The organism is Buttiauxella massiliensis, assembly GCF_902500225.1.
Lineage (GTDB): Bacteria > Pseudomonadota > Gammaproteobacteria > Enterobacterales > Enterobacteriaceae > Buttiauxella > Buttiauxella massiliensis.
The window spans coordinates 57,672-168,904 of the sequence record NZ_LR722654.1 but is presented as its reverse complement, the minus strand read 5'-3'; the positions used below and the strand labels follow the sequence as shown (position 1 = coordinate 168,904).

Here is a 111,233-nt window from a genome sequence, read left to right as displayed (position 1 = left end):
CCTGGGCCGGCGATTTCAACTTTGCTGGCAATTCCGGTCAAATCCAGATTGGCAATCACCAACTCTGCGACTTGTCGTGGTGGCTTGCCCAGTGATTTTGCAACTGACATCACGCCATTGGCCTGATAGTCGCCGAACTGAACTTTTGCTGACTGACGAACCTGTGGTTCGCAATCCGCAGGTGCACCTGCGGCAATCAGTGCCTGACTGACTTTATCTGAGAGAAGAGCCTGAATATTCACCGGGATACCTTACTTTTTGCTAAGGGCTGCCGTGACTTTTACAGCAGCCGTATCATTGGGGATAAAATTAGGGCGTAAGTATAACTGTATTTATCCCCCTTAGTCAGCAAAAGCCTTGCCCGGTGCGCCCTGGACTAATATCAACGGTATAGTGAATAACCATTCAGAAATATAGCCACGTTTCGGGTGTTGGTGATATCTGCCTAAATTGGTAGATTAGCCCGCATTCGTGACTTGAGAGGATAGGGTGATGGCCAACTGGCAGACAATTGCAGAACTGAATGATATTTCAGCGGATCTCCCGCGATTTACACAAGCGTTAACAGAACTTGCCGCTCGGCTTGATTTGGAGATTGCGTTGCTTGACGCCGATCACATTTCTCTGCGTTGCCATCAGAATACGACGGCGGAACGCTGGCGTGCAGGCCTGGAAAAGTGCGGCACATTGCTGTCGGAAAATATCATTAATGATCGGCCAATTTGCTTGTTCAAATTAGATGAGCCAGTTTGCGTGGCGCACTGGGAATTTAGCGTGGTGGAGCTGCCGTGGCCGGGTGAAAAACGCTATCCGCACGAAGGTTGGGAGCATGTAGAAATTGTGCTGCCTGGGGAGCCTGAAACGCTAAATGCCCGAGCGCTGGATTTAATGTCTGACGCGGGTTTACGCCAGACCGGAATTTCAGTGAAAACCAGTTCGCCAAAAGGCGAACGCGAGCGCTTGCCAAACCCAACGCTTGCAGTGACCGACGGCAAAGTCACCATCAAATTCCATCCATGGAGTATTGAAGAGATCGTTGCCAGCGAATTAGCAGACTGATCTCACGGCTGCTTCTATGCGTTTAATGGCTTCATTAAGCGTTGCTGAGGTGCAGCCAAAGTTAATTCGTACGAATTTCGCTTCGCCAAAATCTGCCCCTGGCGAGAAACCCAGCCCCGCTTTCTGGAAGAATAGCGTCGGATTTTCTACCGGCAGAGCGCTTGCATCCACCCATCCGAGATAAGTGGCGGGTGGCGATGCCATCGTAAGGCCTGGCATTTTATTCACGGCACTCACCAAAGTGTCGCGATTTCGACGCAGATAGGGCAGTAACTCTTGCAACCACGGTTCACCATCGCGCCACGCTGCGGTGGCAGCCGTCAGCGCCAGCACATCCACACTCGGTACAATCCCATCGCGAACCGTATTAAATTGCTTACGCAATTGTGGATCAGGGATTATCGCCAGTGATGCGCCAAGCCCGGCAATGTTGAAAGTTTTGGACGGTGAAAGCAGCGTGATAGAACGCTGTTCTGCGTCGTGGCTCAGTGTGGCAAAAGGAATGTGTTTCGCACCGGGATCAAGCAGCAAATCACAATGAATTTCATCAGAACAGACAATCATGTTGTGGCGTTGGGCGAATGCCAGGTGCTGCTGTAATTCCTCACGCGTATAGATGGTGCCGCCTGGATTTTGCGGGTTGCACAACATCAGCAATTTTTCTTTACCGTTGAGCTGAGATTCCAGTGCCTGCAAATCCATAACCCAACGGCCATTTTCAAGGCGCAGTGGCGCGTTGAGTTGTGAACGATTGGCAAATGCAGATGACTTTCGGAATGGAGGATAAATCGGTGTTGGCGCAATGGTAATTTCATCGGGGGCCGTAAAGGCACGAACACTCAAATTAAGGCCCGCGACAATGCCCGGTAAAAAGACGATCCACTCTGGTTTAATCTGCCACTGGTAGCGGCTGGACATTCTTTCAACGACAACATCAACTAATTCTTGCGGCCGGTTACCGTAACCAAAAACTCCGTGCTCTACGCGTTTATGAAGGGCTTCGAGAATACAGGGTGGAGAGCGAAAATCCATATCTGCCACCCACATAGGTAACACCTCATCACCATATTTATTCCACTTCGAACTGTCGCTGTGACGGCGGTCGATGCCTTCATCAAAATTGAATGCCATCATGATTAGCTATTACCTTTATGGGATCGTGATTTTCAGATTATCATTCTGAACCCATGACACAACCGCCAGGCTAAAGATTTTTAAGGAGTAATCAATGCCTTTGCTTGAGATATGTTGTTACGGAATTGACTGTGCAGTCACAGCGCAACTTGCCGGAGCGGACAGGCTTGAATTATGTTCAGCCCCCAAAGAGGGTGGTTTGACCCCTTCTGCTGGGGTGCTGCGTAAAGTGAAAGAACGAGTTTCGATACCTGTGCATCCAATTATTCGCCCGCGCGGCGGTGATTTTTGTTACACCGATGCAGAGTTCGAGACCATGCTTGAAGATATCGCTTTCGTCCGCGAGCTCGGTTATTCGGGACTGGTAATCGGTATGTTAGACGGGGAAGGGCATGTTGATGTACCTCGCATGAAGCGAGTTATGGAGCAGGCTAAAGGTATGGCGGTGACTTTCCACCGGGCGTTTGATATGTGCCATAACCCCCACCAGGCGTTGGAACAACTCACTGATTTAGGCGTGGCGCGCATCCTGACTTCAGGCCAACAGCAGAATGCGGAATTAGGACTTACATTACTTAGGGAACTAAAACAGCATTCCCGTGCTCCAATCATTATGGCTGGTGCTGGCGTGCGATTGAGCAACTTGAAAAAGTTTGTCGATCAAGGCATTGACGAAATGCACAGTTCAGCCGGGCAGACCGTGCCATCACCGATGCGTTACCGTAAAGCGGGTGTGTCGATGAGTGCCGATGCGGAAGCCGATGAGTTTAATCGTTACTGCGTTGATGGTGATGTAGTGGCAGCAATGAAAGCCGTGTTGGTTGCAGGGAAGACTGCAGCCTGACACTTAAAGATTTTAACCGCGCATCATGTCGCCCATGTGATGTTGCTCGTACCAGGCCCCGGCGTTTTGCTGGGGCTTTTTTTATCTATATCAGTTGGTTAGTGATGTTTGGGGTGCTATTGGGGTGCTGCTATATGCAAATAAAACCCCTGATTAAGAGGTGATAAACCTTAATCAGGAGATTTAGCACCACTAAATTAATGTTTTTTTCCGTTCTCTACCTGCATCAATTTGAAGAAATCGATGCCCTTTTGACGTTGCGACTCTAAGTGATCAGCCAAATCCTGAATGTGGATCATCCGTGGTGCTTTCTGGCTGTCAGAAGCTCTGAAAGTGGGAACAGCGAACTCCCCCATAGATGCTTTTTTTTCTGCTGTGGCGGGTTTAAGGCCAAAATATTTTTCACAAACGTCAGCCAATGGAATCGTTGGTGTTCCGAACTCAGCAAGTAAAAGAAATACTGTATTCATAAATTTTCTCCATACATCCCGGCTGCAACCGGGAAGGTTTACAATTCGGTGCTGGTGGTTGGTACTAATTTCTGCCAGATAGCAGACACATATTTAGCCTGATGTTTAGCATCGGCCAGCGCGTTATGCATATCGCCGTCAAATGGCATATCGCGTTTAGGGTCAAATCCAACAGCGCGACCGAGATCGACAATTGTCCGGACATCCTGATCATTCCAGAATTTCCATGGGGTCACATGTCCAGCGCGTTCGTAAGCACTACGCAGAATGACATTGTCAAAGCTGGCGCCATTACCCCAGACTTTCAGGTATTTAGGGTTATCGGCATGACGATTAATGAAATGGCTTAGTTCTGAGAGTGCTGCCGAGATAGGCATTGCATCATCTGCGCAAATGGCTGCTCTTGCTTCTGTACTTTGCTTCATCCACCAGATGATGGTACCTCCATCTGGTTGCGCCCCCTGAGCCATTGCGCTTTCGAGTTGTACCGCTGTGTAAAATTCCTCGCCAAACTTCCCGCTCTGCGGATCAAAGAATACAGCCCCGATGGAGACGATAGGTGCGGTGGGCTTATTACCCATGGTTTCTAAATCAATCATCAAATGGTTCATATATGACCTTATTTTCCTAATTATTAATAAAATAGACCATTAATAACCTATTTCTATTTTTATGGGTCATTAATGGCCTTTTAATCTTTCATTTTTAATATTTAGCTCATAAAAGAGCTATTTCACTTCTATTTTTAATCCGGCGATAGTACCAGCACGCTCTATAGCTTCTTTCACCCAGCGCTTATAGGTTTCTGGGTGGAATTGTTCTGTCTTACCGATTCCACTCCAGAATGCTTTGCTGTTCGTATCTGGCAGCTTCACGCAAAGCTGGCGGGGTTCAAGATATTTCTCACTCCATGGATCACCTGTCTGGTCTTCCAGACGCTGTAGCAATTCACCGATTGGAAGGGGCTTAATGAGTTGTTGCTCCAGCTCCGCTATGCGCTGTCTGGCTTCGTTATAGGCTTCCTCCACGGTATTGAATAAATATCCTTTTTCGATATGCCGTTTAAGCTCCGGCTTGTAGGCAACACAATTATCGTTAGGGTCCTGCACGTTGTGAACGTAAGTATCAAACGCCCCCATGAACCGATCAAATCTGCCTTTGCCGTCTACTAATACTTGCCATGCACGCAGCAGGAACAGCTTCTGTTCGCGTGACAGCTCTGAACAGTAAGCAAGCGCTTCGGCAATTTCAGGCACGGTATTACGACACCAGCGATCTTCTACACGTTGTGCAGCGTGATATAACTTCCAGAAATATGCGGTTTCTTCTGCGTCAGGACGGCATTGTTTCAGGTAGTGAGTTGTCATTGATTTACCCCGCGAAGTATTTCGTTCTCTGCCATAAGGGTGACTCGTTGATCCAAAGATTCACTTAGGGCAATAAAGGTCACATCAAGTCTGGTTGCAACTTCACGCATTAATTTGGCTTCTGCTGGTGGCAGGGTTGGGGCGGCAGCATACGCAGCGGCGACCAGGTCTTTTACTTTCAGATGCTGGTGCATGTGCGAAGCTCCATCAGTTCGTTGAAGCGGGTCATGAACAATCCAAAAGCCTGTCCAGGACGCAGTGGCACAATCTGGATCATGTCGCTGGTAGGGATACCCTCAAGTACAGGCCATTTGGTACCGTCATCAATGTCCAGATCCCGGCGTTCGGTAGCCAGCATTGTCAGGTCGGCATATTTCACAACAGCAGATTGCATTAGCGGCAATTCGTACTTAAAGCGAATAAGGCCGTCTACGAAAGTTTCGATCCGTTGGTAGTCTGGCAGCAGGGCTTTAAGTGGTGCGGGAATGTCCTGGCAATATGCCTCAGCCGCATCATGCATCAACGCTTCAAATGCGAATTCAGGCGGTACCAACTGGCTGCACAATACGGAGTGTTGAGCCACGGAATAGAACTCAGGTAAATGGCCAGTGAAGCGGCAAATATGCGATAACGCGGTGGCGATATCTTCAATCTCGATATCGTCAACGGTGGCATTGGTATAATGAAAATGCTTGCCGGATAACGTCTGTATAAAACTCATCGGTATATTTCTCCATATATTCGCAGCTGCATCTGCGGTTGATTTTGGTTGCACGAATCCCTCGCCAGGTGGCGATTAAAAAAGGAATTACGCTTCACTAATTGCCCCATGGTGCAGGGCAATTAAGGCAGAGCAATTACGCTTTGAAGTTACCGATAAAGGTATCGACTGGTTTCTCGTTGAACTTGCCGATCAGCAGGTCACGGAATTCATTAGCGATAGCTTCTTCCTGGGCTTCCAGTTGGACGATACGCAGCACGAAACATGGCTCGCTGCTTTTCAGTAGGCTATTACGCATGCTGAAGGCACGTTCACCCAGGCCTTCATACGGGACACATTTGAACTCAAAGGCCACAGGCATAACATCTTTGCTGCTGGCTTCAATGCTTTGCATCAGGGACTTTTTACCGGTGAAATCACCGTCTTCATGGTCAGCCTGAGTTGCCTGCTGAATTGTGATACGGCGAACAGCCTGCGCGGCCTGGGCGATCGACATTGTCTTACCGTCAGCATCGAACGCAGTCAGGTAGTCACTCCAGTCTTCCAGCCATTCAGCGATTTGCTTCTGGCTCAGGCGGTCGCCATCAATAGCCAGCAGTGCGCGGAACGGAGCTGTTTGTTTCAGCTTGATGGTTGAAACGTTATCGGCGTGGCCTGGATTGTCGAGTGTGCCGATATTGAAGACAGAGCGGGCACTCATGTTTTGCGCATCAATAAAGCAGCGTGCCGGTTCTTCAGCACTGGCATAACCAACAGAGTAACGAACAAAGTCATCGATGCTGGTCGTATCCATAGCGCCACGGAAGCGGAAGCGTGTAAAGCCAAAGCGCTCCAGGCTTTCTACGCTTACGTCTTTTGGCAGCATGGCGGTAGGGCAGGCAAGGCCACCAATATCACCAAGGTGATAACCAGAAAGGACCAGGTCTTTTACTTGCTGGATAGCGCCGCCGTCTAATTGAGACATACAAAATTCCTTATAAATTAATTGGTAGAAGTAATGGCAGTGAATTAGTCAGTCGCGGTTCACTGAGTCGCTTTAAGCTTTCCGTCAGTAGCGCCGTTGATCCCGAAGAGTTGCCCCTGGTCTTCCTGCAAGATGGTGAGCTTGCCTCCACGGTTAACCCACATAGGGGTTTCGGTGGTGTCTTCTTCCGTCGCCTTGCCGCGTGGAGTAGGGGTGGTGTACTGCAATTTGTGCTTGATTTTGACGCGCTTCTCTTCGACAGAGTTACCCATGCGTTCAATATCAAAAGTCAGAACCACTTTGCCTTTTCCGCCGTTATTCAGCGTGCCGAGTGCAGTGGTATTGAGTGAGGCGGCGATCTTATTCATGAATACGCCAGCATCCAGTTCTCCCAGGAAGTCGGGCACTACAGTCATGCGGTCATTGCTCATCGTTTTACCCTCGTAATGGCAGCTGCAACTGCCAGTTAGAAATCTCCATACACACGATTAGGTTGTGGTGCCGGGTGCCTCCCGGTGCTGTCTGGCGGCAAACCATCCAGCGATGACCTATACCGATAATGACTTGATGTTTTGCCTTTCATCGCGAGCGCTGAGCCGCATTCACCACAACGAAGAGAGCACTGCCGGTGTCCGAATTGAACGGACTTTTTCTCTGCCCATTGCCACTGAATCGTGGTGTCTGGAATCGAACCGGACATTAAACCTTGCTCGTCAATGCTCTCATCGTTGTGAAATCCGTTAACGGGGATCAGGCGACCTGTTTTTACGATTCATCCACCCCGGTTTAGCGGCGCCACCTCGCCGGGGTAGATGTAAAGTGCAGTTACGCTGCAAGACGGCTTGTTGGTATGCTCAGGCAATCATGTCCTGAATCGCGGGGGTTGCTCTCCGCCCCAGGTTCTCCCCGCTATGCTTTAGCGCGTAACCTGAGAAAAACGCCTTCAAGTCTTTCGGCTTTCGCCATGTTTTGTACGAATCATCCGGTTTTCCATATGCCACCGGCGCTACTTCTTGGGCGTCCTGCCTGTTCGCTATGGTTGAGATGAATGTACCTTTAGTTACCTTTTTGGTCAAGAGCGAAATGTACCTATTGTTACCTTGATGGGCGTAAAAAAAGCCAACAATTGTTTGCTGGCTTTCTTTTGGCTTAAAGTTACAGGGAGTTAGATATTTTGTGTTATTTGAACAACTTTCCCTATTATTCGGCAGTTGCCATCAATTGGAATTGGCTTGAAGGCAGGGTTTAGGGGCATTAAATAAGAATAGGGGCCATCCCATACTAATTTTTTCACAGTTGCTTCTGATGAGCCATCTAGCACTGCAACCACTATCTTTCCGTATAAATTATCTAGCTGCCCATAGTTTGGTTCAACAATAACTATTGAACCTTCTGGAATGGACGGTAAGCCATTGGGATTCGTCATCGACTCTCCACGAACAACCAGCCCAAATACCTCATCACTTACATCAGCCGTCGTTTGAGTCCACGAAATCACATCAGTTAACCTTGAGCAAGCATAGCTTTCTGTCCAATGGCCCGCCTGGACAGCAGAAATAATAGGAACAGAAACAGGTGCTTTGAAATAGGGTGTGACTCGAATGTCATCTTGTCCCTGATCTCCCTCTCCATAGAGGAGCCACTCTGGCGTAGTGGATAACGCTATGGCTAGTTGATGGAGATTCTCACCGTCTGGTTTGGTTGTTCCTGCTTCCCACTTAGTCACAGAAACACGGCTAACACCTAGCTTCTTTGCCAGTGCTAGTTGAGTTATTTCCAGCTGGACGCGCCGGGATCTAATTCGGTCTTTCATTTCTGTTTTCATGTAACTAATGTTACATCCTTTTGGAGTAACTGTTGTTTGCTATTTAATGTACCTTTTGTTACCTTTAAACGGTCGAACTAAGGAGAATCAAATGCTCAAGAAAGTCGTTGTAAAGCACTTCGGTGGTATTTCCAAGACCGCGAATGCTTTGAATATTTCCCACCCTGCAGTCTGTCGATGGGGTGAGGTGATACCAGAAAAGCAAGCCTTCGTTATTGAACGGATTACCAAAGGAAAGTTGAAGTACGACGCTTCTCTTTACCTGAAGACTAACGAATCAGCTGCTTGACAGTAACCACAGAAATAAGGAGTGAACAGTGGGTAATGAACCTGAATGGAAAGTAGATAAACAGCCAACCTGGCTGGTGGCCGCAATCAAAAAGACGATTACCGATCTACCTGGTGGGTACGCTGAAGCTGCTGAGTGGATTGGTGTAACTGAAAACTCGCTATTCAACCGTCTCCGCACTGAAGGCGATCAGATCTTCCCACTGGGTTGGGCGATGGTGCTACAGCGTGCTGGTGGTTCACACCAAATTGCGGATGCAGTGGCCCGCAACTCAAATGGTGTATTTGTTCCATTGGCAGATGTTGATGATGTGGACAATGGGGACATAAATCAGCGTTTGATGGAATCCGTCGAATGGATTGGCAAGCACTCTCAATACATCCGTAAAGCAACAGCGGATGGTGTGATTGATGCTGAGGAACGCGCTCAGATTGAAGAGCACAGCTATCAGGTAATGGCTAAGTGGCAGGAACATTTAACGCTTTTATTTCGAGTTTTTTGTGCGCCAGAAAAGAGTGACGCCCGCGAGTATGCAGCTCCGGGCGCCTTGGCGAAAAACTCTACGTTGTGTATGGAGAAATAATCCGCATGAGCAATTTAACCGAAAATTGTCATTTACCGCAACTAAGGATGCATCCGGTACCGGGCGCTCCGTCGTTTCGGTATGTATGCATGGTACGTGGCCAGTGGGTTTCATGTAACCACAGTAGCGTTTACATGATTGTGGGGGTATTCAACCGGAGGGCTGCGCAATGGTTCAGCAAATGAGTAACGCTGCGGCGTCTACAGTGGCGTCTGTATTTTCTTCCGGCCTGGTAACTATGAGCAGTCGAGAAATCTCCGACCTGGTTGAATCGCGTCATGCTGATGTTTGCCGAACCATTGAGAGATTAGCGGCAGCTGGGGCCATTCAGGGGTATACGCCAACGCCGTATACCCACCTTCAGAACGGGCGAACCTACAAAGAGTATCTGATTGGCAAACGCGACAGCTACGTAGTCGTTGCACAATTATCTCCACAATTTACCGCTCGTCTTGTGGATAGATGGCAGGAGTTAGAAAACAAAACAGCAGTCCCACAATCTTTACCCGAAGCTCTTCGCCTGGCAGCTGATATGGCAGAGCAGAATGCACAGTTGGCAAACAAGGTTCAGCAGGACGCGCCAAAGGTTGCGTTCGTTAACCAGTACGTCGAAGCCGGTGGCAATAAAAGCCTGCGTGAAACGGCGAAAATTCTGAACATGCCAGAGAAGGCGATGATTGACACTCTGGTCCGTGACAAGGTGCTGTTCCGTCAGTCGGGAAACCTGCTGCCCCATGCCCTGCGTCAACGCGATGGTCTGTTTACGGTGAAAACTGGTACTTCCGATTTTGGTCATGCATTCACGCAGACTCGAGTGACGCCGAAAGGGGTTCAGTGGATAGCAGAACGCTACGCATCTGAACTGATGGGGGGTTGATAGTGAGTGTTAAATTATCTTCCTATGTCTGGGATGGTTGTGCGTCGTCTGGCATGAAGTTGTCCAGTGTTGCCATTATGGCTCGCCTGGCTGATTTCAGTAACGATGAGGGTGTTTGCTGGCCTTCCATTGAAACCATTGCACGTCAGATTGGTGCCGGTGCAAGTACGGTAAGAACTGCTGTCGCAAAGCTTGAAGCTGAAGGCTGGTTATCCCGCACAGCTCGTCGCAAGGGCAATCGCAATGCATCCAATGTATACCGTCTTAACGTGGCGAAATTGCAAGCGGCGGCATTTGCTCACCTGTCAGAATCTGACACATCAAAAACTGACGGGTCAAAATCTGTCGCATCAAAATTTGATGGGTCAAAATTGAACGAGGAAAGTGGTTTTGACCCGGCAGAATCTGGCGGGGATCCGTCAGTAAAATCAAAACAAGATCCATCAGAAGTAAAAGACTCTCGTCAGCCTGCTGCGCAGACCGACCGTGAAGTAGAAATTACTGATCAAGCTAAACAAGTTCTTTCTCACCTGAATCTCGTGACAGGCTCCCGTTACCAGGTCAGCAAATCCTCGATGGAAAATATCCGTGCCCGACTGGGGGAAGAATTTTCCCTCGAAGACTTGAATCTGGTTGTCGACTACAGCCAGGCGAAGTGGGGGCACGATATCAAGATGGCTGAATACTTGCGCCCTGTAACGCTGTTCCAGATCTCCAAATTCCCTGGCTACCTTCAGTCTGCAACCAAGTGGCATGCCGCTGGGCGCCCTGAAAATGTGAATGGGAAATGGGTCAAAGCTGGTGAAACTCCGGTTGGCGATACCAGAGAACGTGATGAAGAATATGGGCGATATATGCGCGGATTATTGCTGCCAAACGAACCAAGTGAACTCGCTTTGAGAGTTTGCAAGGCCGCAGGTGCGGTGAATCTTCGCAATCAACGCCCTGAGTTTGCCATGAGCCGCTGGAACGCTATCTGGAAAGAACAGGCACAGCGCGGAAACCAGGGGGAAGCAGCATGAAAGTGCAAATTCAAAACTTGATCCTTAATTTCATCAGTGAAAACCCAGGCACCCAGATCTCTGCGGTCGTTAAAAGCATGCCTGATGTTGATCGTTCCTCGGTGTCTTCTGCGCTTACCCGCCTGACAATGCAGGGAAAAATAAACCGCAGGACGGGCGTTAATAACCGATTCTGCTACACCATCGCTGCAGGTGAACCTGTTCCAGTAGTTGCCATCCCTGCACCTGTCCATGTTCCAACTGCGGTACCGAAGCAGCAAATCATCAGCCCTGAAGAGTGGGAGCGCCGCTTTAGCAAAGCAGAAGAGCTACTGGTCAAAGGATTATCACGCCGCGCAAACCAGGCTTTTCTGGAATTACTCGACGTGACATCGGAAACAACGTTACGCGAGAAAATTGTTAGCTGCCGGAGCCGCTGTGGAAGCCGACCTTCTGGCGATAGCTCAACTGTGGCAGGTCACTTTGTGGGAGTGGGGTTGATATGACGAGTAATTATTGCAAAAACCTTGAGGCTCTTCGTTCAAAGGCGGCCCATGAGCTTAAAGAAGTGGGCGATCAGTGGCGTACACCTGATCACCTTTTCTGGGGTATTAACGCCATGTTTGGCCCGTTGGTTCTGGATCTGTTTGCAGACGATAGCAACGCAAAGTGTCCGACCTGGTATACAGCAGAAGACAACGCACTGACTCAGGATTGGTCAGAACGCCTCGCCGAGCTTGGCGGTGGTGCATATGCAAACCCGCCATACAGCCGCTCGCAGTACCACGAAAAACAGGCGGTAACCGGAATGACTCACATCATCAACCATGCCCTGGCGATGAGAGAAAAGGGCGGGCGCTATGTATTTCTGATTAAAGCAGCAACCAGCGAAACCTGGTGGCCTGATGGTGCTGATCATATTGCCTTTATTCGCGGGCGCATTGGATTTGACCTGCCGTCCTGGTTCATTCCTGCTGACGAGAAACAGCAGCCAAGCGGTGCTTTCTTTGCTGGCGCTATAGCGGTGTTTGATAAGTCCTGGCGCGGTGAGCGTTTCAGCTACATCCAGCGTACCGATCTGGAGGCAAAGGGGCGGGCATTCATGGCGCTTGCTCAGTTTGCTGCTGCACGAGTTAGCCCACCAGCGGAAGAGATACCGACTTCACAACCAATAGCATTACCAGAGGTTGAATCGCGTATCTGGCCACTCGAAGTGGGACTTATCTTCTCTCAACTGGTTGATGCTGATGCGATAGCACCAGCCCAGCAGAACAAGATAAAAGCGCACATTAACCAGCTCTGGCTGGAGCGTATGCCAAACAATGAAATTATTGCCGTAGCTGGTGGACTGGTTGCCAGTATGCAGGGGGTGACCTGTGCGTGAGATTATTGTCGATAACTTTGCTGGTGGCGGTGGCGCGTCAACGGGTATTGAACTTGCTATTGGTCGAAGCGTAGATATTGCTATCAATCACGACGAGAACGCAGTAGCGATGCACAAAACGAATCATCCGGACACGCTGCACTATTGCGAGTCCGTATTTGATATCGATCCGAAACAGGCAACTGCCGGCAATCCGGTTGGCCTAGCCTGGTTTTCCCCTGATTGCCGTCACTTCAGTAAAGCGAAAGGCTCAAAGCCGGTAGCGCGGGAGATTCGCGGGCTTGCCTGGATTGTGCTTCGCTGGGCGTTGGCGGTTCGTCCTCGAGTGATGATGCTGGAGAATGTGGAAGAGTTCAAAACGTGGGGACCGTTGCTGGTGGATGAAAATGGCGATCAGCGACCAGATCCGAAACGTGCCGGTGAAACCTTTGCTGCGTTCGTTGGCATGCTGGGTGCTGGTATTGATGCTGGGCATCCAGCACTGACTGAAGCATGTGATTTCCTAGGTATTGAGCCACACAGCAGCGACGCTCTTCGCCTGGTTAACGGGCTTGGATATGACGTTGATTCTCGCGAGCTGCGAGCATGCGACTACGGCGCGCCAACAATCCGCAAACGCTTCTTCATGGTGATGCGTTGCGACGGGCAGCCGGTTACATGGCCTGAGCCTTCACACGGCGACCCCAAGTCGCTGGGAGTGCTAAACGGCACGCTCAAACCATGGCGCACAGCAGCTGAATGTATCGACTGGTCGCTTGATTGCCCGAGCATCTTTGAGCGTAAGCGACCGCTGGCCGCCAACACGCTTAAACGTATTGCCAGGGGCGTTCAGCGTTTTGTTGTTGATAGTGCCACGCCGTTTATCGTGAAGTGCAACCACACCAGCACGCGGACGAAGTACGACTGTTTCCGTGGGCAGTCGCTGGATGAGCCATTGCAGACCATCACCAAAACGCATGGCTACGCGATTGCGGTACCGCACATCACCAAGTTCAGAACTGGCGCGACCGGACAGGATTGCCGCGAGCCGGTACCGACAATAACCGCTGGTACTTCAAAGCGGCCTGGTGGGAATGGTCATGCGCTGGGCATGGTGGAAACTATTCTTTCACCATTCCTGGCTGGAAATGGCGGCGGAGAGTATCAGGCAAAACCTCGCCCGCTAGACAAGCCAGCTCACACCGTCTTAAAAGAGTCCCATGCGTGTGTTGTCGCGCCTGTTATCGCTCGACAGTTCGGCAACAGCATCGGTCATCAAATTGATGAACCTAGCGCCACTATCACCGCTGGTGGGGGCGGTAAATCCCAACTTGTTACCGCAAATCTCGTTAAGCATTTTGGAGGCAACTACACGGGGCCGGGTGTCTCGATGGATGAGCCGGTGCATTCAGTAACGACAGTGGACCACCACGCTCTGGTTACATCCCATCTCGTTATGCTGCGGGGAACATGCAAAGACGGTCGAGTGGTTGACGCACCGGCACCAGGCTTAACGGCTGGTGGCCTGCACGTTGGCAACGTCGAGACTTATCTGGCGGTCGATGAGTATGACGAGCAGCGCGCCGAAGAAGTATCGGCCTTCTTGCGTGAGTACTGCGGTGATGATTATCGAGAGTTCGTCACAGTGGATGGCGTGACTTACCGTATCGTTGATATTGGCATGCGCATGCTTCAGCCGCATGAGCTTTATCGCGCCCAGGGCTTTCCGGAATGGTACATCATCGACCAGGATTACCGCGGTAATCGATACGCGAAAGATAAGCAGGTTGCCCGCTGCGGCAATGCGGTACCACCACCTTTTGCGGAAGCTTTAGTACGCGCAAATCTCCCTGAGCTTTGTGGCCTCCAGCAACGGGAGGTGGCATGAGGGTGATCCTTACCCCTGAAATTGCCCCGCGTCTCGGCCTGGCGCTATTCCGTCCAGGCTCAGATGTGATGGCTCTATTCCATCAGGGTCGTGTGCTGATTGAATGTGTTCCTGAGCATTTAAAGCATCTGCCGTCCGGTATTGTACCGGCGGCAACACAACCGCTTTGTGATGATAAGGCGCTGCTGGCCTTTTTCACCAATGCGCGGGTGATTCAGGCTGCTGGTGGCCTTTCGACCCTAAAAGCATCCCTCCTCAGGGAGAATGGTTGTCAGTATCCGCACGGTGATTACCACCACCCCGAAATGGTCATCATGCCTTATCCACCAGGCTCAATTCGTATTTGCTGGCATTGCGATAACAAGTTGCGAGAGCAGGCGACAGAGCTACTTGCGGATCTGGCGCACCGGAACGTGGTGGAATTCGTCATTGCTTCAGCACTGCGCAACCTTGGGTTTGATGATACACATCAGCTGACGTTGCCGGAGCTCTGTTGGTGGGCGATACGATATGACCTGGTTGATTGCCTGCCTGAAGGGATGGCCCGCCGCGCACTGCGTATGCCTCAGGATGTCATCCCATCTGTAAGCCGTGAATGTGACATTGTTCCTGATGTACCGGCCACCAGCATTATCCAGGAAAAAGTGAAGCCGGTTTTCAAGCTGAAGGTTGATCCGGAAAGTCCAGGCACTCTTATGAAGCGCCCAAAACGCATTCGCCTGGAAAAACCAACATACCTTCAATGGGTAAAAACACAGCCATGTGAGGGATGCGGCTCACCAGCTGACGACCCACATCATTTAATAGGTTGGGGGCAGGGTGGGATGGGTACTAAGGCTCATGACGTTTTGTCTATTCCTCTTTGCCGTACATGCCATACAGAACTACATAACGACCCGGTGAAATTTGAGCAAAAGCATGGCTCACAACCGGTAATGATCATTCGAGTTATTGACCGGGCTTGCTCGCTCGGCGTGCTGGCGTAAGGGAGACAGTAAATGATTAATTCAACAGCAACAGGCAAAAGCAGTGAGATGGTTCGTTTACGTACGCTCGAGAGCATCTGGATTCAGGGAAAGCTGCGTATGTGGGGACGCTGGTCATTTATTGGTGGTGGTTGCGGTGGCAACATGTTTAACCAACTTCTGGCCACTAAAACGCTAACCAAAACAGCTATCAATGAAGCACTACGCCGCATGAAGAAGTCCGGCATAACAAAACCGGAGTTGGAAGCTTTCTTAAAGGAGATACTGAACGGGAAGCACAAAAGCAATCTGGCGTTTTGTAGTGATGAGGAAGCTTTGAAGATTGATGGAGTGGTTTGCGCTGTACTCAAGTCAAAAGGGCACGGTGCGCTTGTCGCTTTGCTATATGACCGTTATCAACGCCGGATGAGTAAAAAGGCCATGGCGCGAGAACTTCACCACCGGAATCCTGAGTGGTGCCTTAGAACTTGTGAAACCCGTATTGATACCTGGTTAAATTTGGCAGAATCGATGCTATATGTGCCAATGTGTGATGTGTTCGATACAAATAGCGACAGATTCACCTTGCAACGTTGCGCGGAAACTGCTTAAATTGTGCTAAGCTCGGGACGTAAAAACGAACTGAGCACACCTTTTCAGCGAAGGCGCTATAAGCCGAGCGACAAGTGTGATAAATGAACCCGCCTAGAGCGGGTTTTTGCATTGCTGATGCTTACCCAACTGTTAGCAAAACGGAACTACAGGTAGATGGATGAACTTACTGCAGCTAATTTCTCAATTGGTAAGTCCCAAGAAAGCTTTGTGGCACCCTCATAGGAGTGACTATGTAGATGTTGCCCCTTACTTTCGTACATTTTCTGGAATGGCATTCCATAATGCAGTGACAGATTAGTTGCGTAAGCGCAAATTTTCCTCAAGTTATTGTTGATAAGTCTGTGGTTAAACAACTATATTTAAGTCGTAAATCTGTTTAAACGAATTCTCAGCGAGCTCCGGAAGGGGCTCTTTTCGCATCTGTATAACAGGTGTTTCTATATGTAGTGGGTTGGCGGGTTTTTTGTCGCTATATATAGTATTTAGTGGGGTCGAAGCTATGACTATAACCGAGCTGTACGAAAACTTTGGAATTGCGCAATCTGAGTTCAAACCACATGAGACTGTTAATGACTTTGGTCGCAGGGTTATGAGCTCTAACTCCATGCAATTGGAGCAAACAGGAGTTTTATATTCTACAGGATCCTCTGTTGATAAACTCAATGTTAATCATGTAGTTAACCAGGAATATCAGCTTTATTCATATTAATTATGCCTAATTGGAATAAGGTCATGGGCGAGATGGCAGTACTCGCCCAAAAAAGCCCTCTGGACACTGTTAGAAGCAAGTACATTAAAGAAATGTCAGAAATGACTGGGCGAAATGTAATTGCATACTATTCTGGTTTTCTTCAAAAAAGCTCTCCATCAGTTAGCCATTTAATCAGCATGACTGATGATGATAAAAACGGATTCATGACGGCAATTCATGGGCTTGATACTACTAAAGGTCTCGATCTGCTTTTGCACACCCCTGGTGGTGACATAGCTGCCCTTGAATCTATTGGATATTATTTACGTGCAAAATTTGGCAGTGATATCCGGGTTTTCGTTCCAATGATTTCAATGTCTGCTGGAACTATGCTCGCATGTACAGCAAAAGAAATTGTGATGGGTAAGCAGTCAAACATAGGCCCATTTGATCCGCAAGTTGGCGGTGTTCCTGCGCACGGTGTCATAGAGGAATCACAGAAGGCTATGCAGGACATCCTAAAAAATCCTGCATCTGCGAATTTTTGGCAGTTCACCATGTCCAAATTAAACCCGACATTCATTGGTGAATGTGAAAAAGCCATTCAATGGGCTTCAACTATTGTTACCGAATGGTTAGTTACTGGAATGTTTGCTGGTGAAGCTGATGCAAAGCAGAAAGCAGATGAAATCTGTGCACATCTTAACAACCATAGTTCTACATTCGCTCATGCTCGCCATATTCATAGTGATAAAGCTAGCCAAATCGGGCTAAAAATTACCCCTATGGAAAATGATCAGGCTTTGCAAGATATTGTGTTAACTATCCACCATAGTTATATGCACACTTTTGGTGGCAGCACAGCTGCAAAAATAATTGAAAACCATGAAGACGGTCGCCGAGTTTGGCACGTTCCACCTGGTCAAGCCTAGACAGAAATATAATAAGGTCCACTTCGGTGGGCCTTTTTTTTCCCATTTTTTATAGATGCCCAGGAAACAAAGTTAGTTCAAAAAGAGAGGGAGGGGGTAATGTCCGCAGAACCTATCTCCGGCACTGCTACAGCTCATGCTGTGGTGACTACTGTCACGTTTGCCGGCTTGTGGGCTAACACTGATGCCGGGGTGATACTTGGTGCTTTCGCTGGCGCCACGCTTTATGTACTTACTTCCCGCAACCTGCGCTGGTGGGAAAAGCTGCTTTACGGGCTGGCTTCATTCCTGGCTGGCCTGATTGGTGCGAAGTACATGACCGCCATACTCAACGCCACACTGAATACCACACTGGGAAAGATTGCCCCAGGAACCGAGGTTATCCCTGTTCCTGAGTCCATCGGCGCGATGGTTGCTGCTGCGGTCATTATCACTTTTGTCCTCATGTACAAATCACGGCTGGAGAAGCAAACGATAGCCGGGGAGGGGAAATGATAGTCGATGCATCTTTCATCTGGCTTCAGGCAAATGCGGTTATCAGTCTGGCGACGGCAATCATTATTGCGACATACCAGCGCACTGACTCTCGTCACAAGCTGCATTACTCAATCATTGCCTGGCTGGCGATGGTCGCACTCATCTCAATACCAATCCGCGTATGGGTAGGAAACTACACAATCGTGGACCGCTCTGAAGTCATTGTGAATTTCATACTCCTGCTGGTGATGTTGAACTCGCGGGGGAACATTACTGGAAAAAGGAGTTAGAAATGGAAGAACCACGCTGGCTGGTGGAAGCTCGCAAGTATTTAGGTCAGTTAGAAATCAAAGGTCCTCGTCATAACCCCCTCATTATCCAGTTCTGGAAAGACATCAAACGCGGTGGAGTCAAAGATGATGAAACGCCATGGTGTGCAGCCTTCGTTGGTTCCATGCTCGAGCGAGTCGGAATCAAATCAACCCGCTTTGAATCTGCGAAGTCCTACCTCAACTGGGGTGCCGAGCTACGCGAACCAGCCTTCGGTTGTGTTGTGGTATTCAGTCGTGACGGCGGCGGGCATGTGGGATTCGTTGTCGGGCAACGTGAAAACAGTGACCTGATGGTGCTGGGCGGTAATCAGTCTGATGCTATTAATATCCGCGCCTTCCAGCGTTCGCGTGTATCTGGTTATCGCTGGCCGGTGAATGAGCCGAAAGATACTCGACAACTTCCGGTGATGAACGGGAGTCGTTCGGAGAGCGAGGCATGAAGGTATGAAATTAAAATTTGAGAGCTCTACAGCTCACTTTGCCAAGGATATGCATCCATCTCATGGCCCACAAACATGGCCGTGGTGGCGCTTATTTTCAGTGAGCGTTGTTCGCCTGGGTATTAGCCGGCCATCAATCGGGCGGAGACTTTGGTTCTATACGCGCTGGGGTGCTGGTTTTGTTGGGGTATATGTCGACAGGCGTAAAGCATGACGGCGCTCATCACAGCGGTTGAATTGTTCAAGGCGCACTGGCGCTGGTGGCTCTCAATCTTAGCGCTGGTGGTCATTGCGTGGCTCTGGAAAGAAAACACCCGCATCGAAGCGAGCCTGACCACGCTACAGGGTGAGAACAACAGTAACCGCGCCGTCATGGATAACATGCTTCGCACTGTCGCTATCACTAACATTGTTCTGGGAGTCAATCAGCATGCCAAAAATCAGATTGCACTGGAGTCACAGAAAGCTTCGAGTGATATCAAAACTGCGGTTGCGGGCGATGATTGCGCTTCTCGGCCTGTTCCTGCTATTGCAGCTAATCGGCTGCGTCAATACGCGGACAGTCTACGTGCCAGTACCACATCAACAAACCCCAGCCAGCCTGACCGCTGAAACGCCACAACCGTTTATTCCTGATCCGCTGACTTATGGGGCCAGTCTGGATTTAAACGTCAGTCTTTTGGCGGCGCTGGGGCAGTGCAATCGAGATAAAGCGGATATTAAAAGGGTAGAGGATGCCCGGTTATCCAGTAATGAATCAGACTTAAACTGAATATTACAATGGGGTTTATAAGTGAAATGAAGGCAAGTGTTAAAGGCAAAGCTTTTTGGTTCATCATGGTACCTCCTGATCGAGTTAACGGAGATAGCCTCGGTGTGAGGTCATCTATTGTAGTGATTAACTCCACAACCATTTGAGCACATGCACTCAAATGCATCGGAAACGAGAGGATTTGCCCCATTTTTAGGTATTGCACCATTACAAAGCTCATCTGCGGGTGGGCTTGCTGATGGAAAAAGTAATTTGAATTCTTGGTATTAGCCCCAACATCCTTATTTCCACAGATTGGCTGTGGGTAAGGGAGATAGAAATGCTCGAACTGTACTCAACAATTCTGACAAGGCCTTGCGATAAATTCGAACTATATAGCGACGGCCCCAATTCTTCTAACATTAAGCGGGTTATGTTTTACCGCTTAAGAAATCCAGACCATATACCAGGTCGAGCTCACTGGGTTTACGAGTGTGATATAAACATCGACAGCTTTATTAAGAATTCAAATGAGCCATCTGCACTGTTATCGGGGCATAAGGGAAATAGCGTTGATAACATCAAAGAGTACTGCAATCAGTATCAACACAATGAAACCTGATGCACTCTAATCTCACTAGATGACCTAGATTAGTTTCCGCAAAGCCACTCGCATCCGCTGGTGGCTTTTTTATGCGCATCGCACGCGCACCAAAGAGAGTCTTTCAGCAGTGAGCCTGGGTAATACCGTTACCTCTCGGGCGGTATTGTCGTGCGACAGGCTCACATCTAAAAGGAAATGAATATGAAGAATACTCACCAGATAAGCCGGGTGAAGGTGGCATTACCACCGATGGGTATAGTCACCCATGATGACCAGGGCAATGCGATCAGGCTTGGCGAGGAATATCGGGTTCACCTGTATGCCGTCAAGTCAGGATGGGAACAGCGCGGAACATTTGATGGCTTCATGGTTGGTTGCGTGGTTGGTTCGGGTAGTAGCTCAAGTGAATACAACATCACCCGCGATGTGATTGTGCCAGATGGCCACATGATTATTGCTTTGCGTATAGGCGATAACAACCAGCCAGTATCATGGGAAAGCCTACCGGTTGAGTTTGTAGGTGGCTACTTGCCTGAGCCTGATGCCGTTGGTTTCGATACATCATTTCTCGGGGAAGACTCAGCCAGTAGCAAGCTAAGCAGCGGCCACACCATTAAAGTGGGCACTGATAAGGTCGGAAAACAGTACGCTGCAGGTATGTCTGTCGGTGTAGGTGCAGCCGCCACGAAAACCCGACTATCTGACGATATGCGCGATGCTGTTATTGATGCAGTGCGTGAGAGCAGATTGTTCGCTGAGCTAATACCTCAAAAAGAGGTCTCGTTTCAGGCTGATCGTTTCACCGTTACCAGTGGTGAAGTGAAGATTGCTGGCGCCATTATAGGAAATGCACTCACCACTGCTGGTGATATGAACCAGCCACAAAGCGGCAATGTCATTACTGTCAACATCAATATCCCGCACAATAATGATGAAGAGCTAAGCGCCGTTATTACGAAATCTATTCAGGCTAGCCTGCGTCCTGGCGGTCTCATTTGTAACTCTATTCAAAAACGTTAGTTCATATCAATTCTTCAATCAGGCAGGTAATCCAATGGCTAAGAACTACTATCAGGACGGCAATACCATGGACTGGAAGAACGGTACCGGTAAAGACGTGGTATCAGGTCAGCCGGTAATTGTTGGTGATCTTATTGGTATCGCCCAGCACGATATCCCAGTTGATGCAGACGGTGAGCTGATGATGACCGGCGTGTTTGTCTTACCCAAGGTTACAGCAGGAACGTGGCAGCGTGGCGTACAGCTGTGGTTGACTAAAGATGGCAAGCTTACGTCCGATGAGAAGGACGGTTCAGATGCTAACGCCTTCGCTGGCACCGCGTGGATCACCTCCAATGCAGGCGACCCCGAAGGGCGCGTGCGTCTTGGCTTCTGACCCGCATAGACCAAAATCACATCAAATGATAATCACTATCATTTGAAAAGGTACTCCCGGGGATCCGGCCTGCCACGAGGCGGCGGGCACGCGGAAAGCGACAAATTTTCGCATTTTTATCGGTCGTCACCACCAGTTCAATTAATTGATTTTTAGCAATTATTTTTATTTTAGTGACGATTCTGTTTGTTTTTCATTCATCACTGGGTGGGGTATGGATAACGAAATAAAGAACCTTCAACTCAATGTCAGCCAGCTTGCTGCAATCTCCGGCGTGCATCGACAGACCGTAAGCTCCCGCATTAAGAACGTCTCACCTGTCGGTGGGCATGAAAGCAACCTTAAGTTGTATTCCCTGACATCCATTCTTTCTGAGCTGATGAAAACACCACCGCCTGTCGCGGAAGGTGAAATGGAGCCTCAGGATCGTAAGGCCTGGTATCAGTCAGAAAGGGAGCGCCTGAAATTCGAGCAGGAAATTGGTGAATTGATACCGGCATCTGATGTCGCACGCGAGTTCGCGGGGATGGCAAAGGCAATGGTCCAGGTGCTGGAGACGCTGCCGGATATTCTTGAGCGTGATTGCGCTCTTCCTCCTCAGGCGGTGACGCGGGTGCAGGCGATTATTGACGATTTGCGTGACGATATTGCCCGCCGGGTGGCGTCCGGAGACGCAGTACAAGAGGAGGTATCTCCGGAGGAGGATTGATGTCGGCGCAGGCAACAGCGAGAACGATCACGACTGATACAGCAATGTTGATTGAAGCTCCGCGAAGAGTGCCGGTCGCGGAGGCGGTTGCAAAATACATGCGGGTGCCCATGTCCGGGGGGAACTCAGTGCCGTGGGACCCAATGGTCGCGCCTTATGTTATGGAGCCGATGAACTGCCTGTCGTCCCGTGACTACGATGCGGTCATTTTTGTTGGGCCTGCCCGAACGGGTAAAACGATAGGGCTGATCGACGGGTGGGTTGTCTATAACATCGTCTGCGATCCCTCGGATATGCTGATTGTTCAGATGACACAGGACAAAGCTCAGGAGCACTCCAAAAAACGACTGGCGCGTACGTTCCGGTGTAGTCCCGAAGTGAAGAAGCGACTAAGCCCCCGGAAGAACGATAATAATGTGCACGACAAGTTTTTCCTTTCGGGTGGTTTCCTTAAAATTGGCTGGCCCTCCATTAATGTGATGTCCTCCTCTGACTTCAAATGCGTGGCGCTGACCGATTATGACCGCTTCCCCGAAGATATTGACGGGGAGGGCGATGGTTATTCTCTCGCATCAAAGCGAACCACGACGTTTATGTCTTCCGGTATGACGCTGGTGGAAAGCTCCCCTGGCCGTGATATTCGCGACACCAAATGGCGCCGCCGTTCTCCGCATGAAGCTCCGCCAACAACAGGCATTTTATCTCTCTATAACCGCGGCGATCGCCGCCGTTGGTTCTGGCCTTGTCCGCATTGCGGTGAGCATTTTCAGCCGGAAATGCAGGCGATGACAGGCTATCGCGACATCGATGATCCAGTCGCTGCCAGTGAATCCGCCCATATTAAATGCCCGTCATGCGCAGGAACAATCACCGCAGACATGAAGCGGTCACTGAACCTGAAAGGCGTCTGGTTGCGCGAAGGGCAAAGTATCGACCGGGATGGGAATTTGAGCGGCGAGGGTCGGCGTTCCCGCATTGCATCTTTCTGGATGGAAGGTCCGGCAGCGGCTTATCAGACCTGGTCGCAGTTGGTTTACAAGTTGCTGACCGCCGAACAGGAATATGAACTCACGGGAAGTGAAGAGACACTCAAGGCGGTGATTAATACCGACTGGGGACTGCCGTATCTTCCGCGCTCCAGCATTGAGCAACGGAAGGGCGAGCAGCTTAGTGCGCGGGCTGAACGGGTCTCAAAGCGAAGTGTTTCCGCAGGTGTTCAGTTTCTGGTCGCGACGGTCGACGTTCAGGGTGGTAAAAATCGTCGCTTCGTTGTTCAGGTGACGGGCTATGGTGCCCAGGGTGAGCGCTGGATCGTTGACCGTTACAACATCACTCAATCCATGCGCACCAACGCCGATGGCGAAAGCCTCCGGATTGAGCCCGGCAGTTTTCCCGAAGACTGGGATTTATTGCGGACCGATGTACTCGACAAGAGCTGGGCACTGGATGGCGACCCCGATAAACGCATGAGCCTGATGGCTATGGCGGTGGATTCCGGTGGCGAAGATGGCGTAACGGATAATGCTTATCGCTTCTGGCGCCGTTGCAGGCGTGATGGTCTGCAGCGAAAAGTCTGGTTATTCAAAGGGGCAAGTCAGGCTGCTGGGAAACTCATTACGCAGACTTATCCCGATAACACCGGACGTTCGGCCCGTAGGGCAAAGGCTGCAGGGGATGTCCCCCTTTATCTTCTTCAGACAAATCCACTGAAAGACCAGATCAACAATGCGCTGTGGCGTGATGTTCCGGGTCCGAATTATGTCCATTTTCCTGACTGGCTTGGGGACTGGTTTTACGACGAACTGACCTATGAGGAGCGTTCTGTAGATGGCAAATGGACGAAGCCCGGTAAGGGCGCCAACGAAGCGTTTGACCTCATGGTGTATGCGCATGCTCTGGTCATTCTCCACGGCTACGAAAAGATTAAATGGCCTGATGCGCCGGAATGGGCGCGTCGTGAAACCTATCTTGTGGATGAACCCACAACAGATGTGCTGGTTGTGGCAGCAGCTGCTAAACCGCTACCGCCAGTATCTGCAACAAAGACAAAGAAACCTGCCAGTGAATCGGCATGGGCACCATCTAATTCAGGAGGCTGGGTATGACACCTAACACAACAAGTATTCAGGAAATGATCCGTCTCTATATCCAGGCCGAGATGGAGGTTTTGCAGGGTAAATCAATTGTCTTTAATGGTCAGCAGATGACCCGGGAAGACTTGAGCAAAATCCGCGAGGGGCGTCAGGAGTGGGAGCGCAAACTTGCTACGGCTAACGCAACCAGTGGCGGCCGTAGTGGATTCAAACTGGCGAGGTTTACGCGATGAGATGGCTTGAAAGTGCACTTAGAAATATTTCACCGCAGTGGGCACTATCCAGGGTTAAGTCACAGCACATCCTTAATATTTATGATGAGTATCAAGGCAGGAAAAGTATCTCTGTAGATGAAATTGCAGCTTATGAGGCCACTCATCCATCCAGGACACATAAAGCTAAACGCGAGAATCGCTCTGCGAACCAGCTTACGCAGTCTGGTGGTCGCTCTCTGCGTGAGCAGGCTCGCTGGCTCGACTGTAACCACGATTTGGTAATAGGCCTACTTGATAAACTCGAAGAGCGCATTGTGGGGGCTAAAGGGATCATCGTTGAGCCTCAACCACTACTGAAAAGCGGGGGTCTTGCCACCAAACTGGCTACTGATATTCGTGCCAAATGGGCTGAATGGTCAGTCTCTCCGGACGTAACAGGACAGTTTACGCGGCCCGTGCTTGAGAGACTGATGGCGCGAACCTGGCTGCGTGACGGCGAAGTATTTGCTCAGTTAGTTAGTGGTACCGGAAATGGGCTAGACCCGGTCGCAGGCATTCCATTCTGGTTGGAGGCGCTGGAGCCTGATTTTGTGCCGATGGAGCGGAGCGAACCGGCCAATAGATTAAGCCAAGGTATTTATCTCAACGACTGGGGTCGGCCAACCCGATACATGGTGTACAAAAACCTGCCAGCGGAGGGATTGAGGCAGGGTGACACCAAAGATATTGGTGCTGACAAAATGTTGCATCTCAAATTTATGCGTCGACTGCATCAAATCCGGGGAAATTCTTTGCTCGCTGGTGTTCTGATGCGTCTGTCCGCCCTCAAAGAATATGAAGATGCAGAGTTAACTGCTGCCCGCATTGCCGCCGCGCTGGGTATGTTCATCAAAAAAGGCGATGGTCAGTCTTATCCGGAAGATGGTCCTGGTGGTGACAGGGAACTGAATATTGAACCTGGCATGCTGTTTGATGACCTTCGTCCCGGTGAAGATATCGGGATGATCAAATCTGACCGACCGAACCCCAACCTTGAAACCTTCCGTAACGGCCAGTTGCGTGCAGTAGCCGCAGGCTCACGCGGCAGTTTTTCCAGTATTGCCCGTAATTATGATGGGACCTACAGCGCCCAGCGACAGGAGTTAGTGGAGTCAACGGAAGGCTATTTCATTCTGCAGGATGCCTTCATTGCCGCTGTGACCCGCCCGATGTACCGCGCCTGGCTGAGTATGGCAATTACCTCCGGTCAAATCATCGTTCCTGCAGGGGTGGATAAAGAGTCGCTCTACAGCGCTGTTTTCTCTGGCCCGGTAATGCCGTGGATTGATCCCGTTAAAGAGGCAAACGCCTGGAAAATCCTGTTGCGCGGTGGTGCTGCGACTGAAAGCGAATGGGTGCGAGCTCGCGGTGCTAATCCGGATGATGTGAAGCGACGCCGCAAGGCGGAAATAGATGATAACCGCAAGCAGGGGCTGGTGTTCGATACCGACCCGGCTAATGACAAAGGAGCCACCAGTGGCCAGGAAGAAAAACCGGGTAATGAACCGCCCGAAAGCCAGCGTAAAAAATAGCTGGTTCCGGATGCAGGCAAGCAATGAAAGCGAAGCCGATATCTATATCTACGATGAAATCGGCTACTGGGGTGTGACGGCAAAACAGTTTGTGGCCAACCTCAAAGCGCTGGGTGATATCACTCATATCAACCTTCACATTAACTCCCCTGGTGGCGATGTCTTTGATGGCATCGCCATTTTTAATGCCCTGAAACACCATGGCGCGTCGATTACCGCTTATATCGATGGCCTGGCTGCATCGATGGCATCAGTCATCGCGATGGTGGGTAATCCGGTCATCATGCCGGAAAACACCATGATGATGATCCACAAGCCGTGGGGATTCACGGGTGGTGACGCGAACGACATGCGTGATTACGCCGACTTGCTGGATAAGCTCGAGGGCGTACTTATCCCGGCTTACATGGCAAAAACCGGAAAGTCTCAGGAAGAGATTGCCGCCATGCTGGAGGACGAAACCTGGTTATCCGGTGCTGAATGTCTGGCGCTGGGTTTTGCCGACGAAGTTACTCCATCCCTTCAGGCAATGGCCTGTATTCAGTCAAAACGTATCGAGGAATTCGAGAAGATGCCACGCACAATCCGCAACATGATCACCCCACCACGTAATACAGCGCCGCGTGACCCGCAGCCAACTATCACCCAGCCGGTGACCACCGCGCCAGAGAACGCCAACGCAACTGACATTCGCCAGCAGGTGATTGCCGAGCAGAAGGCCCGCGTAAACAATATTCAGGATTTGTTTGCTATGTTCGGCGGTAAACACCAGGAACTTCAGGCTCAGTGTGTGGCTGATGTTGAATGTTCTGTTGAGCAGGCGAAAGATAAGCTGCTGGCAGAGCTGGGTAAAAGCGCGACGCCTTCCAACAAATCGACGCAGACTCAGACCCAGGCACATGTGTATGCCGGCAACGGTAATTTTGTCGGTGATGGTATTCGTCAGGCACTGATGGCGCGTGCAGGTTATGAAGACATGCAGCGTGATAACGTCTACAACGGCACAACCTTGCGTGAGCTGGCTCGCATGTCACTGACTGAGCGCGGTTTCGGTGTGGCTTCCTATAATCCGATGCAGATGGTCGGCTTTGCACTGACTCACAGCACGTCTGACTTCGGCAATATCCTGCTGGATGTGGCTAACAAGGCACTGTTGCAGGGCTGGGATGAATCAGCTGAAACCTTCGAGCAGTGGACCAAAAAAGGCCAGCTGTCTGATTTCAAAACAGCACATCGTGTGGGCATGGGCGGCTTCCCGTCGCTGCGACAGGTCCGTGAAGGTGCCGAGTACAAATACATCACTACCGGTGATAAAGGCGAAACCATCGCGCTGGCCACCTACGGTGAGATTTTCTCTGTTACCCGTCAGGCGATCATCAACGATGATCTCAATCAGCTGACCGATGTGCCGATGAAAATGGGCCGCGCAGCGAAGGCCACCATCGGCGATCTGGTTTACGCGACTCTTACCGCGAATGGCAAATTGTCTGATGGTAAGGCGCTGTTCCATGCCGATCATAAAAACATGGCCACCGGCGCTATCGATATCAGTAACCTCGACAAAGGTCGTCAGTTGATGCGCACCCAGAAAGAAGGGGAACGAGCTCTCAACATTCGCCCGGCTTACATTCTGGTACCGGTGGCGCTGGAAACTACCGCCAACCAGACCATCAAGTCTGCCAGCGTGAAAGGGGCTGATGTGAATGCCGGGGTGATTAACCCAATCCAGAACTTTGCTGAAGTCATTGCCGAAGCGCGTCTGGATGATGCTGATCCGGCCGCCTGGTATCTGGCTGCAGCACAGGGTACAGATACGATTGAAGTGGCGTATCTGAACGGTGTTGATGCACCGTACATCGACCAGCAGGACGGTTTCACCACTGATGGTATCGCCACCAAAGTGCGCATCGATGCAGGTGTGGCGCCACTGGATTATCGTGGCCTGGTGAAATCCTCCGGTAAGTAATCGATACCAACCTCCAGTGGCCCGAAAGGGCTTTTTTTATATCTGAAAAACGGCTCCCGAGCGGAGCCGTGGAGAATCTTCATGAAAAACTATCTTCAGGATGGTCGCACCATCACGATTAAGAACACCGGGAACGTCGCCATTCTCAGCGGTGCGCCTGTTCCTGTGGGCGATTTGCTGGCAGTAGCCATTGCAGATATTCCAGTGGGTGAGTCTGGCGAAGGGGTGACCAGCGGCGTCGTCGTGTTGCCTAAGCTTGCCGCTGACAACATTCCCCAGGGCAAAGCCCTCAACATTAAGGACGGTAAAGTCCAGATTGATGAAACCGGTGCGACGCCAGCCGGAAAAGCGTGGGAGGCAGCAGCAGCGAACACCACGACTGTTGCCGTTCGTCTGAATGGCTAGCCCATTTGCCCAGTTTGCCGCGCGCATGGATGCGGCCACGGTGACTGTAATGGGAGAGCCGGTGCTGATTAATGGCGAGTCCGCCAGGGCAATCGAAAGCCAGTTTGATGCCGAAATGGGACCGTTAATGGGTGAAGGGCTATCGCTGGTGGTGTTCTCTTCCACACTGAAACCCCGGAAAGGGGATGAAGTTGTCTGGCAGGAGAAAACATACAAGGTGACCCGCCAGAAAACTTTTAACGGTAAACCCCAAATCTGGCTCGAGTAGGAGGCTGTATGTCTATCAAGGGGCTTGAGCAGGCAATCGCTAATCTCGACAGTATCAGTAAAACCGCCGTTCCCCGCGCATCCTCGCAGGCGATCAACCGTATCGCTACTCGGGCAATCAGCCGTAGTACCCGCGAAGTCGCAAATGAAACAAAGGTCCAGCGCAAGCTGGTAAACCAACGCGCCAGGCTTAAAAAAGCCACGGCACGGAAACCGCAGGCAACCATCAGGGTGAATCGCGGTAATTTGCCCGCTATCAAACTAGGTACAGCAAGTGTTCGTTTGTCACGGCGAAAGCGGGATACGCGCGGTGTGCGTAGCGAGTTGCGGGTGGGGCGCTTTCGTTTCCCGGGGGCATTCATCCAGCAGCTCAGTAACGGTCGCTGGCATGTTCTGCAACGAACAACAGCGGCACGCTACCCGCTGAAGGTTGTCAGTATTCCCCTGGCCGAGCCGCTGACCACAGCGTTTAAAGAACAGAGTACAAAGCTTACTGAAACTGAACTGCCCAAAGAAATGGCCGCAGCACTCCGTAAACAACTCCGACTGGTGCTTATTAAATGAAACATCCGCAAATACGCGCGGCGATCCTTACTGCGCTCAAAAAAGGGATCACGGAGCCGGTTACCTGGTTTGATGGGCGTCCTGCAGTGCTCGACCTCGAAGACCTTCCCGCTCTGGCGGTCTACTTAACCGATGCGCAGGCAACGGAAGATTCCATTGATGAAGATATGTGGAACGCAACCCTGCATATCGAGGTTTTCCTGAAAGCTTCCGAAACTGACTCTGCTCTGGATGAGTGGATGGAAAGTCGCGTTTATCCCAGCTTAAGCAATATTCCCGATCTGAATACTCTTATCGAAACCATGGCAGCACAGGGCTACGACTACCAGCGCGATGATGAAATGGCGACCTGGGGCTCAGCTGACATGAAATATTCTCTCTCTTATACAATGTGAGGCTTTTATGCCAACCCCTAACCCTCTTTTACCCGTCAAGGGTGCAGGTACCACACTCTGGATTTATACCGGCGTAGGCGACGCATATGCGAACCCGACCAGTGATACCGACTGGACCAGAACAGCAAAGATTAAAGATATTACGCCTGGCGAGCTGACGGCTGAATCGTACGATGACACCTACATTGATGACGAGGATGCCGACTGGGCAAACACGGCTCAGGGTGAGAAGTCGGCGGGTGAAGCCAGTTTTACCCTTGCATGGAAACCTGGTGAAAGTGGGCAGCAAGGTCTGGTGGACTGGTTCTACGCCGGTGATGTTCGCGCCTACAAGATCAAGTACCCGAACGGCACCGTTGATGTGTTCAAAGGCTGGGTGAGTAGCCTGGGTAAAACTATCCCGGCGAAAGAAGTGATCACTCGTTCGGTGAAAATCAGTAACAACGGTAAACCATCGCTGGCTGAAGAAACCCGCGCACCTGTTGTGGCAGTAACAGGCGTGACGCTCGATAAAACCACCTCGGCTATTGCTGTCGGTGCAACTGACACTGTTAACGTTACGGTTAATCCTGCCGGTGCTACGGATAAAACCTTCCGTGTTTCCAGTTCTGACCCAACCAAAGCGACGGTCGCAGTCAATGGTGATGTGTTAACGATCACCGGTAAAGCGACTGGCTCAGCTGAAATCATCGTGATGACCAATGATGGTTTGTTCGTCGGCATCGATAAAGTCACCATTTCCTGATTAAAGGGGCCTTGGCCCCAGTTCCCTGGAGTCCCCCATGTTTCTGAAATCAGAACCGTTTAAATTTAACGGGCATACCGTAACGCTCTATGAATTGTCAGCGTTACAGCGAATTGAACATCTGAAATATTACGCCGACCTGAATAAAGACCTGCCTGATAATGCTGATGAAAAAGATAATTATCATTTGCTGGTGGCGCGGAATATTCAAGCAGCAGCTCGGCTTGTAGCGATGTCCCTCTGGCAGGCTGACATTACCGGGCCTGATGTAGAAACCTTGCATCAGCAGGTTATGAGTGGTTGGTCGCCTGAAATGATTGGCGCGGCTGAATTTATGGTTAAAAAGCTATCCGACATGCTCCCGCCAGAGCTTGAAAAAACGTCAGAGGATGAAAATCAGCTTGAACAAGAAGAGATCACAGCGGAAAAGCCTGGGCCGGTGAGCTGAACTTTGTCATGAAGCTGGCGAGGGAATTCAACCGTCCGGACTGGCGCAACATGCTCGCCGGCATGTCATCCTCTGAGTTTGCTGAGTGGGGCCGATTTTACAGCCATCAGTATTTTCAAACTGATCAACTCGATACCCACTTTTCCCGCTTGAGCCATCTTGTCGTGTCAATGCTCTGCAAGGATACCGACGCCACCCCTCGTGATTTTAGTCTTCTTAATCCGCCTGTTGAAATACCAGCACCTGGTGAGATGGATGACGACACCATCATGTCAGTTGCTGAAAGTTTAGGAGGTATGCGCTATGGCCCAGGCAGTGGGTGATCTGATTGTCGATCTTGACCTGGACGCTGCAAAATTTCAGGAACAGGTTGAGCGAGTCAAAAAGTCGTTTGGTGTTACGGGAAAGGCAGCGAATGATGCCGCTCTTCAGGTGCAGCAATCATTCTCTAAGCAGGAAATTGCGGCGAAGAAAGCAGGCTTGTCTGTTGGTCAGTACAGCAACGCCATGCGTATGTTGCCAGCGCAGTTTACTGACGTGGCCACGCAGCTGGCTGGTGGGCAAAGTCCCTGGCTAATCCTGCTTCAACAGGGTGGTCAGGTTAAAGATATGTTTGGCGGTATCAGACCGATGTTTTCGGCGTTACTGAGTACCGTTCCCCCTGCAGCTTTGGGAATTGGTGCTCTTGCTGCGGCAACCGGAACGTTGGCTTATTCGTTCTATCAGGGTTCCGCCACTCTTTCTAATTTCAATAAAACGCTGGTCCTGTCGGGCAATGCTGCCGGGTTAACAGCGCTGCGCATGCAGAGCATTGCCGAAGCGGGTGAAAAGTCTGGCTTAACCTTCAATCAGACCAGCGAGGCACTGATCGCACTGGTCAATTCGGGTGTGCGTGCAGGAGCTAACTTTGAAGACCTTGCGGTCTCCGTCGCGAAATTTACTGACGCTTCCGGATTGCCGGTTGAAAAGGTGGCTGAAGCTTTTGGCAAGTTAACGAATGATCCCGCGTCCGGCCTGTTGGCCATGGCGCAACAGTTTCATAATGTCACCGCCGAACAGGTTGCTCATGTTGCCGCGCTCCAGCGTGCTGGCGATGCCGCAGGGGCGTTACAGGCGGCAAATGAGGTTGCTACTGCTGGTTTTAATGAGCAGAGCAAATCTATCCGCGACAATATGGGAACAATTGAATCAGCAGCTGACTCACTGTCCAACGCGTTTAAATCGATGTGGGATGCGGCGCTGGATGTCGGGCGTCCGGATACCTCCGAGCAGATGCTGAAGAAAGCGCAGGATGCTTTCGATAAAGCCGACAAAATCTGGAGCCTGCGTAAGAACGATCCGTTCGTTAAAGATGATGCCCGCGCAAGTTACTGGACCGACAGAGAACAGGCTCGCGTGGCGCTCGATATGGCGCAACAGCAAGCCCGTAATTCCCAGTTGGGCCTGGAAAATTCGAAGCGTGAAGCGAACGCAGAAGCCGATAAGCTGAAATATGCTCAGCAGGCTCAGGCGAATTACACCAAATCACAGTCTGCGATTGAGAAGTACACCGCACGCCAGAACGAATTGAATAAAGCGCTTAAAGAAGGGCGAATCGTTCAGGCTGACTACAACGTCAACATGGCTGCCGCCAAAAAAGAGTACGAGGATTCGTTAAAGAAACCCGCGAAAACCCGCACACCTGGCGGCACTAAACTGACCGATACCACCAATGCGCAAACACTTGAACTTCAGACTCAGCTTGAGGTTCTCGGTAAGCATTCCGGTATCAACGACAAAATCAGCCAGCAGCGCCAGGAGCTCTGGAAGCAGCAGGCGAAATTCACCATTCTGGAACAGGCATCCCGTTCCCGCGCACTGAGTGATGATGAAAAGTCTCTACTGGCGAACAAAGATAAAGTGCTGGCACAGGCCGAGATAAACGCCGGTCTTGGTGATCAGATTGTTATTCAGGAAAGGCTTAATCGCCTCCAGGACGCGTCACAGAAATATGTCACGCAGATGGGGGAGAAGACCAAAGCATTAACCGATAGCGCGGGGCAGAGTAGCCGAGCCACCCAGCGCCGCCTTGAGGAAGCTCAGTTATTGCAGGGCTGGAAAAATGCAGGTGGTTCCGAGAATGATCAGGGTTACCAGAAAGAGCTTGTAGCGCTGAGAAACTATTACGGCGAACAGGATACGCTGCGTAACAACTGGGAGGCTGGCGCCAAAACCGCGTGGGCTGATTATGCGGACTCTGCTGATGATGCTTACGGACAGATGAGGTCAGTTGCTTCTGCAACGTTTGACGGTCTGGGTAAAGGGCTATCGGACATGATTATGACCGGGAAGTCGAATTTTGCCGACTTCACGAAATCTATTCTGGGTATGTTGACGCAGATTCTTATCAAACAATCACTGGTCAATGGCGTGAGTTCTCTCTTTGGGGTAGAAGCCAATGCGAATGGTGGAGTTTATAATTCTGCCAGCCTCAGTGCTTACAGCGGTTCAGTAGTAAGTAGACCAACTCTTTTCGCTTTCGCTAAAGGTGCGGGTGTAATGGGCGAGGCAGGTCCGGAGGCTATTTTACCTCTTCGCCGTGGTGCAAATGGCAAGCTTGGGGTTGTGGCTGGTTCTGCTGGAGGCGGTATAAATATTCAAAGTAATGTTTACGTTCAGGGGGATAAATCAACTTCTCAAACAACCGGGAGTGATGATGCTGTAGGTCGAGCCTACCAGCAGACCATTGATTCGAGTATTCAGGATGGTATCCGGAAAGCATTGCGGCCGGGCGGGATAATCTGGAGTGCGCAACAGAAGCGGTAGTTGCTTTCATTCACCCCCTGGTTAGTATGTGCAAATTCATATCGATCAAGGGGATGATCATGAAGCGCTTGTTGATTACCGGACTAGTAATTTTATTAACCGGGTGCGCTGATAGGCCTTATGTTCCAACAGCCACTATCTATAATAGTTCATTTAATAAACAATCTAGCAACGCCACACACGTCCGCGTACATAGAATTAAGCAATTAACAGGAGCGGGTTTAGGCGAGGATTGCCCGTTAGTAATAAAGGTAGATGATATTGAAGTGGCTGGCCTTCAGCAAAACCAATATATAGATTTTTTCTTATCTAAAGGTGAGCATATATTATCGATAAGACTTTCATGCGCATTAACGGCATGGAAAAAATCATTAGCCGTAATTGCTGATGGTAAGTACAAAGAATACCAAGCAGAGTTGGGAGCAGTAGGTCAATATAGGTTGCTTCAAATAAAATAATTACTAAAGCCCCTAATTGGGGCTTTTTATTTAATACTGCTCTCTGCTTATTTATAAACAAATATTGGAGGGTGGTTTATGGCAATTGAAATTTTTAACTGGCCTGTTCAGACAGCCACGCAACCTAGTCTCGATGTAAAAGACAGAATTCGTAAAGCTCAGTTTGGGGACGGCTATGAGCAGGTAACTGGCGATGGCATCAATCCTTCACAATTCTCGTTTCCTTACTCTTTCACTGGTCCCGCTGCCCGGGCGATGGAAATTTATAACTTCCTTTCGCGCCATAAAACAAAGTCGTTTGTCTTCACTCCTCCATATGCAGAAAAAGGGCTATATCGAGTCGCGGCTGATTCTTTAAAGAGATCGGTGAAAGGCAAAACATTGCTCATTGTTACGGCAACATTTGAACAGGCATTCGCACCATGATTAATAACGATATTCAGAAACTAGAACCGGGGAATAAAATACGCCTGGTTGAAATTGATGGCTCGGCCTTTGGTGCGGGCCATCTTTATTTTCACGCTAATACTATTGCACATACTTCCGAAGAAATAGATGCTGCTGGTGGCGATGAAAACAAATTGCCCGCTAAATCGGTCTGGTTTGGTGGGCAGGAATACAGCGCCTGGCCGTTTGAAATTACGGGCATGGAGTCCTCCAGTGACGGCCAGACGGCAGAGCCAGAGTTAAGGGTTGCCAACATTGACGGTGTAGCAACAGCACTTTGCCTACGCTTTGATGATTTGGCACAGGCTAAAGTTATTGTCCTCGATACCTTCACTCATTATCTCGACGCCAAAAACTTCCCGGCAGGTAATCCAACAGCAGATCCGCAGCAGGTTAAAAAGCACGTCTGGTATATCGACAGTAAGACCAGCGAAGACGATGAAGTTGTTGAATTTAAACTATCAAGCCCTATGGATTTGCAGGGGCTACTTATTCCCACGCGGCAAATCACGGCAATCTGCACCTGGGCGTGTCGCAACCAGTACCGCTCTGGCGATGGTTGTTCTTACAACGGACCCGCCATGTTTGACCTAAAAGGCAATCCTGTAACTGACCCCTCAAAGGATAAATGCTCGGGCTTGATGGCTGACTGCAAAGCGAGATTTGGCCCTGACATGCCCCTCGATTTTGGTGGTTTTCCCGGCGCAAACCTCCTGAGGAGATAGCTATGCGTGAAACAACACTACAGACCATTATGGCGCATGCTGCGGCCGCATATCCTGCCGAATGCTGTGGTCTGGTTATCCAGAAGGGTCGGGTGGAACACTATATTCCCTGCAAGAATATAACTCCGGTACCAATGGAGCAATTTGAGCTCTGCCCGGAGGATTACGCAGCAGCGGAAGACCGCGGAACCATCACAGCTATTGTGCATAGTCACCCTGGTGATGGCGCTACCACGCAGCCGAGTGAGCTGGATATGCTTCAGTGCGATGCGCATGGTGTGCCGTGGATTATTGCTTCATGGCCGGAAGGGGATATCCGTACCATTTACCCGCGCGGTGAACGCGAACTGGAAGGGCGTGGTTTTGTGCTGGGCCATGCTGACTGCTGGTCACTGATTATGGATTGGCATAAACGACAGGGTATTGAGCTTAAAAACTACAGCGTGGAGCGACCCTGGTGGGAGTCTGGGGATGAAAATCTGTATCTTGATAACTGGTATGCCGAGGGCTTTCGCAAAGTAGATACACCCCGGCTAGGCGATATGGTACTGATGCAGGTATCCGCGCCTGTGGTAAATCATGCAGGGATCCTCCTTGACGATAACCAACTTCTTCATCATCTCTACGGGCAACTCTCCTGCAAAACACCCTACGGTGGTTACTGGCGAGAGCGTACCGCCCTGATTGTCCGACATAAGGATTTACCATGAATCAGTATAAAACTGTTCTGTTGAGCGGAAGCCTGGCGGCGCTGTTCGGTCGCACGCATCGGCTTGTTATCAATACACCGGCAGAGGCGTGCCGCGCCTTATCAGTCACTATTCCAGGATTTGAAGCGTTTATGCAAAACGCTCACCTCAAAGGGCTTCGCTTTGCCGTTTTCAAAGGTAAGCACAACATCACTAAAGAAGAGCTGAAACATAACAGCGGTGACGAAGTGATCCGTATTGTGCCAGTGATTACCGGGAGCAAGCGGGCAGGTGCGCTCCAAACGATTCTCGGGGCAGTGATGGTTGTGGCAGGCATTGTTGTTGGGGTTGTAGCAGGATGGACGGGAGTTGGCGGGGCGGTTGCTTCAGGGATGATTAAATTTGGCGCGGCAATGATGATTGGCGGCGTGGTTCAGATGCTATCACCGCAGGCCAAAGGCCTCGCATCTCGCCAGGACCCAGACAATATGCCGTCATATGCTTTTGGTGGCCCGGTAAACACGGTCGCTATGGGTAACCCGGTTGGTGTGGCTTACGGTTTACGTGAGCGTGGCGGGGCCATTATCTCTGCGGGTATTTATACCGACGATTATCAATAACCACTTTCATTCACTACAGGGTCGCTCAGGCGACCCTTTTTTGTGGGCGCAATATGGCACATATCCAGGGACGCAAGAGCGGCAGCAGCAAACCCAGTTCCCCAAAAGAATCACCCGATTCGCTGCATTCGGTCGCCACCGCCAAAATCCTTCTGGCGCTCAGCGAGGGGGAGTGTGCTGGTGGGCTGACCGATAAAGATATCTATCTCGATGGTACACCAGTTCGGGCGCAGGACGGGACACTGAACTTTCCCGGTGTGACGTGGGAGTACCGCCCCGGCACGCAGGCACAGGAATACATCCAGGGTATTCCCTCAGTCGAAAATGAAATCTCGATCAACACACCACTGAAGCAAACGCAACCGTGGACCCGCGCCATCAGCAACACGCAACTCTCCGCGCTGCGTGTTCGTCTGGGGCTTCCAGCTCTGCAACTCCAGAAAGACAATGGTGATGTAGTCGGTTCGCGGGTTGAGTACAAAATTGAACTTGCCACTGATGGCGGTGCTTATCAGACGGTGGTGGATGGCGCGTTTGATGGTAAAACCACATCGTTGTATGAGCGTTCGCATCGCATTGATTTGCCAAAAGCCACGACGGGCTGGCAGGTACGCGTTACCCGTCTTACCGCGGATTCCGTTTCTAACCGTGTGGCTAATGCCACCAATATAGAAGCGTACGCTGAAGTCATCGATGCCAAGCTTCGGTACCCAAATACCGAACTGCTGTTTGTCACCTTTGACGCAAAGCAGTTCAGCAATATTCCGCAAATCAGTGTTAAAGCTCCGGGGCGGCTGATTCGCGTGCCGACAGCATATGATGCTGATTCACGCACCTATAGTGGTACATGGGATGGCTCGTTCAAATGGGCATATTCCAATAACCCGGCCTGGGTGTTTTACGACATGGTCCTCAACCCCCGCTTTGGTTTGGGTGATCGTCTGGATGCAAGTCAGGTCGATAAGTGGGAGCTTTACCGCATTGCGCAGTATTGCGATCAGCTGGTACCGGATGGCCTGGGTGGGAGTGGTACCGAGCCGCGTTTCCTCTGTGATGTGTACATTCAGAGCCAGAACGAAGCATTCAACGTGCTACGCGACTTGGCGAGTATCTTTCGCGGTATGACCTACTGGGCCAATAATCAGCTTTTTGCCCTGGCTGACCAGCCACGCGACATGACTTATGTTTTCACCCGGGCAAATGTCATCGGCGGCAAGTTTGTTTATGCCGGTGGCAGTGAGCGTAATCGCTACTCCACTGCGATGGTGTCCTGGTCAAATCCCGACAATCATTATGCCGATGAAGTGGAAGGCGTGTTTGAACAGGACCTGATTCGTCGTTACAAGGTGCGTCAGACTGAAATTACCGCGATTGGCTGCACCCGTAGAACCGAAGCAAATCGTCGTGGTCGCTGGACACTACTGACGAACGCCAAAGACCGCCTTGTGACATTTTCCACCGGGATGGAAGGGATGATCCCACTGCCCGGGTATATTATCGGCGTGGCTGACCAGAACCTGTCCGGCAAGGTGATGGGTGGACGTATCAGCGCGGTTAACGGTCGGGTTATTACCCTGGACCGAGTTGGCGATGCAAAAGCAGGTAACCGCCTGATAATCAACTTACCATCTGGCGTCTCTCAGGCTCGTACGATTCAGTCAGTCACTGATAAGCAGGTCACGGTCACCACAGCTTACAGTGAGACGCCGGAAGTGCAGTCGGTGTGGGTTGTGGATGCTGATGATCTGTTTATCCAGCAGTACCGGGTTACTGGCGTCACTGATAATGACGATGGCACATTTACCATTGCGGCCATTAACCACAATCCGGATAAATATGCGGCCATCGATACCGGGGCACGTTTAGACGATCGCCCAATTTCGGCCATTCCACCTAGCGTGCAGGCTCCCCCGGCAGCGGTAACTATTACCAGCTACAGCCGGGTGGTACAGAACATCAGCGTTGAAACGCTGCGCGTGAACTGGGATGCGGTACCGAACGCGATTGCGTACGAATGCGAGTGGCGAAAAGATAATGGCGACTGGGTGAGTGCACCGCGTACCAGCTCGTTAGGGTTTGAGGTCACGGGCATCTATTCCGGTCGGTACACCGCGCGCGTACGTGCAATTAACTCGAGCGACATTAGCTCTGTCTGGACCGTCAGCCAGGAAGCCAACCTGACGGGGAAAATCGGTTCTCCACCAAAACCTCTGGGATTATCAGCAACCGATGATGTGGTCTTTGGCATCAACATTTCCTGGGGGTTCCCGGCAGATGCGGGCGATACGCTGAATACTGAAATCCAGTACAGCGCTGCGGCTGATGGCTCCAGCCCAATGTTGCTTGCTGATGTGCCATATCCCCAGAAGCTTTACCAACAGATGGGCCTGAAAGCAGGTCAAAACTTCTGGTACCGCGCGCGACTTATCGACCGTATCGGCAACCAGGGGGAATGGACTGACTGGGTAGTCGGTCAGGCGAGTATCGATGTCACGGACATCACTGAAGCAGTGCTGAATCAGATTAAAGACACTGACCTGTTCAAAGACCTGGTTGAGAACGCTGTCGACAGTAATCTGAAAATTGCTGACATGGCCAGCGCCATTATAGATAACGCAGACAAGCTTGCTGCAGCAGTGGGCGCAAATAAACAGACTGCTGAATCAATCATTCACAATGCGCTGGCGATTGCGAATGTGGTGGTCAGCCAGTCCGCTCAGAACGGTGCGAATTCAGCGAAATTTGAGCAACTGCGTGAAGTGATTGCCACGGAAACTGAGGCCCGCGTTACGGATGTGAGGCATCTTGAAGCGAAAATTGGTGAGAATGCTGACGGTACCGCGAAAAATACCGCTGATATTGTTGAGGTGCGTCAGGTCATTGTGACCGAAAGGGAGGCTCGCGCGGAGGCCGTTAATAAGGTTTCAGCGGCTACAAAAGTGGCATCTGATAAAGCCGATACAGCTGATGGCAAAGCAACAACAGCGGGCAATAAAGCGGATGCCGCGGGCAAAGTTGCAGCTCAGAATACTGCTGATATTACGACTTTAGACAAAGCTGTCACCACGCTTGATAGCGCCACAGCGTCGCGATTTGAAGAAGTAACGGCTGAACTCGTTGACAAAACGGGTCAGGTCGGAACGATTAAAGGGGGTATCCAGAACACAGCGATTGCACTGATTCAGAACACGCTGGCCCAGGTAAATCTGAAGCAGACAATTACAGCGCAGTACGGCAGTAGCATTGCTCAAATTCAGCGCATTGATGAAGTCGCTGCGAACGACCGTGAAGCTACAACACAATCGCTTGAGAAACTCGACAGTAAGGTCTCCGGCAACGAGTCCAGTATTACAACACTGGGCAAGACCGTCGCGAACTACCAGCAATCAACAGCCAGCCAGGTTACTGCGATTAACGCATCTATTGAAGGTGTGAGCGCGGATGTTTCAATAAATGCGTCTGCGCTGGCCAGCATCGATGGCGCACTGAGCTCGATGTATTCGATTAAAGTGGGCGTTGACAAAAATGGTCGAAAATACGCGGCGGGCATGGGCATTGGTGTTGAAAACACCCCTGAAGGAATGCAGTCACAGATACTGTTCCTCGCTGACAGGTTTGCTGTCATGGCCCAGGCTGGCGGCACCGTAACAATGCCTTTTGTCATCGTAAATGGGCAGACCATCATCAGCGATACCGTCATCGGCGATGCCACAATCACTCGAGCGAAGCTGGCGGAAACAATCAGTTCTGTGAATTACTCTCCAGGGAAGGCGGGGCTCTCAATCAACTTTAAAACAGGAACACTCGAAAACTACGGTAGTGACAGTAGTGGCGCAATGAAGCAGACAAGTACAACAATCAGCATTAAAGATAACAATACACTGCGTGTTCAACTCGGAAAACTTACAGGGGTGTTCTGATGGCATTTGGCATTCAGACCTGGGACGCCAATGGCGCGCCGAACAACTATGGAATAAAGCCCGTCTCAGTAGTGGGCCGCATTCAGCTCTCAGCAGGGCAGAATTCCGGGAGCTGGTCGTTCAGCATCCCGGCAGGTATGAAGGTTGGATTTGCCATTTCTCTGGATAAGGGGGCTGTCTCTGTCGGTCGCCGCATCGTTGCGAGCGGTAATACCATAACCCTCAGTGCCGCAAGCAGTACCGGAGTGGGGAACTATCCAGCATCCGAATGCGAGCTGATAGTCTTCCTGGAGAAGGCATAATGGCGGACTATGGCGCGCTTATTACGCTTGATAACGGTAATCCCTTCATAACCCCTCAGTCTACACCGTTCTGCCTGTACCGGAAGGTAACAGTAAACTCGGCCAATGTGGGCGGTAGCTATCAAGGCACCAGCATGGATATTCCCATCGATGCGAGCTATCCGGCCATAGTATTTTGCAAAACGTCGAACGCAGCAACGGTGGGGGCCACACGCGTGGGGAATATGATCAGTGTCGGGTCGAGCAGTCCCAGAGGTGACAGCCATACCCTGACAGCCTACGTTTTCGCTATATTCCCTCAGACTCTGCCTGCATGGGGTATGGCGATATGGGATGAAAACGGAAAGCTTGTGCTCACGAATGAAAGCCGTGTTTTAAGCGATCTGGTCACTGTCGGAACGCCAGGGAACGGCGGGGGCATTAATATTGACCAGACATTATCAGGGTCGTATGCAATCGTCCCGGCACTTCTTGGATCTTCATTGTTCCAGGTGATGGTTCAGGGGCAACCGGTCATTGTTAACGTGACCGCATATGCTGGTGCGCTATTCAACGGCACTACCACCAGAATTAACGCTCAGGGTAGTCAGACCGGCCAGGGAAGCGCAGTTGGCGGGACGAATACAGGAATGGCAATCACGGCAATTAATACCGCTGCATATGATTAATCGATCGCTCTGAGTAGCTGCTTCACAACATCGATTTATAAATAATAATCATCAATTTAAGAAACCGCTTCGGCGGTTTTTTTTCGTCCGGAGAAAACATGATTTACACCACAGGCACTATCGCAGGAAACGGCAGCACCATTACCGGTACTGGCACAAACTTCACCGCAGCCGGTAGTCTTATCCGCGTTGGCTGCACGTTCATTGCCTTCACCAACCCGGTTCAGGTTTTGCAGCTCACTGCGGTTGCCAGTGCTACTGCTCTATCTGTCACCCCGGCCATCAGCCCTGCCATTGCTGCCGGTACGAAATACGCAATCCTGCTTAGCGACAGCCTGAGTGTTGACGGCCTGGCGCAGGACATTGCTGAGACGTTCGGCATGTATCAGAAGTATATGAGCGGATTCGCGGATGTCATGAACGGTGCTGGTGATGTGACGATCACTATTAATGGTGTGAACGTCACGGTACCCGGGCAAAAGTCATTAGCGAAAAAAGGCGCGAACAGTGACATCACAAGCCTGAGCGGGTTGACGACGGCACTCAGTGTTGGACAGGGAGGAACCGGAGGAAAGACCCAGGCAGAAGCACGTGCGGGTATTGGTCTGGGAAGTGCAGCTACACAAACGGCTCAGACTACGGCTACTGATACTGGCCCGAACATGTTGATGAAAACTGGCGCATTTGGACTTGGAGCCTCATCCCCATCAATTCCAGACAGTAACGCGGATGCGGCGATTGGATACTGCGGTTTTGTGTCCGGTGCTGGCGCGGGCGGCACGAATTGGGCCAATGGATATGGGCCAATGTTGATTATGCAGCGAATTACCGCAGTGGCACAGCTTCAGGTTTTGGATAGGGGAATTCTTGCTGCAAGATATGGAAGCTCAACAACTGGATTCCCAACCCCATGGGCGATTCAGTACAGTACAGCAAATACAACAAAGGCAGCAGACGGCACGCTAAAAGCCGCGTCACCTGTAGTGAAACTTTTTGCAGATGGCAAAGCGGAAACGAATGCCGAGTCAGAAGGTTGTTCTGTCACGCGTCAGGGTGTCGGCGAATATCTGATTAATGGCTGTATGGGCCTGAATGCAGATGCTGCATGGGGTGGCATTGACGGCGGTTTTGATATCCCCACAGACAGAAATAAGCAGCCACTTATCTGGCTGGACTATAAAGTGAATCCGGATGGTTCTGTGTTGGTGAAAACCTATCATCGCACATATCCGGATGCCCCTGAATTTGCGCGCAATGAACGAGAGGGATTTGCAGGTGGTGACCCGATTGATATCCCTGCAGACCAGTTCGTCTCTGTCCGTGTTGAAATGCCACAAAACAGCATCTGGAATCTGAAAATGCTGGCGGATCAAAAAGCAGCGGAGGAAGCAGATCGGATTGAGGCTCAAAGAGTAGCGGAAGCTAAACGTATTGCAGCTGAAAAAGTGCAGGACGAGGGAGAGCAGTCACAATCCTGAAAATTTACACAACGCGTAATCCCTTCATCAGTAAAGCAATGAATGGCGGTATCTCACCGCCAGTTACGCTTCCCTTGTCTCACTGCTGCCATGATAGCTTTACCCGAGCTTTCGTATTCAGGTAGCGAAAGAACAACCCATTTCCCGCCCCAATATCCAAGTAAGCAGCAGCGTTCGCCGGTAGTTCCCTTAATGGCGAAGGTTCTTATGTCAGTTGACGGAACCGGGAGCTTTTCCCCAGGACGAGGGAAGTAAATCCTCACTCCGCCAATGATCATGTTGTCCATAGACGCTACTCGCTGACGAGCCAGAACTCGGCTTCTTCAAACATTTCCTCGACCAAACGATTTATCTTTTCTTTCTCTGTCTTCGTGCAGTCACTGTTAACGGCGTTAGCTTGCATCGGTTTAACGCGAACATCAGCAGCAGGGAATATCCCATGCACACGCTTTGTCAGTTCGGCAAGTATGAGGTCTTTGGCACCCGGTAAACCTTCCACATTGCGCTTATCAAATACTAATTCAACATACATTACAGTCTCTCCTTGCTGTTTGGATATACAGTGATATTTATACTGTATGTATAAACAGTGTCAAGTGCGGGAAGCAAAAAAAGTGGTTATCAAAACTCAAAATGATTGGCTAAAAATCAGGTACTTAGGAATAGTATCAAAACGCTCATGCTGACGTGATAAAAGCAAAATAATGTTTATATATCAATGAGATGTTTTAATGCCTTATATCTACTGTTGCGTCATATGGTGTTCTTCTGGTTTTTAACTTGTTGTAGGTGTTCAAATTTATCATGAAGAGTTTTGGGAAACAGTTGAGTGTATACCTGCCAAAGGGTATCAAGTGACCTATGTCCGGTTACCTGGGCGACCTCCTCAATACTAAAACCAGCTTCAAATAACCGACTGGCCCCTTCGCGGCGTAAGTCGTGATACCTCAAATCTTCAATACCCAAACTATCGCGGACCTCCCGATAAGATTGAGTGATGCTTCGCTCCCTAAAAGGAAATATTCGGTCTTCTTTTTCTTTTCTGGGTTGTCGTTGAACCAGATCCCATGCCTCGCCCAGCAAAGGGATTAGCATGTGGTTTCCTTCTTTTTTCCTTGGGTCTTTTCTGTCACGGACTAAAACTGCCTTCTGCTTCTCGTCAATGTCATCCCAGCGCAGGCGACAAATTTCCCCAATTCGCGCACAACATAAGACTGATAATAAAAAAATCTCATGAAAAGGTGCGCCGCTGTATGCATTTTTAGCTTTCTCTCTTAATCCGTTCAGGATCAGCTCAAATTCTTCTCTGGTTGGTCTACGGGTTCGTCGTTGCGAAGGTCCAATGATCCGTAGTTGATTAAGCCATACTTTAGCTTCATCAAGAGGCTGCAAATTTAGTGATATACCGAATAGTGGCCTGGCTGCGCTCAACACACTCGAAATGAACGAAATGTCATTAGAGATTGTTTTTGGAGATCTTCCCAGGCTTTTACGGTACTGGCAGTGTTCGATTAGAGCTTTGGCCGTTATGCTGTCAAGAGGGGTGCTGGATACTTCGCTTCTCATTAACTGGTTAAGTGTTTCTCGTTTTGAACGCTGCATAATAACTTCAGGGTGCTCGAGATATTTCGATATTGCATCCCCAAGAGTGATTATTTTGTCTTTTTTCGCGAATTCACAATCTTCAGTTGGAATTCCATGCTCCTCAAGATATGCGACTCGTTTAGCACCCCAGGACTTTGCTAAGGTCTGTTTGGAAAAGGTTTTGCTTTCTCTATGTACATAAACGCCGTTTTCTTTGACGCCAACGGTGCAGCGATAACGTGGAGTTCCATCGCTACGAAGCCTTTTTTCAACAGTGTAATAGGCCATCTTAACTTATCCTACATGGGGTGCTGGGTGGGGTGCCGATAGAAGAAAAATAACCTAAAACCATCAAAAACGCACGATAAAAATACTGTTTGTATAAACAGGTGATATTATTAACTAATTGAAATTAAGGTTAAATGCGGTATGTGTTAAAATGATGGCCCCGGCGTTTTGCTGGGGCTTTTTTTATTTTAATGATTTAAACGTGTTAGGCTCCCTCTAAACAATGGAGGAAGGTATGAGTATCACAGATAAAGAGCTTTACGATGAAATGTGTCGTGTTGTTGGGAAGGTGGTGCTTGAGATGCGCGATCTTGGCCAGGAACCCAAACATGTTGTCATTGCGGGGGTTGTCAGAGCCATGTCTGCTAATAGCAAGATTCAGCGTTCTGAATTGACGGGTAGTGCGATGCAAGAAGTCATTCGGGCGCTTGGATTTGAGGCGAAATAAGTAAGGCCACATTCCGTGGCCTTAAAATAATTATGGCTTACGGGCCACCAGAACTGCGCGCAGTGGGGCTGGATAACCTTCGATGGTTTTGCTCGCATCGTTCGGATCAAGGAAGTCGGCCAGTGATTCGGTGGTCAACCAGCTTGTACGACGTTGTTCTTCGCTTGTGGTGTAGCAATGGTCGACGATTTTCACATCAACAAAACCACATTTCTCCAGCCAGTTTTTCAACGCCAGAGCAGATGGGATGTAGTAAACGTTGCGCATTTGCGCGTAACGCTCGCCTGGCACTAACACCGTATTTTCATCGCCTTCTACAACCAGCGTTTCGAGCACCAGTTCGCCATCTTTAGCTAGCTGATTTTTTAGCTGATAAAGATGGTCGAGTGGGGAGCGACGGTGATAAAGCACACCCATCGAGAACACGGTATCAAAGATATTGAGTTCAGGAAGTTGCTCGATACCAAGCGGCAGCACATGGGCACGTTGGTCGTTACCCAGCAGTTTACGTACCGCTTCAAACTGGCAAACAAACAACTGCATCGGGTCGATACCCACCGCGAGGTGTGCACCCGCACCAATCATCCGCCACAGGTGGTAACCGCTACCGCAGCCGACATCCAGAATGGTGCGCCCGGTAAGCGGGGAAATATGTGGTAAAACACGATCCCATTTCAGGTCGGAACGCCATTCGGTGTCGATGTCTACGCCATAAAGCGAGTAAGGCCCTTTGCGCCATGGCATCAGGTTACGCAGTAACTTTTCAATCCCCAGGCGCTGCCCATCGCTGAGTGGCGTTTCAGACTCAGCGGTGACGCTGTGCAATAAATCCAGACGATACGGTGTCAGTTCCGGCAGGTATTCAACAGTGTTGTACCAGTGCTTGAACTGGCCGTGCAGGTTCTCACGCTGCCAGGTGGCAATTTGCGCAGGCAGGGTTTCTAACCACGGAGCCAGCGGGCTTTTCGCAATAAGCTGATAAAAATTACCAAAGTCGATCATGCAGAAGTTCCTGATTTCAGTGCAACTAAAGAGCCAAAGTTAAAGCACTGGAACCATAATTCTGCGTGGTCAAATCCGGCTTGTTTGAGGCGTTTTTTATGTGTTTCGACAGAGTCGGTGAGCATGACATTTTCCAGCATGCTGCGTTTTTGGCTGATTTCCAGCTCGCTGTAACCGTTCGCGCGTTTAAAATCGTGGTGCATATTGAACAGCAATTCTCCCACTTCACCATCTTCAAAACTGAATTTTTCCGACAACACTAACGCGCCACCAGGATTCAGACCCTTGTAGATTTTTTCCAGCAGCAGTTTGCGGTCATCGGGTTCAAGAAATTGCAGGGTGAAGTTGAGCACCACCATCGACGCATTTTCGATAACGATATCGCGGATATCGCCTTCTATAACATCGACAGGGGTTTGCGCTTTAAACGCATCAAGGTGGCGGCGGCAGCGCTCGACCATAGCAGGGGAGTTATCTACCGCGATAATTTTGCAGTTGTCATGCTGGATGTTACGACGCACGGATAACGTTGCCGCGCCAAGCGAACAACCAAGGTCATAGACCTGGCTACCTGGTGCCACAAAGCGCTCCGCCAGCATACCAATCATAGAAATGATGTTGGAGTAGCCAGGCACCGATCGTTGAATCATATCGGGGAACACTTCAGCCACGCGTTCATCAAAGGTCCAGTCACCCAATTTGGCGATCGGGGCGGAAAACAGCGTATCGCGGTCAGACATAACGTTAAATCCGGAAATTCGAAAGGGGCATATTTTGCGTTAATGCAGCGAGAAAACCAACTCCCATGGCATATACCATAGATTAGCCAGTACCATCAGGATTAAAGAGCTCCATGTTGCGCTCATACCAGAGCGACGCCAGCGGATTAAGCGATGGTGAAAACCATACGCATGCATCAGGCGACCAGCAATGAGCAGCAGCCCGCAAACATGCACCATCCAGGTTTCGGCGCCGTTCATTTCCATCAGTAATAAAAGCAGCAACGCGACCGGAATATATTCCACCGCATTACCGTGAATTCTAATTGCGCTCTGGAGTTCGCTAAAACCACCGTCACCATATGAGACGCGGTACTGCAAACGCATACGAACAACATCAAACGAGAACTTAATTAGCAACAAAGCACCCAACACGGCGTAGAGCGCGCTTACCATACCCACATCCTTTAGAGATAGTTCCAGCACGGCATATGATAGCAGTGCAACCTGTTAACTGTCGCTATTACTAAAATAGTGAGTTTTGCTTTGGAATCGCCGGTTCATTTCCCAATGCCGGAAAAGCCTGTTGCAACCCCGGCCATAGCGTATGAACCAGGTCTTGTACCAGGCCGATATCCGGGGTGTGTAAAAAGAGGTATGGCGTGGTGGTTTGTTCCCACTTGGGCAAGGTTTTCATCCAGGCGCTAAAGAACGCCAGATTCTGCTCCATATCGTCGCTGCCGATAAATCGCACCAGTGGATTTTTGGCCGTCACGAGTGCATGAACCGGAACCACCGGCTTTTTGCGTTGCGCTTCACGAATGGCTTCGTTGTGTGGTTTGGCGCTGTGAACCGGGCGACTATCAAGAATCACGCGATTGACACAGCGCTCGTGCAGTCCACGATTAAGCGCTTGCTCATCGGGACTTTTATCGAAGAAAGAAGGGTGACGAACTTCAACGCCATAGGTAAATTCTTTGGGCAACGAGTCGAGGAAATTCCACAGCGCGGGTAAATCAGAAGGCCCAAATGTTGCCGGTAGCTGCAACCAGTATTGGCCAATGCGATTTGCCAGCGGCGACATCCTTTCGAGAAACTCAGCGGTTAAATCGCCGCACTGGCGAAGTGCGGCATTATGGGAAATGGTTGCCGGGAATTTAAAGCAGAAGCGGAAATCGTCATCGGTCATATCACGCCAGCGCGACACAATCTCCGCTTTAGGTAGTGCATAAAGCGTGGTGTTGCCTTCCACACAATTGAAGTGACGAGCGTAATCTTCAAGAGAAGTGATGCCGAGCCGCACCCACTTTGGGTGCGACCATTGCGGCAGGCCAATGTAGATCATTCTACCCGTCATCCTTCGAGCTGTAGGGGTGTTGACTGCGTTCGCTTACCCGAATCACTTACTTCAGTAAGCTCGTCGGGATAATCTCCCTTGTCGCCTACCTACAACTCGAATGATATAGGGTAGAAACGAGGTCAATTAAAAAGCAGTAATAATTTCTTCAGTGCTACGAACACGTCCTATACGCGGGAAGATATTCGTCATGCTGCCCTGGTGTTGTTCACTGCTTGCGGCACTGCACGCATCTTCGGCAATCACCAGGTTAAAGCCCAATTCCCACGCGTTACGCGCGGTGGACTCCACACCGATGTTAGTCGAAATCCCGCACAGCACGATGGTGTCGATACCGCGGCGGCGCAGTTGGAGTTCCAGGTCGGTGCCGTAAAACGCGCCCCACTGGCGTTTAGTCACTTCAATATCAGTGTCTTTTTTACCTAAAGCCTGCGGGTAAACCCACCAGTTGTCAGGCAGTGCATGCGCACCCGCTTGAGCATCAACCGGCTGTTTGAGTGCTTCTGCAAAATCTTTTGACCATCCAACGCGCACCATAATAACGGGGGCTCCATTGGCACGGAATTTTTCAGCAAGTTTCGCTGAACGAGCCACCACATCCTGTGCACTGTGCGGGCCGCCTGCAAATGGCAGGATCCCTTCCTGCAAATCAATGATTACCAGCGCGGTTCGTGAAGTATTCAGTTCTAACATTGGGTGACTCCGGGGAAAAATAAGGTGATCGGCTAATACCTTACGATGAAACCAGGGGCCGGCAGTTTACAAATTTTGTTAATTTTTGTGAGTTTTGCCAAAACAAGGCGCTTTGAAACGCGTCAGTCAGTCGTATCGGGCTTATCGCGGGCCGTTATTTCCAGTATAATAGCCCCCTTTTTTCATACCCGTCATCCTTCGAGTCGCAGGGGTGTTGGCTGCACTCATGAACCCCAGTCACTTACTTTAGTAAGCTCCTGGGTATTCACTCCCTTGCCGCCTACCTGCAACTCGAATGCTATAGGGTATACAGACAAAATATAGTGGCCACCGAAAAACAGTGAGCGGCTAATTTAAGGGATATCTCATGCGTACAGTATATTGCGGGCAGCTAAATCAATCCCATGTGGGACAACAAGTAACACTGTGTGGTTGGGTCAATCGTCGTCGTGACCTCGGTAGCCTTATCTTTATTGATATGCGCGATCGCGAAGGCATCGTGCAGGTGTTTTTCGACCCTGATCGTCAGGACGCGTTCCAGTTGGCATCCGAACTGCGTAATGAGTTCTGCATCCAAATCACCGGTACTGTTCGTCCGCGTGATGAGAAAAACATCAACAAAGATATGGCTACCGGTGCTGTGGAAGTTTTCGCAACCGATCTGACCATCATCAACCGTTCTGAAGCGCTGCCGCTGGATTCAAACCACGTCAACACCGAAGAAGCGCGCCTGAAATTCCGCTACCTGGATCTGCGCCGCCCTGAAATGGCAAACCGCCTGAAGACGCGTGCGAAAATCACCAGCTTTGTGCGCCGCTTTATGGACGACCACGGTTTCCTTGATATCGAAACCCCAATGCTGACCAAAGCTACACCAGAAGGTGCTCGTGACTACCTGGTGCCAAGCCGTGTTCACAAAGGTAAATTCTACGCGCTGCCGCAATCCCCACAGCTGTTCAAACAGCTGCTGATGATGTCTGGTTTTGATCGCTACTATCAAATTGTTAAATGCTTCCGTGACGAAGATTTGCGTGCTGACCGTCAGCCAGAATTTACTCAGATCGACGTAGAAACCTCCTTTATGAGCGCACCGCAAGTGCGTGAAGTGATGGAAAAGTTGGTTCGTGACCTGTGGCTGGACGTGAAAAACGTCGACCTGGGCGACTTCCCAATCATGACTTTCGCCGAAGCTGAGCGTCGTTACGGTTCTGACAAACCAGATTTGCGTAACCCAATGGAGCTGGTGGACGTTGCTGACCTGCTCAAAGACGTTGAGTTTAAAGTATTCGCAGGCCCGGCAAATGATGCTAAAGGCCGCGTTGCAGCACTGCGAGTGCCAGGTGGCGCACAGTTAAGCCGCAAACAGATTGACGACTACGGCAAGTTCATTGAGATTTACGGCGCGAAAGGGCTGGCTTATATCAAAGTGAACGAACGTGCTAAAGGCATCGAAGGTATCACAAGCCCGGTGGCTAAATTCCTGAACGCAGAAATCGTTGAAGCTATTCTGGCCCGCACGGGTGCGCAAGATGGCGACATGATCTTCTTCGGCGCAGACAACAAGAAAGTGGTTGCTGACGCGCTTGGCGCATTGCGTTTGAAAATCGGTAAAGATCTTAGCATCACCGATGAAAAAGCCTGGGCACCGCTGTGGGTTATCGACTTCCCAATGTTTGAAGACAACGGTGAAGGCGGCCTGACCGCAATGCACCACCCGTTCACCGCACCGAAAGATATGTCACCAGAAGAACTGGCGGCCGATCCGGAAGCTGCGGTTGCGAACGCATACGATATGGTTATCAACGGTTATGAAGTGGGCGGCGGTTCCGTTCGTATCCACAACGGCCAGATGCAGCAGACTGTGTTCGGCATTCTGGGTATCACCGAGGATGATCAACGCGAGAAGTTTGGCTTCCTGCTCGACGCCCTGAAATACGGTACTCCACCGCATGCAGGTCTGGCGTTTGGTCTGGACCGTCTGACCATGCTGTTGACCGGCACCGACAACATCCGTGATGTTATTGCGTTCCCGAAAACAACCGCAGCAGCGTGCCTGATGACTGAAGCACCAAGCTTCGCTAACCCAACGTCTCTGAGTGAGCTGGGTATAGAAGTGATTAAAAAAGTTAAAAATGACATTTCCCTCGAGAACGAGTGATATGGCCTTTAAGCGTCCCGTCTCGGTACTGATTGTGATTTTCGCTAAGGACACCGGACGGGTGCTCATGTTACAGCGGCGCGATGATCCTGAATTCTGGCAGTCGGTTACCGGCAGCATAGAAGAGGGTGAAACCGCGCTGTATGCCGCACAGCGTGAAGTAAAGGAAGAGGTCGATATCGATGTTGTCTCAGAGCAACTGACCTTGATTGACTGCCAACGCTGTGTGGAGTTCGAGATTTTTACACATTTGCGTCATCGCTATGCCCCGGGAATTACGCGCAACACGGAATATTGGTTCTGTCTTGCGCTGCCAAACGAACGGCTGATTACCATCTCGGAACATCTGGCCTGGGAGTGGACCGACGCACAAGCTGCGGCTGCTATGACCAAGTCGTGGAGCAACCGGGAAGCGATTGAAGAGTTTGTAATTAATGCTGCCGTCAGGTAGCTATTTTGGAGATATTTTTATGGCAGGTCATAGTAAGTGGGCCAACACAAAGCACCGCAAAGCTGCGCAGGATTCCAAACGCGGTAAAATTTTCACCAAAATTATCCGTGAGCTGGTAACTGCAGCCCGTCTTGGCGGTGGTGATCCGGGTTCTAACCCGCGTCTGCGTGCAGCGATTGATAAAGCGTTATCCAACAACATGACGCGTGACACCTTAAACCGTGCAATCGCACGTGGTGTGGGTGGCGACGAAGACACCAACATGGAAACCATCATTTATGAAGGTTACGGTCCTGGTGGTTCAGCAGTCATGGTGGAATGCCTGAGCGACAACCGTAACCGTACCGTGGCTGAAGTACGTCATGCGTTCAATAAATGTGGCGGTAACTTGGGAACTGACGGTTCAGTAGCTTATCTGTTCACCAAAAAAGGCGTTATCTCTTATGCCCCAGGCAAAGATGAAGACACCGTGATGGAAGCCGCTCTTGAAGCGGGTGCTGAAGACGTTGTTGCATATGACGACGGCGCAATCGACGTGTTCACTGCCTGGGAAGAAATGGGTGCAGTACGTGACGCGCTGGAAGCCGCAGGGCTTAAAGCAGACGAAGCAGAAATCTCCATGATTCCTTCCACCAAAGCCGATATGGACGCAGAAACTGCACCGAAATTGATGCGTCTTATCGACATGTTGGAAGACTGCGATGACGTGCAAGAGGTTTATCACAACGGTGAGATCTCTGACGAGGTTGCGGCAACGCTGTAATGATACCCGTCATCTTTCAATTCGCAGATGCGTTGGCTTTGCTCACTCACCCCAATCACGTAGCATGACTACGCTCTTGGGGATTTGCTGCGCAGCCGCCTTCCTGCGACTTGAAATCTATAGGGTATTTTCCTTCCAGGGAGACGCGTGATGGCGATTATTCTCGGCATCGATCCGGGGTCACGCGTTACCGGTTACGGCGTTATTCGCCAGACCGGTCGGCAGCTTACCTATCTGGGCAGCGGCTGTATTCGTACTCAGGTGACCGACTTACCCTCGCGTTTGAAGCTTATCTACGCGGGGGTGAGCGAAATTATTACCCAGTTCCAACCTGAATATTTCGCCATCGAATCGGTATTTATGGCGAAGAACGCGGATTCCGCACTGAAACTCGGCCAGGCTCGTGGTGCTGCGATAGTCGCGGCGGTGAACCATGATTTGCCCGTGTTTGAGTATGCGGCTCGCCAGGTTAAGCAGACGGTCGTTGGCATTGGTAGTGCTGAAAAAAGCCAGGTGCAGCATATGGTGCGGACCTTGCTGAAACTATCTGCGAATCCGCAAGCGGATGCGGCAGATGCGCTGGCGATTGCCATCACGCATTGCCACGTGACGCAGAACTCGATGCAGATGAGCGATACACGGCTTAATTTGTCTCGAGGACGTTTAAAATAAATAGGGCTGGATATCTATCCAGCCTTTTTTATATGATAGGCAAAATTTTTTACGCAACCGTAGGGGAAGCAGTGTGATTGGAAGACTCAGAGGCATCATCCTGGAAAAACAGCCACCGCTGGTATTGATGGAAGTCGGCGGCGTTGGATACGAAGTTCACATGCCCATGACGTGCTTCTATGAATTGCCGGAAATCGGTAAAGAAGCTGTGGTATTTACCCAGTTTGTGGTGCGTGAAGACGCGCAATTGCTCTACGGTTTCAATAACAAACAAGAACGCACGCTCTTCCGCGAGCTTATCAAAGTGAATGGTGTTGGCCCGAAACTGGCGCTGGCGATTCTTTCTGGTATGTCGGCACAACAGTTTGTGAATGCCGTTGAGCGTGAAGAAATTGGTTCATTAGTTAAGCTGCCGGGCGTGGGTAAAAAGACCGCCGAGCGTTTGATTGTTGAAATGAAAGACCGCTTCAAAGGCATGCATGGCGACCTGTTTACTCCGGCATCCGATTTGGTGCTAACTGCGCCGGAAAGCGGCGTGACAGACGACGCCGAGCAGGAAGCCGTTGCGGCGCTGGTATCGCTGGGCTATAAACCACAAGAAGCCAGTCGCATGATCAGTAAAGTCGGCAAAGCCGGTGCCGATTGTGAAACCCTGATCCGTGAAGCATTACGCGCAGCACTTTGAAGCCCCTGAGGTAGATGAAGGATGATTGAAGCAGACCGTCTGGTATCGCCAGACACCATCACCCCTGATGAGTTAATTGACCGCGCGATTCGCCCGCGTTTTTTGGCGGATTACGTCGGCCAGCCGCAGGTTACATCGCAAATGGAGATTTTCATCCAGGCGGCAAAACTGCGTGGGGATGCGCTCGATCATCTGTTAATTTTCGGCCCGCCAGGGTTGGGTAAAACCACGCTGGCGAATATTGTCGCCAACGAAATGGGTGTGAATTTGCGCACCACTTCCGGCCCGGTGCTGGAAAAGGCAGGGGATTTGGCGGCAATGCTGACCAACCTCGAACCTCATGACGTTTTATTTATCGATGAAATCCACCGTTTATCGCCAGTTGTCGAAGAAGTGCTTTACCCGGCAATGGAAGATTATCAGCTCGATATCATGATTGGCGAAGGCCCGGCAGCGCGTTCCATCAAAATCGATTTGCCGCCGTTTACCCTGATTGGCGCGACCACGCGCGCGGGTTCGTTAACTTCGCCACTGCGTGACCGTTTCGGTATTGTGCAGCGCCTGGAGTTTTACGGCGTTTCCGATTTGCAGCACATCGTTGGTCGCAGCGCGACAGTTTTAGGGCTGGAGATGAGCGAAGAGGGTGCTTTTGAAGTGGCGAAGCGAGCGCGTGGTACACCGCGTATTGCCAACCGTTTATTACGTCGGGTGCGCGATTTTGCCGAAGTGCGCCACGATGGCACCATCAGTGCCGAAATCGCCTCGCAAGCGCTGGATATGCTGAATGTCGATACCGAAGGTTTTGACTATATGGACCGCAAGTTATTGCTGGCGGTGATAGATAAATTCATGGGCGGCCCGGTTGGATTGGATAACCTGGCAGCAGCGATTGGCGAAGAACGTGAAACCATCGAAGATGTGCTGGAACCGTTCTTGATTCAGCAGGGCTTCCTGCAACGTACTCCGCGTGGGCGAATGGCAACGCCAAGAGCCTGGACTCACTTTGGAATTATACCGCCGGTAGTTTAAGTAAAATGGCGGATGACGTTGCACTTATCCGCCCTACGGTTTTGTAGGTTGGATAAGCGCAAGCGCCATCCAACACAATTTAAGCCGCTTGCTTCTTCGCCATACTCAATACAAACAATACCGCCGAACTCAACACCACCGACGGCCCGGCTGGTGTGTCATAAAACGCTGAGAACGTCAGCCCGCCTGTGACTGAAAGCATTCCGATAATCACCGCAAAACCCGCCATTTGCTCAGGCGTCCGCGCAAAACGACGCGCCGTTGCTGCAGGAATAATCAGCAGGGAAGTGATGATCAATGCGCCGACAAATTTCATCGCCACACCTATGGTCAGCGCCGTCACCAGCATCAACAGCATTTTCACGCGTTGCAGGTTGACCCCGTCAACATGAGCCAGGTCCGGGCTGATAGTCATCGACAACAGATTGCGCCATTGCCAAAGCAGCACGCCAACAACCACCGCAACACCCAATGCAATAGAGATAATATCCGGCATGGTGACCGATAGCAGATCGCCAAACAGATACGCCATCAAATCGACGCGCACGTTAGACATTAAACTGACCACGACCAGACCCAGTGACAACGCGCTGTGAGCCATAATCCCGAGCAAGGTGTCTAACGCCAGATGCGGGCGTTTTTCGAGCCAGACCAGACCTAACGCCAGCATTAACGTTACCGCAATCACCGCATAAAATGGGTTTACATTGAGCAGTAAGCCGAAAGCAACGCCTAACAAAGATGCGTGAGCGAGTGTGTCGCCAAAATAGGACATCCTGCGCCAGACAACAAAAGAGCCGAGCGGGCCAGCAGCACACGCCAGCAAAATCCCGGCAAGCCAGCCGGGTAACAACAATTCAATCATGACTGGCCATTCCCTCTGCGCAGAACGATACGTCCGGTAAGATCGTGACGGTGGTTATGATGGTGGCGATAAATGCCTAACTGCTCGGCACCCCGTGCGCCAAACATCGAAATAAATTCCGGATGCATCGACACCACTTCGGGCGTACCTGAACAGCAAATATGGTGATTCAGGCATAGCACATCATCGGTTTTCGCCATCACCAAATGCAGGTCGTGGGAAACCATCATCACCGCGCAATCGAGCTCGTGGCGCAACTGGTCAATCAGGTTATAAAGCGCAAGTTGCCCGTTAACATCCACGCCTTGTGTTGGTTCATCAAGCACCAATAATTGCGGCTGATTTAACAAAGCACGCGCCAGCAGAACGCGTTGATTCTCACCGCCAGAAAGCTTTTGCATTGGCGCTTCAATCAGATGGGCGGCCTGTACGCGTTTTAGCGCAGGCAAAATATCGGCCTTTTTCACACCTGGACGCAGGCGCATAAAGCGGCTGACGGTTAATGGCAGAGTGGCGTCGAGATGGAGTTTTTGCGGTACGTAGCCGATGCGCAGGTCGCGGTCACGCTTGATAACGCCTTCATCAGGTGCTACCAGACCCAACACCACACGCACCAGCGTTGATTTCCCTGCACCATTTGGCCCAAGCAGCGTCAAAATGCGGCCCGGTTTGAGATCGAGTGAAATATCAGACAGCACGCGGCGTTGTCCGAAAGAAACAGAGATATTTTCCAGTGATACCAGATTTGTCATGACAATTTCAGGGGTTGCAGAAGTTAGCGGATGTTATAATATCACACATCTCACATTCTTAACGATGAAAAATCGCATTATGTTACATAAAAACTCATTTCTTTGCGCAGCTTTAACAACTGCCTTTTTGGGTGCCGCAGCCGCCCCAGCGCAGGCGGCTGTAGTAGCTTCAATCAAACCCTTAGGTTTTATCGCCGCAGCGATCGCTGATGGCGTGACACCGACCGAAGTTTTGCTGCCAGATGGCGCTTCTGAGCATGATTATGCACTTCGTCCATCTGATGTAAAACGCTTACAAAGCGCGGACTTAGTGGTGTGGGTTGGCCCTGAAATGGAAGCCTTCATGCAGAAGTCGGTTAAGCAATTAGCTGAACAAAAACAAGTGCAACTTGCAGCTTTACCTGGCGTGAAACCGTTGCTGATGAAGGGTGATGACGATGACGAACATGGTCACGAAGGACATGACCATTCAGCCGAAAATAGTGACGAAGATCACCATCATGGTGAATACAACATGCATATCTGGCTTTCGCCAGAGGTAGCGCGCCTGTCAGCGGTTGCAATCCACGATAAATTAGTGGAACTTATGCCCCAAAATAGAGCCAAACTTGACGCCAACTTGCAAACTTTCGAGTTAGGATTAGCCAACATCGATAAGCAAGTTGGTAGCGTGCTCGCACCGCTCAAAGGAAAAGGGTATTTCGTTTTTCACGACGCTTACGGCTACTTTGAAAAACATTACGGTCTAACGCCACTTGGCCATTTTACCGTTAACCCAGAAATCCAACCCGGTGCGCAGCGTTTACATGACATCAGAACACAGTTGGTTGAGCAAAAAGCCGTGTGCGTTTTTGCTGAACCGCAGTTCAGGCCAGCAGTTATTAATGCCGTTGCCCGTGGCACTAACGTTCGAAGCGGAACGCTGGATCCACTGGGGATTGAGGTTAAGCTCGGCAAAGACAGCTATATGCAGTTTTTGAGCGGGCTTGCGAACCAATATGCGAGCTGCCTGAAAGGAGATTAATGAGGAAGTGAATACGTGCAACAGATAGCCCGCTCTGTCGCCCTGGCATTCGACAATTTGTCCCGGCCCCACCGCGTTATGCTGGGGTCTCTTACAGTTCTTACACTTGCGGTCGCTGTCTGGCGACCGTACGTCTATCATCCTGAAGCCAGCCCCGTCATTAAAACCATTGAGCTTGAGAAAAACGAAATTCGTTCGTTACTCCCTGAAGCCAGTGAACCGTTAGATCAGTCTCCGGACGCAGAAGACGACACAATTCCGCAGGATGAACTGGACGACAAAACTGCCGGTGAAACGGGTGTTCATGAATATGTCGTGTCGACAGGGGATACGCTCGGTAGCATCCTGAATCAGTATGGCATCGACATGGGCGATATCAGCCAACTTGCGACGGTAGATAAAGACCTGCGTAACCTGAAAATCGGTCAACAGATCTCCTGGACGTTAAACGACGATGGCGAACTGCAGCGCCTGACATGGGAAATGTCACGCCGCGAAACGCGCACATACGACCGTTCAGGCAGTACTTTCAAACTCAGCAGCGAAATGCAGCAAGGCGAATGGGTTAACAATGTGCTGAAAGGCACGGTTGGCAATAGTTTTGTGAGTAGTGCGAAAGATGCTGGATTGACAAGTGCTGAGATCAGCTCGGTTATCAAAGCCATGCAGTGGCAGATGGATTTCCGCAAACTGAAGAAAGGCGATGAGTTTTCTGTGCTGATGTCACGCGAAATGCTCGATGGCAAACGTGAACAAAGCCAATTGGTGGGCGTGCGCCTGCGCAGCAGTGGTAAAGACTACTACGCCATTCGTGCGGAAGACGGCAAATTCTACGATCGTAGTGGTTCCGGGCTTGCGAAAGGCTTTATGCGCTTCCCAACTGCAAAACAGTTCCGTATCTCGTCAAACTTTAACCCGCGCCGTCTCAACCCGGTAACCGGGCGTGTGGCCCCGCACAAAGGTGTCGATTTTGCGATGCCACAAGGTACTCCGGTGCTGGCGGTCGGTGATGGTGAAGTTGTTATGGCCAAACGCAGTGGTGCGGCAGGTTACTTTGTCGCTATCCGTCATGGTCGTACATATACCACTCGTTATATGCACCTGAAAAAGCTGTTGGTTCAGCCTGGGCAGAAAGTGAAACGTGGGGACCGTATCGCACTCTCCGGTAATACCGGGCGTTCTACGGGGCCGCATTTGCATTATGAAGTGTGGGTTAATCAGCAGGCGGTAAACCCATTAACTGCGAAATTGCCTCGTACCGAAGGGCTGACAGGCTCGGATCGTAACGATTATCTGGCACAAGTTCGTGAAGTCACACCGCAACTTAGCTTCAATTAATCCATCGTTATGAAAAAGGCCGGTACTTTGTTGCCGGCTTTTTCTTTGTCTGATGGGCATTAGCCCGCTAAGATACTTACAAATTCATGTCATCAATGATTTGATGCTGTACTGAGAATATGCATGGAAAAAGCAAAAAAAAGTCACAGTGAGTTCATTCCTGAATTTCAAAAGGCCTTCTTGCACCCGAAATTTTGGGGCGCCTGGTTAGGCGTTGGCGCTTTCGCAGGGCTTGCAATGTTACCTCCGTCATTACGGGATCCGCTTTTGGGCAAAGTAGGGCGTATTGCCGGGCGCCTGGGTAAAAGTGCGCGCCGTCGTGCACAAATAAACCTGCTGTATTGCTTCCCCGATATGCCGGAATCTGACCGCGAAGCTATTATTGATGAAATGTTTGCCACCGCCCCTCAGGCGATGGTGATGATGGCGGAGCTTGCGATTAAAGATCCGCAAAAAGTCATGCAGCGCGTTGACTGGCACGGTAAAGAGATTATCGACGAGCTAAAGCAACGCGAAGAAAATGTCATCTTCCTCGTACCGCACGGCTGGGCTGTGGATATCCCTGCGATGCTACTGGCGTCTCAAGGGCAGAAAATGGCGGCGATGTTCCACAATCAGGGCAACCCGCTATTTGATTACATGTGGAATACCGTGCGTCGCCGTTTTGGTGGTCGATTGCATGCGCGTAACGACGGGATTAAGCCGTTTATCAGCTCTGTGCGTCAGGGATATTGGGGATATTATCTGCCAGATCAGGACCACGGTGCCGAGCACAGTGAATTTGTTGATTTCTTCGGGACATACAAAGCGACATTACCAGCGATTGGCCGCTTAATGAAAATATCGCGTGCACGTGTTGTTCCGCTGTTCCCGGTTTATAACAGCAAGACGCATCGCCTGGATATTCATATTCGCCCGCCGATGGATGACCTGCTTGATGCAGACGACAACACTATTGCCCGGCGTATGAACGAAGAAGTGGAAATTTTGGTAGGGCCGAATCTCGAGCAATATACCTGGATACTGAAATTGCTTAAAACGCGCAAGGAAGGGGAGACAGAACCTTACCGCCGCAAAGAGCTTTATCCTAAGAAATAAAGAATAAGAAATAATAAAGGGGCCGAATGGCCCCTTAGTTTTTATACAGATGGATTACTCAACACACAGAATACGCGTGGTGTTGGTGGTACCAATGGTACTCATCACATCGCCCTGGGTGACGATAACCAGATCGCCAGAAACCAGGTAACCTTTATCGCGCAGCAGATTCACTGCATCGTTTGCAGCAGCAACACCGTCGCTTGGGCTATCAAAGAACACAGGCGTTACACCGCGGTACAAAGAGGTGAGATTCAGCGTGCGCTCGTGGCGAGACATAGCGAAGATTGGCAAACCGGAGCTGATACGAGAAGTCATCAGTGCGGTGCGGCCTGATTCAGTCATAGTGATGATTGCAGTAACACCTTTCAGGTGGTTTGCCGCGTACATCGCAGACATTGCAATCGCTTCTTCTGTGTTGTCGAACTGTACGTCCAAACGGTGTTTGGAAACGTTAATGCTTGGGATTTTCTCAGCACCCAGGCAAACCCGCGCCATTGCCGCGACGGTTTCAGCAGGGTATTGACCTGCCGCGGTTTCTGCAGAAAGCATTACCGCATCGGTACCGTCCAGCACGGCGTTCGCTACGTCCATGACTTCAGCACGAGTTGGCATTGGGTTGGTAATCATCGACTCCATCATCTGGGTCGCAGTAATAACCGCACGGTTAAGCTTACGCGCACGACGAATCAGGGTCTTCTGAATACCGACCAACTCAGGGTCACCGATTTCAACGCCGAGGTCACCACGGGCAACCATCACCACGTCTGATGCCAGAATCACATCGTCCATTGCCTCTTCACTGCAAACGGCTTCGGCACGTTCCACTTTAGCGACAATTTTCGCATCACAACCCGCTTCGCGCGCCAGGCGACGAGCGTAGTTCAGGTCTTCGCCACAACGTGGGAAGGAAACTGCCAGGTAATCAACGCCGATTTTCGCAGCCGTCAGGATATCGGCTTTGTCTTTATCGGTCAGCGCTTCAGCGGACAGGCCGCCACCCAGCTTGTTGATACCTTTGTTGTTCGACAACGGGCCACCCACGGTGACTTCGGTGAACACTTTCATGCCCTGCACTTCGAGTACTTTTAACTGTACGCGACCGTCATCAAGCAGCAGGATGTCACCGGTTACAACGTCAGCTGGCAGACCTTTATAGTCGATACCGACTTTTTCTTTGTCGCCTTCGCCTTTGCCAAGGTTGGCATCAAGCAGGAATTTGTCACCAATATTAAGGAAGACTTTGCCTTCTTTAAACGTGGACACACGAATTTTTGGCCCCTGCAAATCGCCCAGAATAGCGACATGACGACCCAGTTTCGCGGCAATTTCACGAACTTTATCAGCACGGATCTGATGATCTTCTGCGGTGCCGTGGGAAAAGTTCATACGCACCACGTTAGCGCCAGCAGCGATAATCTTTTCCAGATTATTGTCGCGATCGGTGGCTGGGCCTAAAGTGGTAACGATTTTGGTTCTACGTAGCCGTCTGGACATGTATTACTCCGTTGACTGAAACAACTTTGGTGTTGCGTTAACAAAAGATTCGGAAAATCAGAATGCGTTAAAAACGCAAAGCAACAACTTAACCGAATGACCTAAAAAGTTACAGCTTTGTTATGGAAACTTAAGTGTTTTCGCCAGAAACAAACAGTCCCTTATCAAAACGCGATTCCTTGAGCGCTTCTTTGACTCGCTTCAAGTTATCTCTGAATTTTGCACCCCGGCGTAAAGTAAAACCGGTTGCCAGTACATCTATTACCGTTAATTGAGCAAGCCTCGACACCATTGGCATATAGATATCGGTATCTTCAGGCACGTCGAGTAATAAAGAGAGTGTCGCTTCGCGGGCGAGCGGTGAACCTTCTGAGGTTATCGCCAACACAATGGCATCGTTTTCACGCGCCAGTTGTGCGAGCTCCACCAGATTTTTAGTTCGCCCGGTATGCGAGATGAGTACAACGACATCTTCTTCACTACAATTCATGCAGCTCATGCGTTGCAAAACGACATCGTCAGAATAAATAACAGGCACATTAAAACGAAAGAATTTGTTCATTGCGTCATGCGCTACAGCGGCTGAAGAACCTAGACCGAAGAAAGCGATTTTCTTGGCCTGGGTGAGTAAATCCACAGCACGATTGACTGCTGCCATATCCAATGATTGCCGTACCTGGTCAAGGCTTGCCATAGCGGATTCGAAGATTTTGCCGGTATAAGCTTCAACGCTATCGTCTTCGTCAACATTCCGGTTTACATAAGGAGTGCCATTCGCCAGACTTTGCGCTAAATGTAACTTAAAATCTGGAAAGCCTTTGGTTTCAAGGCGGCGGCAAAAACGGTTGACTGTCGGTTCGCTGACATCGGCACTGCGGGCAAGGGTTGCAATGCTTGAGTGAATGGCATCTTGTGGTGCGGTAAGAATCACTTCTGCGACTTTACGTTCTGATTTGCTAAGGTGTTCCAGTTGAGACTGGATTTTGTCCAGCATATTCATAGGTGTCCGGCATTCATGGATTTTGTCGATTTCAACAAATGGAGAAATCGTGGCACGATTTAGCAAGAATATACTCTTGCCCATTAGTGATTGGACAAGTTAATCGATGTGATGATGTTGTTTTTTTTCATAACATGATCAGTGTCTAACTTTCGACATGATATACATCAACAACGAAACTTCGAAAAATTCGATTTATTGCCGTGAAATGGCACTGGTGGCCAAATCTTGTTCATGAATGCGATCAAATAATGGCTGAAGACTTACCTGAATTCAGCAAAAGCAGTACATTGTTCTGTAATAAAATTACACACGGGCCGGTATTCATACCGGACATCCGAAACGAGGAGAAAAGACATGGCGGTAACACAGACAGCTCAGGCATGTGACCTGGTGATTTTCGGCGCGAAGGGCGACCTTGCGCGTCGGAAACTTCTGCCATCCCTGTATCAACTGGAGAAGGCAGGGCAGATCCACCCGGAGACGCGCATCCTGGGCGTGGGCCGCGCTGATTGGGATAAAGAGGCTTATACCAAAGTAGTGCGCGAAGCGATCGAAACCTTTATGAAGGAAAAGATCGACGAAAGCCTGTGGGATAAATTGAGCAGCCGTCTCGATTTTTGCAACCTGGATGTTAACGATACTGCAGCCTTTACCAAACTCGGTAAGATGCTCGATCAGCAAAATCGCGTCACCATCAACTACTTTGCTATGCCACCGAATACTTTTGGCGCAATCTGCAAAGGTCTGGGCAAGGCGAAACTCAACGCTAAACCTGCTCGTGTTGTCATGGAAAAACCGCTTGGCACCTCGCTTGCGACATCACAGGAAATCAACGACCAGGTTGGCGAGTATTTTGAAGAGTGCCAGGTCTATCGTATCGACCATTATTTAGGTAAAGAAACGGTACTGAACCTGCTGGCGTTACGTTTTGCGAACTCCCTGTTTGCCAATAACTGGGATAACAAAACTATCGATCACGTGGAAATCACGGTAGCAGAAGAAGTGGGTATCGAAGGGCGCTGGGGTTACTTTGACCAGGCCGGGCAGATGCGCGACATGATTCAAAACCACTTGCTGCAAATTCTGTGCATGATTGCGATGTCTCCACCGTCCGATCTCACCGCAGACCATATTCGCGACGAAAAAGTTAAAGTTCTGCAATCACTGCGCCGTATTGACCGCAGCAATGTGCGCGAAAAAACCGTGCGTGGGCAGTACACTTCCGGCTTTGCTCAGGGCCAAAAAGTACCTGGCTACCTGGAAGAAGAGGGCGCGAACAAGTCCAGCAGCACCGAAACCTTTGTTGCAATCCGTGTGGATATTGATAACTGGCGTTGGGCGGGTGTGCCGTTCTACCTGCGTACCGGTAAACGTCTGCCAACCAAATGTTCCGAAGTTGTGGTCTATTTCAAAAGCCCGCCACTGAACCTGTTCAAAGATTCCTGGCAGGATCTGCCACAAAACAAACTCACCATCCGTCTGCAGCCGGACGAAGGTGTAGATATTCAAGTGCTTAACAAAGTTCCAGGTCTTGAACATAAGCACAACCTGCAAACCACTAAACTGGATCTGAGCTACTCCGAAACCTTCAATGAAACCCATCTGGCAGATGCTTACGAGCGCCTGTTACTGGAAACCATGCGTGGGATCCAGGCACTGTTCGTGCGTCGTGATGAAGTAGAAGAAGCGTGGAAGTGGGTCGATTCCATCACCGAGGCGTGGGCTGCGGATAACGACGCACCTAAACCGTATCAGGCGGGTACCTGGGGTCCTGTGGCATCAGTTGCGATGATCACCCGTGATGGGCGTTCGTGGAACGAATTCGAATAAATCTCCGTCATCCTTCGAGTTGCCTCTTCGTTGGCTTTCCTCGCTCACCCCAGTCACTTACTTGTGTAAGCTCCTGGGGATTCGCTGCGTCGCCGCCTCAATGCAACTCGAATGATTTAGGAGATTAAACACCTCGGATTTTGCAAAAATCGTGTAACAAATGATTCATATTTTACCGGTAACATGATCTAACACCAAAGTGGTGCAAATTTTTTAATTTAAAAGCCCTGACTGGATTCACCAGCAGGGCTTTTTTATTTACACTAGCTGAAGCGATTTTGCCCTGATGGTACGGATTACCGCCTCACGAGAAGAGAAAAGAGCCGGTAACGTCGACCACCTGCCCAAAGCGACGGCAGCCACTTTATGAGGACTTGTTATGAATCCTAATTTGTTACGCGTAACACAACGCATCGTTGAACGCTCCCGCCAAACCCGCGAAGCCTATCTGGCACGAATTGAAAAAGCGAAGTCGAACACCGTGCATCGCTCTGAATTAGCGTGCGGCAATCTGGCACACGGTTTTGCCGCTTGTCAGCCAGAAGATAAAGCCGCGCTGAAAAGCATGCTGCGTAACAACATTGCGATCATCACGTCCTATAACGACATGCTCTCCGCTCACCAGCCGTATGAGTATTACCCTGACCAGATTCGCAAAGCTTTGCATTCAGTGGGGGCGGTTGGTCAAGTTGCCGGTGGCGTCCCTGCTATGTGTGATGGAGTGACACAAGGGCAGGATGGCATGGAACTGTCATTGCTGAGCCGCGAGATTATCGCAATGTCTACGGCAATCGGCCTGTCTCATAATATGTTCGATGGCGCACTGTATCTCGGCGTGTGCGATAAAATCGTTCCGGGTCTAACGATGGCAGCATTGTCATTTGGCCATCTGCCTGCGGTATTTGTGCCATCAGGTCCAATGGCCAGTGGTTTGCCGAATAAAGAAAAAGTACGTATTCGCCAACTTTATGCTGAAGGCAAAGTGGATCGCATCGCGCTACTGGAATCTGAGGCTGCTTCTTACCACGCACCGGGTACTTGTACATTCTACGGTACCGCCAACACCAACCAGATGGTGGTTGAGTTCATGGGCATGCAGTTGCCGGGTTCTTCATTTGTTCACCCTGATGCGCCTCTGCGTCACGAACTAACCGCTGCGGCAGCACGGCAGGTCACGCGTCTGACCGGAAATGGCAATGAGTGGATGCCACTCGGTAAAATGATTGATGAAAAAGTTGTCGTAAACGGCATCGTTGCCTTGTTGGCCACTGGTGGTTCAACTAACCACACCATGCACCTGGTGGCGATGGCCCGCGCGGCTGGCATTATCATCAATTGGGACGATTTCTCCGATCTTTCCGATGTGGTGCCATTGTTGGCTCGTCTGTATCCAAATGGCCCTGCGGACATTAACCACTTCCAGGCTGCTGGCGGTGTGCCAGTACTGATGCGTGAATTGCTCAAAGGTGGTTTGCTGCATGAAGATGTGAACACTGTAGCGGGCTTTGGTTTGCATCACTACACCATGGAGCCATGGCTGGATAATGGCCAACTGGCCTGGCGTGAAGGCGCAACAACCGCGCTCGATACTGATGTTATCGCCACCTTCGATAAACCTTTCTCCAAACATGGCGGCACCAAAGTCCTGAGCGGAAACCTTGGCCGTGCGGTGATGAAAACTTCTGCTGTACCTGTAGAAAACCAGGTTATTGAAGCGCCTGCTGTCATTTTTGAAAGCCAGCATGACGTTTTACCTGCGTTTGAAGCAGGCCTTCTGGACCGTGATTGCGTGGTTGTTGTTCGCCATCAGGGGCCAAAAGCGAACGGCATGCCAGAATTACATAAACTTATGCCGCCACTTGGGGTATTATTGGACCGCTGTTTCAAAATAGCGTTAGTCACTGATGGACGGCTGTCGGGCGCATCCGGTAAGGTGCCCTCTGCAATCCATGTTACCCCAGAAGCTTATGATGGTGGGCTGCTGGCAAAAGTCCGGGACGGCGATATGATTCGCGTCAACGGTCAAACGGGTGAACTGACATTGCTGGTCGATGACGCCGAGCTTGAAAAACGCACTGCATACCACCCGGATCTCAGCGCGGAACGCGTTGGCACCGGTCGTGAACTATTTAGCGCGTTACGCGAACAGTTATCTGGCGCGGAACAAGGCGCGACCTGCATTAAATTTTAAGGACCGGATGTAGCGGTTGCTGCTCTGGAAACGAATTATAAAGTTGGTTGAAGAGGCTTGAGATGAAAAACTGGAAAACTACTGCGGAACAGATCCTGAAAACAGGACCGGTTGTCCCGGTTATCGTAATTAACAAACTGGAACACGCAGTACCAATGGCTAAAGCATTAGTTGCTGGCGGCGTGCGCGTTCTGGAAGTGACTCTGCGTACTCCATGTGCAATGGATGCAATCCGTGCTATCGCTAAAGAAGTACCAGAAGCGATTATTGGTGCGGGTACCGTTCTGAACCCAGAGCAACTGGCAGAGGTTACTGAAGCTGGTGCGCAGTTCGCAATCAGCCCAGGCCTGACTGAGCCACTGTTGAAAGCAGCAACCGAAGGCTCCATTCCATTGATCCCAGGTATCAGCACTGTTTCTGAACTGATGCTGGGTCTGGATTACGGCTTGAAAGAATTCAAATTCTTCCCTGCTGAAGCAAATGGCGGCACCAAAGCACTGCAAGCTATCGCAGGTCCATTCTCTCAGGTTCGTTTCTGCCCAACTGGCGGTATCACACCGGCTAACTACCGTGACTACCTGGCGCTGAAAAGCGTTCTGTGCATCGGTGGTTCATGGTTGGTTCCGGCTGACGCGCTGGAAGCTGGCGATTATGATCGTATTACTACTCTCGCTCGTGAAGCAGTCGAAGGCGCTAAATAAGACTTCATTCTTCGAGCCGCATCTGTGTTGGCATCCTCGCTCACCCCAGTCACTTACTAATGTAAGCTTCTGGGGATTTGCTACGTCGCCGCCTTGATGCAACTCGAATTATTCGTCTTATAAGATCCTCGCTCGATAGAGCGGGGATTTTTTTAACCCGTTACGCTGATGGCTTTGGTTGCTGCAATAGCACGTGCAATCGCATTTTCCACGCTTGAACCCGTTGCCAGTGCCACACCCATCCTACGCTTGCCGTTAATCTCCGGTTTACCAAACAAACGCACTTGCATTCCCGCACCTACTGCTGCATCCACATTGCCGAACTGCACGTTGTCGCTGCTCAATTCTGGCAGAATTACCGCAGAAGCTGCCGGGCCGTACTGGCGAATTTCGCCTATTGGCAAGCCAAGGAAAGCACGGACGTGCAACGCGAACTCTGAGACATCCTGAGAAATCATCGTCACCATGCCAGTGTCATGTGGACGAGGGGAGACTTCACTAAAAATAACCTCATCGCCACACACGAACAGTTCGACGCCAAACAAACCATAACCACCCAATGCCTTCACCACTTTTTCAGCGATTTCTTGCGCGCGGCTCAGAGCGATATCGCTCATTTTCTGAGGTTGCCAGGATTCGCGGTAGTCGCCATCTTCCTGACGGTGCCCGATTGGGGCGCAGAAATGCACGCCATCGACAGCACTAATAGTCAGTAGGGTGATTTCGAAATCGAAATTAACCACGCCTTCCACAATGACTTTGCCTTTACCTGCGCGGCCGCCTTCTTGCGCATACTCCCATGCTTTGGCTAATTGATCTGCTGTGCGGATGAAACTTTGCCCTTTACCGGAAGAACTCATCACCGGTTTAACGATACAAGGCAGACCGATCTCTTCAACTGCCTGTAAAAATGCCTCTTCGCTATCAGCAAAACGGAAGTTGGAGGTCGGCAGAGCGAGTTCCTCTGCTGCGAGGCGGCGAATACCTTCGCGGTTCATGGTCAGCTTTGTCGCGCGCGCGCAAGGCACAACGCACTGGCCTTGCTTCTCAAGCTCAACCAACATGTCAGTGGCGATGGCTTCAATTTCGGGAACGATGAAATCTGGCATTTCTACAGAGACCAGCTTCTTAAGCTCGACGCCGTCGAGCATATTAATGACGTGGCTGCGGTGAGCGACATGCATCGCGGGGGCATCTGCATAGCGGTCTACGGCGATAACTTCCAGACCAAGACGCTGACATTCAATGGCCACTTCTTTTCCTAATTCGCCTGACCCTAACAACATGACTCGTGTAGCTGATGGACGAAGCGCTGTTCCCAAAATTGACATAATCTGTATACCCGAACGGAGAAAATAGACCGGCGGATTATAAACGAAAACGTTTGCGTGCGCAGTTGTTTTCCCCTCTTGCGATACAGGGGTAATATCATTACACTGTTTAAATAAACAGTTAAACCGGAGCTGCAAAATGGCGGTTGAAATCAAATACGTTGTTGTACGAGAGGGGCAAGAAAAAATGTCTTTTGCCAGTAAAAAAGATGCGGACGCCTACGACAAAATGCTCGATCTGGCAGAAGTATTGAGCGAGTGGCTCGTACACAGTCCTGTTGCTCTTGAAGAGGGGCAAAACGATGTGCTGGCTATGTGGATGGCAGAAAACAAAGACGTGCTTTCCTCCGTGCTCAAAAGTGGTAAATTGCCGGACCTTGAAAGTACTGAAATTGCCGGTGAAGTCGCAGATGAAGCCGATAACGCTGAAGAGTCTGTTGCAGACGATAAAGTGGCTGAACACCCGCGTAAACGCACTAAAGCGGCATAAGTTTTATCGCGTCGGGTTACCGGCGCGGTTCTTTTCTCATCTTTAGCCTTATCAGACACTTCTTGACAGCCTTTGGCTTAACCTCAGATGTTAAGTTCTCACAAAGGGTGTCTCTAATGAGCAATTGGTTACAGCAGCTTCAGTCTATGCTGGGGCAAGCGACGCAATCTATCCAGAATCACACTGGTCAGAATCCATCCGCACAAACGCCTCAGGGAAACAATTCTCAGGGGCTGAGTAAATTACTGGTGCCTGGCGCACTCGGTGGGTTAGCCGGTTTGCTGCTGGCGAGCAAATCGTCACGGAAACTACTGACAAAGTACGGCACCAGCGCGTTATTGGTCGGCGGTGGTGCGGTTGCGGGAAGCGTACTGTGGAACAAATATAAAGACCGAGTGCGTGAGGCCCATCAGGGTGAGCCGCAGTTTGGGCAGCAGCAGACGCCTGTCGATGTTCGTACTGAGCGCCTGATTACCGCTTTGGTGTTCGCTGCTAAAAGCGATGGTCATATTGATGATAAAGAACGCCAGATTATCGAGCAGCAACTACGTGATGCCGGTATCGAAGGGCCGGGGCGTAATCTAATTCAGCAAGCTATCGATCAGCCTCTTGATCCGCAACGCCTTGTGCAAGGTGTCAATAACGAAGAAGAAGCGTTGGAATTGTATTTCTTAAGCTGCGCTGCAATCGACATCGACCACTTTATGGAGCGCAGTTATCTCAATGCGCTTGGGGATGCGCTAAAAATTCCTCAGGATGTACGCGAAGGCATCGAACAAGATATTCAGCAGCAAAAACTAAATCTGCCGGGTTAATCCCGGCATTTTCCCTAAAATCCCACGTTACGCTTGCAAGGCTGTCTGAATTTGCCACCCTTACAGGGTGTTAACTCAAAAAGAAAAATGACATGCCACCAAAAGCAAAAAAAATCCCCCACACCATGACCATGCATGGTGACACCCGCATCGATAACTATTACTGGCTGCGCGATGATGAGCGCTCTGATGCACAGGTGCTTGATTATCTTCATCAGGAGAATGATTACGGTCATCAGATCATGAGTACGCAGCAGGCTTTGCAAGAACGCTTGCTCAAAGAGATGATCGATCGAATCCCCCAGCGTGATATTTCTGCACCGTATACACAAAATGGTTATCGCTATCGCCAGATTTTCGAAACCGGTAATGAATACGCTATTTATCAGCGCCAGTCAGTGGTGTCGGAGGAGTGGGAAGAGTGGAGCACGCTGGTAGATGGCAATCGTCGTGCTGCCCACAGCGAGTTTTATACCATGGGCGGCATGAGCATTACGCCTGATAACACTGTCATGGCGCTGGCAGAGGATTTCCTCTCACGCCGCCAGTACGGACTGCGTTTGCGCAATCTGGAAAGCGGGAACTGGTACCCGGAAGTGCTGGATAATGTCGAAAGCAGTTTTGTCTGGGCAAATGATTCCGCCACGCTTTATTACGTCCGCAAACATCCCAAAACGTTATTGCCGTATCAGGTCTGGCGCCACACTGTAGGGCATCCATCCTCTGAAGATGAATTAGTCTACGAAGAAAAAGACGAAATGTTTTATGTCAGTGTGCATAAAACCACCTCGAAACACTTCGTCCTAATTTATCTCAGCAGTGCTACCACCAGCGAAGTACTGTTGCTGGATGCAGAGCTAGTGGATGCGCAACCGCAAAGCTTTTTGCCACGCCGCAAAGATCACGAATATACCCTCGATCACTTCCAACATAATTTCTATCTGCGCTCGAATCGGGAAGGTAAAAACTTTGGTTTGTACCGCACAAAAGTGCGTGATGAAAGCCAATGGGAAGAGCTGATTCCTCCGCGCGAAAACGTCATGCTGGAAGGGTTTACGCTATTTACAGATTGGCTGGTCGTTGAGGAAAGGCAGCAAGGGCTGACCAGCTTGCGTCAAATTAATCGCAAAACTCGCGAAGTGACGGGAATTGCTTTTGATGACCCCGCTTATGTCACCTGGCTTGGACATAACCCGGAACCGGAATCTTCTCGTCTGCGTTACGGTTACTCATCAATGACCACGCCAGATACATTGTTTGAGCTGGATATGGATACCGGCGAGCGGCGCGTGATTAAACAAACCGAAGTTGCAGGTTTCGACGCCAGTCATTATCGCAGTGAACATTTATGGGTCACAGTACGTGATGGCGTGCAGGTGCCTGTTTCTTTGGTTTACCATCGCGAACATTTCCAGCGCGGGAAAAACCCTTTGCTGGTATATGGCTATGGCTCTTACGGAAGCAGCATGGATGCGGATTTCAGTAGCAGTCGTTTAAGCCTGCTCGACCGAGGCTTTGTGTATGCCATTGCGCATGTACGCGGAGGCGGCGAACTCGGCCAGCAGTGGTATGAAGATGGTAAGTACCTGAATAAGATGAACACCTTCAATGATTATCTGGACGTCTGTGATAGTTTGCTTAAACAGGGATACGGCAACGAAAACTTGCTCTATTCGATGGGCGGGAGTGCAGGCGGCTTACTGGTAGGGGCTGCAATTAATATGCGTCCAGAGCTCTTCCACGGTGTTGTTGCACAGGTGCCATTTGTTGATGTGTTAACGACGATGCTTGATGAGTCCATTCCACTCACGACCGGCGAGTTTGAAGAGTGGGGGAATCCGCAAGACCCTGAGTATTACCACTACATCAAACAATACAGTCCGTACGATCAAATCACCGAACAAGCCTACCCGCACATGCTGGTGACCACCGGACTGCATGATTCCCAGGTGCAATATTGGGAACCTGCCAAGTGGGTCGCAAAACTGCGTGAATTACGTAGTGATGATAATTTGCTGTTGCTATGTACTGATATGGACTCAGGGCATGGTGGGAAATCTGGCAGATTTAAATCTTACGAAGGTGTGGCTATGGAGTTTGCTTTCTTGATAGCCCTGGCACAAGGAACTTTACCAGGGCGGGCGGGATAGGCTATTACTAATCCTCGAGATAATGCTTTAATGTCATTCTAAGATCCGGCGCTAATTCTTTGATGTTATTCAACATCCATCGTAAATAGCCCGGATCTTTATCTGCAATTTCCGCAATCGGCTCGCCGCGATATTTACCAAATGCCATGGTTTTCACAAGTGCTGGACGACCTGTAATGGTCACCATTTGGTCTGGAGTCCAGCCTGACTCATCCATAATGCGAATCAATAAAGCAGCGGTGATATAGCAATCAAACAGCGCGCGGTGATGATGCAGCCCGGCAGGTGTATCAACTTCCAGCTTGAGGGATTTATATAAACCCATATTGCTGTATTTGATGCCAGGCCATAAACGGCGCGCCAGTTTTACCGTGCAAATCCACTCGCTATCGGGCAGTTCAGGCAGCATGCGCTGGTCAAAACTGGCGTTATGAGCCACGTAGTACTGGCTGCCGTGATAGCGTGGAATAACATCCTCAATCCACGGTTTATCCGCGACCATCTCTTCGGTGATTTTGTGAATGGCCATTGCCTGGTAGCTAATGGGGCGATCCGGGCGTACCAGGTCACTCATCGGATTAACAATCTTGCCATTGACGATATCGACAGAGGCAACTTCTACCACGCCACCCTGTAGACCACAGGTTTCAGTATCAATAATGCGCAGCATATTTACTCCATCAAGTCTTAGCGTATTTTCTTAATGCGCTAGCGTAATGGAATGATTTCACCGTGCCAACCTTTTGCATCACGTCTTCCAACTGCGAGTAGCTCGCCATGATCGGCGCGAACCACTAATTCACCTCGATCGTCCCAACAAGCGCTGCGTCCCGCTGACCGATATTTGCCGGTAGAAAACGCGTGGTTAGCTAATAAAACGGGCAAATTGTATTTATGGGCCCAACGTTGCAGGTACATTTCATCTTTCTGGTAGCTGAGTTCATTAATGAATTTCCCCGTGGCATAAAGACTTGCACCCATTTCAGCTGCACTACGTGGCCAGGTTTCTTCATCGCTGTCGGTACTAAAACCCATTGCCACGCTACGATTGTGCAAACCTACCAACGGCGTGTGTTGATCGGGGAGATCAATATCGCAGGTTTGCGGTTTGCAACAGGCAACTCGGGAACCATCAGGCAAAAAACCCACCGATCCTGGTGATACACCTTGTTCACTGCGTAAGGGTAGACCCACAACAATAGTCATTTGGTGTTTTACGGCAGCATCTTGTAAAGGATTCAGGCGTTCATCGGTGAAGGGAAGGGCGCAGACGTGATGGTTCTCAATGTTAAAACCGGTGAGGGAAAGTTCGGGGAAAATCAGCAGATCTATTCGTTCAGCAACCGCGCAGCGAACAAAATCTAAATGATGTGTGATATTCGCATCGAGGTTATTGGGTGTGGCGCCATATTGCGCTGCAGCAACATTCCAGACAGGCATACGTTCTTCCTTAATCAATCTACCCAACGGCCATCATCCTATGGCCGCAACAGGTAATTCCTGTGTTTAGATATATAAACCGGGAAAAATCTTAACACCATTTTTGTCAGGAAGTTTAGTGGGGATAAGATTTATTTCACTTTAGGTTCGTACGGCAGTTTGGACAAATTGACTGAAGCCAGTCGATGAGCAGTCAGTCTTTCTCTGAACCAGTCACGCAAATGCACAGGTTGCTCGCGTTCTACCACTTCGGCGATCACCGGCATATTGTAGCGTTCCTTAAATGCCACGCCAGCAGCCGCGAGATCGACGTTAATCTTATCCATTTCGTCCTGGGGTAATTCAGCAAGATTGTGATTCATATTGGCCTCCTGTTTTTTGCCGCAAAGGTACTTGTTGATATCCGTAATGACAAGTTTTTACATTCATTGATAGCTGTTCTCATCTCGACTTAACCTGGGCTCAAGGTTATCCTTTTGCCGTCTCGAATAAGAAAAAGGAATAGTTGATATGGCTTTCACCCGAACTCGTCTCATTACCATCGCCACTCTCTTTACGGCACTTACTGTTTCCAGCTCAGCTTTCGCTCATGCGCATTTAAAGCATCAATATCCAGCAGCAGATGCTGCGGTAACGGCTGCACCGCAGGCGATTACCCTTAATTTCTCTGAAGGAGTTGAAGCGAATTTTAGCGGACTTACGCTCACCGGGCCACAGCAAACAGTCGTGAAGACTGGTACGGCTAAGCGCAACGAAAAAGATGATAAGCAGCTTATTGTTCCAGTCGAAGAGGCTATGAAACCGGGAGATTACCTGGTTGATTGGCACGTGGTATCCGTTGACGGACATAAGACGAAAGGGAAGTATCACTTCTCGGTGAAGTAAGCCGGATGCTGCCAGGTTTCTATATCGCGCTGCGATTTATTCATTTTACTGCATTAATAGTGCTGCTTGGCAGTACCATCTCATGCTCATTGCTTGCTCCTCAAGCGTTTAAGCCGGTTCTCATTCGCCGACTAAAATGGCAATGGCATTCCGCCGTCTGGATGACGTTGCTAAGCGCAATATTATTGTTATGTGCTCAGGCTGGGATGATGGGCAGTGGTTGGCGAGATGTCATTAATCCCCAGATTTGGTTGGCGGTTCTTGGCACGAGCTTTGGGTCCATCTGGTTGTGGCAGATATTTCTGAGTGTGGTAACACTTGCGGTGTTGCTGCTTAAACCGCGTCCTTTGCAATCCATGTTAATGATCCTTGCAGCTGCACAACTTATTTTGTTGGCTGGTGTCGGGCATGCTGCGATGCGTGAAGGGATTGTAGGTGGCTTACAACGCTTAAATCATGCAGTGCATCTTCTTAGTGCTGGCTGGTGGGTTGGCGGATTACTGCCGCTTTTGATGTGCATGCGCATGGCTCAAAAACCACGCTGGCGCGGCAGTGCCATTACCGCGATGATGCGTTTTTCGCGTTACGGGCATCTGGCGGTTGCTGCCGTAATACTCAGTGGACTAATCAACAGCCTGATGATTTTAGGCTGGTCGCTACCACTGGAAAGTAACTACATGCGCTTCTTGTTGGTGAAGGTTGCCTTTGTTGCCGTGATGGTTATTATCGCCCTGTATAACCGCTATTTTTTGGTGCCGAGATTTAATCGTATGCCAACAGCCACAAAACAGTTTATCCAGTTAACGTGGCTGGAAGTTATTCTATCGGTGGTGGTGCTCCTTGCTGTTAGCATTTTCGCTACCTGGGAACCGTACTGAAGACGTTATTAGCTCAAGAGATATTCATGAAAAAAAGTATTTTGACGCTGTTATTGCTGGCTTGCGCAGGTAGTGCATTAGCCGCACCGCAAATTATCACTGTAAGCCGTTTTGAAATGGGTAAAGATAACTGGGCGTTTAACCGTGAAGAGGTAATGCTAAGTTGCCGCCCTGGACATGCGCTCTTTGCAATCAACCCAAGTACCTTGATGCAATACCCGTTAAACGACGTAGCGCAACAACAAGTGAGTAGCGGCAAAACCACTGGGCAGCCCATCTCCGTGATTCAAATTGATGATCCTAAGACACCGGGACAAAAAAAGAGTCTTGCTCCATTTATTGAGCGTGCTGAGAAGTTGTGTAGTTAAAACGCGATAACTCCCTCATTAATAATAAAAAACCGCAATAACCGTGGCCCGGATATTACGGTTTTTTTCTAAAACATTACCTGTGCCGCAGTTTTTTTCTGAACACTTTTGCGCCGGACTGGAAAACCTGCGCCGGTAATCTATTCTTAGAAGGCAAGGCGATGTCTGCCTGCATTAATGCCAACTTTTAGCGCACGGCTCTCTCCCAAGAGCCATTTCCCTGGACCGAATATAGGAATCGTATTCGGTCTTTTTTTATTCGCTGATTAAAATCAGCGACTTATAATAAATTCAGTTACTTACCGCGCATCCTGTTGCACTCCATTACACCCAATATGATGCTCTGTAGTCACTTTGTGGACGTCCCGCCAAGCTTACTGAGCGGGTTTAATATAAGCGCATCCTCAAGATGATCAGGTGCAAAATGGGCATAACGCATCGTAACTCGAATATCAGAATGCCCCAAAATTCTTTGCAGGACAATAATATTCCCGCCCCCCATCATAAAATGACTGGCAAATGTATGCCTAAGTACATGACTCATTTGACCTTCTGGTAATTGTAATCCGGCAATTTTTATAACTCGGTAAAACTGGCGATAACATTGCTCGAAAGGCTTACCGTCACGCTCAATAAGTTGCTTATATAATTCGTCAGATATTGGAACCGTTCGGTTCTTTTTGCCCTTCGTGTTTACGAAAGTAATCTTATTAGGCGAGAGTTGAGATTTCTTGAGATTTGCCGCTTCACTCCAGCGCGCTCCGGTGGAAAGGCAGATTTTTACAATCAGGGTTAATTCAGGATTTCCATGCCCACGACACGCACCCATCAATCTTTTCACTTCATCGTCAGTAAGCCAGGACATCTCTTTTTCAGGCTCATCAAACTCACGAATATTCTTGAGTGGGTTAGGGTAGTTAACCTCACCAAGTCGGGTTAATTCATTAAACACTGCACGCAGAAAAGCATGTTCACAGTTCACCGTTCCGATGGAAACCTTGAGTGATTTTTCACTGGTTTTATAACCATTAGCAATCTGGCCGGTGAGTCGTCTATCCCGGTAATGCGCCCAATCTTTAGCTGTAATTTGTGAGGCGACGGGATCGCCTAGGCCATTACAGATAATATGCAGCTTACCCAGACGACCTTTCTTATCACTAAGAGAGCAACCATGCAGCTTGTACCATAACTCGATTAGCTCACTTAAATGTCGACGGTCATCCTTCTCTGCCATCCAGGGCTTTTGCTTCGCCTGTTCGAGTTGATAACTTTCGTAGGCAAGCGCCTCACCCTTAGTGGAGAATTTCTTGCGAACACGCTTACTGCCGCGCCCATCGATATAAACATCGCAAAGCCATTGTCCATCGGCTTGCTTTCGTACGGTCATGTGAGAATCCTGCTAAATCAAATGATTGAAAATTACTGTATATTTAAACAGCATTCAATGTTTGATTTTGCAAACTCATACATTCAAATGCTTACTTGAAAGAGTATCGTTGTTATCTCAGATGGAGCGAGGGTATAAAAAAACCTGCTTTCGCAGGCTTTTTCTACATCCAGAGCTGTTGTTGTTTATAGCGATTAGGGTGGGGCGGTGCTGGTTCAACTTCGCCAGGCTTAACGATGTATCGAGCAAGTGATTCATGGGTGACAAAAGTGCATCCACAGTTGATATTCTGGCACTGGTGATAACGTTCTTTGGTTTCTATGCTCAAATATCTGCTGGATCGCGCGTGGGCTGCGTCCTGGCATAACGGGCAATGCATCATGATTTATTTCCCCTCTCACTCATCATTGAGGGAATGATAAACTCACGGATCGCATTTGCAAGTTATTGTTTGCAAATTTAACTCATTCCGACTCGTAACTCACATCGTTTAATCTCACCTCAAGCTCAAGCGAGGTCGTGAAGCCGCTATTACTGAGTGAGTGCATCACCTTTGTGATTGTCCACGCCTGCTCGTCTATAACACGCTTAAAGCCTGACACTCTGACCGGTGTTTCCGGGTAGAGATCTGCGCGCCCCATGGCGAGACTAATCGAAAACTCCGCCACCCTGCGTTGCAGTTTGTCCCATTTGGCCTGAGCCGCACGCATTGCCTGCGCTTTACTGGCGTAAATGGTGGTCAGCGCAAACACATTATCTTCCTCACCGACCATGTATTCCCCCTCGCGCGCTTCCTTTTCCTTTGGTGCTTTCTTTGCTTTTACCGGTTTGGCTGTCGGGTGCTGGAGTGCGCGCAGGTGCTGCGGCTTTGCCTTGCGCTTGAGTTTGACCTGCTGCTTTTGCTCTTTCGGCTCTTTGGTATGCAGCCATTTTACCGTCACGCCGGTATAGGCTCCCCGGTCGGCAATCGCAAACTGATGACGGTCACCGTCGCGGCGCTCAATGGTCATCTGCGGTATCGCTTTGCCACTAGCCGTGACACCGGCACCGGCTTTGATGAACAGCAGTTTCCCGGCCTTGACCGATACCTCAGCGCCGTTGCGCTCGGCGAGGCGGGTGAGGAATTTCGAGTCGGACTCCTGCGTCTGGTCGATATGCGGGATGGCAATCGCGGCAAACTGCGGGGCAATGCTGGCCGTTAGTTTGTTGCGGCTGGCAATGGTGTTCAGCACTTCCCCGAGTGTGGTGTCGTGATACGACGCCTCACGGCGAGAGTTGAGCGTGCCACGAAAATCCGCACTGCGCGCCCGGATGGTCAGCGTGTCCGGTGCGCCCCGGTGCTCAATTTCATCGACCGTGAATTGTCCTTTCCCCAGCAACGCCGACCCCTGCCAGCCGAGAAACAGTGACAGCACCGCACCGCGTGTGGGCAGCTCAAGCAGGCCGTCGCTGTCATCGAGTTCAATATCGAGCTGGTCAGCCTCAAAACCCCGGTTATCCGACAGACTGAGGCTTATCAGCCGTTCGCTGATATTGCGGGTGATGTCCTGATTATTCAGGGTGAGCATAAACGCCGGTGCCATCGTTGCCCCGGCATCCAGTGTCATTCCGGTCAGCATCAGAATAACCCTCCGATTTTGCTCTGCACGTTTCCGACCAGGCTGTCGGCCTGTTTCTGGATATCGCCAAACATCGCCGTCAGGGACTCATCCACGCGCGTGAGGTTGACGGTGAAATCAATTTTGCGCGCCGAGCCGTCGGCGAAAAACTCGGTGTAGGTTTCGCTGACCGAATTAATCACAAACATGCCGTAAATGGTGCCGCTACCATCGAGCAGCGGCCACGCACGGCCCTCATCCGCCATCAGATTGAGTGCCAGCAGTGACAGCCTGCCGCCGGTGATTTCCGGCAACAGACTTCCGCTTAAGACAATTTTTTCCTCGTTGACGCCGAGAAACTGCATCGCCGGTCGCTGACCGACGCGGCTGTTTGACGGCCAGCGGTAATCCACATCGCGTTGCAGGCTCTGGTAAGGCAACGTCTGTAACTGAAAAACAAACATGCCGAGAACAAGCATCATTGTTGTGCCTCCTTAGTCGTACATCATGCTGGCGCGCTGTTTCGCCCGTTTCTCGCGCTCGTACTTTTCCAGGCTGTCACGGAGCTGGCGGTCAAGCTCGCCGCCGTTCTGCACACCACCACCGATGGCAATGTGATACTCGTTGCGGCTCTGGTCGGTGTAGGTTTTACCCCCGCCAGCTGTGACCGGCTGGTAACTGCCGAAACTCCCGGCAAGCACTCCACCGGTCGGGGAATATCCGCCCCCGTTAGCCCAGGCATTCACCTTTTCGGCTTTTGCATCGAGCTGGCCGGATTCCTGGTTGATGAGTCCGAGCTTATCCAGCACGTAATCAATGCCGCTTCGCAGCGCAGTGACCGGTGCCAGGGCGAGTTTAAACGCCCCGGCCAGTGCCTGACCGACGGCAACCCCGGAATCTTTCCATGCATCGAGCGTATCCTTGCTGGCTTTGACCGGCGCAATCAGCTCAGTGAACCACTGCCACACAGCCCGGAGTTTCTGCACCACAGTGTCAAAAATCGGCACGAACGGGGCGAACATTTCCCCGACCGGCGCAAAGGCGGCGGTCAGTCCTGCCATCACACCGGAGAAGAAAGCACCCAGCGGCTCCCAGTATTTGCGGATGAGTATCACACCAGCGACAACCGCCGCCCCGACGGCCACAATCGGCCAGGTGAGCGCACCGAGCACCGTGATAATGGCACTGCCTGCCACAGTAAATGCCGTCCAGAGCAAACCGGCGGCGGCAATAATGCCATTGATGCCCGCAATTACCGGCCATGCCACCAGACCGATTGCGCCGACCATACCAATCACGGCCAGCGCAACACCGCCCACCTTGAGCAGCGTCTGAGCCAGCCCTTTGTTCTGCACAATCCAGTGGTCGAGTTTCAGCACATATTTGGTGGTGGTCTGCGTGAGTTTGCGGAGTGATGATTCCTGCTGGTCAAACAGGTCAGTGCCGACCGCCTCATACGCTGACTGAAACTCTTTAAAGTCCCCGCCGAGATTGTCCTGCATCACTTTGACCAGCTCGGCGGTTTTGCCGTCCGAGGCCTTAAAGGTGGCGGTGAGCTTATCGAGTTTGCCGGTCATGGCATCGGTCATCAGCACGGCGGCTGCGGAGCTGGCTTCCTCACCAAAGATGACCTTCATGTACTCCGCACGCTGCGTGTCACCGAGTTTATTTTTCTCAAAGCTGCTCTGCATTTCTTTCAGAATGGTAAACAGCGGGCGCATATTGCCCTTACTGTCTGCATTCCTGACTTTCAGCTCGCCGAGCGCGGCTTTCGCCTGACCGACCGGTGCCTGCAACCGGCTGATGACCGCGCGGCTGCCGGTGCCAGCCATCGAGCCGGTGATTTTCGCGTCATGCAGCGCACCCGCCATCGCGGCGGTTTCCTCGATACTGATACCGGCATTTTTCGCCACCGGGGCGACATAGGTGAGCGCGTCACTCAGCCCGTTAAAGTCGGCGGCGGTTTTATTCATCGTGGTCGAGAGCACATCGCCAATATGCGCGACCTTATCGTTGGAGAGCTGGAAGGCCGAGCGCATCCCCATCAGCAGCGCGGCGTTTTCTTCCATGGTGCGCTGGTTGGCAAGCGCCATATTTAGGGTGACCGGCGTTGCTGCCTGAATGGCCGCACTGTCCCCGCCGGATTTGGCGATAATAATCTGCGCACCGGCAGCATCATCGGCTGAGGCGGCGGTGTTGTCCCCGAGCTGGCGCGCCTGTTTGCGTAAGGCTTCCATTTCCGGTGAGGTTTTTTCCACCCCGAGCACGGCCTGCAACTCGGAGTTTTTCTGCGCGAAGTCATAGCCGGGTTTCAGGATACCGACACCTGCCGCCACACCCGCCGTTGCCATGCCAACCCCGGCAGCACCCACGGCACCCGCCGTTCCGGCCAGCTCCTTGCCCGCCTGATAGCGGTTTTTCACCGCGTTGAGTTTTGCCTGTTTCGCGCTGACCTGCTCAAGCGCCAGCTTTTGCCGGTTAAGTTGGTTCGTGGTTTCACTGATGCGACCTTTCAGGCTTTTCTCGTCGCGGGTGAGATTGCGGGTATTAATTCCAGCCTGGCCGAGTTCGCGCTGCTGGCGCTTCACGGATTCAGTCAGGCTGTTATATTTCGCCTGCAATCCTTCGGCGGCTGCCTTTGCCGTTGCCAGGGCTTTTGCCTGCTCGCGGGTCGGGCGTTCGGTGTTTTTAAACTGTGTCGCCAGCGCTTCGGCATCATTCTTCGCTTTATTCAGTGACTGACCGGTGACCGCAAGCTGCGCGCTGGTTTTACGAAAACCCTCAATGCGTGATGCCTGGCCGTTTAAATCTTTGAGGGTTTTCTGGGTATTGCGGATATCCCCCGACAGCGTTTTGCTCGCTGTCTGAATGTGTTTAAACGGGCGTGTTGCCTGGTCAACGGCTTTTAACAGCACTTCGATTCTGACGTTATTGCTCATGAGAATTTCCGCTCCGTTTCAGCGCCATCTCGCGCCAGCTGATGAGGTCGCTCAGGCTCAGGGCGTAGAGTTCTGACGGCGGCCAGTGAAAAATCACCGCGATATCCGCCATCAGGTCGTCAACCGATAAACCCGGTGGAAAACTTAAGCCGCCGAAGCCGGAGCCAAAAAACCGATCACCTTCGCGGCCAGCGTCATCATGTCCGGTAGCTCCATGGCAACCACATCCGATTCGGTCAGGCCCGGATAGGTCATGCGCGGCAGCACTTTAATCAGCGCGTTCACATCCGAGCTGGCGACATCGGCCAGGCTCACCCCGCGCAGGGTGCCTGCCGTCGGCTTAATCAGGGTGATGGTTTCAATCACGATGTCGCCGCGTTTAATCGGTTTCACCAGGGTCACAATGTTCGGGTTATCAGAGGTGTTTTTGTAATTTTTTGCGTTGCTCATAAGGTTTTTCTCCGGGGACTTAACAAGGGTTAACCGGCCAGCTAATCTGACCGGCAAGGGCATTAAGACAGGCCGATATTGCGGCGGCGCTGCTCAAGACGGTCGATGCCGTTCACCTTCTCAATCATGTTGATGGTGTCGATTTCAATCAGCTCTTTGCCGTTCATCGTCAGCTTGTAGTAGGTGCAGACGGTGGTGATTTTGGTCTCGGTGTCCTCACCCTGTTTGCTGTCGCCGCCGTCAAATTCTTTATGACGGCCACGCACCACCACCTCGACGGCGGTTTCTTCTTCGGTGTCGTCGCGCTGGTAGGAGCCAGCAAAACGCAGCGGCACACTGGACGCACCCGGCAGCGCGTACTGCGCCCAGAGTGCTTCGTCCGGGAAGCCGCCGAGTGTCCATTCAAGGGTGAGCGCATCATCATCGAGACCAAAGTCGACATGGGCGGCACCGTTCATCCCGGCACCGCGCCAGGCTTCCAGTTTGCGGGTGAGTTTGGGCAGCGTGACAGAGGACGCCACACCCATGTAACTGAGGCCGTCATTAAACAGATTCAGCGATTTAAGCTTGCGGGGCATTGCCATGTTTCTGGCTCCTTATCCGTTAACCGAGGCAATCAGGTTCACCAGGTATTTATCGGTGATGCGCTGACGCAGGGTGAGGTTTTCCAGTGGCGGCACCGGCGTGTAGTCGTAATCGAGATAGAGTTTCCCGGCTTTTAGCGATTCCTTATCGTTGGCGGTTTCGTCAAACCAGCAATCCGCATCCACGATATAACCGCCGCTTTTCAGCTCGCGGAATTTGGCCTTGATGCCATCAACAATGTCGCGGATGAGCACCGGGGTGATCGGTTTATCCACCGCCCACATATGCCCCTCGGCCATGGTGTCGGCAATCACCTGCGCGGTACGGCTGTAGTTTTCAAACAGGAATAGCGGGTCGTCTGAGCAGGTGCGGTTACCCCAGAAGCGGAAACCATCTTTGCGGATAAGTGTCGTGACACCCGCCTCATTGAGCAGGTCAGCATCGGTGCCGGGTGCCTGTAAATCCCAGAACACCGAGGCACTGATGCCGGTGACACCCTGCACGCCGACGTTAGACAGGGTTTTATGCCAGCCGACCGTCTGGTCGATAAAAGCACGCAGACCGAGTGCGCGCGCGGTCGCATAAGCCGGAGCACTGGCATTCTTCACCGTATCCCAGGCGATAAAGTCCGGCCAGATAACCATCAGCTCACGCTGGCTGAAATTGTCGCGGTACTTGATGGCATCAGAAATCGTTTTGCAGTTCCACGCACTGACATAGCCAAAAGCGCGCAGACTGACACACACCGAGGCCAGCGCAACCGCCACTTCCTGCGAGTCCAGCCCCGGCACGCCGAGGATGCGCGGACGGACACCGGTCACCGCTTCGGCTGTCAGCAGCGCTTTAATGCCGGTGTATTTGCCGTGCTCATCGGTGCCGCCGATGATGTTGGAAATCGTCTGCGCATGGGCCTCATCATCGCCGCTGCCTTCTTCAACACGCACCACAATCGTGACCGGCTTGCACTGGTCAGCAATCGCCTGGAGGGAGGCCGCCAGCGTGCCCAGGGTTCCGGCTTTAGCAATCGCGGCCTGCACATTGGTGATTAATACCGGTTCATTTAGGGGAAAGGTCTTTGCGTCAGCATCGCTGGCGGTACACACCATGCCGATGACCGCCGTCGAGACCGTGGAAATAACACGCGTGCCGTCGTTGATTTCAACAACCTGCACGCCGTGGTGATAGTCACTCATCCTTTTAACTCCGGGTGTTAAGGGGTAGTGATATTTTCCAGGCTGTTAGCGTTCAGGGCTATATTTCATCGATGTGGGGTGTCTTATACAACATTACATTTTTATAACCATTCACTATACAAATGTAATTAAGTTAAATAATACATTTGTATTATGTAATAACACTCATACAATACGGGCCATTGCAGCCTCGTCCGGGGCCGAATAAATAAATCACATCGCATAATTATTTTATCTGGCTGTCAGGCTTATCCTCGCAGCAAGGGGACTGTTTTGAATCAAATACATTCTCAGCATTTAAAAGAATGTCTTCGTCATGAAGTCATGAAAAGTGACAAACCTTTTTCATGGTTTCAGGTGATCCATAAAGCATTTAAATGTCCAGACAGGCGTTTTCATTTCTGGTGGCGTATAGCCAGTTACCTTTATTTAACAAAGAAAAACCCTAAGCTCGCCACGTCGATAAACCGGCGTCTGCTGTCCCGCTATGGTCTGGAAATCCAGTTAGGTGCACGTATAGGGAAAGGGCTGCGGATAGCGCACTATCCGGGGATAACCATTTCTCACATCGTGTGTGCAGGCGAAAATTTACTCATCAGACAAAATACAACTATTGGCGCAAAACTTGATGGGAAGCACGAGAAGATAATACGACTCGGTGACAATGTTGATATCGGTGCAAACTCGTGCATCATCGGATCTGATTTAAATATTGGCAATAATGTCATTATTGGTGCCATGTCTTTTATCAATAAAGACATTCCCGATAATTGCACGGTTTACACAGAGAAAAGCATTAATATCATTGAAAACAATTTGCCGGGTAATAATTAGCGGCTAAACAGATGCCGTGGGTAATTCTGTATCCGGCAGAGCGCCCATGGCAATGCGATTTAACTTCACCCGATAAAGCTTCCAGCTTGTCCAAAGCTTCAGTTCATCTTCTGTGGCAATTCCCAGCGTCTTCGCATCCTCCAGAATGGCAATCTGTGCACTGGCCTCTTTCATCAGGGCGGCTTTCTGTTCTTCATTGCGGGCAATAATGGACTGATGCTCGGCGTCCTCGTCTTTCACCCACTGCGTACCGTCCCAGATATCAAACGCGCTGCGGGGTGATTCGAACGTCAGATCCACGTGAAGCTCCCCCGGTTCACTGATGATATGCGGCTGCCCGGTCTCTTTATGCCACGCGGTTTTGCCCCGGTTATCGACCACCGTCTGCCAGGCATCATTGATAAACAGCGCCACCATTCCCGCCGGTGTTGCCGGTGGGCTGATATGTGTCGCATAAGCCGGTAAACCTGTGCCAGCCGGAATAAACGCATCACCCGAGCCAATATATTCACCGGAACCTGCCAGATAATTAAATACGGTAAGCGTTCTTTCCGTTTTCTTTAATGCAAATTTGCTGCTCATGCCAGCCTCACGATGTAGTTAAATGCGATGTTTTTGACGGTGTTTTCCGCATTACCGGCAGCGTTCACGGTAATGGTGTGCGTGTGCGCACCAAGCGCCACGGTATGCGAGTGCGCACCAATCGCCACCGTGTGGTTATGCGCACCGATACCCACGGTATGCGCATGCGCACCGGTGCTGTTGGTCGGCGGGCCGTTAAGGTTAGCCTGACCATTATTGTTGTATTCGTTGCGGTCGACATAGCGCCCGTTACCCCCACCACCGTTCACCCAGACCGGCACGTTATGGGTGTGCGCACCGGTATTCGAGGTGGTTTTCGTGCCGTAATCAAAGGTGCTGGCGGTTTTGGTGCCGTAATCAAACGCACTGGTCGTTTTCGTGCCGAGGTCAGTACCTGATGCGCTGGCACCGTGGTTGTGCGACTTGATCCCGTCCTGCTCCGGAGAAAGCACGCCGCGCCCGGAAACGGGTTTGCCTTTGATAATCCACCCCCGCATATCGGGAATGACACCCGAGGGATAAGCCTGTGCCAGCAAGGGGTAAGCCGCTTTATCGAAAGTCTGCCCGACCATCAGGGCATAACCTGCCGGGGCAGTGTCAGACGGCCACGCAACCGGCGAGCCGACAGGGACAACATCGTCCGGCGTCCACGGTGTCCATCCACCGGTCGAATACTGTGAACGGCTATAACTCCGGCTGCTGTTATAAATCCGGTAAACCTGAGTCACACCCGCATTTTTATAAATGAGCAGCGTACCGGCATTATTTTCCGGGTAATGTCTCGCCACTGTGGCATTCACATTCGCGGGCTGATAATAAATCCCGGGCAGTTTCAGCGTGTCTAAATCTTCCGTGACGAGTCCGATGGCCTGCCCGTTAAAAATATCCTGTGACGTCACATTCACATTGGCACTGAGCGCGCGACCATTGATTTTTCGGGTTGACGGTACACGACCACTGGCATTGTCATTCGCCGCCTTGACCGCTTTGGGTGTCGCGGCCAGTACCTCACTGGTGCTGTCAGTGGCACTGCTGAGCTGGACAATCCCTTTGCGCGCGGTCGATGCATCCTGTGCACTGTATTTGCCGTTAGCCAGGTCAAAAGCCGTCTTGACCGCTTTGGGTGTCGCCGCCAGTACCTCACTGGTGCTGTCGGTGGCACTGCTGAGCTGGACGAGGCCTTTGCGCACGGTGGTCGCATCCTGCGCGCTGTATTTGCCGTTAGCCAGGTCATAAGCCGCTTTCACCGCTTTCGGTGTCGCCGCCAGTACCTCACTGGTGCTGTCGGTGGCACTGCTGAGCTGGACGAGACCTTTGCGCGCGGTGGTCGCGTCCAGTGCGGTGTATTTGCCGTTAGCCAGGTCGTAAGCCGCTTTGACCGCTTTCGGTGTTGCCGCCAGCACCTCACTGGCGCTGTCGGTGGCACTGCTGAGCTGGGTAAACCCTTTGGTCGTGAGTGAGGCATCAGGGTGCCTGCGGGACTGTTCGTGTTCGGCGATTTTGTCGTCGACATAGTCCTGGGTCGCCATCACCATCGTGGTGTCGATAACCAGGTCGACTGACTCCACCGCACTGACGATAATCACCATGCGCAGCGTCTGCGCGCGCCCTGAGCCCTCGGCCAGTTCCGGCTTGTAGCTCTCCGCCATATTCGCCACCGCAACCAGGGTGCCGTCAGCGTCATAAAGCCCCATTTCACGCAGCCAGAATCCGCCCACCTCCGGGGGAATAACCAGCTCGGCAATGACGTAATTTTTCTTTTTCGCATCCACACTGATTTTATTCAGTGCCGCGCGCCACTTTTCACGGATGAGTTTCGTCTGGGCGACATCAGGCACCGGCAGCGTGCCACCGCCGTCACCGACGGCCATTTGCGTGATGGTGATTTTTGTCCCGCCTGCGGTCGCAGCGGCAAACTTTGCCGCCCCGGCGGTGGTAATGAGTGTTTTATATTTAACGGTCATGCCTGCCTCTTTTAGCCGGGGTAAACAGTAAGAATGTCGCCGTCATAGCTGACGCCGCCGGTGTACAGATAACCGGGAATATCCTGGATAATATTCAGGCCAATCAGGTGACGACTCGCCGCTTTTGCATCGGCGATGAGTCGCTCCATTTCGTAGTACATTTCCTCGGTGATACCGCTTTCCAGGACGCCGATATCCAGACGGAAAGTGCCGGGTGCATCATTGGTCTGCCACCATTCGGTCACGTTAATCAGGTAGCCGAGCGGCTCCACCACGCGCCGGATGGCCCCGATAGTGCCTTTGTGTTTGTGGATGTATTTGGCGGTCTGAATAACGTTGCGTTTGGCTTCTTCCGTCCAGTTCTCATCCCAGCGGTCGACCGAAAACGCCCACGCCAGATACGGCAGCAAACTTAACGGGCATTGCTGCGGGCTCCAGAGCTGGCGAAGTGGCACCGGGACGCGCGTCAGTTCCGCACAGGCTTTTGCCGCCGCCAGCTCAAGCGGCGATGAGCCCACCGGCAGCAGCCGGACGTTATTCATCAGCACCTCCAATCACGATGGTGTAATCCGCGCAGTAAGAAGCCTGGGTGTCATCGAGCACGATGTCGGCCAATGGTTTAGCCAGCTCAACACGTTGCACACCTTCAACATGCAGCGCGGCATAAATGGCAGACTTGCGAATATCCCGCCCGAGGCGGTGCTGCGCGCTGATGTAAGCCTTGAGTTTCGCTTCGGCTGCCTGCCTGACCGGCTCCATTTCCGGGCCGGGATAAAGATAAAGCGTGGCGTCGATTTCATAGTCGACAATGACCGCTGACTGCACCGTCACCCGGTCAGCCACCGGGCGCACGTTCTCATCATTGAGGGCAAGGCTGACGATATTCACCAGCTCAGCGCTGGCGGTGCCGTTGCCCTCACGCGACAACACCGAAATGGTGACGCAGGCCGGTGACGGACTGATAACCGACACATCCGCGACACGCCCGTCGGCGCTGCGACCATGGAACTGATACGCACCGACCGGCCCCGCGACACTGAGTCCTTCAAATGACTGCTGAATCCGCAGACGGAAATCACTGTCGGATTCCATGACGGCCAGCACCGGCGGGATAGCGGTGTCATCGGCAGGCGTAATCACCAGGCGTGTGACGTTATTGTTTGCGCCGAGCACATCGAGGTCATTCTTCCTGGCATGGGCCAGCATCACGGCCAGTGCCGACTCGTTAATTCGCTGGCGCAAAATCAGCTCACGATACGCGTTTTCTTCCAGCAGTTTGACGATGGGCTCAGACTCAAGCGACAACGTTCGCGCGACCGCTTCCTGCTCATCTTCGGGATAGAGGGAAATCAGTGTCGCTTTGCGCTCGACGAGCAGGGTTTCATAGTCCAGCACCTCGACCACATCCGGGGCGGGTAACTGGCTCAGGTCAATGGTTGCCATAATCTCAGCTCAGGGGAATGGTTAAGGAAAATGACGCGCCACCGGTGCCGGTACGCACGCCGGTGATGTCGACAAATAACGTGCCTGCGGTGGTGCTTTCAAAGGTGATGGCCGTCAGCCGGATACGTGGCTCCCATTTGAGGATTGCCATATAGCAGGCGGACATAATTTGCAGGCGCAGCGCCGGGTTATCAGGCTGGTCAATCAATGCAGACAGCAGCGAGCCGTAATCACGGCGCATGACACGTGAGCCAATGGGGGTGATCAGAATGTCGCGCACGCTCTGACTGATATGTGCGGAATCGGACACACTCAGACCGGTGGCACGGTTCATGCCGAGATAACGCACCGTCATTGCGTTCCCTCCGTCTGACTTCCACCACGCTCAACACCACCGTGCTTATGGTCATCGACCTGCACGCCATTGGATTTGAATGTGCCGCCGCTGTGCTCGATGTTGCCACTCATCTTGCCGCCTTGCTTCACCTCCAGCGTGCCGGCGGTCAGCTTGTTTGTGCAGACCACTTCCGGCGTATCAAGGGTGATTTTCTGGCTGGCTTTGACGGTCACAACGGGCACCGTGACGACCACAGATTCGTACGCCGTCACCGAGGCGGTTTTAATCCCCGACACGGTCAGTGCGCCGGTTTCCGGTTCGTACTCCATCACGGCACCATCAGGGAAAGAAATGTGCAACGCATCGGCAGAGGCTGACGGTGCGGGGTGGTCATCGGAATAGATACCAGGCAAAATGAAAGCGGTGTCCAGCTCGCCGCCAATAGCCAGCACTAATACCTGCTCGCCGACAGACGGTGCCCACCATGTGCGCGAACGACCGGCGCGGGGAGTCAGCCAGTGCAGCCAGTCGGTTGTGATACCGCCAGTTTCAATGCGGCACAACGCCTGCACGGTGTCGACGTCGATCACGATGCCTGTGCGGATAATGTTGCGCAGAAGGCGCGCGAGATCATTGAGTGATGAAAGTGTTTTCATGAAAGAAAGGATGCCGCCCGTAGGCTCGAGCGGCAATGTAGTAGTGTTATTTCAGGAACTGCACAACGTTAAATTTATTTTTTTCGTGACTCAGTTAGTAGATAAGCCAAGTTTGGGAATTTTTTATTGAGACTCGTAATTTCTTTATCAGAAAAACTTTCTTCTAGTAATGGAGCATTATTATCATCGCCACCAGAAATAAATTTATGGATTACATAAATAGAAGGCTCAGAAATTGGCTTGTTGTTTCTCGGTGATGAATTAAATTTATCAATCCCATCACAATAATAATGAACCCCAAAATCTTTAATAATGCCCCTGAATTTCGATTTCCAAAATTCCCTTTCCTCACTATAGGATTCTTTATGGGAATCCATAAGTATTTTGTGACCTAACCGGTCAGCTGTTTTGAGCAATCTCGCAGCATCTAACCACAATTCCCTATCATCAGGCGCTGCGTCATCTTTTTTAGGTTCAAGGACTTCATAAGCACGTTTCAAATATTCTTTGGCATCTTTGAAATAATCTTCTGACATGTGCCTTCTCAAGTTATATATCAACGTGGTCAGTGTTGCTACAGCTGCCAGAAGAGCCACAAAGCTGACATAATGATCACTCTCGGAACTAATAAGAAGGCGCACCAAAAAGAACACGAAAAAAATGAAACTGAAAAGGCAAAAAATATAAAAAATAACATTCACAAATGAAAATGGCCTAAGCCAACGCAGCATTTTCTTCGCCTTCAAAAACAGGCTGCTTTCTATAACATCATCCCTAAGATTTTCCAGCATACGACCCCTCTTAATCAATCCTTCTAGCGAATGCCTCAACTATTAGTTTCGTCATTAGATATTCATCATCTCTGCTAATACCTAACAATACCCTGGGAGAATATACCACCTCTTTTTGATTACGCCCTGGCTTATCCTTTAACCCCTCCTGATGCACCCGCGCAATCCGTTGCACCCGCCCGGTAAACTCCACCAACGCGGCCTCATTTGTACCCTTAGCCTTCATATACCGGTTGGTGCGCAGCTTCGTGAACATCTCCCGTTTTACCCGACCTTTTTTGCCTTTCACCTGCTGACGTTTACGGGCGGCATACGGCGTGCCGTCCGGTGCCTGTTGCCTCCTAATACGTTGCTGCTGCGAGGCTCTGAGCTGCTTCGCAATCTCAGCCGTCATCCTGCGGCGTGCAACTGGTGACAGGCTGGCAATCAGCCCGGCGAGTTTGTCCTCAAAGGGTCTGAACTCATTCATGCCACTGACTCACCAGCTCGCCATGTGCATAAAGCTCCATCGGGCGGGTGACATTCACCGGTAATGGCGGCTCTGGGACATGCTTCACGTGCAGGGCTTCGCCTTCCTGCCTGACCAGTGTGCGCTCAGTTAGCATCAGGCTGATACTCACGTCGACACTTTCGTCGTCGTTAATATCGGCGATATAGGTGAAGCCTCTTTTCTTCCCTTCATCGGTAGTCATGATGTCGGGCTGGTTCTCCCGCAGCCAGGCATTGACCGGCACGATAAGGTAATCGAGGTCGCCGTGATAATCCGTGACTACGACATTCAGCGTGTACTGATTTTCAAACGACAGCGAGGTCGCCAGCGTGGCGGCAATTTTCCCGCTGTCGATAAAAATGCGCAGCATATCCGGGTTATTGCGCAGCACCGGCGCTGCGTCACAGAGGGCTTTGCGTAAACTGGCGGGCTTGAGCATCGAGTTCGTCCTGGCAGTGTCTGATGGTTTCAGTCTGAGCGGCACAGCTGACCAGTGCCGCCTCAAGCTGGCGAATGTCTGCGCTTAAATCACCGTTAGTGCGCGGGCGGCTTGCCGGTATCTGGCACAGCGCCACTTTCGGACAGCCACTGTAAATAATCGGCGGTGGTGGTGAAGGCGGGGCGGGTGTGCAGCCGGATAATGTCATCAGGCAAATCAGACTCATACCACTCACGCAGCGCTTTATTTTCATTGAGTAACCTCGTCACGGTGTTGCCACGGTTCGCCGCCAGTGTGTTTGCGGTAGCGAGTTTATTGCGCAAATTGACCTGTGCCTGCTCGTTGCGCTGCCGGAGTCCGGCGGCAACATCGAGCTGATTACGCAGCATGGATATCTGGGTTTTCTGCTCACCGGCGACACGGTTAGCTTTTTCAAACGAGCGGGTGAGCGTGCTGTTTTCACGCTTCATCCACACCAGACCGGCGAAGGTCAGCACCAGTAAAATAATCAGCGTTTTCATTGCGCCCCCCTGAGACAGTAAGCGCGCTCACGTGCGCGGCGGTTTTCCAGTCCGGTATTTTTCTCGCCGTTGACGTACACCCAGCGCGGCAACTGGTCGCAGACCTGCCACCACTGATGACGCTTGATGTAGCTCACCATCGTCGAGCGACAGGCCGCACCGGTGCCGACGTTAAACGCAAAACTCACCACTGCGTCATACACCGGTTGCGGCATATCAACCGGCACGCAGACCGCAAGGCGGCGCTCCACATTGAGCACGTCGCTGACCAGATTCTGCGCGGCCTGGCGTTCGGTAATATCGCCTTTCGGCGTGACACCGGCGGTATGGCCGATGCCCGATGTCCAGACTCCGGCGCTGCACTGGTACGGTTTGAGGCGGCACCCTTCAAGGTCAGCAATCAGTGCCAGCCCGTCGGGTGAGGTTTTCAGCATCCTGAAATCCGGCACCAGGACGGCGAGTGCCAGCACCACGGCCACGCTGCAACGTTTAACGATTGATGCCACGGATCACCCCCTCATCCAGCCCCATTGCGCGCAGATAGCGGAAGGTCTGTCGGCGATACCAGAAATTCACCAGCGCGGTGAAAATCGCACAGCCTCCGCCGACATACAGCGCCATTTTTTCCGGCGTCTGCGTCCCGAAATACGCCAGCGCCACCGACAGCCAGTAGGTGACAAACGTCGTGATTTTTTCCATTGTCAGTCCCATAAGTTCAGCGTCTCCGCAACAGGGGAAGAATCGATATCCGGCAGCTCAACGGCGGTGCCGTGGGGCATTTCCTCGCCCAGTTCGGCGAGACCGGGATTTGCCAGCAGCACCGCCTCGACCACACCTCCGGTGCGCCCGTAATGGCGCGCACACAGTGCATCCAGCGTGTCGCCCTGGAGGGCAATCACCCTCATCAGATTTGCCCGATGATGCAGCGTGATTTCCCCTGCAACCGGGACACCGCCCAGCGCATATCGCGCCACAGCTCATCAATGGTGGTTTCCACGTCGTCGGCTTTTTTGTCGCCTTTGGCGCTCGCATCCACGCCGCGATAACGCTCGTAAAGGGTTGCGGTGGTCATCGCCACCACAGCGCGCAGGTAGTAAAAACAGCGCACGCTTTCGCCGTCGAGTATTTCGGCAGGTACATCGGCCAGGCACTCAAAACCGAGGGCCATCTGCGCGCTGCGGTACTCAAATAACTCGGCGTTGGTCTCGGCGATGCCGTCTTTAATCGCCACGCGCAACCGCTCCGGCGTGACGGTGTGCTCAAGGCGCATCAGCTCACGGACACGCACCGGGTCGACTGCCGGGAAAAAGAAGGTGTTGCTGATAACCGGCTCGCGCACCGGCGGCGGGGGAATAACCACACCCGGCGAAACGTCGGGCTTGCTGATAATCACTGTCGTCATGACAACCTCAAAATAGGTGGACGGTGGACGCCGGTATCGATGAGGAATAAATTCCGTCTCAACCGGCGTGCCGTCCGGCGCGGGGCGCATTCTTAACCGGTGGTTTTATCCACTTTGCGGGGGCGACCGCGTTTGCCTGGTGTGGTCGCAGGTTTACGCAATCGCGGTTTTGTCTTTGGCTTTTTAACCGGCGCGGGTTTGGGTTTCAGCGCGCTTTCGAGGCGCTCCATGTCCTTTTTCACACCCGCCTGTGCATCGAGCTGCATCGCACGCTTAAGGTGCTCCAGCGCATTCGCCAGCGCTCCAGCGTCACGCAGTACCAGGCCGGTGATTTTGTGCAGGCGTCCACGCACTTTGTCGGGCATATCGGCGGCGCTGGTCAGCGTCTGGGTTGCCAGCAGCAGACCGATATCCACCGGTTCACCGGCGGCGTGGGCACGCATGGCCGCCAGCGCCACATCTTCGGCCAGCACATACGGCGTGGTGCGTTTGTGTAGCGCAGGCATGGTGAGGCCGTACTGCATGGCATAGCGGGCAATCTCCAGTGCACCGGCAATGTCACCGGCATCGAGCTTCCACAGCATGACGGTCATCACGATGTCATCCTGCGCGCCTTTGCCCTCACTCAGCACCCCGGTCACCCATGGCGCATAGGACGGCAACAGCGCACGCTTTTTGTCCGCCTTGCGCTCGATGGAATGAATGGTTTTTAGTGTGCGTTGGTCAGCAGCCAGTTTGACCAGCATCTGCTCGTAAGCACTTGCATGACGCAGCGGGTGATCGTCCCGCTGCGCGGTCACAATGGCCGAGACCCGCATCATGTGACGTGCGGCGGGACTCGTCATGGCTTACGCCTCCTGCGCCGGTGCGTCGGCTTTCACTTCTTCCGGCGGTGCAGCAAACTCACCGAGTTTGATGTTTTCCACCAGGCAACCGGCGGCGTAGTCTTCAATCACGTAATCAATGTTCATCGATTCGTAGTTTTCGATGCGGTCGAGCTTGCCGTTCTCATCAATGATGCGGCGGTGACTGTCATCCATGTAGTAAATGGACAGGTTTTCCAGCGTGGTGATCATCAGGCCGTTGGCCGGGAAATACGGCACGCGCACCGCAGGCAGGTTGCCGATGCGTTTCTGGCTGACAATCACGTCGGCGGCCATCGCTTCGGTGTTGGCCTGGTCCTGGTTCACAATCGGGAAATATTTGTCAGCCAGCAACTGACGGCCGCAAATGACGACTAAATCCGGATCTTCCTGATACCACGGCGCAATCATGTTGTTGGTCGCATCCATCACAAGGGCGTCGAGGTTGGCGTAATCGCCGTTTTTGCCCACACGGATCACCGCTGAAATCACGCTGCCATCGTCGGCGGTGACTTTATCCATCACACGCGCTTTCGCTTCGTTGCGGTACTTCTGCAACCAGCCGACCGCCACGTCCTGCAACAGCGGATTTTTGCTGCGGTCAGAGGTTGCCGCACGTTTGATACCGTTGAAACCGGCCATCATTAAATCGAGCGACTGACGTTTGATAATGGCGTTGCGAATACGGAGCTGGAAGTCCTGGAAACGCGCCCATAAATCCAGGGTGCGGAAACGGATATGGAAGTCGAAGTTAATCTGATCACATTCGTATTTGTTGGACTCCAGCGCGGTGAAATCTTCGGTTTTGCGTTCGTCACCGCTGGCGGTATCAGCGGTGCTGGCAATCGAGCCAGAGACACCGACACCGATTTTTTCACCCTTCATTTCCGCCACCGGCACCATGTTGATGCGGGTCAGAAAGTCGGATGACTCCTGCATGGTGTTCATCAGGGTCTGGGTGACGGACGGGTCGACGCTGAATTTCTTGGTCATGTCACCGGCGTCGACGTTGTTGAGTTTCGCCACCTGGGTGAGATAGGCATTAAATTTAAAGCGGGTCTGTGGCTTCATAATGATTCCTGAGTTAAGTCTTCGGGTTCGTTCCGGGATTAGCAGTTGGTCAGCATTGAGTCGCCATTACCGCCGCTCGACGGTTCACGGCGGCGCTGCGCAAAGCTCTCGGTTTTATCGAGTGAGTTTTCCAGCGCGGTGAGTTTCTGCTGACTGTCCTCAAGCTGACCGGTGAGGTCGTCTTTAATGGTTTTGAGGGATAATTCCATCGCGGAGATGCGCTGCTCGGTGCTTTCGTGGTTGGCCTGCACCTGCTCGGTGACGACGGTCACCGCCTCATGCACGTCGTTAAAACGCGCGTCATCATCGGCCTGTTTGCGGCTGAAAATACCTTTCACGGTGTCGGTCAGTTTGTTCAGCAGGGTGTCGGGCTGGTCTTCAAATTCCAGCTCGGCGAGGGTAGCGACAGAGAACAAATCTTCCGGGCGCTCTTTGCGGCCAGAGAGCGGATTGGTTTTCGCGCGGGAACAGAATTCCAGATATTCGGTGCCGAGGCTTGCCGGGTCGTCGGTGACAGCCAGGCCAATCAGATAGCACTTGCCGGTGTTGGAGAAATTCGGGCGAATTTCCATGGAGGTGTAGACCTTCTGGCCTTTACCGACCATTTCCACCAGATTCGCCAGCGGGGTGATGCGGGCGAACAGCGCCAGCTTGCCGTTCAGCGCAGAATCATCATCAATGGTTTCGGCTTTCAGCTCGGTGACATCGCCGTAACGGCAGAACGGGCTATCGGGTAACACACTGGTAATGTGTTCGAGATTGATGCGGGCGCCATAAACACGCGGGTCGAATGAGTCGGCCATTTCCTGAATATCGGTGCCGCTGATGACACGACCGTCGCAGGTGTCACCTTCGACGCCGATGCGGAACCATTTAGAAACTTTTTTTGCCATGGTCAGGAGTCCTGAGTGTGGGGTGATTGGGTCAGGCTTAGTTTCCTGACTCCGCACCCGGCCTGCCATTCATCCCGGATGGCTTACCCCTGACACAACAGCACCTTAGCGCGCATCTATCCTCGCTTCAGTAGCCTTGCCTCTATCGAATAATGCGAGGCAATCATGACCATCACCACAGACACATCCCTGACTCTTGACCCACGTCGACAGGCGTCACTGCTTTACTGGCAGGGATTTTCCGTGCCGCAGATTGCTGAAATGCTCGGCCAGAAACGCCCGACGGTGCAGAGCTGGAAACAGCGCGACGGCTGGGACCAAATCGCTCCCATTACCCGCGTGGAAAACAGCCTCGAAGCGCGATTAATTCAGCTCATCACCAAGACGAAAAAAGACGGCGGCGACTTCAAGGAAATTGACCTGTTAGGCCGACAGATTGAGCGCCTGGCACGGGTCAACCGTTACAATCAGACCGGCAGTGAAGCGGATTTAAATCCCAACGTCGCTAACCGCAATAAGGGTGAACGCAAGAAGCCGAAAAAGAACTATTTCAGCGATGAGGCTATCGGGAAACTGGAGGAGATTTTCTTTGCTGAATCCTTCGAATATCAGCTCGGCTGGCACCAGGCAGGACTGCAACACCGTATCCGCAATATCCTCAAATCACGGCAGATTGGGGCAACGTTTTATTTCTCGCGCGAGTCACTGTTACGGGCGCTTAAAACCGGCCATAACCAGATTTTCCTCTCGGCCAGTAAAACGCAGGCGTATGTGTTCCGCGAGTACATCATCCAGTTTGCACGCCTGGTCGATGTTGACCTGACCGGTGACCCGATTGTCATCGGCAACAACGGGGCAAAGCTGATTTTTCTCGGCACCAATTCCAACACCGCGCAGAGCCACAACGGCGACCTGCTGGTCGATGAGATTTTCTGGATACCCAACTTTCAGAAGCTGCGCAAAGTGGCATCGGGCATGGCGTCACAGCAGCACCTGCGCTCGACCTATTTTTCCACCCCGTCGACGCTGGCGCATGGCGCTTACCCGTTCTGGTCAGGGGAACTGTTTAACAAAGGTCGGTCGGATAAAAGCGAGTGTGTGGATCTGGATATCAGCCATGCGGCGTTAAAAAACGGCGTGGCCTGCGCCGATGGTCAGTGGCGGCAGATTGTGAACATTGAGGACGCACTCGCCGGGGGCTGTGACCTGTTTAATCTGGACACCTTAAAGCGTGAAAACAGCGCCGATGATTTCCGCAATTTATTCATGTGCGAATTTGTCGATGACAAGGCTTCGGTATTTCCGTTTGAGGAGCTGCAACGCTGCATGGTCGACAGCATGGAAGCCTGGGCGGATGACTGGCAGCCGTTCGCCACGCGCCCGTTTGGTTATCGCCCGGTGTGGATTGGCTACGACCCGTCACACACCGGCGACAGTGCCGGTTGCGTGGTGCTGGCCCCGCCGGTGGTGGCCGGTGGCAAGTTCCGCATTCTGGAGCGCCACCAGTGGAAGGGGATGGACTTTGCGACACAGGCCGAATCCATCAAAAAACTCACCGAAAAATACCACGTTGAGTACATCGGTATCGATGCCACCGGCATCGGCCAGGGTGTTTACCAGCTCGTGCGCGCGTTCTATCCCGCAGCGCGTGAAATCCGCTACAGCCCGGAGGTGAAAACCGCGATGGTGCTGAAAGCGAAAGACACCATTGTCCGTGGGTGCCTGGAATATGACGTGAGTTACACCGACATCACCGCCTCGTTTATGGCTATCCGCAAAACCATGACCGGCAGCGGTCGCAGTGCCACCTATGAAGCCAGCCGCAGTGAAGAAGCCAGCCACGCCGATGTGGCGTGGGCGACTATGCACGCGTTGTTAAATGAGCCATTAACCGCCGGTAGCGGCAACGCATCAACCTCAATTCTGGAGTTCAACTGATGGCGAAGAAACGCAAACATCACGCAGCACAAAACACACTCACGGCAACGGCTGCGGCACCGCAAAAAATGGAAGCCTTCACCTTTGGTGAGCCTTCGCCAGTGCTCGACCGCCGTGACATTCTCGATTACACCGAGTGTGTCGGTAACGGCAAATGGTTTGAGCCGCCGGTGAGTTTTACCGGCCTGGCAAAAACACTGCGCGCCGCCGTTCACCACAGCTCGCCGATTTACGTAAAGCGCAATATTCTTGCCTCGACCTTTATCCCGCACCCGTTACTTTCGCAGCAGGATTTCAGCCGCTTTGCGCTGGATTTCCTGGTGTTCGGCAATGCGTTTTTAGAAAAGCGCCTGAGCATCACCGGCAAGTTGTTAAGGCTGGAAACCTCACCGGCCAAATACACGCGCAAAGGCACCGGCGAGGATGCGTACTGGTTTGTGCAGTCGTTTGTCACCCCGCATGAGTTCGCGCCAGGTTCAGTCTTCCATCTGCTGGAGCCGGATATTAATCAGGAGCTTTACGGACTGCCGGAATATCTCAGCGCACTTAACTCAGCCTGGCTGAATGAATCGGCAACCCTGTTCCGCCGCAAGTATTACCAGAACGGCGCGCACGCCGGTTACATCATGTATGTGACGGACGCCGCCCAGAGCAGCACAGACGTGGAAGCGCTGCGCGAGGCAATGCGCAGCTCGAAGGGATTAGGGAATTTTAAGAACCTGTTTTTCTACGCGCCGAACGGCAAACCCGACGGTATTAAAATTGTGCCGCTCAGTGAAGTGGCGACCAAAGATGATTTCTTTAACATCAAGAAAGCCAGTGCCGAGGATTTAATGAGTGCGCACCGCGTGCCGCCGCAGATGATGGGCGTCATTCCCAACAATACCGGCGGGTTTGGTGATGTGGTGAAGGCGGCACAGGTGTTTGTACGCAACGAGCTGACACCGTTACAGGAACGGATCAAGGAGGTGAATGAGTGGGTTGGTGCCGAGGTGATTCGATTTAAAGCGTACGAGCTGACATCCGCAGAATAAACCCTGATTTCAGCCGCTCATGTAGCGGCTTTTTTACGCCCTCGCCTCACGCCCTCAGACGTGCCACACAGTGCGAACACCGATAACCACACCCAAGCGAAACGGCATCCACAAAACGCCATCACGAGGCGCACAGACGCAAATTAAATAAATACCACGCCAGCGCGCAATGCTATCCCCGCCACGCCTGCCCGCTTAACCAGATGCTTTTGATGCAAGAGTTTTATCTACCAAAGCGCGACCGCTGTTGATGGTAATCCTCATAACATTTAGTAGAATTTGCATGCAATTTGATGCAATAAAATGCACGTTGCGAGCATTCTTAAAATACTCGCTGCGGAAATTAATGCCGCTCGTAGACGATAATAAAATCGAAGTTACTGACTCGAATATTTAGATGTGATCTACATGATTTTTACTAATCTAGGCAGTAGAAATCTTACATGGCAAGAGTTAACATTAAGTAAAATTAACATAAGCAAGGAGGTAGTATGTTGGTAAAACATTTAAGTATTGATGGCTGGCGGCAATTTGGAAAGGTTGACATAAAATTCCACTCGAGATTAACTGTTCTCACAGGAAGCAATGGCGCCGGTAAAAGCACTCTATTAAAAATAATTTCGAATACTTTAGGTCAGAGCGAAACCCTAATTGCAACCCCTTTACTCTCAAGCGATAACAGATTCGTTTATAGCAGCGGAGTTTTGAAACCAAAATTATCCTTGAGTAAAAACCCTAATATTAATACCACTAGCCGTATTGGAACCATAACATTTGATGATCAAGACTACTCAATAAGAGTACCTAAGGATACTGGCGTTTCATACAACACTCTACTATTTAAAGAACCAAATGAGGACTTACATCAACACGCTGAATATCAAGTAGCAAACTTTAAAGGTCTTTATATCAGGTCTCACAGACCAATACCGACCTATCAACAGGTTAGTAATATTCCGACTAACATCATTACCGCTCAAAATGCCTACTCATCTTACTTAGAAACACTTCAACAAGTAATGGCAAACAATTACTCTCCATTCTCAACAACATATAGAATTAAAGAAGCAATTATCTCAATGGCTACATTTGGACCTGGCAACTCAAATGTGCAAGGTAATAAAGAAATAGATAACATATATAGTAATTTCAAAAGGATGCTGCAAAAAATATTACCCCAAGAAATTGGCTTCAGAGATATAAGCATTCGTATCCCAGACGTTGTACTCATAACAGATAGTGGTGAATTTATAATTGATGCCTCATCCGGAGGCTTAATGTCACTCATTGATCTTGCATGGCAAATTTTTTTATATTCAATAGATAATAAAACATTTACCGTTTTGCTGGATGAACCAGAAAACCACCTCCACCCTTCAATGCAACGCACTGTAATGAGTTCCCTACTCGATGCATTTCCAAATGTTCAATTTATAGTCGCAACACACAGTCCGTTTGTTGTTACGTCAGTTAAAGAATCGTCTATATATGTATTACGACATGAACTCATTAACAACGACGATAACTCCAAAAGAGTACATTCTTATCTTCTTGGCGATACGAATAAGTCAGCAACTGCTAGTGAAACTCTTCGAGAAGTATTAGGTGTTCCTGTAACTCTACCTCAATGGGCAGAAGACGAAATTGATTCAATCATAAAAAAAATACAACCTACTAGCTTCAATGATCAAACCTTAGAAAACCTTAGAGAGGAGCTAAAAAATTCAGGCTTAGAAGAACACTTCCCAGCAGCATTAAATTCTTTACTGGGGAAACTCCATGATTAAAATGTCAAAAGGTGCAGAACCAAAAATTCTGTACGATAACTCTAAAAAATGGACAAGCCTGCTTTTAAAACATGTTGGCACAAATACTAAACCCAAGCCATCCGTAGCCACAAAGTATAGGCATAAAAAAATTAAAGAAGCCCTTATTGCAGAAACACATGGGAAATGTGTCTATTGCGAAAGCAAGCTTTTACATATACACCATGGAGATGTTGAGCATATTTACCCAAAGGCAATATATAATAATAAAACATTTGAGTGGACTAATTTAACGCTAGCATGTGAGATCTGCAATCAAAATAAATCAGATAATGACCCCAATCTTAAATCTATAATCAATCCTTACATCGACTCCCCTGAAGCACACATGCTTTTTTCAGGACCAGTTGTTTTAACCTTTACTCAAAAAGGCCAAAACACTGAACTACTCCTCGATTTGAACAGGGCTGCATTACTTGAAAGAAGAAGGGAAAAATTATGCGGAGCTTGGAATATCCTTAGGAATGTGGTAGACACAACAAAACCTTTAGCTGTAAGGAAATTAATTTATAAAGATTTCGTCAAAAATGAAACATCATCAAATGGTGAATATTCCTCGATGATAAAAACAATTTTTGAAGAGTTCAAAAAAAATATTCCACAAGAAGTATTTTAAAGAAAAAAAGCACTTCATTTGAACAATGAAGTGCTTTTAAAATCAATTAAAAAACTCAATATTTAAACTAAAATCTCGACATGCTTTAATAAAAAATCATGTTAACATCAACATTATCCTTTATTTCCTAACGCCAGCTCTCATCTTCCCACACTTCCTGAAGGATGCTATCCAGCGCTTCGCGGTCTGAATCTTTATCAACCCCCATTAACTCGACACCGGTCATGGATCCCTTTTTAACAGTAACGCACGTTGACGGAAAAACAGACTGTACTCGCCTAGTCAATTCGCATTGAAAAGCATCAATTATCGGCTGCCCTATTTTTTGGTCTTTATCTAAGGTGATATTTAGCTTCACCTTGCTCTCCATTGCAAAAGTCTCATCGACAGGCGGAGCGGAAAAAACAACGGAAAAATTATTATTTTTCATTAGGTTGCCTTTTGCTATTTCCGCAATCAAATTTAAGGCAATTTCTCGATCTCGCTCCTGACAAGTACCCTCAGTCGTCAGACGCGCAATCATTTCGACACGCTCAATCATGACGTACTCTCTCAACTCTCTATCCACACAACCTCCATAACGAGATACTGTATAAACATACAGTATCACATATCGACAAATGGTGTGAAGAAAAAATCGCAAAGAAACACACTGTATGTGCATGATATGGATGAACATTGCCGCTTACTCTTTCGTTGCCATTTCTGCTAAAGCTGCAACACGATTGAGGATCTTCCTAGCTTTAGCCTGATGGGATGGCGCTGCAGAAAAAATCTCTCCTTTAGACGTTCCGCGTAGCCATTTACCATCAAAGCTACTTCGACCACCGGCCATCAGATGCAACGCTTCGCCCCGGCTAATGGTAACGCAAGTGGTCAAATGTATCTCGCTGACCGTTTTCTCAATTACTCCGCTTTGCTCATCCGTTCCGTGGATAAATTTCTGCCTTGTGGCGGGTTTAGGCTTCCTTATTCGGTTCGTCAACTCTCGTTTTTCGCGCCGACTAAGGGGCTTTGATAAATCCCACTCCGATGGGTCGCTTTCGCTTCCCGTACAGTTATTGACAGAACTCCGAGAGGGCGAAGGATCGCCCTGAAGGTCAATGTCCAAATCAAGGGCAAGTTTCGGGACAATCTTCCACTGTATGAGGCGGGTTAAAATCGGCGTGTCGCTGCCAACGGTGGTATCAAACACACCTTTTATACGCGTGCATTCCTCACCGTATTCATTGAGGGTCTCGGCTGGTTCATACCATGTGCGCACCTGTAACTCATCACGGCGCACAAATGGGCCACCCTGCGCGTTGACGTAATCAGCCCATTGACCAGCATCAGCATCATCATGTACGGCGGCAAACTCAATACTGAGCGCATGAGCGGTTTCACTGTCAGCCATTTTTCGCAGCTCACGATAAACCGTTACCGGCGCACCGCCAACAAACTGAAACTGACGAATACGCCAGCGAGCCGCCCAGGCAGCGACAGCCGGAGCCGTTTCTTTTAACAGTTCACCGCTTTCGTCATCGCGTTCACCATCCAGTGCAAAACCATCAATATTTTTACTGATGTATTTCGCCACGTAGCCAGTAGCACTGCCTTTTTCGGGGTCGATAGCTTCGGCATGAAAGCGAGCCTTACGGGCTTTATCACTCACCAGCTCTGCGGCATCTTCCTGATGCGCATATTTCAGCATCACGGCGCGCACGCGAGAAACATCCTCGGGTCGCATGAATATCAGCATGTGCCAGTGTGGTGTGCCATCGTGATGAGGCTCTGCAACCCGAATGCCAAAAATACGTAATTCAGCACGGTGCAGTTTGGCGCGAATACGCGACCAGACGGAGGTTAAATAGCTTTGCGTATCTGAGGGGCTGGCACCGTTCCACTTACTGTTGCGGTAGCCTGCTTTGGTTGTGGCATGGTATTTCGACGGTGCGGTCAGGGTATAAAACTCACCCACATAACCCAGCTCGTTTGAAATCTTTTCAAACCCACTGATACGCGTCATTAATTCACCGCGACGGATGGCCGGATTTGCTACGCTGCCATCGTATTTATCAATCAGGCTGATGCGGTTTCCTTCCTCGTCCTCGAGATCCATTCCTTTGAGAAACTCACGGGTACGGCGTCTTTGCTCACGCCATTCAGCAACACATGATTTGCTGGCGTAGGGAGTGTGTTTTTTACTGACATTGCCCAGGGCAATTTGAAGGTGTTCACGCCATTCAGAAGCGACACGGCGTAAACGCCCACGCCACCATTTTTCATTGACCATGCGCAGTACGGCAGGGCCAATATCATCAAGGGAAACTAATTTAGTGGTGACGCGCTCCCATAAAGGGGGGCTGGCATCTGAAATGACGGGCAACCTGTGCCGCACGCATATAAATCTCATGCAGCACTTTTAACCTGCCTACATCCCCCTCAATCGTCCCGATCTCGCCATTGATGTAATTGGCAATATCAGCGGCCAGCAGCTCAATGTCGGCTTTGGACATATCCTGCAGGCGGTTATATCGGGCGGTCAGGTTCACCAGTTTTGAGGCAAGAAAACGGATGTCCGGCGCATCAAAACGACCGCCAAACAACTGATGTGAAAGATGGCTGTCGATGCCAGTGATTTGGTAAATACCGGCGACCAGCTCAAGCCGCGGCAATGCTCGCCTGACAAACGTCACGAGGTGAGCATTGGCTCGTTGAGCACCGAAATTACGCTCTAAATAATCGACCCGACGATTAATATCGTAACGCACACATTCTGGCTGCTTTGCCAGTGCATCACGCGCACGCAGCAACGCCGCAATCTCTCGATCACGGCGATGCTGTTCTTTGTAGGTCAGATAGGGGCTGGCAATGGCCTGTCGTGGTGCATTCCACGGCCAGGCAAAGTTAATGCGGCTCATATCGCATTCTTGTAGTGCTGGTTTTTCAGCTCGGCGATTTCCTGACAGGTAATGCAGTGCGTGACACCTTGCACCGCAGCGCGACGTGCTTCGGGAATAGCAGCGTCACATTCTTCGCAAAAGAAAGCGCTGGCAGCACGCTGAGGCAGTGGGCGAGCCTGTTTAATATTGCGAGCCAGTTCCTCATCCACGCGCTGTTGTACTAAATCCATTGCGTCGGCCATTAGTGCAGCTCCTGAGATTCATTTTCATAGCGAAGTGCTTCGCGGCGCAGCAGCTCGGCGGCTTCTTTCCCGTCCATACCCTCGCGGGTGATGTGAACCGCCAGCGCCTCCAGGCGCAATGAGACAGCCAGTGCACGGTCTTTACGTTCTTCGTTTTTTGCTTTATTCAGCAAAGAAACCAGGGCGGTGTCCTCGGCTTCAAAATTGCGGTTTTCGATGTTTCGCATATCTCTGTTTCCATATTTTGGGCAAAAGAATGCCCGGCGGGTTTACGCCTGATTTTTGGGATGGATTAATTAATCAGCTAAATAGCAGTCGTGCTTTGAAAATCTTGCCGGGAGTAAACTTCCCCAACGGGTAATTTCATTCATTGAACGGATAATCAGTAAACGGCGCGCCTGTTCGAAATATTCAAACGGCTTGCCGATTTCATCGGGTTTAAATGATGACGGCTCCTGGCGGTTAGCCAGTGTCAGAACAACGAATTTAAAGTTGTTATCGAGCTTATTAAAATTACGCAGCGCTGTGTTATTGGTGGCTTTTAATTGCTGACGGAAACGCGCGAGACATTCGTCACCGGTCATTTTTGACGGGGTATCAATCCGCGCATGTATCAGGTACACATTGTTAAACGCCGTTTGTGGTGCCTTTACGGATTCAACCAGAGCAGCACTTTTCATTTAGTCCTCCAGCGCTTAATCAGCCTGGTAACGAGTGAAGGCTTGCGAGTACGCAGCTCATTTAACAATGCAGACTGGTCGCGGCTCGGGTGCCTGCGATGGTTGTTATCACCCATGATCCAGCCGTGTCCATAACTCATGGACGGGCTTTGGCGTTTCAGTAATGAAGCGAATGACGGTTCCATATACATCACCTCAAATCAGACCGAATGAAGCGCTTAAACCACTAACCGTATCAACCACGCTATTCATGGCAGGGTTGGTCTGTAAGCGTGCGTGCATCGTCATTGCAGCAAGAGACAAATAGCGAATACCCGAATTGACACTCTCAACCATCGAATGCTTGCGGCACGCTGTAAGCTTTTCATCAGATACTGCACCCGCTGCAATCAGGCCTACTTCGGCAGTTGCTTTAAGTGCGTATAACTGGAGTTTGTCATCGGCTAATTCGTTAACCGGAACGCATGGCAGGCAATGCAATTGCGCCAGAAACCCATCAACTAACGATGGATCTTCAGTTACGTCAGTGAGAGCCATCAGCTCAGGAATATTCAACTGATGCGGCTGCTCTGGATTGAGTTTGTTGCGCAGTACTTGAGGGCGTATACCGAGTTTTTCCGCCAGTTCAGCCAGGTTGTGTTTTGTAGCGAAATTGCGACAGGCATCTTCATAGTGGGGCTGTTTAGAAACTTGATAATCAAACATGGTTGCTCATCCTTAAACTTGCATAATCAAGTTATCGTTTGATGTAGCGACAATTGACGGCGTGCTGGCGATTCTTTTCACGCCATGCAGCAACGTTAATCAATGCGTTACCATGTTTTTCCATCACGTCCTTACGTGATTTTCCGGTCTCTTTGCAGGTAATCGTTCGTGTGACTGTAGAGGTCGGGGTCGGGGCAAGTAGCACTACGCCATTTGCAATCCACTTTTCGAGTACAGAACTACTGATGCCATTGGCAGCGCAGAAGTTTTCTTTCGACATGGTAGGGGAGTTTGCCAGCGCAGCAGCTTTTTCCAGAGCCTGATCAAGAGCAGTATTGATCGCAGGAACTAACTGAGCTGCAATGCTTGCAATGAAGTCAGGGGAGGTCAGCATCTGAGATGTGAGCTGAGAGTTTGCATTTTCAGTATGCATCACGCAGTATCTCCGTTGGGGTTGTTTTGTTCTATGGTGTTTCATGTGGTGTGATACATCCTAAAACAACAAATGGCCTCCAGTAAACAACAATTGTTTATTTATTTGGTGGGCTATGGAATTTAGTGAAGGTACAGCTCTGGAAATACTTGAGCGATTATCCTCTGCATACGGCGTAACAACACAAAAGTCACTTGCTGAATCTTTAGGGGTTCCTGCAGCTAATGTAAGCAATTGGGTTCAAAGAAACAGTGTGCCGGGAAGTGCTTTTGTTCGATGTGCTTTGGATACAGGATGTGATTTACAATGGCTGACGAGCGGAAAACTTGCAAATGCAAGATGTGAGGTTGTTAGCGGAAGGGAAAGTGGAAAAAAACTTCACGACAAAATCCTAGCATCTGGAGGAAGGGCAGTATTGCGGCGCATACTGGATGCCTATGGTTTTAAAACACAGAAAGAACTTGGTGATCATTTATCAATTTCGTCAGGAACAATTAGTACTTGGATTCGCCGTGATTATTTTCCTGGCGATGTTGTTATAACTTGTGCTTTAGAAACTGGTGCTTCATTAGAGTGGTTATCAATTGGTAAGAGCATTGTATCAACTCAACGTATAGGAGTTGTATCTGATAATATTTTATCCCTGCAACATTTCAGTATCAATTCAGGTCAGCTTATTGAATGTGGCAAATGGATTGCTGATCCAAGTTTACTTGAGTCCCTTTCTGAAAAATGTGGTCTGGTTGAGAAAGGCGGCGAAGCTTGGGTAGTAGATTTTGACATTAAAATTATTTCTAATGGTCGCTGGTTGATAAATATTGATGGTAGTTACGATGTTTATGACGTGCTTAAAATTCCAGGGAACAAGATTAAATTAAGTAGTAAAGGAAACGATTTTGAATGTCGTACAACTGAGGTTATCTGTGTCGGCCAGGTAAAAAAATCAATAGTTAGTAATTAATATTAAAATTAAAACAGTCTTTAAAAAATGGAGGTTTTATGAAAAATTATGCAGAGCAGTTAGACAAAGAAAGAAGAAAAGTAGATTTTGATACCTTTGATTTCTCCGTAAAAGAATTGGTTGCTATGGCTAGTGATGGCACTATTAATGTAGCACCTGAGTATCAGCGGCAATTTAGATGGCCTGCTGAAAATCAATCTAGATTTGTTGAGTCTGTATTCCTTGGGATTCCTGTTCCATCATTATTTATGGCAGCTAACAAAGATGGCACATGGGAGTTGATCGATGGTGTGCAGAGACTTAGTACCTTAATACATTTTATTGGTAATGATGATCAACTTGCTAAATTCAAGTTTGAGTCGCCGTTGGTATTGACTGGTCTAGAGTCATTAACTGATTTTAATGGGTGCACTCACGGACAAATCCCAAGTACGATTCAGCTCAAATTTGCATTGAGACCGCTTAAAGTTACAACTTTAAGTGATAAAAGTGACCTAAAAGTTAGGTTTGACTTATTTGAACGTCTGAATACTGGTGGTGTGGTTTTAACTAAACAAGAAATAAGAGGGTGTGTATTTAGAGGCGAGTTTAACGATTTTCTATCTGACCTTAGTACAAATAAAGACTTTGAAAAATGCGTTAATTTGACTGATACAAATATGACGGATGGTACTAAGCAAGAATTGGTGCTTAAATTTTTTGCATATCTGAATAATCGTAATTCATTTGATCATAGTGTTGTGGATTTTTTAAATGATTATATGGAAAAATCTACTGCAAGTTTCGATTACAAAAATAATAGGGCGGTATTTGAAGAAACATTCAAACAACTAAGCATAGTATTACCTGATGGAATTAAAAGAGGTAATAGAAGAATTACACCAATTAACTTATATGAAGCAGTTAGCGTTGGTGCAGCAGATGCAATAGCTGCCAAAAAAAATGTATCTAACTCTTCTGTTCCAACGTGGATTAATGATAAAGAGTTAACGCAGTTAACATCAGGTGCGACAAACTCGAGAAAAAGATTAGTTGAGAGAATTAAATATTGCTTTGACAGGTTCTAACTATGCCTTTTACTTCAGTGTCGTCAGGGACTACAGATAGGCTTAGATTATGTTCTTTACTTCTAAGCCATATTTCATCAGTAGAAGAATCGCAAGGGGCATTTACTGATGATCTAGCTAGGATGCAGAAAGGTGTGTTTTTCGTGCAGTTATATGCTGCAATCGAATTTACCGTAACTAATTCTTTTTCAACCTTTCTTGAGTTGATTGCAGCCCAACCCTTAGCTCCAAAGCACTACGAACCTGCATTGCTAAGCGTATTATTAGATTCGAAATTTAAGGCACTTCTTGCTAGCTCTAAAAAACATATATGGCGAAAGAAGTATGATTTATTAAATCACGCATTTGGTGAGAATGTTTGTGAAGTTGATACTAATATTTTTCCAGGCGCAGGTATGAATATTTCAATCGCGGAAATTAAAGATATGTGGTTTTTCTTGGGATTAGACTGTGATCCTTTGCCTGAAGGTGTTTTCCCTCAATTATTGGCGGAAATTAAAGAGCATCGAAATGCAATTGCTCATGGGAGGGAATGCGCACACGAAATCGGGGCCAGATTTACCCTTGAGCAGCTGAAGAAAAAACATACAGATGTTGAGCTGTTATGTCACTATATAATTAGCACAATCAATAGCCACTATAGTGCTAATTTCCTTCCTAACGAGGCGGAATAATTTCTAAAGTGTTGGTAGTCAATTTATCGACGCTATATGTAGTAATTCATTGATTTTAAAGGCCGAAATTAATATTCGGTCTTTTTTTATCTGTCTTTCTATACAAATACTTAGCTGTATCCTGTCTGGGAGTTCATGAAAAAATCGTAACTTTCCCTATTGGAACTGACGTAAATTCCGTAACAGACTCATAACAACATAAACTTCTTTTTGTATGAATCCAAATACTTTTCGAGCATTTTTGTAGGTGAAAGTGAGATGGTTTAAACTAAAAAAAACCAAAACACTCTTCAAAAGCTCCTGTTTACCTGATATTGCTCTCAATTTTCCAGGTTTGTTTATTTCCCGCGAATAATTATTGTCATGATTCATTTTTACATCATTGATGCAGCTGTCCTACCACTTATTACACCGATAGACTGTCCTATCAATATTTATGTATTTGCTATGTTTTCTGAATGCCTTTTAATTTTTGAGTATTTATATATGGCTCTAAAGTGAAGTCGGCGAGTAAATTAAGTGGGGGCGTTCATTTTAATCTCATTACTTGATTTTTTTCAGTATAGACGACTGTATTATCAGGTATATCTCTATTAATAAATGACATAGCACCAATTGTAACATTGTTTCCGATTAGTAGATTGTGCCCAAGAATACAGCAGCAAGCACCAATTTCAACGTTGTTGCCGATGGATATTGTTGGCGAGTTGAACTTTTCACCCACGCTGCCACCAAGGCCAATTGTGGTATTTTGTCGGATTTTGAAATTATAACCAATTGTTGAGCAACCATTAATCACAACAGATAAAAAATGCGTAACGTTCAAACCCGGTCCGATTGTTGCTGGTAATTGAATTTCAGTATTGTATTTTTTTATTAGGTTTCTATTAATTTTCCTGGCAATGGTTTTATTAAGGTTTTTTTCGGTTTTATAAAGATACGATGCTATTCGCCACCAAAAATTAAATCTCCTCTCAGGGCATTTAAACGCTTTATGGACAGCCCTTGACCATGTAAATGGTTTATCATTCATCATAACTTCTTTGCGCAAACACTCTTGTAGGTGTTCTTTTAATATTTTGCTGTTCATTTTTAGTCTGTAGTTGGAGTTTCTGGTGCAAGTAGATAGTTATTTTTTTCTTTGATGAGATCATTTGACATGGGTTGCCGCATGTTTTCACCAGTAGGAGAAATAGGGGACATGAACCATTTATTATATAACTCATCAAATCGTTTTGAGATAAACAGGTTTTTTAACTCATCATTGATGATGGGCTCTATTTCATCTGCATCTTTAGCTATCACCATTCCATAGGGTATTACGTCACCAAATCCTTCAGCACTCATTTGATAGTCATCTCTGTTCGCCATTTCAGCTAACTTGCTATGTATGATAATGTCATCAGTGACAAATGCTGAGATGTGCCCTTGTTCTAGTAAATTAAATCCTTCATCGAAACTTCTCATCAGCTTAACAGAGATCGAATAGTTAATATTTTGGTTCATTGCAGAGAGTAATAATGCAGATGTTCCGCCACTAATAGCCCCTACGGTTCGCCCAGAGAGCATTTCGAGGCTATTTATATGCTGAGATTTTTTAGCCAGAAAATTTGTCCGTGTAAAAAACCATGGCTTTGAAAAAGTAACGAATTTATTACGTTGCGCTGTATTTCCGGCAATGGCGCAGAGAATATCTGCTTTATGATGAGATATATATTCAAAGCGCGCGGCTGAGGCAACTTCTATCCATTGTATATTTAGATTTGTGTTGTAGCGTTTTTTTATACTGTCGACAACTCCCTGGCAGATATCCACCGCCATACCAGTCGGTTTTCCATTTACCTCCCAGGAAAAAGGCTTGGAACTACCCACCCATGCCAAGGTAATACTATGCGTGCTAAGTATTTTATTAAGCACAGGATCGGCTACAGCACTGCTGCAAAAAAATATCATAGCAGCCAACATAAAAGAACCAATCATTTTACAATAAGTCAAATGACTAAACAAAAGTAAGCCTCCATTAATTAAAATGGCTAAAGTAAAATTATATTTTTCGAAAATATCGGCAGTATTGTAATTGCTTTTATGTTGGTTTACTAATAATTGTCTTTCTAATAATAGCCATTAATATCTATATTTGTGGCATGCCTC

General features: G+C 50.2%; 128 protein-coding genes and 1 pseudogene (1 of these 129 only partly in view). 67 read left to right on the top strand and 62 right to left on the bottom strand.

Features of this window, described 5'->3' with window-relative positions:
- Positions 1 to 242: the beginning of an arginine--tRNA ligase gene (gene argS, locus GC128_RS13125; protein ID WP_151994679.1), read on the bottom strand. Its footprint begins 1,492 nt before the window's first position; the window shows 242 of its 1,734 coding nt (coding positions 1-242); the start codon lies at positions 240 to 242; its stop codon lies beyond the left edge, outside the window.
- A gap of 250 nt (positions 243 to 492) precedes the next feature.
- Here argS and GC128_RS13120 point away from each other — a divergent pair, with 250 nt between their 5' ends.
- The gene (locus GC128_RS13120; RefSeq protein ID WP_151994678.1) at positions 493 to 1,059 is read left to right on the top strand and encodes a VOC family protein; all 567 of its coding nucleotides are present in this window, start codon (positions 493 to 495) and stop codon (positions 1,057 to 1,059) included.
- Here the strand turns inward: GC128_RS13120 and GC128_RS13115 are convergent.
- Positions 1,048 to 2,190 (bottom strand): MalY/PatB family protein, encoded by a 1,143-nt coding sequence (locus GC128_RS13115; protein ID WP_151994735.1) that lies wholly within the window; start codon positions 2,188 to 2,190, stop codon positions 1,048 to 1,050. The two genes, GC128_RS13120 and GC128_RS13115, sit on opposite strands and share 12 nt — an antisense overlap.
- A 97-nt stretch (positions 2,191 to 2,287) precedes the next feature.
- Here GC128_RS13115 and cutC point away from each other — a divergent pair, with 97 nt between their 5' ends.
- Positions 2,288 to 3,037: a copper homeostasis protein CutC gene (gene cutC / locus GC128_RS13110; RefSeq protein ID WP_151994677.1), complete on the top strand. Its 750-nt coding sequence runs from the start codon at positions 2,288 to 2,290 to the stop codon at positions 3,035 to 3,037.
- A gap of 197 nt (positions 3,038 to 3,234) precedes the next feature.
- Here cutC and GC128_RS13105 read toward each other — a convergent pair whose 3' ends face one another.
- The 8 genes from GC128_RS13105 to GC128_RS13070 form a co-directional block, all read right to left on the bottom strand.
- Positions 3,235 to 3,507, bottom strand: coding sequence for a pyocin activator PrtN family protein (locus GC128_RS13105; RefSeq protein WP_151994676.1), 273 nt, complete (start codon positions 3,505 to 3,507; stop codon positions 3,235 to 3,237).
- A gap of 38 nt (positions 3,508 to 3,545) precedes the next feature.
- On the bottom strand, positions 3,546 to 4,118 hold the full coding sequence (locus tag GC128_RS13100; RefSeq protein WP_151994675.1) for a 3'-5' exonuclease: 573 nt from the start codon (positions 4,116 to 4,118) through the stop codon (positions 3,546 to 3,548).
- Positions 4,119 to 4,235: 117 nt separating this feature from the next.
- On the bottom strand, positions 4,236 to 4,874 hold the full coding sequence (locus tag GC128_RS13095; protein WP_151994674.1) for a hypothetical protein: 639 nt from the start codon (positions 4,872 to 4,874) through the stop codon (positions 4,236 to 4,238).
- Positions 4,871 to 5,068, bottom strand: a complete 198-nt coding sequence (locus GC128_RS13090; RefSeq protein WP_151994673.1) for a hypothetical protein — start codon at positions 5,066 to 5,068, stop codon at positions 4,871 to 4,873. The genes GC128_RS13095 and GC128_RS13090 overlap by 4 nt, the downstream gene beginning before the upstream one ends.
- Entirely contained in the window at positions 5,053 to 5,595 is a 543-nt protein-coding gene (locus GC128_RS13085; protein WP_151994672.1) for an HD family hydrolase, read from the bottom strand. The genes GC128_RS13090 and GC128_RS13085 overlap by 16 nt, the downstream gene beginning before the upstream one ends.
- Before the next feature lie 136 nt (positions 5,596 to 5,731).
- Positions 5,732 to 6,559, bottom strand: a complete 828-nt coding sequence (locus GC128_RS13080) for a YfdQ family protein (protein WP_151994671.1) — start codon at positions 6,557 to 6,559, stop codon at positions 5,732 to 5,734.
- Between the two features lie 59 nt (positions 6,560 to 6,618).
- Positions 6,619 to 6,990, bottom strand: a complete 372-nt coding sequence (locus GC128_RS13075) for a hypothetical protein (RefSeq protein ID WP_151994670.1) — start codon at positions 6,988 to 6,990, stop codon at positions 6,619 to 6,621.
- Between the two features lie 734 nt (positions 6,991 to 7,724).
- Positions 7,725 to 8,384, bottom strand: a complete 660-nt coding sequence (locus GC128_RS13070; protein ID WP_193216257.1) for a LexA family protein — start codon at positions 8,382 to 8,384, stop codon at positions 7,725 to 7,727.
- A 91-nt stretch (positions 8,385 to 8,475) separates the two neighbouring features.
- On the opposite strand from GC128_RS13070, the gene GC128_RS13065 reads away from it, so the two are divergent.
- From GC128_RS13065 to GC128_RS12880, 38 genes are all read left to right on the top strand, one after another.
- Positions 8,476 to 8,673 (top strand): Cro/CI family transcriptional regulator, encoded by a 198-nt coding sequence (locus tag GC128_RS13065; RefSeq protein ID WP_064511907.1) that lies wholly within the window; start codon positions 8,476 to 8,478, stop codon positions 8,671 to 8,673.
- A 28-nt stretch (positions 8,674 to 8,701) separates the two neighbouring features.
- Positions 8,702 to 9,256 (top strand): YmfL family putative regulatory protein, encoded by a 555-nt coding sequence (locus GC128_RS13060; RefSeq protein WP_151994669.1) that lies wholly within the window; start codon positions 8,702 to 8,704, stop codon positions 9,254 to 9,256.
- A gap of 181 nt (positions 9,257 to 9,437) precedes the next feature.
- A complete protein-coding gene (locus GC128_RS13055; RefSeq protein WP_226812104.1) occupies positions 9,438 to 10,133 on the top strand; it encodes a phage antirepressor KilAC domain-containing protein in 696 nt (231 codons plus the stop codon).
- A gap of 2 nt (positions 10,134 to 10,135) precedes the next feature.
- Complete coding sequence (locus GC128_RS13050) at positions 10,136 to 11,155, top strand: conserved phage C-terminal domain-containing protein (RefSeq protein ID WP_151994668.1); 1,020 nt, start codon at positions 10,136 to 10,138, stop codon at positions 11,153 to 11,155.
- Positions 11,152 to 11,640 (top strand): helix-turn-helix domain-containing protein, encoded by a 489-nt coding sequence (locus GC128_RS13045; protein ID WP_151994667.1) that lies wholly within the window; start codon positions 11,152 to 11,154, stop codon positions 11,638 to 11,640. Before GC128_RS13050 ends, GC128_RS13045 begins: the two co-directional genes overlap by 4 nt.
- Positions 11,637 to 12,518: a phage N-6-adenine-methyltransferase gene (locus tag GC128_RS13040; protein WP_151994666.1), complete on the top strand. Its 882-nt coding sequence runs from the start codon at positions 11,637 to 11,639 to the stop codon at positions 12,516 to 12,518. The genes GC128_RS13045 and GC128_RS13040 overlap by 4 nt, the downstream gene beginning before the upstream one ends.
- Positions 12,511 to 14,385, top strand: coding sequence for a DNA cytosine methyltransferase (locus tag GC128_RS13035; RefSeq protein WP_151994665.1), 1,875 nt, complete (start codon positions 12,511 to 12,513; stop codon positions 14,383 to 14,385). The genes GC128_RS13040 and GC128_RS13035 overlap by 8 nt, the downstream gene beginning before the upstream one ends.
- Entirely contained in the window at positions 14,382 to 15,371 is a 990-nt protein-coding gene (locus GC128_RS13030) for a DUF968 domain-containing protein (protein WP_151994664.1), read from the top strand. Before GC128_RS13035 ends, GC128_RS13030 begins: the two co-directional genes overlap by 4 nt.
- Positions 15,372 to 15,383: 12 nt before the next feature.
- Positions 15,384 to 15,962, top strand: a complete 579-nt coding sequence (locus GC128_RS13025; RefSeq protein ID WP_151994663.1) for a DUF1133 family protein — start codon at positions 15,384 to 15,386, stop codon at positions 15,960 to 15,962.
- A gap of 735 nt (positions 15,963 to 16,697) precedes the next feature.
- Entirely contained in the window at positions 16,698 to 17,588 is an 891-nt protein-coding gene (locus GC128_RS13020; RefSeq protein ID WP_151994662.1) for an SDH family Clp fold serine proteinase, read from the top strand.
- Between the two features lie 99 nt (positions 17,589 to 17,687).
- Positions 17,688 to 18,083: a putative holin gene (locus tag GC128_RS13015; protein ID WP_151994661.1), complete on the top strand. Its 396-nt coding sequence runs from the start codon at positions 17,688 to 17,690 to the stop codon at positions 18,081 to 18,083.
- Positions 18,080 to 18,355, top strand: a complete 276-nt coding sequence (locus GC128_RS13010) for a phage holin family protein (RefSeq protein ID WP_151994660.1) — start codon at positions 18,080 to 18,082, stop codon at positions 18,353 to 18,355. Before GC128_RS13015 ends, GC128_RS13010 begins: the two co-directional genes overlap by 4 nt.
- 2 nt (positions 18,356 to 18,357) lie before the next feature.
- Entirely contained in the window at positions 18,358 to 18,837 is a 480-nt protein-coding gene (locus GC128_RS13005) for a TIGR02594 family protein (protein WP_151994659.1), read from the top strand.
- A 430-nt stretch (positions 18,838 to 19,267) separates the two neighbouring features.
- Positions 19,268 to 19,609 (top strand): Rz1-like lysis system protein LysC, encoded by a 342-nt coding sequence (gene lysC / locus GC128_RS23370; protein WP_151994658.1) that lies wholly within the window; start codon positions 19,268 to 19,270, stop codon positions 19,607 to 19,609.
- Positions 19,610 to 20,393: 784 nt separating this feature from the next.
- Entirely contained in the window at positions 20,394 to 21,212 is an 819-nt protein-coding gene (locus tag GC128_RS12995; protein WP_193216253.1) for a phage tail tip fiber protein, read from the top strand.
- Positions 21,213 to 21,246: 34 nt separating this feature from the next.
- Complete coding sequence (locus GC128_RS12990; protein ID WP_151994656.1) at positions 21,247 to 21,588, top strand: DUF2190 family protein; 342 nt, start codon at positions 21,247 to 21,249, stop codon at positions 21,586 to 21,588.
- A 214-nt stretch (positions 21,589 to 21,802) separates the two neighbouring features.
- On the top strand, positions 21,803 to 22,297 hold the full coding sequence (locus GC128_RS12985; RefSeq protein ID WP_151994655.1) for a DUF1441 family protein: 495 nt from the start codon (positions 21,803 to 21,805) through the stop codon (positions 22,295 to 22,297).
- On the top strand, positions 22,297 to 24,402 hold the full coding sequence (locus tag GC128_RS12980) for a phage terminase large subunit family protein (protein WP_151994654.1): 2,106 nt from the start codon (positions 22,297 to 22,299) through the stop codon (positions 24,400 to 24,402). Before GC128_RS12985 ends, GC128_RS12980 begins: the two co-directional genes overlap by 1 nt.
- The gene (locus tag GC128_RS12975; RefSeq protein WP_151994653.1) at positions 24,399 to 24,623 is read left to right on the top strand and encodes a hypothetical protein; all 225 of its coding nucleotides are present in this window, start codon (positions 24,399 to 24,401) and stop codon (positions 24,621 to 24,623) included. The genes GC128_RS12980 and GC128_RS12975 overlap by 4 nt, the downstream gene beginning before the upstream one ends.
- Positions 24,620 to 26,176 (top strand): phage portal protein, encoded by a 1,557-nt coding sequence (locus GC128_RS12970; protein WP_151994652.1) that lies wholly within the window; start codon positions 24,620 to 24,622, stop codon positions 26,174 to 26,176. Before GC128_RS12975 ends, GC128_RS12970 begins: the two co-directional genes overlap by 4 nt.
- Positions 26,145 to 28,142 (top strand): ClpP-like prohead protease/major capsid protein fusion protein, encoded by a 1,998-nt coding sequence (locus tag GC128_RS12965; RefSeq protein ID WP_226812121.1) that lies wholly within the window; start codon positions 26,145 to 26,147, stop codon positions 28,140 to 28,142. Before GC128_RS12970 ends, GC128_RS12965 begins: the two co-directional genes overlap by 32 nt.
- An 81-nt stretch (positions 28,143 to 28,223) precedes the next feature.
- The gene (locus GC128_RS12960; protein ID WP_151994650.1) at positions 28,224 to 28,547 is read left to right on the top strand and encodes a DUF2190 family protein; all 324 of its coding nucleotides are present in this window, start codon (positions 28,224 to 28,226) and stop codon (positions 28,545 to 28,547) included.
- A complete protein-coding gene (locus GC128_RS12955) occupies positions 28,540 to 28,815 on the top strand; it encodes an ATP-binding protein (RefSeq protein ID WP_151994649.1) in 276 nt (91 codons plus the stop codon). The genes GC128_RS12960 and GC128_RS12955 overlap by 8 nt, the downstream gene beginning before the upstream one ends.
- A gap of 8 nt (positions 28,816 to 28,823) precedes the next feature.
- Positions 28,824 to 29,378 (top strand): phage tail protein, encoded by a 555-nt coding sequence (locus tag GC128_RS12950; RefSeq protein ID WP_151994648.1) that lies wholly within the window; start codon positions 28,824 to 28,826, stop codon positions 29,376 to 29,378.
- Positions 29,375 to 29,773, top strand: a complete 399-nt coding sequence (gpU, locus tag GC128_RS12945) for a phage tail terminator protein (protein ID WP_151994647.1) — start codon at positions 29,375 to 29,377, stop codon at positions 29,771 to 29,773. The genes GC128_RS12950 and gpU overlap by 4 nt, the downstream gene beginning before the upstream one ends.
- A 7-nt stretch (positions 29,774 to 29,780) precedes the next feature.
- A complete protein-coding gene (locus GC128_RS12940; protein ID WP_151994646.1) occupies positions 29,781 to 30,518 on the top strand; it encodes a phage tail protein in 738 nt (245 codons plus the stop codon).
- Positions 30,519 to 30,555: 37 nt separating this feature from the next.
- Positions 30,556 to 30,966 (top strand): phage tail assembly chaperone G, encoded by a 411-nt coding sequence (gpG, locus tag GC128_RS12935; protein WP_151994645.1) that lies wholly within the window; start codon positions 30,556 to 30,558, stop codon positions 30,964 to 30,966.
- A gap of 8 nt (positions 30,967 to 30,974) precedes the next feature.
- Positions 30,975 to 31,289, top strand: coding sequence for a phage tail assembly protein T (locus tag GC128_RS12930; RefSeq protein WP_151994644.1), 315 nt, complete (start codon positions 30,975 to 30,977; stop codon positions 31,287 to 31,289).
- A complete protein-coding gene (locus GC128_RS12925; protein ID WP_151994643.1) occupies positions 31,270 to 33,771 on the top strand; it encodes a phage tail tape measure protein in 2,502 nt (833 codons plus the stop codon). The genes GC128_RS12930 and GC128_RS12925 overlap by 20 nt, the downstream gene beginning before the upstream one ends.
- Positions 33,772 to 33,830: 59 nt before the next feature.
- The gene (locus GC128_RS12920) at positions 33,831 to 34,229 is read left to right on the top strand and encodes a hypothetical protein (RefSeq protein ID WP_151994642.1); all 399 of its coding nucleotides are present in this window, start codon (positions 33,831 to 33,833) and stop codon (positions 34,227 to 34,229) included.
- Positions 34,230 to 34,307: 78 nt separating this feature from the next.
- On the top strand, positions 34,308 to 34,655 hold the full coding sequence (locus GC128_RS12915) for a phage tail protein (protein WP_151994641.1): 348 nt from the start codon (positions 34,308 to 34,310) through the stop codon (positions 34,653 to 34,655).
- A complete protein-coding gene (locus GC128_RS12910) occupies positions 34,652 to 35,401 on the top strand; it encodes a phage minor tail protein L (RefSeq protein ID WP_151994640.1) in 750 nt (249 codons plus the stop codon). Before GC128_RS12915 ends, GC128_RS12910 begins: the two co-directional genes overlap by 4 nt.
- Before the next feature lie 2 nt (positions 35,402 to 35,403).
- Entirely contained in the window at positions 35,404 to 36,111 is a 708-nt protein-coding gene (locus GC128_RS12905; protein WP_151994639.1) for a C40 family peptidase, read from the top strand.
- Complete coding sequence (locus tag GC128_RS12900) at positions 36,108 to 36,710, top strand: tail assembly protein (protein WP_151994638.1); 603 nt, start codon at positions 36,108 to 36,110, stop codon at positions 36,708 to 36,710. Before GC128_RS12905 ends, GC128_RS12900 begins: the two co-directional genes overlap by 4 nt.
- A 53-nt stretch (positions 36,711 to 36,763) precedes the next feature.
- Entirely contained in the window at positions 36,764 to 40,630 is a 3,867-nt protein-coding gene (locus GC128_RS12895; protein ID WP_151994637.1) for a phage tail protein, read from the top strand.
- Positions 40,630 to 40,932, top strand: coding sequence for a hypothetical protein (locus GC128_RS12890; protein WP_151994636.1), 303 nt, complete (start codon positions 40,630 to 40,632; stop codon positions 40,930 to 40,932). Before GC128_RS12895 ends, GC128_RS12890 begins: the two co-directional genes overlap by 1 nt.
- Positions 40,932 to 41,600 (top strand): hypothetical protein, encoded by a 669-nt coding sequence (locus GC128_RS12885; RefSeq protein ID WP_151994635.1) that lies wholly within the window; start codon positions 40,932 to 40,934, stop codon positions 41,598 to 41,600. Before GC128_RS12890 ends, GC128_RS12885 begins: the two co-directional genes overlap by 1 nt.
- Positions 41,601 to 41,698: 98 nt before the next feature.
- The gene (locus GC128_RS12880; RefSeq protein ID WP_226812098.1) at positions 41,699 to 43,078 is read left to right on the top strand and encodes a phage tail fiber protein; all 1,380 of its coding nucleotides are present in this window, start codon (positions 41,699 to 41,701) and stop codon (positions 43,076 to 43,078) included.
- Positions 43,079 to 43,370: 292 nt separating this feature from the next.
- Here GC128_RS12880 and GC128_RS12875 read toward each other — a convergent pair whose 3' ends face one another.
- Both GC128_RS12875 and GC128_RS12870 read right to left on the bottom strand, forming a co-directional pair.
- Positions 43,371 to 43,610: a DinI-like family protein gene (locus tag GC128_RS12875; RefSeq protein ID WP_151994634.1), complete on the bottom strand. Its 240-nt coding sequence runs from the start codon at positions 43,608 to 43,610 to the stop codon at positions 43,371 to 43,373.
- A 221-nt stretch (positions 43,611 to 43,831) separates the two neighbouring features.
- Complete coding sequence (locus GC128_RS12870) at positions 43,832 to 44,950, bottom strand: tyrosine-type recombinase/integrase (RefSeq protein WP_151994633.1); 1,119 nt, start codon at positions 44,948 to 44,950, stop codon at positions 43,832 to 43,834.
- A gap of 235 nt (positions 44,951 to 45,185) precedes the next feature.
- Between GC128_RS12870 and fumD the strand changes: the two genes are divergently transcribed.
- Positions 45,186 to 45,398: a fumarate hydratase FumD gene (gene fumD, locus GC128_RS12865; RefSeq protein WP_151994632.1), complete on the top strand. Its 213-nt coding sequence runs from the start codon at positions 45,186 to 45,188 to the stop codon at positions 45,396 to 45,398.
- A gap of 30 nt (positions 45,399 to 45,428) precedes the next feature.
- Here fumD and cmoB read toward each other — a convergent pair whose 3' ends face one another.
- The 5 genes from cmoB to GC128_RS12840 all read right to left on the bottom strand — a co-directional run bounded on the left by cmoB (position 45,429) and on the right by GC128_RS12840 (position 49,169).
- Positions 45,429 to 46,400, bottom strand: coding sequence for a tRNA 5-methoxyuridine(34)/uridine 5-oxyacetic acid(34) synthase CmoB (cmoB, locus tag GC128_RS12860; protein WP_151994631.1), 972 nt, complete (start codon positions 46,398 to 46,400; stop codon positions 45,429 to 45,431).
- Positions 46,397 to 47,140: a carboxy-S-adenosyl-L-methionine synthase CmoA gene (gene cmoA / locus GC128_RS12855; protein ID WP_151994630.1), complete on the bottom strand. Its 744-nt coding sequence runs from the start codon at positions 47,138 to 47,140 to the stop codon at positions 46,397 to 46,399. Before cmoA ends, cmoB begins: the two co-directional genes overlap by 4 nt.
- A gap of 39 nt (positions 47,141 to 47,179) precedes the next feature.
- Positions 47,180 to 47,575 (bottom strand): MAPEG family protein, encoded by a 396-nt coding sequence (locus tag GC128_RS12850; protein ID WP_064511949.1) that lies wholly within the window; start codon positions 47,573 to 47,575, stop codon positions 47,180 to 47,182.
- A gap of 70 nt (positions 47,576 to 47,645) precedes the next feature.
- On the bottom strand, positions 47,646 to 48,464 hold the full coding sequence (locus GC128_RS12845) for a DUF72 domain-containing protein (RefSeq protein WP_151994629.1): 819 nt from the start codon (positions 48,462 to 48,464) through the stop codon (positions 47,646 to 47,648).
- A 138-nt stretch (positions 48,465 to 48,602) separates the two neighbouring features.
- Positions 48,603 to 49,169: a hydrolase gene (locus tag GC128_RS12840; protein ID WP_151994628.1), complete on the bottom strand. Its 567-nt coding sequence runs from the start codon at positions 49,167 to 49,169 to the stop codon at positions 48,603 to 48,605.
- A gap of 367 nt (positions 49,170 to 49,536) precedes the next feature.
- On the opposite strand from GC128_RS12840, the gene aspS reads away from it, so the two are divergent.
- The 6 genes from aspS (at position 49,537) to ruvB (ending at position 54,927) form a co-directional block, all read left to right on the top strand.
- A complete protein-coding gene (aspS, locus tag GC128_RS12835) occupies positions 49,537 to 51,327 on the top strand; it encodes an aspartate--tRNA ligase (protein ID WP_151994627.1) in 1,791 nt (596 codons plus the stop codon).
- Positions 51,302 to 51,778 carry a dihydroneopterin triphosphate diphosphatase gene (nudB, locus tag GC128_RS12830; RefSeq protein WP_407643502.1) on the top strand — a complete coding sequence of 159 codons (477 nt, stop codon included), beginning with the start codon at positions 51,302 to 51,304 and terminating at the stop codon, positions 51,776 to 51,778. Before aspS ends, nudB begins: the two co-directional genes overlap by 26 nt.
- Positions 51,779 to 51,797: 19 nt before the next feature.
- The gene (locus GC128_RS12825; RefSeq protein WP_151994625.1) at positions 51,798 to 52,541 is read left to right on the top strand and encodes a YebC/PmpR family DNA-binding transcriptional regulator; all 744 of its coding nucleotides are present in this window, start codon (positions 51,798 to 51,800) and stop codon (positions 52,539 to 52,541) included.
- Positions 52,542 to 52,691: 150 nt separating this feature from the next.
- On the top strand, positions 52,692 to 53,213 hold the full coding sequence (ruvC, locus tag GC128_RS12820; protein ID WP_034496011.1) for a crossover junction endodeoxyribonuclease RuvC: 522 nt from the start codon (positions 52,692 to 52,694) through the stop codon (positions 53,211 to 53,213).
- Between the two features lie 73 nt (positions 53,214 to 53,286).
- Positions 53,287 to 53,898 (top strand): Holliday junction branch migration protein RuvA, encoded by a 612-nt coding sequence (gene ruvA, locus GC128_RS12815; protein ID WP_151994624.1) that lies wholly within the window; start codon positions 53,287 to 53,289, stop codon positions 53,896 to 53,898.
- Positions 53,899 to 53,919: 21 nt separating this feature from the next.
- Positions 53,920 to 54,927, top strand: a complete 1,008-nt coding sequence (gene ruvB, locus GC128_RS12810) for a Holliday junction branch migration DNA helicase RuvB (protein WP_120065402.1) — start codon at positions 53,920 to 53,922, stop codon at positions 54,925 to 54,927.
- 79 nt (positions 54,928 to 55,006) lie between these two features.
- Here the strand turns inward: ruvB and znuB are convergent, their stop codons facing one another.
- Together znuB and znuC are read right to left on the bottom strand one after the other, a co-directional pair.
- Complete coding sequence (gene znuB / locus GC128_RS12805) at positions 55,007 to 55,792, bottom strand: zinc ABC transporter permease subunit ZnuB (protein ID WP_064559096.1); 786 nt, start codon at positions 55,790 to 55,792, stop codon at positions 55,007 to 55,009.
- Positions 55,789 to 56,544, bottom strand: coding sequence for a zinc ABC transporter ATP-binding protein ZnuC (znuC, locus tag GC128_RS12800; protein ID WP_151994623.1), 756 nt, complete (start codon positions 56,542 to 56,544; stop codon positions 55,789 to 55,791). Before znuC ends, znuB begins: the two co-directional genes overlap by 4 nt.
- 79 nt (positions 56,545 to 56,623) lie before the next feature.
- On the opposite strand from znuC, the gene znuA reads away from it, so the two are divergent.
- The 3 genes from znuA (at position 56,624) to lpxM (ending at position 60,004) form a co-directional block, all read left to right on the top strand.
- The gene (gene znuA / locus GC128_RS12795) at positions 56,624 to 57,568 is read left to right on the top strand and encodes a zinc ABC transporter substrate-binding protein ZnuA (protein WP_151994622.1); all 945 of its coding nucleotides are present in this window, start codon (positions 56,624 to 56,626) and stop codon (positions 57,566 to 57,568) included.
- Positions 57,569 to 57,583: 15 nt separating this feature from the next.
- The gene (mepM, locus tag GC128_RS12790) at positions 57,584 to 58,906 is read left to right on the top strand and encodes a murein DD-endopeptidase MepM (protein ID WP_074391971.1); all 1,323 of its coding nucleotides are present in this window, start codon (positions 57,584 to 57,586) and stop codon (positions 58,904 to 58,906) included.
- Positions 58,907 to 59,029: 123 nt separating this feature from the next.
- Positions 59,030 to 60,004, top strand: coding sequence for a lauroyl-Kdo(2)-lipid IV(A) myristoyltransferase (gene lpxM / locus GC128_RS12785; RefSeq protein WP_151994621.1), 975 nt, complete (start codon positions 59,030 to 59,032; stop codon positions 60,002 to 60,004).
- Positions 60,005 to 60,058: 54 nt separating this feature from the next.
- Here the strand turns inward: lpxM and pyk are convergent, their stop codons facing one another.
- Positions 60,059 to 61,501 (bottom strand): pyruvate kinase, encoded by a 1,443-nt coding sequence (gene pyk / locus GC128_RS12780; protein WP_064511938.1) that lies wholly within the window; start codon positions 61,499 to 61,501, stop codon positions 60,059 to 60,061.
- A gap of 130 nt (positions 61,502 to 61,631) precedes the next feature.
- The gene (locus GC128_RS12775) at positions 61,632 to 62,501 is read right to left on the bottom strand and encodes a MurR/RpiR family transcriptional regulator (RefSeq protein ID WP_034455124.1); all 870 of its coding nucleotides are present in this window, start codon (positions 62,499 to 62,501) and stop codon (positions 61,632 to 61,634) included.
- Positions 62,502 to 62,858: 357 nt separating this feature from the next.
- On the opposite strand from GC128_RS12775, the gene zwf reads away from it, so the two are divergent.
- The 3 genes from zwf to GC128_RS12760 all read left to right on the top strand — a co-directional run bounded on the left by zwf (position 62,859) and on the right by GC128_RS12760 (position 67,226).
- Complete coding sequence (gene zwf, locus GC128_RS12770) at positions 62,859 to 64,334, top strand: glucose-6-phosphate dehydrogenase (RefSeq protein ID WP_151994620.1); 1,476 nt, start codon at positions 62,859 to 62,861, stop codon at positions 64,332 to 64,334.
- 379 nt (positions 64,335 to 64,713) lie between these two features.
- On the top strand, positions 64,714 to 66,525 hold the full coding sequence (gene edd, locus GC128_RS12765) for a phosphogluconate dehydratase (RefSeq protein ID WP_151994619.1): 1,812 nt from the start codon (positions 64,714 to 64,716) through the stop codon (positions 66,523 to 66,525).
- 62 nt (positions 66,526 to 66,587) lie between these two features.
- A complete protein-coding gene (locus GC128_RS12760) occupies positions 66,588 to 67,226 on the top strand; it encodes a bifunctional 4-hydroxy-2-oxoglutarate aldolase/2-dehydro-3-deoxy-phosphogluconate aldolase (protein WP_034455128.1) in 639 nt (212 codons plus the stop codon).
- 152 nt (positions 67,227 to 67,378) lie between these two features.
- On the opposite strand, the gene purT is transcribed toward GC128_RS12760, so the two are convergent.
- Positions 67,379 to 68,557, bottom strand: coding sequence for a formate-dependent phosphoribosylglycinamide formyltransferase (purT, locus tag GC128_RS12755; protein WP_151994618.1), 1,179 nt, complete (start codon positions 68,555 to 68,557; stop codon positions 67,379 to 67,381).
- Positions 68,558 to 68,696: 139 nt separating this feature from the next.
- Between purT and GC128_RS12750 the strand changes: the two genes are divergently transcribed.
- The 3 genes from GC128_RS12750 to ptrB all read left to right on the top strand — a co-directional run bounded on the left by GC128_RS12750 (position 68,697) and on the right by ptrB (position 72,012).
- On the top strand, positions 68,697 to 69,047 hold the full coding sequence (locus GC128_RS12750) for a YebG family protein (protein WP_151994617.1): 351 nt from the start codon (positions 68,697 to 68,699) through the stop codon (positions 69,045 to 69,047).
- Positions 69,048 to 69,163: 116 nt separating this feature from the next.
- Positions 69,164 to 69,862, top strand: a complete 699-nt coding sequence (locus tag GC128_RS12745) for a tellurite resistance TerB family protein (protein ID WP_151994616.1) — start codon at positions 69,164 to 69,166, stop codon at positions 69,860 to 69,862.
- 92 nt (positions 69,863 to 69,954) lie between these two features.
- Complete coding sequence (gene ptrB / locus GC128_RS12740; RefSeq protein ID WP_151994615.1) at positions 69,955 to 72,012, top strand: oligopeptidase B; 2,058 nt, start codon at positions 69,955 to 69,957, stop codon at positions 72,010 to 72,012.
- Between the two features lie 7 nt (positions 72,013 to 72,019).
- On the opposite strand, the gene exoX is transcribed toward ptrB, so the two are convergent.
- The 3 genes from exoX to GC128_RS12725 all read right to left on the bottom strand — a co-directional run bounded on the left by exoX (position 72,020) and on the right by GC128_RS12725 (position 73,814).
- Complete coding sequence (gene exoX / locus GC128_RS12735) at positions 72,020 to 72,682, bottom strand: exodeoxyribonuclease X (protein ID WP_151994614.1); 663 nt, start codon at positions 72,680 to 72,682, stop codon at positions 72,020 to 72,022.
- A gap of 38 nt (positions 72,683 to 72,720) precedes the next feature.
- Positions 72,721 to 73,452 carry a carbon-nitrogen hydrolase family protein gene (locus GC128_RS12730; protein WP_151994613.1) on the bottom strand — a complete coding sequence of 244 codons (732 nt, stop codon included), beginning with the start codon at positions 73,450 to 73,452 and terminating at the stop codon, positions 72,721 to 72,723.
- Between the two features lie 131 nt (positions 73,453 to 73,583).
- Complete coding sequence (locus tag GC128_RS12725; RefSeq protein ID WP_151994612.1) at positions 73,584 to 73,814, bottom strand: DNA polymerase III subunit theta; 231 nt, start codon at positions 73,812 to 73,814, stop codon at positions 73,584 to 73,586.
- 148 nt (positions 73,815 to 73,962) lie between these two features.
- Between GC128_RS12725 and yobA the strand changes: the two genes are divergently transcribed.
- The 3 genes from yobA to GC128_RS12710 are packed head-to-tail and all read left to right on the top strand — an operon-like array spanning position 73,963 to position 75,583.
- Positions 73,963 to 74,337 carry a CopC domain-containing protein YobA gene (gene yobA / locus GC128_RS12720; protein WP_151994611.1) on the top strand — a complete coding sequence of 125 codons (375 nt, stop codon included), beginning with the start codon at positions 73,963 to 73,965 and terminating at the stop codon, positions 74,335 to 74,337.
- 5 nt (positions 74,338 to 74,342) lie between these two features.
- Positions 74,343 to 75,215: a copper homeostasis membrane protein CopD gene (copD, locus tag GC128_RS12715; RefSeq protein WP_151994610.1), complete on the top strand. Its 873-nt coding sequence runs from the start codon at positions 74,343 to 74,345 to the stop codon at positions 75,213 to 75,215.
- A gap of 26 nt (positions 75,216 to 75,241) precedes the next feature.
- Positions 75,242 to 75,583 (top strand): YebY family protein, encoded by a 342-nt coding sequence (locus GC128_RS12710; protein ID WP_151994609.1) that lies wholly within the window; start codon positions 75,242 to 75,244, stop codon positions 75,581 to 75,583.
- Positions 75,584 to 75,932: 349 nt separating this feature from the next.
- Here the strand turns inward: GC128_RS12710 and GC128_RS12705 are convergent, their stop codons facing one another.
- The 9 genes from GC128_RS12705 to GC128_RS12665 form a co-directional block, all read right to left on the bottom strand.
- Positions 75,933 to 76,970, bottom strand: a complete 1,038-nt coding sequence (locus GC128_RS12705; protein ID WP_151994608.1) for a phage integrase — start codon at positions 76,968 to 76,970, stop codon at positions 75,933 to 75,935.
- Positions 76,971 to 77,133: 163 nt separating this feature from the next.
- Entirely contained in the window at positions 77,134 to 77,352 is a 219-nt protein-coding gene (locus tag GC128_RS12700; protein ID WP_074388636.1) for a DNA-binding transcriptional regulator, read from the bottom strand.
- A gap of 82 nt (positions 77,353 to 77,434) precedes the next feature.
- Entirely contained in the window at positions 77,435 to 78,589 is a 1,155-nt protein-coding gene (locus GC128_RS12695) for a phage late control D family protein (protein WP_151994607.1), read from the bottom strand.
- On the bottom strand, positions 78,589 to 79,050 hold the full coding sequence (locus GC128_RS12690; protein WP_034496695.1) for a phage tail protein: 462 nt from the start codon (positions 79,048 to 79,050) through the stop codon (positions 78,589 to 78,591). The genes GC128_RS12695 and GC128_RS12690 overlap by 1 nt, the downstream gene beginning before the upstream one ends.
- A 12-nt stretch (positions 79,051 to 79,062) precedes the next feature.
- Entirely contained in the window at positions 79,063 to 81,507 is a 2,445-nt protein-coding gene (locus tag GC128_RS12685) for a phage tail tape measure protein (RefSeq protein WP_151994606.1), read from the bottom strand.
- Positions 81,497 to 81,619, bottom strand: a complete 123-nt coding sequence (locus tag GC128_RS12680; protein ID WP_115628221.1) for a GpE family phage tail protein — start codon at positions 81,617 to 81,619, stop codon at positions 81,497 to 81,499. The genes GC128_RS12685 and GC128_RS12680 overlap by 11 nt, the downstream gene beginning before the upstream one ends.
- A 32-nt stretch (positions 81,620 to 81,651) precedes the next feature.
- Positions 81,652 to 81,957 carry a phage tail assembly protein gene (locus GC128_RS12675; RefSeq protein ID WP_151994605.1) on the bottom strand — a complete coding sequence of 102 codons (306 nt, stop codon included), beginning with the start codon at positions 81,955 to 81,957 and terminating at the stop codon, positions 81,652 to 81,654.
- A 62-nt stretch (positions 81,958 to 82,019) separates the two neighbouring features.
- Positions 82,020 to 82,541 (bottom strand): phage major tail tube protein, encoded by a 522-nt coding sequence (locus tag GC128_RS12670; RefSeq protein WP_151994604.1) that lies wholly within the window; start codon positions 82,539 to 82,541, stop codon positions 82,020 to 82,022.
- A gap of 12 nt (positions 82,542 to 82,553) precedes the next feature.
- Entirely contained in the window at positions 82,554 to 83,735 is a 1,182-nt protein-coding gene (locus GC128_RS12665) for a phage tail sheath protein (protein WP_151994603.1), read from the bottom strand.
- A 273-nt stretch (positions 83,736 to 84,008) separates the two neighbouring features.
- On the opposite strand from GC128_RS12665, the gene GC128_RS12660 reads away from it, so the two are divergent.
- Positions 84,009 to 84,569, top strand: a complete 561-nt coding sequence (locus GC128_RS12660) for a serine acetyltransferase (RefSeq protein ID WP_226812096.1) — start codon at positions 84,009 to 84,011, stop codon at positions 84,567 to 84,569.
- Positions 84,570 to 84,572: 3 nt separating this feature from the next.
- Here GC128_RS12660 and GC128_RS12655 read toward each other — a convergent pair whose 3' ends face one another.
- The 18 genes from GC128_RS12655 to GC128_RS12575 all read right to left on the bottom strand — a co-directional run bounded on the left by GC128_RS12655 (position 84,573) and on the right by GC128_RS12575 (position 96,021).
- Entirely contained in the window at positions 84,573 to 85,151 is a 579-nt protein-coding gene (locus tag GC128_RS12655; protein ID WP_151994602.1) for a tail fiber assembly protein, read from the bottom strand.
- A complete protein-coding gene (locus tag GC128_RS12650) occupies positions 85,148 to 87,115 on the bottom strand; it encodes a phage tail protein (RefSeq protein ID WP_151994601.1) in 1,968 nt (655 codons plus the stop codon). The genes GC128_RS12655 and GC128_RS12650 overlap by 4 nt, the downstream gene beginning before the upstream one ends.
- A gap of 11 nt (positions 87,116 to 87,126) precedes the next feature.
- Positions 87,127 to 87,657: a phage tail protein I gene (locus GC128_RS12645; RefSeq protein ID WP_151994600.1), complete on the bottom strand. Its 531-nt coding sequence runs from the start codon at positions 87,655 to 87,657 to the stop codon at positions 87,127 to 87,129.
- Positions 87,650 to 88,558 carry a baseplate assembly protein gene (locus tag GC128_RS12640; RefSeq protein WP_151994599.1) on the bottom strand — a complete coding sequence of 303 codons (909 nt, stop codon included), beginning with the start codon at positions 88,556 to 88,558 and terminating at the stop codon, positions 87,650 to 87,652. Before GC128_RS12640 ends, GC128_RS12645 begins: the two co-directional genes overlap by 8 nt.
- Positions 88,559 to 88,562: 4 nt before the next feature.
- A complete protein-coding gene (locus GC128_RS12635) occupies positions 88,563 to 88,913 on the bottom strand; it encodes a GPW/gp25 family protein (RefSeq protein WP_151994598.1) in 351 nt (116 codons plus the stop codon).
- Positions 88,910 to 89,551, bottom strand: a complete 642-nt coding sequence (locus GC128_RS12630; RefSeq protein WP_151994597.1) for a phage baseplate assembly protein V — start codon at positions 89,549 to 89,551, stop codon at positions 88,910 to 88,912. Before GC128_RS12630 ends, GC128_RS12635 begins: the two co-directional genes overlap by 4 nt.
- Before the next feature lie 74 nt (positions 89,552 to 89,625).
- Positions 89,626 to 90,342, bottom strand: coding sequence for a hypothetical protein (locus GC128_RS12625; RefSeq protein ID WP_151994596.1), 717 nt, complete (start codon positions 90,340 to 90,342; stop codon positions 89,626 to 89,628).
- Positions 90,343 to 90,352: 10 nt separating this feature from the next.
- Positions 90,353 to 90,811, bottom strand: a complete 459-nt coding sequence (locus tag GC128_RS12620; protein WP_151994595.1) for a phage virion morphogenesis protein — start codon at positions 90,809 to 90,811, stop codon at positions 90,353 to 90,355.
- On the bottom strand, positions 90,804 to 91,271 hold the full coding sequence (locus tag GC128_RS12615) for a phage tail protein (RefSeq protein ID WP_151994594.1): 468 nt from the start codon (positions 91,269 to 91,271) through the stop codon (positions 90,804 to 90,806). Before GC128_RS12615 ends, GC128_RS12620 begins: the two co-directional genes overlap by 8 nt.
- Positions 91,234 to 91,479 (bottom strand): Rz1-like lysis system protein LysC, encoded by a 246-nt coding sequence (gene lysC, locus GC128_RS23115; protein WP_233782218.1) that lies wholly within the window; start codon positions 91,477 to 91,479, stop codon positions 91,234 to 91,236. The genes GC128_RS12615 and lysC (GC128_RS23115) overlap by 38 nt, the downstream gene beginning before the upstream one ends.
- Entirely contained in the window at positions 91,367 to 91,792 is a 426-nt protein-coding gene (gene lysB, locus GC128_RS12610; RefSeq protein WP_151994593.1) for an Rz-like lysis system protein LysB, read from the bottom strand. Before lysB ends, lysC (GC128_RS23115) begins: the two co-directional genes overlap by 113 nt.
- Positions 91,789 to 92,298 carry a lysozyme gene (locus tag GC128_RS12605; RefSeq protein ID WP_151994592.1) on the bottom strand — a complete coding sequence of 170 codons (510 nt, stop codon included), beginning with the start codon at positions 92,296 to 92,298 and terminating at the stop codon, positions 91,789 to 91,791. Before GC128_RS12605 ends, lysB begins: the two co-directional genes overlap by 4 nt.
- A complete protein-coding gene (locus GC128_RS12600; protein ID WP_115628235.1) occupies positions 92,282 to 92,503 on the bottom strand; it encodes a primosomal protein in 222 nt (73 codons plus the stop codon). The genes GC128_RS12605 and GC128_RS12600 overlap by 17 nt, the downstream gene beginning before the upstream one ends.
- Entirely contained in the window at positions 92,494 to 92,697 is a 204-nt protein-coding gene (locus tag GC128_RS12595) for a tail protein X (protein WP_151994591.1), read from the bottom strand. Before GC128_RS12595 ends, GC128_RS12600 begins: the two co-directional genes overlap by 10 nt.
- Entirely contained in the window at positions 92,697 to 93,194 is a 498-nt protein-coding gene (locus GC128_RS12590; RefSeq protein WP_151994732.1) for a head completion/stabilization protein, read from the bottom strand. The genes GC128_RS12595 and GC128_RS12590 overlap by 1 nt, the downstream gene beginning before the upstream one ends.
- A 92-nt stretch (positions 93,195 to 93,286) precedes the next feature.
- Complete coding sequence (locus GC128_RS12585) at positions 93,287 to 94,039, bottom strand: phage terminase small subunit (protein WP_151994590.1); 753 nt, start codon at positions 94,037 to 94,039, stop codon at positions 93,287 to 93,289.
- Positions 94,040 to 94,042: 3 nt separating this feature from the next.
- Complete coding sequence (locus GC128_RS12580) at positions 94,043 to 95,128, bottom strand: phage major capsid protein, P2 family (protein ID WP_151994589.1); 1,086 nt, start codon at positions 95,126 to 95,128, stop codon at positions 94,043 to 94,045.
- Positions 95,129 to 95,166: 38 nt separating this feature from the next.
- The gene (locus GC128_RS12575; RefSeq protein WP_151994588.1) at positions 95,167 to 96,021 is read right to left on the bottom strand and encodes a GPO family capsid scaffolding protein; all 855 of its coding nucleotides are present in this window, start codon (positions 96,019 to 96,021) and stop codon (positions 95,167 to 95,169) included.
- 165 nt (positions 96,022 to 96,186) lie between these two features.
- Here GC128_RS12575 and GC128_RS12570 point away from each other — a divergent pair, with 165 nt between their 5' ends.
- The 4 genes from GC128_RS12570 (at position 96,187) to GC128_RS12555 (ending at position 101,435) form a co-directional block, all read left to right on the top strand.
- The gene (locus GC128_RS12570; protein WP_151994587.1) at positions 96,187 to 97,959 is read left to right on the top strand and encodes a terminase ATPase subunit family protein; all 1,773 of its coding nucleotides are present in this window, start codon (positions 96,187 to 96,189) and stop codon (positions 97,957 to 97,959) included.
- Positions 97,959 to 98,993: a phage portal protein gene (locus tag GC128_RS12565; RefSeq protein WP_151994586.1), complete on the top strand. Its 1,035-nt coding sequence runs from the start codon at positions 97,959 to 97,961 to the stop codon at positions 98,991 to 98,993. Before GC128_RS12570 ends, GC128_RS12565 begins: the two co-directional genes overlap by 1 nt.
- 491 nt (positions 98,994 to 99,484) lie before the next feature.
- Positions 99,485 to 100,780: an AAA family ATPase gene (locus tag GC128_RS12560; protein ID WP_151994585.1), complete on the top strand. Its 1,296-nt coding sequence runs from the start codon at positions 99,485 to 99,487 to the stop codon at positions 100,778 to 100,780.
- Positions 100,773 to 101,435 carry an HNH endonuclease gene (locus GC128_RS12555; RefSeq protein ID WP_151994584.1) on the top strand — a complete coding sequence of 221 codons (663 nt, stop codon included), beginning with the start codon at positions 100,773 to 100,775 and terminating at the stop codon, positions 101,433 to 101,435. Before GC128_RS12560 ends, GC128_RS12555 begins: the two co-directional genes overlap by 8 nt.
- 127 nt (positions 101,436 to 101,562) lie before the next feature.
- Here the strand turns inward: GC128_RS12555 and GC128_RS12550 are convergent, their stop codons facing one another.
- From GC128_RS12550 to GC128_RS12515, 8 genes and pseudogenes are all read right to left on the bottom strand, one after another.
- Positions 101,563 to 102,003: a DinI-like family protein gene (locus tag GC128_RS12550; protein ID WP_151994583.1), complete on the bottom strand. Its 441-nt coding sequence runs from the start codon at positions 102,001 to 102,003 to the stop codon at positions 101,563 to 101,565.
- Positions 102,004 to 102,120: 117 nt separating this feature from the next.
- Positions 102,121 to 104,338 (bottom strand): annotated as a pseudogene (locus GC128_RS12545) (replication endonuclease).
- Complete coding sequence (locus GC128_RS12540) at positions 104,335 to 104,562, bottom strand: TraR/DksA family transcriptional regulator (protein ID WP_151994582.1); 228 nt, start codon at positions 104,560 to 104,562, stop codon at positions 104,335 to 104,337. The pseudogene GC128_RS12545 and the gene GC128_RS12540 overlap by 4 nt, the downstream one beginning before the upstream one ends.
- Positions 104,562 to 104,789, bottom strand: coding sequence for a DUF2732 family protein (locus tag GC128_RS12535; protein ID WP_151994581.1), 228 nt, complete (start codon positions 104,787 to 104,789; stop codon positions 104,562 to 104,564). Before GC128_RS12535 ends, GC128_RS12540 begins: the two co-directional genes overlap by 1 nt.
- Positions 104,790 to 104,858: 69 nt before the next feature.
- Positions 104,859 to 105,242, bottom strand: coding sequence for a hypothetical protein (locus tag GC128_RS12530; protein WP_151994580.1), 384 nt, complete (start codon positions 105,240 to 105,242; stop codon positions 104,859 to 104,861).
- Positions 105,239 to 105,427 (bottom strand): phage filamentation protein Fil family protein, encoded by a 189-nt coding sequence (locus GC128_RS12525; RefSeq protein ID WP_151994579.1) that lies wholly within the window; start codon positions 105,425 to 105,427, stop codon positions 105,239 to 105,241. Before GC128_RS12525 ends, GC128_RS12530 begins: the two co-directional genes overlap by 4 nt.
- 10 nt (positions 105,428 to 105,437) lie before the next feature.
- A complete protein-coding gene (locus GC128_RS12520) occupies positions 105,438 to 105,947 on the bottom strand; it encodes a phage regulatory CII family protein (protein ID WP_151994578.1) in 510 nt (169 codons plus the stop codon).
- Positions 105,948 to 105,978: 31 nt separating this feature from the next.
- Positions 105,979 to 106,380, bottom strand: a complete 402-nt coding sequence (locus GC128_RS12515) for a hypothetical protein (protein ID WP_151994577.1) — start codon at positions 106,378 to 106,380, stop codon at positions 105,979 to 105,981.
- A 115-nt stretch (positions 106,381 to 106,495) separates the two neighbouring features.
- On the opposite strand from GC128_RS12515, the gene GC128_RS12510 reads away from it, so the two are divergent.
- The 3 genes from GC128_RS12510 to GC128_RS12500 are packed head-to-tail and all read left to right on the top strand — an operon-like array spanning position 106,496 to position 109,082.
- A complete protein-coding gene (locus GC128_RS12510) occupies positions 106,496 to 107,341 on the top strand; it encodes a phage repressor protein CI (protein WP_151994576.1) in 846 nt (281 codons plus the stop codon).
- A 38-nt stretch (positions 107,342 to 107,379) separates the two neighbouring features.
- The gene (locus GC128_RS12505) at positions 107,380 to 108,408 is read left to right on the top strand and encodes a DUF262 domain-containing protein (protein ID WP_151994575.1); all 1,029 of its coding nucleotides are present in this window, start codon (positions 107,380 to 107,382) and stop codon (positions 108,406 to 108,408) included.
- A gap of 2 nt (positions 108,409 to 108,410) precedes the next feature.
- Complete coding sequence (locus GC128_RS12500; RefSeq protein ID WP_151994574.1) at positions 108,411 to 109,082, top strand: MAE_28990/MAE_18760 family HEPN-like nuclease; 672 nt, start codon at positions 108,411 to 108,413, stop codon at positions 109,080 to 109,082.
- Positions 109,083 to 109,611: 529 nt separating this feature from the next.
- On the opposite strand, the gene GC128_RS12495 is transcribed toward GC128_RS12500, so the two are convergent.
- Positions 109,612 to 110,172, bottom strand: coding sequence for a serine acetyltransferase (locus GC128_RS12495; RefSeq protein ID WP_151994573.1), 561 nt, complete (start codon positions 110,170 to 110,172; stop codon positions 109,612 to 109,614).
- A 2-nt stretch (positions 110,173 to 110,174) separates the two neighbouring features.
- Positions 110,175 to 111,089, bottom strand: a complete 915-nt coding sequence (locus GC128_RS12490; protein WP_151994572.1) for a transporter substrate-binding domain-containing protein — start codon at positions 111,087 to 111,089, stop codon at positions 110,175 to 110,177.
- Positions 111,090 to 111,233: the final 144 nt, after the last annotated feature.

Excerpts from the sequence above, each read along its gene's own strand:
- GC128_RS13085 (WP_151994672.1), bottom strand. The coding sequence starts at position 5,595 with ATGAGTTTTATACAGACGTTATCCGGCAAGCATTTTCATTATACCAAT.
- GC128_RS12725 (WP_151994612.1), bottom strand. The coding sequence starts at position 73,814 with ATGAATCACAATCTTGCTGAATTACCCCAGGACGAAATGGATAAGATT.
- GC128_RS12955 (WP_151994649.1), top strand. The coding sequence starts at position 28,540 with ATGGCTAGCCCATTTGCCCAGTTTGCCGCGCGCATGGATGCGGCCACG.
- GC128_RS12975 (WP_151994653.1), top strand. The coding sequence starts at position 24,399 with ATGACACCTAACACAACAAGTATTCAGGAAATGATCCGTCTCTATATC.
- ruvB (WP_120065402.1), top strand. The coding sequence starts at position 53,920 with ATGATTGAAGCAGACCGTCTGGTATCGCCAGACACCATCACCCCTGAT.
- GC128_RS12690 (WP_034496695.1), bottom strand. The coding sequence starts at position 79,050 with ATGATGCTTGTTCTCGGCATGTTTGTTTTTCAGTTACAGACGTTGCCT.
- GC128_RS13010 (WP_151994660.1), top strand. The coding sequence starts at position 18,080 with ATGATAGTCGATGCATCTTTCATCTGGCTTCAGGCAAATGCGGTTATC.
- GC128_RS12950 (WP_151994648.1), top strand. The coding sequence starts at position 28,824 with ATGTCTATCAAGGGGCTTGAGCAGGCAATCGCTAATCTCGACAGTATC.
- GC128_RS12980 (WP_151994654.1), top strand. The coding sequence starts at position 22,297 with ATGTCGGCGCAGGCAACAGCGAGAACGATCACGACTGATACAGCAATG.
- GC128_RS13115 (WP_151994735.1), bottom strand. The coding sequence starts at position 2,190 with ATGGCATTCAATTTTGATGAAGGCATCGACCGCCGTCACAGCGACAGT.
- GC128_RS13105 (WP_151994676.1), bottom strand. The coding sequence starts at position 3,507 with ATGAATACAGTATTTCTTTTACTTGCTGAGTTCGGAACACCAACGATT.
- GC128_RS13015 (WP_151994661.1), top strand. The coding sequence starts at position 17,688 with ATGTCCGCAGAACCTATCTCCGGCACTGCTACAGCTCATGCTGTGGTG.
- GC128_RS12620 (WP_151994595.1), bottom strand. The coding sequence starts at position 90,811 with ATGAATGAGTTCAGACCCTTTGAGGACAAACTCGCCGGGCTGATTGCC.
- GC128_RS12510 (WP_151994576.1), top strand. The coding sequence starts at position 106,496 with ATGGAATTTAGTGAAGGTACAGCTCTGGAAATACTTGAGCGATTATCC.
- GC128_RS12530 (WP_151994580.1), bottom strand. The coding sequence starts at position 105,242 with ATGAAAAGTGCTGCTCTGGTTGAATCCGTAAAGGCACCACAAACGGCG.
- nudB (WP_407643502.1), top strand. The coding sequence starts at position 51,302 with ATGACATTTCCCTCGAGAACGAGTGATATGGCCTTTAAGCGTCCCGTC.
- GC128_RS12985 (WP_151994655.1), top strand. The coding sequence starts at position 21,803 with ATGGATAACGAAATAAAGAACCTTCAACTCAATGTCAGCCAGCTTGCT.
- lpxM (WP_151994621.1), top strand. The coding sequence starts at position 59,030 with ATGGAAAAAGCAAAAAAAAGTCACAGTGAGTTCATTCCTGAATTTCAA.
- GC128_RS12535 (WP_151994581.1), bottom strand. The coding sequence starts at position 104,789 with ATGCGAAACATCGAAAACCGCAATTTTGAAGCCGAGGACACCGCCCTG.
- GC128_RS12695 (WP_151994607.1), bottom strand. The coding sequence starts at position 78,589 with ATGCTGACCGGAATGACACTGGATGCCGGGGCAACGATGGCACCGGCG.
- GC128_RS12635 (WP_151994598.1), bottom strand. The coding sequence starts at position 88,913 with ATGACGGTGCGTTATCTCGGCATGAACCGTGCCACCGGTCTGAGTGTG.
- GC128_RS12600 (WP_115628235.1), bottom strand. The coding sequence starts at position 92,503 with ATGGGACTGACAATGGAAAAAATCACGACGTTTGTCACCTACTGGCTG.
- GC128_RS12615 (WP_151994594.1), bottom strand. The coding sequence starts at position 91,271 with ATGCTCAAGCCCGCCAGTTTACGCAAAGCCCTCTGTGACGCAGCGCCG.
- cmoA (WP_151994630.1), bottom strand. The coding sequence starts at position 47,140 with ATGTCTGACCGCGATACGCTGTTTTCCGCCCCGATCGCCAAATTGGGT.
- GC128_RS12645 (WP_151994600.1), bottom strand. The coding sequence starts at position 87,657 with ATGAATAACGTCCGGCTGCTGCCGGTGGGCTCATCGCCGCTTGAGCTG.
- GC128_RS12750 (WP_151994617.1), top strand. The coding sequence starts at position 68,697 with ATGGCGGTTGAAATCAAATACGTTGTTGTACGAGAGGGGCAAGAAAAA.
- GC128_RS12575 (WP_151994588.1), bottom strand. The coding sequence starts at position 96,021 with ATGGCAAAAAAAGTTTCTAAATGGTTCCGCATCGGCGTCGAAGGTGAC.
- GC128_RS12650 (WP_151994601.1), bottom strand. The coding sequence starts at position 87,115 with ATGACCGTTAAATATAAAACACTCATTACCACCGCCGGGGCGGCAAAG.
- cmoB (WP_151994631.1), bottom strand. The coding sequence starts at position 46,400 with ATGATCGACTTTGGTAATTTTTATCAGCTTATTGCGAAAAGCCCGCTG.
- edd (WP_151994619.1), top strand. The coding sequence starts at position 64,714 with ATGAATCCTAATTTGTTACGCGTAACACAACGCATCGTTGAACGCTCC.
- GC128_RS12665 (WP_151994603.1), bottom strand. The coding sequence starts at position 83,735 with ATGAGTGACTATCACCACGGCGTGCAGGTTGTTGAAATCAACGACGGC.
- lysC (WP_233782218.1), bottom strand. The coding sequence starts at position 91,479 with ATGACATTATCCGGCTGCACACCCGCCCCGCCTTCACCACCACCGCCG.
- GC128_RS13095 (WP_151994674.1), bottom strand. The coding sequence starts at position 4,874 with ATGACAACTCACTACCTGAAACAATGCCGTCCTGACGCAGAAGAAACC.
- GC128_RS13030 (WP_151994664.1), top strand. The coding sequence starts at position 14,382 with ATGAGGGTGATCCTTACCCCTGAAATTGCCCCGCGTCTCGGCCTGGCG.
- GC128_RS12540 (WP_151994582.1), bottom strand. The coding sequence starts at position 104,562 with ATGGCCGACGCAATGGATTTAGTACAACAGCGCGTGGATGAGGAACTG.
- GC128_RS12940 (WP_151994646.1), top strand. The coding sequence starts at position 29,781 with ATGCCAACCCCTAACCCTCTTTTACCCGTCAAGGGTGCAGGTACCACA.
- GC128_RS12685 (WP_151994606.1), bottom strand. The coding sequence starts at position 81,507 with ATGAGCAATAACGTCAGAATCGAAGTGCTGTTAAAAGCCGTTGACCAG.
- pyk (WP_064511938.1), bottom strand. The coding sequence starts at position 61,501 with ATGTCCAGACGGCTACGTAGAACCAAAATCGTTACCACTTTAGGCCCA.
- GC128_RS13055 (WP_226812104.1), top strand. The coding sequence starts at position 9,438 with ATGAGTAACGCTGCGGCGTCTACAGTGGCGTCTGTATTTTCTTCCGGC.
- GC128_RS12745 (WP_151994616.1), top strand. The coding sequence starts at position 69,164 with ATGAGCAATTGGTTACAGCAGCTTCAGTCTATGCTGGGGCAAGCGACG.
- GC128_RS13065 (WP_064511907.1), top strand. The coding sequence starts at position 8,476 with ATGCTCAAGAAAGTCGTTGTAAAGCACTTCGGTGGTATTTCCAAGACC.
- lysC (WP_151994658.1), top strand. The coding sequence starts at position 19,268 with ATGCCAAAAATCAGATTGCACTGGAGTCACAGAAAGCTTCGAGTGATA.
- GC128_RS12560 (WP_151994585.1), top strand. The coding sequence starts at position 99,485 with ATGTTGGTAAAACATTTAAGTATTGATGGCTGGCGGCAATTTGGAAAG.
- GC128_RS13075 (WP_151994670.1), bottom strand. The coding sequence starts at position 6,990 with ATGAGCAATGACCGCATGACTGTAGTGCCCGACTTCCTGGGAGAACTG.
- cutC (WP_151994677.1), top strand. The coding sequence starts at position 2,288 with ATGCCTTTGCTTGAGATATGTTGTTACGGAATTGACTGTGCAGTCACA.
- GC128_RS13045 (WP_151994667.1), top strand. The coding sequence starts at position 11,152 with ATGAAAGTGCAAATTCAAAACTTGATCCTTAATTTCATCAGTGAAAAC.
- GC128_RS13025 (WP_151994663.1), top strand. The coding sequence starts at position 15,384 with ATGATTAATTCAACAGCAACAGGCAAAAGCAGTGAGATGGTTCGTTTA.
- GC128_RS12875 (WP_151994634.1), bottom strand. The coding sequence starts at position 43,610 with ATGTATGTTGAATTAGTATTTGATAAGCGCAATGTGGAAGGTTTACCG.
- GC128_RS12930 (WP_151994644.1), top strand. The coding sequence starts at position 30,975 with ATGAAGCTGGCGAGGGAATTCAACCGTCCGGACTGGCGCAACATGCTC.
- GC128_RS12895 (WP_151994637.1), top strand. The coding sequence starts at position 36,764 with ATGGCACATATCCAGGGACGCAAGAGCGGCAGCAGCAAACCCAGTTCC.
- GC128_RS12680 (WP_115628221.1), bottom strand. The coding sequence starts at position 81,619 with ATGGCGGATATCGCGGTGATTTTTCACTGGCCGCCGTCAGAACTCTAC.
- yobA (WP_151994611.1), top strand. The coding sequence starts at position 73,963 with ATGGCTTTCACCCGAACTCGTCTCATTACCATCGCCACTCTCTTTACG.
- GC128_RS13040 (WP_151994666.1), top strand. The coding sequence starts at position 11,637 with ATGACGAGTAATTATTGCAAAAACCTTGAGGCTCTTCGTTCAAAGGCG.
- GC128_RS12990 (WP_151994656.1), top strand. The coding sequence starts at position 21,247 with ATGGCTAAGAACTACTATCAGGACGGCAATACCATGGACTGGAAGAAC.
- GC128_RS13080 (WP_151994671.1), bottom strand. The coding sequence starts at position 6,559 with ATGTCTCAATTAGACGGCGGCGCTATCCAGCAAGTAAAAGACCTGGTC.
- GC128_RS12775 (WP_034455124.1), bottom strand. The coding sequence starts at position 62,501 with ATGAATATGCTGGACAAAATCCAGTCTCAACTGGAACACCTTAGCAAA.
- aspS (WP_151994627.1), top strand. The coding sequence starts at position 49,537 with ATGCGTACAGTATATTGCGGGCAGCTAAATCAATCCCATGTGGGACAA.
- GC128_RS12495 (WP_151994573.1), bottom strand. The coding sequence starts at position 110,172 with ATGAACAGCAAAATATTAAAAGAACACCTACAAGAGTGTTTGCGCAAA.
- GC128_RS12505 (WP_151994575.1), top strand. The coding sequence starts at position 107,380 with ATGAAAAATTATGCAGAGCAGTTAGACAAAGAAAGAAGAAAAGTAGAT.
- GC128_RS12885 (WP_151994635.1), top strand. The coding sequence starts at position 40,932 with ATGGCGGACTATGGCGCGCTTATTACGCTTGATAACGGTAATCCCTTC.
- copD (WP_151994610.1), top strand. The coding sequence starts at position 74,343 with ATGCTGCCAGGTTTCTATATCGCGCTGCGATTTATTCATTTTACTGCA.
- GC128_RS12965 (WP_226812121.1), top strand. The coding sequence starts at position 26,145 with ATGAACCGCCCGAAAGCCAGCGTAAAAAATAGCTGGTTCCGGATGCAG.
- GC128_RS12970 (WP_151994652.1), top strand. The coding sequence starts at position 24,620 with ATGAGATGGCTTGAAAGTGCACTTAGAAATATTTCACCGCAGTGGGCA.
- GC128_RS12925 (WP_151994643.1), top strand. The coding sequence starts at position 31,270 with ATGGCCCAGGCAGTGGGTGATCTGATTGTCGATCTTGACCTGGACGCT.
- GC128_RS12960 (WP_151994650.1), top strand. The coding sequence starts at position 28,224 with ATGAAAAACTATCTTCAGGATGGTCGCACCATCACGATTAAGAACACC.
- GC128_RS12520 (WP_151994578.1), bottom strand. The coding sequence starts at position 105,947 with ATGTTTGATTATCAAGTTTCTAAACAGCCCCACTATGAAGATGCCTGT.
- ptrB (WP_151994615.1), top strand. The coding sequence starts at position 69,955 with ATGCCACCAAAAGCAAAAAAAATCCCCCACACCATGACCATGCATGGT.
- GC128_RS12700 (WP_074388636.1), bottom strand. The coding sequence starts at position 77,352 with ATGATGCATTGCCCGTTATGCCAGGACGCAGCCCACGCGCGATCCAGC.
- GC128_RS12565 (WP_151994586.1), top strand. The coding sequence starts at position 97,959 with ATGGCGAAGAAACGCAAACATCACGCAGCACAAAACACACTCACGGCA.
- GC128_RS12845 (WP_151994629.1), bottom strand. The coding sequence starts at position 48,464 with ATGATCTACATTGGCCTGCCGCAATGGTCGCACCCAAAGTGGGTGCGG.
- GC128_RS12910 (WP_151994640.1), top strand. The coding sequence starts at position 34,652 with ATGATTAATAACGATATTCAGAAACTAGAACCGGGGAATAAAATACGC.
- GC128_RS12590 (WP_151994732.1), bottom strand. The coding sequence starts at position 93,194 with ATGACGACAGTGATTATCAGCAAGCCCGACGTTTCGCCGGGTGTGGTT.
- GC128_RS12500 (WP_151994574.1), top strand. The coding sequence starts at position 108,411 with ATGCCTTTTACTTCAGTGTCGTCAGGGACTACAGATAGGCTTAGATTA.
- GC128_RS12710 (WP_151994609.1), top strand. The coding sequence starts at position 75,242 with ATGAAAAAAAGTATTTTGACGCTGTTATTGCTGGCTTGCGCAGGTAGT.
- GC128_RS12840 (WP_151994628.1), bottom strand. The coding sequence starts at position 49,169 with ATGTTAGAACTGAATACTTCACGAACCGCGCTGGTAATCATTGATTTG.
- znuC (WP_151994623.1), bottom strand. The coding sequence starts at position 56,544 with ATGACAAATCTGGTATCACTGGAAAATATCTCTGTTTCTTTCGGACAA.
- GC128_RS12825 (WP_151994625.1), top strand. The coding sequence starts at position 51,798 with ATGGCAGGTCATAGTAAGTGGGCCAACACAAAGCACCGCAAAGCTGCG.
- GC128_RS12730 (WP_151994613.1), bottom strand. The coding sequence starts at position 73,452 with ATGCCTGTCTGGAATGTTGCTGCAGCGCAATATGGCGCCACACCCAAT.
- GC128_RS13020 (WP_151994662.1), top strand. The coding sequence starts at position 16,698 with ATGGGCGAGATGGCAGTACTCGCCCAAAAAAGCCCTCTGGACACTGTT.
- GC128_RS13090 (WP_151994673.1), bottom strand. The coding sequence starts at position 5,068 with ATGCACCAGCATCTGAAAGTAAAAGACCTGGTCGCCGCTGCGTATGCT.
- GC128_RS12890 (WP_151994636.1), top strand. The coding sequence starts at position 40,630 with ATGGCATTTGGCATTCAGACCTGGGACGCCAATGGCGCGCCGAACAAC.
- GC128_RS12630 (WP_151994597.1), bottom strand. The coding sequence starts at position 89,551 with ATGAAAACACTTTCATCACTCAATGATCTCGCGCGCCTTCTGCGCAAC.
- GC128_RS12880 (WP_226812098.1), top strand. The coding sequence starts at position 41,699 with ATGATTTACACCACAGGCACTATCGCAGGAAACGGCAGCACCATTACC.
- GC128_RS12525 (WP_151994579.1), bottom strand. The coding sequence starts at position 105,427 with ATGGAACCGTCATTCGCTTCATTACTGAAACGCCAAAGCCCGTCCATG.
- GC128_RS12760 (WP_034455128.1), top strand. The coding sequence starts at position 66,588 with ATGAAAAACTGGAAAACTACTGCGGAACAGATCCTGAAAACAGGACCG.
- GC128_RS13005 (WP_151994659.1), top strand. The coding sequence starts at position 18,358 with ATGGAAGAACCACGCTGGCTGGTGGAAGCTCGCAAGTATTTAGGTCAG.
- zwf (WP_151994620.1), top strand. The coding sequence starts at position 62,859 with ATGGCGGTAACACAGACAGCTCAGGCATGTGACCTGGTGATTTTCGGC.
- GC128_RS12570 (WP_151994587.1), top strand. The coding sequence starts at position 96,187 with ATGACCATCACCACAGACACATCCCTGACTCTTGACCCACGTCGACAG.
- GC128_RS12915 (WP_151994641.1), top strand. The coding sequence starts at position 34,308 with ATGGCAATTGAAATTTTTAACTGGCCTGTTCAGACAGCCACGCAACCT.
- gpU (WP_151994647.1), top strand. The coding sequence starts at position 29,375 with ATGAAACATCCGCAAATACGCGCGGCGATCCTTACTGCGCTCAAAAAA.
- fumD (WP_151994632.1), top strand. The coding sequence starts at position 45,186 with ATGAGTATCACAGATAAAGAGCTTTACGATGAAATGTGTCGTGTTGTT.
- znuB (WP_064559096.1), bottom strand. The coding sequence starts at position 55,792 with ATGATTGAATTGTTGTTACCCGGCTGGCTTGCCGGGATTTTGCTGGCG.
- GC128_RS12850 (WP_064511949.1), bottom strand. The coding sequence starts at position 47,575 with ATGGTAAGCGCGCTCTACGCCGTGTTGGGTGCTTTGTTGCTAATTAAG.
- ruvC (WP_034496011.1), top strand. The coding sequence starts at position 52,692 with ATGGCGATTATTCTCGGCATCGATCCGGGGTCACGCGTTACCGGTTAC.
- GC128_RS12995 (WP_193216253.1), top strand. The coding sequence starts at position 20,394 with ATGAAGAATACTCACCAGATAAGCCGGGTGAAGGTGGCATTACCACCG.
- GC128_RS13070 (WP_193216257.1), bottom strand. The coding sequence starts at position 8,384 with ATGAAAACAGAAATGAAAGACCGAATTAGATCCCGGCGCGTCCAGCTG.
- gpG (WP_151994645.1), top strand. The coding sequence starts at position 30,556 with ATGTTTCTGAAATCAGAACCGTTTAAATTTAACGGGCATACCGTAACG.
- GC128_RS12670 (WP_151994604.1), bottom strand. The coding sequence starts at position 82,541 with ATGGCAATGCCCCGCAAGCTTAAATCGCTGAATCTGTTTAATGACGGC.
- GC128_RS12580 (WP_151994589.1), bottom strand. The coding sequence starts at position 95,128 with ATGAAGCCACAGACCCGCTTTAAATTTAATGCCTATCTCACCCAGGTG.
- GC128_RS12870 (WP_151994633.1), bottom strand. The coding sequence starts at position 44,950 with ATGGCCTATTACACTGTTGAAAAAAGGCTTCGTAGCGATGGAACTCCA.
- GC128_RS13100 (WP_151994675.1), bottom strand. The coding sequence starts at position 4,118 with ATGAACCATTTGATGATTGATTTAGAAACCATGGGTAATAAGCCCACC.
- znuA (WP_151994622.1), top strand. The coding sequence starts at position 56,624 with ATGTTACATAAAAACTCATTTCTTTGCGCAGCTTTAACAACTGCCTTT.
- GC128_RS12595 (WP_151994591.1), bottom strand. The coding sequence starts at position 92,697 with ATGAGGGTGATTGCCCTCCAGGGCGACACGCTGGATGCACTGTGTGCG.
- lysB (WP_151994593.1), bottom strand. The coding sequence starts at position 91,792 with ATGAAAACGCTGATTATTTTACTGGTGCTGACCTTCGCCGGTCTGGTG.
- exoX (WP_151994614.1), bottom strand. The coding sequence starts at position 72,682 with ATGCTGCGCATTATTGATACTGAAACCTGTGGTCTACAGGGTGGCGTG.
- GC128_RS12625 (WP_151994596.1), bottom strand. The coding sequence starts at position 90,342 with ATGCTGGAAAATCTTAGGGATGATGTTATAGAAAGCAGCCTGTTTTTG.
- GC128_RS12920 (WP_151994642.1), top strand. The coding sequence starts at position 33,831 with ATGAAGCGCTTGTTGATTACCGGACTAGTAATTTTATTAACCGGGTGC.
- GC128_RS12640 (WP_151994599.1), bottom strand. The coding sequence starts at position 88,558 with ATGGCAACCATTGACCTGAGCCAGTTACCCGCCCCGGATGTGGTCGAG.
- GC128_RS12585 (WP_151994590.1), bottom strand. The coding sequence starts at position 94,039 with ATGACGAGTCCCGCCGCACGTCACATGATGCGGGTCTCGGCCATTGTG.
- GC128_RS13120 (WP_151994678.1), top strand. The coding sequence starts at position 493 with ATGGCCAACTGGCAGACAATTGCAGAACTGAATGATATTTCAGCGGAT.
- GC128_RS12900 (WP_151994638.1), top strand. The coding sequence starts at position 36,108 with ATGAATCAGTATAAAACTGTTCTGTTGAGCGGAAGCCTGGCGGCGCTG.
- GC128_RS12555 (WP_151994584.1), top strand. The coding sequence starts at position 100,773 with ATGATTAAAATGTCAAAAGGTGCAGAACCAAAAATTCTGTACGATAAC.
- purT (WP_151994618.1), bottom strand. The coding sequence starts at position 68,557 with ATGTCAATTTTGGGAACAGCGCTTCGTCCATCAGCTACACGAGTCATG.
- GC128_RS12655 (WP_151994602.1), bottom strand. The coding sequence starts at position 85,151 with ATGAGCAGCAAATTTGCATTAAAGAAAACGGAAAGAACGCTTACCGTA.
- GC128_RS12905 (WP_151994639.1), top strand. The coding sequence starts at position 35,404 with ATGCGTGAAACAACACTACAGACCATTATGGCGCATGCTGCGGCCGCA.
- GC128_RS12675 (WP_151994605.1), bottom strand. The coding sequence starts at position 81,957 with ATGAGCAACGCAAAAAATTACAAAAACACCTCTGATAACCCGAACATT.
- GC128_RS12515 (WP_151994577.1), bottom strand. The coding sequence starts at position 106,380 with ATGCATACTGAAAATGCAAACTCTCAGCTCACATCTCAGATGCTGACC.
- GC128_RS12705 (WP_151994608.1), bottom strand. The coding sequence starts at position 76,970 with ATGACCGTACGAAAGCAAGCCGATGGACAATGGCTTTGCGATGTTTAT.